Source organism: Serratia sp. Tan611 (assembly GCF_905188235.1).
Taxonomy (GTDB): Bacteria; Pseudomonadota; Gammaproteobacteria; order Enterobacterales; family Enterobacteriaceae; genus Serratia_B; species Serratia_B rhizosphaerae.
In genome coordinates this window covers 1,089,371-1,204,342 of record NZ_LR994655.1, presented here as the reverse complement: position 1 = coordinate 1,204,342, position 114,972 = coordinate 1,089,371, and the positions used below count along the sequence as shown (strand labels likewise).

At 58.1% G+C, this 114,972-nt stretch carries 108 protein-coding genes, 1 other RNA gene, 1 pseudogene and 1 other annotated feature (2 of these 111 only partly in view); of the genes and pseudogenes, 46 read left to right on the top strand and 64 right to left on the bottom strand.

The genetic code is table 11. The annotated features are described in order from the left end of the window. The 3 genes from tesA to TAN611_RS05615 form a co-directional block, all read left to right on the top strand. Window positions 1-341, top strand: partial view of a multifunctional acyl-CoA thioesterase I/protease I/lysophospholipase L1 gene (gene tesA, locus TAN611_RS05625; protein WP_203067755.1) — the 3' portion only. It extends 304 nt beyond the left edge of the window; the window shows 341 of its 645 coding nt (coding positions 305-645); its start codon lies beyond the left edge, outside the window; its stop codon occupies window positions 339-341. Window positions 342-420: 79 nt separating this feature from the next. After that, entirely contained in the window at window positions 421-1,197 is a 777-nt protein-coding gene (locus TAN611_RS05620) for an SDR family oxidoreductase (protein WP_105230077.1), read from the top strand. A 76-nt stretch (window positions 1,198-1,273) separates the two neighbouring features. Beyond that, entirely contained in the window at window positions 1,274-2,128 is an 855-nt protein-coding gene (locus TAN611_RS05615; protein ID WP_105230076.1) for a co-chaperone YbbN, read from the top strand. A gap of 52 nt (window positions 2,129-2,180) precedes the next feature. Here TAN611_RS05615 and cfa read toward each other — a convergent pair whose 3' ends face one another. Next, window positions 2,181-3,332, bottom strand: coding sequence for a cyclopropane fatty acyl phospholipid synthase (gene cfa / locus TAN611_RS05610; protein WP_111737612.1), 1,152 nt, complete (start codon window positions 3,330-3,332; stop codon window positions 2,181-2,183). Window positions 3,333-3,637: 305 nt separating this feature from the next. On the opposite strand from cfa, the gene TAN611_RS05605 reads away from it, so the two are divergent. Next, complete coding sequence (locus TAN611_RS05605; protein ID WP_105230074.1) at window positions 3,638-4,546, top strand: SPFH domain-containing protein; 909 nt, start codon at window positions 3,638-3,640, stop codon at window positions 4,544-4,546. After that, complete coding sequence (locus TAN611_RS05600) at window positions 4,546-5,007, top strand: NfeD family protein (RefSeq protein ID WP_105230073.1); 462 nt, start codon at window positions 4,546-4,548, stop codon at window positions 5,005-5,007. The genes TAN611_RS05605 and TAN611_RS05600 overlap by 1 nt, the downstream gene beginning before the upstream one ends. Window positions 5,008-5,019: 12 nt before the next feature. Here the strand turns inward: TAN611_RS05600 and cueR are convergent, their stop codons facing one another. Beyond that, window positions 5,020-5,424: a Cu(I)-responsive transcriptional regulator gene (cueR, locus tag TAN611_RS05595; protein WP_105230072.1), complete on the bottom strand. Its 405-nt coding sequence runs from the start codon at window positions 5,422-5,424 to the stop codon at window positions 5,020-5,022. Between the two features lie 109 nt (window positions 5,425-5,533). On the opposite strand from cueR, the pseudogene TAN611_RS05590 reads away from it, so the two are divergent. From TAN611_RS05590 to ybaK, 3 genes and pseudogenes are all read left to right on the top strand, one after another. Continuing rightward, a pseudogene (locus TAN611_RS05590) lies at window positions 5,534-5,734 on the top strand (cation transporter); the annotation flags it as partial. Between the two features lie 226 nt (window positions 5,735-5,960). After that, the gene (locus TAN611_RS05585; protein WP_105230070.1) at window positions 5,961-6,767 is read left to right on the top strand and encodes a TraB/GumN family protein; all 807 of its coding nucleotides are present in this window, start codon (window positions 5,961-5,963) and stop codon (window positions 6,765-6,767) included. 233 nt (window positions 6,768-7,000) lie between these two features. Then, window positions 7,001-7,480: a Cys-tRNA(Pro)/Cys-tRNA(Cys) deacylase YbaK gene (gene ybaK / locus TAN611_RS05580; RefSeq protein WP_203067377.1), complete on the top strand. Its 480-nt coding sequence runs from the start codon at window positions 7,001-7,003 to the stop codon at window positions 7,478-7,480. A 60-nt stretch (window positions 7,481-7,540) separates the two neighbouring features. Here the strand turns inward: ybaK and ushA are convergent, their stop codons facing one another. Then, a complete protein-coding gene (gene ushA, locus TAN611_RS05575; RefSeq protein WP_203067376.1) occupies window positions 7,541-9,193 on the bottom strand; it encodes a bifunctional UDP-sugar hydrolase/5'-nucleotidase UshA in 1,653 nt (550 codons plus the stop codon). 181 nt (window positions 9,194-9,374) lie between these two features. On the opposite strand from ushA, the gene TAN611_RS05570 reads away from it, so the two are divergent. Together TAN611_RS05570 and ybaL are read left to right on the top strand one after the other, a co-directional pair. Next, entirely contained in the window at window positions 9,375-10,595 is a 1,221-nt protein-coding gene (locus tag TAN611_RS05570; RefSeq protein ID WP_105230067.1) for an MFS transporter, read from the top strand. Between the two features lie 240 nt (window positions 10,596-10,835). Next, window positions 10,836-12,527, top strand: coding sequence for a YbaL family putative K(+) efflux transporter (ybaL, locus tag TAN611_RS05565; RefSeq protein WP_105230066.1), 1,692 nt, complete (start codon window positions 10,836-10,838; stop codon window positions 12,525-12,527). Between the two features lie 34 nt (window positions 12,528-12,561). Here ybaL and TAN611_RS05560 read toward each other — a convergent pair whose 3' ends face one another. From TAN611_RS05560 to TAN611_RS05505, 12 genes are all read right to left on the bottom strand, one after another. After that, entirely contained in the window at window positions 12,562-13,866 is a 1,305-nt protein-coding gene (locus TAN611_RS05560; RefSeq protein ID WP_105230065.1) for an inosine/guanosine kinase, read from the bottom strand. Between the two features lie 64 nt (window positions 13,867-13,930). Then, window positions 13,931-14,893, bottom strand: a complete 963-nt coding sequence (hemH, locus tag TAN611_RS05555; protein ID WP_105230064.1) for a ferrochelatase — start codon at window positions 14,891-14,893, stop codon at window positions 13,931-13,933. A gap of 118 nt (window positions 14,894-15,011) precedes the next feature. Continuing rightward, on the bottom strand, window positions 15,012-16,160 hold the full coding sequence (locus tag TAN611_RS05550; RefSeq protein ID WP_203067375.1) for a glycerate kinase: 1,149 nt from the start codon (window positions 16,158-16,160) through the stop codon (window positions 15,012-15,014). 10 nt (window positions 16,161-16,170) lie between these two features. Further along, a complete protein-coding gene (locus TAN611_RS05545; protein ID WP_105230062.1) occupies window positions 16,171-17,436 on the bottom strand; it encodes a GntP family permease in 1,266 nt (421 codons plus the stop codon). Between the two features lie 119 nt (window positions 17,437-17,555). Beyond that, window positions 17,556-18,689 (bottom strand): sugar diacid recognition domain-containing protein, encoded by a 1,134-nt coding sequence (locus TAN611_RS05540; protein WP_111737616.1) that lies wholly within the window; start codon window positions 18,687-18,689, stop codon window positions 17,556-17,558. 163 nt (window positions 18,690-18,852) lie between these two features. Beyond that, window positions 18,853-19,497: an adenylate kinase gene (adk, locus tag TAN611_RS05535; RefSeq protein WP_105230060.1), complete on the bottom strand. Its 645-nt coding sequence runs from the start codon at window positions 19,495-19,497 to the stop codon at window positions 18,853-18,855. 311 nt (window positions 19,498-19,808) lie between these two features. Further along, window positions 19,809-21,674, bottom strand: coding sequence for a molecular chaperone HtpG (htpG, locus tag TAN611_RS05530; RefSeq protein WP_203067374.1), 1,866 nt, complete (start codon window positions 21,672-21,674; stop codon window positions 19,809-19,811). A 142-nt stretch (window positions 21,675-21,816) separates the two neighbouring features. Further along, on the bottom strand, window positions 21,817-22,422 hold the full coding sequence (recR, locus tag TAN611_RS05525) for a recombination mediator RecR (protein ID WP_015671237.1): 606 nt from the start codon (window positions 22,420-22,422) through the stop codon (window positions 21,817-21,819). Then, window positions 22,422-22,751, bottom strand: coding sequence for a YbaB/EbfC family nucleoid-associated protein (locus TAN611_RS05520; RefSeq protein ID WP_105230058.1), 330 nt, complete (start codon window positions 22,749-22,751; stop codon window positions 22,422-22,424). Before TAN611_RS05520 ends, recR begins: the two co-directional genes overlap by 1 nt. A 42-nt stretch (window positions 22,752-22,793) precedes the next feature. Then, the gene (dnaX, locus tag TAN611_RS05515) at window positions 22,794-24,743 is read right to left on the bottom strand and encodes a DNA polymerase III subunit gamma/tau (RefSeq protein ID WP_105230057.1); all 1,950 of its coding nucleotides are present in this window, start codon (window positions 24,741-24,743) and stop codon (window positions 22,794-22,796) included. Further along, window positions 23,397-23,461, bottom strand: a sequence feature (DnaX frameshifting element). Its footprint overlaps the gene before it by 65 nt. A gap of 147 nt (window positions 24,744-24,890) precedes the next feature. Continuing rightward, entirely contained in the window at window positions 24,891-25,442 is a 552-nt protein-coding gene (gene apt / locus TAN611_RS05510; protein ID WP_105230056.1) for an adenine phosphoribosyltransferase, read from the bottom strand. A gap of 209 nt (window positions 25,443-25,651) precedes the next feature. Next, entirely contained in the window at window positions 25,652-26,032 is a 381-nt protein-coding gene (locus tag TAN611_RS05505; protein ID WP_111738101.1) for a DUF454 family protein, read from the bottom strand. A 130-nt stretch (window positions 26,033-26,162) separates the two neighbouring features. Here TAN611_RS05505 and priC point away from each other — a divergent pair, with 130 nt between their 5' ends. Further along, window positions 26,163-26,699, top strand: a complete 537-nt coding sequence (gene priC / locus TAN611_RS05500) for a primosomal replication protein PriC (RefSeq protein ID WP_105230054.1) — start codon at window positions 26,163-26,165, stop codon at window positions 26,697-26,699. 151 nt (window positions 26,700-26,850) lie between these two features. Next, entirely contained in the window at window positions 26,851-27,027 is a 177-nt protein-coding gene (gene rsmS, locus TAN611_RS05495) for a pleiotropic regulatory protein RsmS (protein ID WP_105230053.1), read from the top strand. Window positions 27,028-27,041: 14 nt separating this feature from the next. On the opposite strand, the gene TAN611_RS05490 is transcribed toward rsmS, so the two are convergent. Beyond that, entirely contained in the window at window positions 27,042-27,395 is a 354-nt protein-coding gene (locus TAN611_RS05490) for a DsrE/DsrF/TusD sulfur relay family protein (protein ID WP_105230052.1), read from the bottom strand. 36 nt (window positions 27,396-27,431) lie between these two features. After that, window positions 27,432-28,094 carry a multidrug efflux transporter transcriptional repressor AcrR gene (gene acrR / locus TAN611_RS05485; protein ID WP_197951405.1) on the bottom strand — a complete coding sequence of 221 codons (663 nt, stop codon included), beginning with the start codon at window positions 28,092-28,094 and terminating at the stop codon, window positions 27,432-27,434. 142 nt (window positions 28,095-28,236) lie between these two features. On the opposite strand from acrR, the gene sdeX reads away from it, so the two are divergent. The 4 genes from sdeX (at window position 28,237) to ykgO (ending at window position 33,140) form a co-directional block, all read left to right on the top strand. Further along, window positions 28,237-29,421: a multidrug efflux RND transporter periplasmic adaptor subunit SdeX gene (gene sdeX / locus TAN611_RS05480; RefSeq protein WP_105230050.1), complete on the top strand. Its 1,185-nt coding sequence runs from the start codon at window positions 28,237-28,239 to the stop codon at window positions 29,419-29,421. Window positions 29,422-29,438: 17 nt separating this feature from the next. Beyond that, window positions 29,439-32,585 carry a multidrug efflux RND transporter permease subunit SdeY gene (gene sdeY, locus TAN611_RS05475; RefSeq protein WP_105230049.1) on the top strand — a complete coding sequence of 1,049 codons (3,147 nt, stop codon included), beginning with the start codon at window positions 29,439-29,441 and terminating at the stop codon, window positions 32,583-32,585. Window positions 32,586-32,735: 150 nt separating this feature from the next. Further along, window positions 32,736-32,990 carry a type B 50S ribosomal protein L31 gene (locus TAN611_RS05470; RefSeq protein ID WP_015671227.1) on the top strand — a complete coding sequence of 85 codons (255 nt, stop codon included), beginning with the start codon at window positions 32,736-32,738 and terminating at the stop codon, window positions 32,988-32,990. A gap of 9 nt (window positions 32,991-32,999) precedes the next feature. After that, the gene (gene ykgO, locus TAN611_RS05465; RefSeq protein WP_004940304.1) at window positions 33,000-33,140 is read left to right on the top strand and encodes a type B 50S ribosomal protein L36; all 141 of its coding nucleotides are present in this window, start codon (window positions 33,000-33,002) and stop codon (window positions 33,138-33,140) included. 98 nt (window positions 33,141-33,238) lie between these two features. Here the strand turns inward: ykgO and TAN611_RS05460 are convergent, their stop codons facing one another. Genes TAN611_RS05460 through TAN611_RS05445 form a run of 4 tightly spaced genes read right to left on the bottom strand, consistent with a single transcriptional unit; the run spans window position 33,239 to window position 35,840 of the window. Then, on the bottom strand, window positions 33,239-34,114 hold the full coding sequence (locus TAN611_RS05460) for a metal ABC transporter substrate-binding protein (protein ID WP_105230048.1): 876 nt from the start codon (window positions 34,112-34,114) through the stop codon (window positions 33,239-33,241). A 15-nt stretch (window positions 34,115-34,129) separates the two neighbouring features. Then, the gene (locus tag TAN611_RS05455) at window positions 34,130-34,996 is read right to left on the bottom strand and encodes a metal ABC transporter permease (RefSeq protein WP_105230047.1); all 867 of its coding nucleotides are present in this window, start codon (window positions 34,994-34,996) and stop codon (window positions 34,130-34,132) included. Next, window positions 34,993-35,697, bottom strand: coding sequence for a metal ABC transporter ATP-binding protein (locus TAN611_RS05450; protein WP_197951401.1), 705 nt, complete (start codon window positions 35,695-35,697; stop codon window positions 34,993-34,995). The genes TAN611_RS05455 and TAN611_RS05450 overlap by 4 nt, the downstream gene beginning before the upstream one ends. Beyond that, window positions 35,694-35,840 (bottom strand): hypothetical protein, encoded by a 147-nt coding sequence (locus TAN611_RS05445; protein WP_158684784.1) that lies wholly within the window; start codon window positions 35,838-35,840, stop codon window positions 35,694-35,696. The genes TAN611_RS05450 and TAN611_RS05445 overlap by 4 nt, the downstream gene beginning before the upstream one ends. A 257-nt stretch (window positions 35,841-36,097) precedes the next feature. Between TAN611_RS05445 and TAN611_RS05440 the strand changes: the two genes are divergently transcribed. The 3 genes from TAN611_RS05440 (at window position 36,098) to TAN611_RS05430 (ending at window position 37,458) form a co-directional block, all read left to right on the top strand. After that, window positions 36,098-36,451, top strand: coding sequence for a hypothetical protein (locus TAN611_RS05440; RefSeq protein ID WP_203067373.1), 354 nt, complete (start codon window positions 36,098-36,100; stop codon window positions 36,449-36,451). A 375-nt stretch (window positions 36,452-36,826) separates the two neighbouring features. Further along, entirely contained in the window at window positions 36,827-37,195 is a 369-nt protein-coding gene (gene tomB / locus TAN611_RS05435) for an Hha toxicity modulator TomB (protein WP_105230044.1), read from the top strand. 59 nt (window positions 37,196-37,254) lie between these two features. Beyond that, a complete protein-coding gene (locus tag TAN611_RS05430) occupies window positions 37,255-37,458 on the top strand; it encodes an HHA domain-containing protein (protein WP_015671220.1) in 204 nt (67 codons plus the stop codon). Between the two features lie 75 nt (window positions 37,459-37,533). On the opposite strand, the gene TAN611_RS05425 is transcribed toward TAN611_RS05430, so the two are convergent. Beyond that, window positions 37,534-38,466, bottom strand: a complete 933-nt coding sequence (locus TAN611_RS05425) for a LysR family transcriptional regulator (protein ID WP_187043539.1) — start codon at window positions 38,464-38,466, stop codon at window positions 37,534-37,536. A gap of 138 nt (window positions 38,467-38,604) precedes the next feature. Here TAN611_RS05425 and TAN611_RS05420 point away from each other — a divergent pair, with 138 nt between their 5' ends. Together TAN611_RS05420 and TAN611_RS05415 are read left to right on the top strand one after the other, a co-directional pair. Continuing rightward, window positions 38,605-40,392 carry an adenine deaminase gene (locus TAN611_RS05420; RefSeq protein WP_203067372.1) on the top strand — a complete coding sequence of 596 codons (1,788 nt, stop codon included), beginning with the start codon at window positions 38,605-38,607 and terminating at the stop codon, window positions 40,390-40,392. Window positions 40,393-40,461: 69 nt separating this feature from the next. After that, window positions 40,462-41,805 carry an NCS2 family permease gene (locus TAN611_RS05415; protein ID WP_203067371.1) on the top strand — a complete coding sequence of 448 codons (1,344 nt, stop codon included), beginning with the start codon at window positions 40,462-40,464 and terminating at the stop codon, window positions 41,803-41,805. A gap of 34 nt (window positions 41,806-41,839) precedes the next feature. Here the strand turns inward: TAN611_RS05415 and TAN611_RS05410 are convergent, their stop codons facing one another. The 4 genes from TAN611_RS05410 to astA all read right to left on the bottom strand — a co-directional run bounded on the left by TAN611_RS05410 (window position 41,840) and on the right by astA (window position 46,424). Continuing rightward, the gene (locus tag TAN611_RS05410) at window positions 41,840-42,262 is read right to left on the bottom strand and encodes a putative T6SS immunity periplasmic lipoprotein (RefSeq protein WP_187043541.1); all 423 of its coding nucleotides are present in this window, start codon (window positions 42,260-42,262) and stop codon (window positions 41,840-41,842) included. Between the two features lie 236 nt (window positions 42,263-42,498). Further along, a complete protein-coding gene (locus TAN611_RS05405; protein ID WP_111737625.1) occupies window positions 42,499-43,920 on the bottom strand; it encodes an amino acid permease in 1,422 nt (473 codons plus the stop codon). A 124-nt stretch (window positions 43,921-44,044) separates the two neighbouring features. Next, window positions 44,045-45,388 (bottom strand): N-succinylarginine dihydrolase, encoded by a 1,344-nt coding sequence (astB, locus tag TAN611_RS05400; RefSeq protein WP_105233223.1) that lies wholly within the window; start codon window positions 45,386-45,388, stop codon window positions 44,045-44,047. Between the two features lie 34 nt (window positions 45,389-45,422). Next, the gene (astA, locus tag TAN611_RS05395) at window positions 45,423-46,424 is read right to left on the bottom strand and encodes an arginine N-succinyltransferase (RefSeq protein WP_232251669.1); all 1,002 of its coding nucleotides are present in this window, start codon (window positions 46,422-46,424) and stop codon (window positions 45,423-45,425) included. Window positions 46,425-47,046: 622 nt separating this feature from the next. Here astA and TAN611_RS05390 point away from each other — a divergent pair. Beyond that, window positions 47,047-48,321 carry a Glu/Leu/Phe/Val dehydrogenase gene (locus TAN611_RS05390; protein WP_105230037.1) on the top strand — a complete coding sequence of 425 codons (1,275 nt, stop codon included), beginning with the start codon at window positions 47,047-47,049 and terminating at the stop codon, window positions 48,319-48,321. A gap of 91 nt (window positions 48,322-48,412) precedes the next feature. Here the strand turns inward: TAN611_RS05390 and TAN611_RS05385 are convergent, their stop codons facing one another. Together TAN611_RS05385 and ffs are read right to left on the bottom strand one after the other, a co-directional pair. Then, window positions 48,413-49,015 carry a LysE family translocator gene (locus tag TAN611_RS05385; RefSeq protein ID WP_111737626.1) on the bottom strand — a complete coding sequence of 201 codons (603 nt, stop codon included), beginning with the start codon at window positions 49,013-49,015 and terminating at the stop codon, window positions 48,413-48,415. A 152-nt stretch (window positions 49,016-49,167) separates the two neighbouring features. Beyond that, window positions 49,168-49,264, bottom strand: an RNA gene (ffs, locus tag TAN611_RS05380) — signal recognition particle sRNA small type. A gap of 154 nt (window positions 49,265-49,418) precedes the next feature. Here ffs and TAN611_RS05375 point away from each other — a divergent pair. Continuing rightward, a complete protein-coding gene (locus tag TAN611_RS05375) occupies window positions 49,419-49,733 on the top strand; it encodes an MGMT family protein (protein ID WP_105230034.1) in 315 nt (104 codons plus the stop codon). 58 nt (window positions 49,734-49,791) lie between these two features. On the opposite strand, the gene TAN611_RS05370 is transcribed toward TAN611_RS05375, so the two are convergent. Further along, window positions 49,792-50,280, bottom strand: a complete 489-nt coding sequence (locus tag TAN611_RS05370) for a YbaY family lipoprotein (protein ID WP_105230033.1) — start codon at window positions 50,278-50,280, stop codon at window positions 49,792-49,794. Between the two features lie 321 nt (window positions 50,281-50,601). Here TAN611_RS05370 and tesB point away from each other — a divergent pair, with 321 nt between their 5' ends. Beyond that, window positions 50,602-51,465 (top strand): acyl-CoA thioesterase II, encoded by an 864-nt coding sequence (tesB, locus tag TAN611_RS05365; protein WP_105230031.1) that lies wholly within the window; start codon window positions 50,602-50,604, stop codon window positions 51,463-51,465. Between the two features lie 66 nt (window positions 51,466-51,531). On the opposite strand, the gene amtB is transcribed toward tesB, so the two are convergent. The 5 genes from amtB to TAN611_RS05340 form a co-directional block, all read right to left on the bottom strand. Beyond that, window positions 51,532-52,818 (bottom strand): ammonium transporter AmtB, encoded by a 1,287-nt coding sequence (amtB, locus tag TAN611_RS05360; RefSeq protein WP_105230030.1) that lies wholly within the window; start codon window positions 52,816-52,818, stop codon window positions 51,532-51,534. 37 nt (window positions 52,819-52,855) lie between these two features. Further along, the gene (glnK, locus tag TAN611_RS05355; RefSeq protein WP_004949337.1) at window positions 52,856-53,194 is read right to left on the bottom strand and encodes a P-II family nitrogen regulator; all 339 of its coding nucleotides are present in this window, start codon (window positions 53,192-53,194) and stop codon (window positions 52,856-52,858) included. A gap of 278 nt (window positions 53,195-53,472) precedes the next feature. Beyond that, entirely contained in the window at window positions 53,473-55,251 is a 1,779-nt protein-coding gene (locus tag TAN611_RS05350) for a SmdB family multidrug efflux ABC transporter permease/ATP-binding protein (protein ID WP_105230029.1), read from the bottom strand. Then, window positions 55,244-57,019, bottom strand: coding sequence for a SmdA family multidrug ABC transporter permease/ATP-binding protein (locus tag TAN611_RS05345; RefSeq protein ID WP_105230028.1), 1,776 nt, complete (start codon window positions 57,017-57,019; stop codon window positions 55,244-55,246). Before TAN611_RS05345 ends, TAN611_RS05350 begins: the two co-directional genes overlap by 8 nt. 117 nt (window positions 57,020-57,136) lie before the next feature. Beyond that, window positions 57,137-57,598: an Lrp/AsnC family transcriptional regulator gene (locus tag TAN611_RS05340; protein ID WP_105230027.1), complete on the bottom strand. Its 462-nt coding sequence runs from the start codon at window positions 57,596-57,598 to the stop codon at window positions 57,137-57,139. Window positions 57,599-57,720: 122 nt separating this feature from the next. Between TAN611_RS05340 and TAN611_RS05335 the strand changes: the two genes are divergently transcribed. Next, window positions 57,721-58,659 carry a DMT family transporter gene (locus tag TAN611_RS05335; RefSeq protein ID WP_105230026.1) on the top strand — a complete coding sequence of 313 codons (939 nt, stop codon included), beginning with the start codon at window positions 57,721-57,723 and terminating at the stop codon, window positions 58,657-58,659. A 48-nt stretch (window positions 58,660-58,707) separates the two neighbouring features. On the opposite strand, the gene cof is transcribed toward TAN611_RS05335, so the two are convergent. Beyond that, window positions 58,708-59,526, bottom strand: a complete 819-nt coding sequence (gene cof, locus TAN611_RS05330; RefSeq protein ID WP_203067370.1) for an HMP-PP phosphatase — start codon at window positions 59,524-59,526, stop codon at window positions 58,708-58,710. A gap of 104 nt (window positions 59,527-59,630) precedes the next feature. Here cof and TAN611_RS05325 point away from each other — a divergent pair, with 104 nt between their 5' ends. Together TAN611_RS05325 and queC are read left to right on the top strand one after the other, a co-directional pair. Further along, on the top strand, window positions 59,631-61,340 hold the full coding sequence (locus tag TAN611_RS05325) for an SgrR family transcriptional regulator (protein ID WP_111737628.1): 1,710 nt from the start codon (window positions 59,631-59,633) through the stop codon (window positions 61,338-61,340). Between the two features lie 104 nt (window positions 61,341-61,444). Beyond that, on the top strand, window positions 61,445-62,140 hold the full coding sequence (queC, locus tag TAN611_RS05320) for a 7-cyano-7-deazaguanine synthase QueC (protein ID WP_105230023.1): 696 nt from the start codon (window positions 61,445-61,447) through the stop codon (window positions 62,138-62,140). A gap of 41 nt (window positions 62,141-62,181) precedes the next feature. Here the strand turns inward: queC and TAN611_RS05315 are convergent, their stop codons facing one another. From TAN611_RS05315 to bolA, 9 genes are all read right to left on the bottom strand, one after another. Then, window positions 62,182-62,574 carry a thioesterase family protein gene (locus tag TAN611_RS05315; RefSeq protein ID WP_105230022.1) on the bottom strand — a complete coding sequence of 131 codons (393 nt, stop codon included), beginning with the start codon at window positions 62,572-62,574 and terminating at the stop codon, window positions 62,182-62,184. A 157-nt stretch (window positions 62,575-62,731) separates the two neighbouring features. Then, a complete protein-coding gene (locus TAN611_RS05310) occupies window positions 62,732-63,112 on the bottom strand; it encodes a helix-hairpin-helix domain-containing protein (RefSeq protein WP_105230021.1) in 381 nt (126 codons plus the stop codon). 139 nt (window positions 63,113-63,251) lie between these two features. Then, on the bottom strand, window positions 63,252-65,135 hold the full coding sequence (gene ppiD, locus TAN611_RS05305; protein ID WP_105230020.1) for a peptidylprolyl isomerase: 1,884 nt from the start codon (window positions 65,133-65,135) through the stop codon (window positions 63,252-63,254). 178 nt (window positions 65,136-65,313) lie between these two features. Then, window positions 65,314-65,586 carry a nucleoid-associated protein HU-beta gene (gene hupB / locus TAN611_RS05300; RefSeq protein WP_004954599.1) on the bottom strand — a complete coding sequence of 91 codons (273 nt, stop codon included), beginning with the start codon at window positions 65,584-65,586 and terminating at the stop codon, window positions 65,314-65,316. Between the two features lie 219 nt (window positions 65,587-65,805). Continuing rightward, window positions 65,806-68,160 (bottom strand): endopeptidase La, encoded by a 2,355-nt coding sequence (gene lon, locus TAN611_RS05295; RefSeq protein ID WP_105230019.1) that lies wholly within the window; start codon window positions 68,158-68,160, stop codon window positions 65,806-65,808. A gap of 194 nt (window positions 68,161-68,354) precedes the next feature. Then, window positions 68,355-69,626, bottom strand: coding sequence for an ATP-dependent protease ATP-binding subunit ClpX (gene clpX / locus TAN611_RS05290; RefSeq protein ID WP_105230018.1), 1,272 nt, complete (start codon window positions 69,624-69,626; stop codon window positions 68,355-68,357). A 161-nt stretch (window positions 69,627-69,787) separates the two neighbouring features. After that, window positions 69,788-70,411 carry an ATP-dependent Clp endopeptidase proteolytic subunit ClpP gene (gene clpP, locus TAN611_RS05285; RefSeq protein WP_105230017.1) on the bottom strand — a complete coding sequence of 208 codons (624 nt, stop codon included), beginning with the start codon at window positions 70,409-70,411 and terminating at the stop codon, window positions 69,788-69,790. A gap of 390 nt (window positions 70,412-70,801) precedes the next feature. After that, on the bottom strand, window positions 70,802-72,106 hold the full coding sequence (gene tig, locus TAN611_RS05280; protein ID WP_105230016.1) for a trigger factor: 1,305 nt from the start codon (window positions 72,104-72,106) through the stop codon (window positions 70,802-70,804). 359 nt (window positions 72,107-72,465) lie between these two features. Beyond that, on the bottom strand, window positions 72,466-72,792 hold the full coding sequence (bolA, locus tag TAN611_RS05275) for a transcriptional regulator BolA (RefSeq protein ID WP_105230015.1): 327 nt from the start codon (window positions 72,790-72,792) through the stop codon (window positions 72,466-72,468). Window positions 72,793-73,095: 303 nt separating this feature from the next. Between bolA and TAN611_RS05270 the strand changes: the two genes are divergently transcribed. From TAN611_RS05270 to TAN611_RS05235, 8 genes are all read left to right on the top strand, one after another. Then, window positions 73,096-73,674 (top strand): lipoprotein, encoded by a 579-nt coding sequence (locus tag TAN611_RS05270; protein WP_105230014.1) that lies wholly within the window; start codon window positions 73,096-73,098, stop codon window positions 73,672-73,674. A 50-nt stretch (window positions 73,675-73,724) separates the two neighbouring features. Beyond that, window positions 73,725-75,203: a muropeptide MFS transporter AmpG gene (ampG, locus tag TAN611_RS05265; protein ID WP_105230013.1), complete on the top strand. Its 1,479-nt coding sequence runs from the start codon at window positions 73,725-73,727 to the stop codon at window positions 75,201-75,203. 442 nt (window positions 75,204-75,645) lie between these two features. Further along, window positions 75,646-76,599, top strand: coding sequence for a cytochrome o ubiquinol oxidase subunit II (gene cyoA, locus TAN611_RS05260; RefSeq protein ID WP_105230012.1), 954 nt, complete (start codon window positions 75,646-75,648; stop codon window positions 76,597-76,599). 4 nt (window positions 76,600-76,603) lie between these two features. Further along, a complete protein-coding gene (cyoB, locus tag TAN611_RS05255) occupies window positions 76,604-78,595 on the top strand; it encodes a cytochrome o ubiquinol oxidase subunit I (protein WP_105230011.1) in 1,992 nt (663 codons plus the stop codon). Beyond that, window positions 78,585-79,199, top strand: coding sequence for a cytochrome o ubiquinol oxidase subunit III (locus TAN611_RS05250; protein ID WP_004954628.1), 615 nt, complete (start codon window positions 78,585-78,587; stop codon window positions 79,197-79,199). The genes cyoB and TAN611_RS05250 overlap by 11 nt, the downstream gene beginning before the upstream one ends. After that, the gene (locus tag TAN611_RS05245; protein ID WP_105230010.1) at window positions 79,199-79,537 is read left to right on the top strand and encodes a cytochrome o ubiquinol oxidase subunit IV; all 339 of its coding nucleotides are present in this window, start codon (window positions 79,199-79,201) and stop codon (window positions 79,535-79,537) included. The genes TAN611_RS05250 and TAN611_RS05245 overlap by 1 nt, the downstream gene beginning before the upstream one ends. 17 nt (window positions 79,538-79,554) lie before the next feature. Continuing rightward, window positions 79,555-80,445, top strand: a complete 891-nt coding sequence (gene cyoE, locus TAN611_RS05240) for a heme o synthase (RefSeq protein WP_015671183.1) — start codon at window positions 79,555-79,557, stop codon at window positions 80,443-80,445. A 216-nt stretch (window positions 80,446-80,661) separates the two neighbouring features. Beyond that, entirely contained in the window at window positions 80,662-82,026 is a 1,365-nt protein-coding gene (locus TAN611_RS05235) for an MFS transporter (RefSeq protein WP_105230009.1), read from the top strand. A 46-nt stretch (window positions 82,027-82,072) separates the two neighbouring features. On the opposite strand, the gene TAN611_RS05230 is transcribed toward TAN611_RS05235, so the two are convergent. Further along, entirely contained in the window at window positions 82,073-82,564 is a 492-nt protein-coding gene (locus TAN611_RS05230; protein WP_105230008.1) for a YajQ family cyclic di-GMP-binding protein, read from the bottom strand. Window positions 82,565-82,811: 247 nt separating this feature from the next. On the opposite strand from TAN611_RS05230, the gene panE reads away from it, so the two are divergent. After that, entirely contained in the window at window positions 82,812-83,726 is a 915-nt protein-coding gene (panE, locus tag TAN611_RS05225) for a 2-dehydropantoate 2-reductase (protein WP_203067369.1), read from the top strand. Further along, window positions 83,686-84,276, top strand: a complete 591-nt coding sequence (gene yajL, locus TAN611_RS05220; protein ID WP_105230006.1) for a protein deglycase YajL — start codon at window positions 83,686-83,688, stop codon at window positions 84,274-84,276. Before panE ends, yajL begins: the two co-directional genes overlap by 41 nt. A 480-nt stretch (window positions 84,277-84,756) precedes the next feature. Here yajL and thiI read toward each other — a convergent pair whose 3' ends face one another. Beyond that, on the bottom strand, window positions 84,757-86,205 hold the full coding sequence (thiI, locus tag TAN611_RS05215) for a tRNA uracil 4-sulfurtransferase ThiI (protein WP_105230005.1): 1,449 nt from the start codon (window positions 86,203-86,205) through the stop codon (window positions 84,757-84,759). Window positions 86,206-86,365: 160 nt separating this feature from the next. Between thiI and xseB the strand changes: the two genes are divergently transcribed. The 3 genes from xseB (at window position 86,366) to dxs (ending at window position 89,492) form a co-directional block, all read left to right on the top strand. Next, the gene (gene xseB, locus TAN611_RS05210; RefSeq protein ID WP_203067368.1) at window positions 86,366-86,632 is read left to right on the top strand and encodes an exodeoxyribonuclease VII small subunit; all 267 of its coding nucleotides are present in this window, start codon (window positions 86,366-86,368) and stop codon (window positions 86,630-86,632) included. Between the two features lie 6 nt (window positions 86,633-86,638). Next, complete coding sequence (gene ispA / locus TAN611_RS05205) at window positions 86,639-87,541, top strand: (2E,6E)-farnesyl diphosphate synthase (RefSeq protein ID WP_105230003.1); 903 nt, start codon at window positions 86,639-86,641, stop codon at window positions 87,539-87,541. Between the two features lie 85 nt (window positions 87,542-87,626). After that, entirely contained in the window at window positions 87,627-89,492 is a 1,866-nt protein-coding gene (gene dxs / locus TAN611_RS05200) for a 1-deoxy-D-xylulose-5-phosphate synthase (RefSeq protein WP_105230002.1), read from the top strand. Between the two features lie 36 nt (window positions 89,493-89,528). Here dxs and pgpA read toward each other — a convergent pair whose 3' ends face one another. From pgpA to nrdR, 6 genes are all read right to left on the bottom strand, one after another. Then, window positions 89,529-89,996: a phosphatidylglycerophosphatase A gene (gene pgpA, locus TAN611_RS05195; protein ID WP_370576259.1), complete on the bottom strand. Its 468-nt coding sequence runs from the start codon at window positions 89,994-89,996 to the stop codon at window positions 89,529-89,531. A 37-nt stretch (window positions 89,997-90,033) separates the two neighbouring features. Continuing rightward, on the bottom strand, window positions 90,034-91,011 hold the full coding sequence (gene thiL / locus TAN611_RS05190; RefSeq protein WP_105230000.1) for a thiamine-phosphate kinase: 978 nt from the start codon (window positions 91,009-91,011) through the stop codon (window positions 90,034-90,036). Window positions 91,012-91,193: 182 nt separating this feature from the next. After that, window positions 91,194-91,610, bottom strand: a complete 417-nt coding sequence (gene nusB, locus TAN611_RS05185) for a transcription antitermination factor NusB (RefSeq protein ID WP_105229999.1) — start codon at window positions 91,608-91,610, stop codon at window positions 91,194-91,196. Between the two features lie 20 nt (window positions 91,611-91,630). Beyond that, the gene (gene ribE / locus TAN611_RS05180; protein ID WP_015671170.1) at window positions 91,631-92,101 is read right to left on the bottom strand and encodes a 6,7-dimethyl-8-ribityllumazine synthase; all 471 of its coding nucleotides are present in this window, start codon (window positions 92,099-92,101) and stop codon (window positions 91,631-91,633) included. A gap of 99 nt (window positions 92,102-92,200) precedes the next feature. Next, window positions 92,201-93,310 (bottom strand): bifunctional diaminohydroxyphosphoribosylaminopyrimidine deaminase/5-amino-6-(5-phosphoribosylamino)uracil reductase RibD, encoded by a 1,110-nt coding sequence (gene ribD, locus TAN611_RS05175; RefSeq protein ID WP_105229998.1) that lies wholly within the window; start codon window positions 93,308-93,310, stop codon window positions 92,201-92,203. An 11-nt stretch (window positions 93,311-93,321) separates the two neighbouring features. After that, window positions 93,322-93,771 (bottom strand): transcriptional regulator NrdR, encoded by a 450-nt coding sequence (gene nrdR, locus TAN611_RS05170; RefSeq protein WP_021180191.1) that lies wholly within the window; start codon window positions 93,769-93,771, stop codon window positions 93,322-93,324. Window positions 93,772-93,968: 197 nt separating this feature from the next. Between nrdR and TAN611_RS05165 the strand changes: the two genes are divergently transcribed. Further along, window positions 93,969-94,514, top strand: coding sequence for a DUF3251 domain-containing protein (locus tag TAN611_RS05165; protein WP_203067367.1), 546 nt, complete (start codon window positions 93,969-93,971; stop codon window positions 94,512-94,514). 74 nt (window positions 94,515-94,588) lie between these two features. Here TAN611_RS05165 and secF read toward each other — a convergent pair whose 3' ends face one another. The 5 genes from secF to queA all read right to left on the bottom strand — a co-directional run bounded on the left by secF (window position 94,589) and on the right by queA (window position 100,067). After that, window positions 94,589-95,557 (bottom strand): protein translocase subunit SecF, encoded by a 969-nt coding sequence (gene secF / locus TAN611_RS05160; RefSeq protein ID WP_105229996.1) that lies wholly within the window; start codon window positions 95,555-95,557, stop codon window positions 94,589-94,591. A 10-nt stretch (window positions 95,558-95,567) separates the two neighbouring features. After that, on the bottom strand, window positions 95,568-97,415 hold the full coding sequence (secD, locus tag TAN611_RS05155) for a protein translocase subunit SecD (protein ID WP_111737635.1): 1,848 nt from the start codon (window positions 97,413-97,415) through the stop codon (window positions 95,568-95,570). A 24-nt stretch (window positions 97,416-97,439) separates the two neighbouring features. Further along, window positions 97,440-97,772 carry a preprotein translocase subunit YajC gene (gene yajC, locus TAN611_RS05150; protein WP_004949246.1) on the bottom strand — a complete coding sequence of 111 codons (333 nt, stop codon included), beginning with the start codon at window positions 97,770-97,772 and terminating at the stop codon, window positions 97,440-97,442. A 28-nt stretch (window positions 97,773-97,800) separates the two neighbouring features. Continuing rightward, complete coding sequence (gene tgt / locus TAN611_RS05145) at window positions 97,801-98,925, bottom strand: tRNA guanosine(34) transglycosylase Tgt (RefSeq protein ID WP_105229994.1); 1,125 nt, start codon at window positions 98,923-98,925, stop codon at window positions 97,801-97,803. 71 nt (window positions 98,926-98,996) lie between these two features. Further along, complete coding sequence (queA, locus tag TAN611_RS05140; RefSeq protein ID WP_105229993.1) at window positions 98,997-100,067, bottom strand: tRNA preQ1(34) S-adenosylmethionine ribosyltransferase-isomerase QueA; 1,071 nt, start codon at window positions 100,065-100,067, stop codon at window positions 98,997-98,999. A 145-nt stretch (window positions 100,068-100,212) separates the two neighbouring features. Here queA and TAN611_RS05135 point away from each other — a divergent pair, with 145 nt between their 5' ends. The 3 genes from TAN611_RS05135 to ggt all read left to right on the top strand — a co-directional run bounded on the left by TAN611_RS05135 (window position 100,213) and on the right by ggt (window position 103,620). Then, window positions 100,213-100,794 carry an ACP phosphodiesterase gene (locus TAN611_RS05135; protein WP_105229992.1) on the top strand — a complete coding sequence of 194 codons (582 nt, stop codon included), beginning with the start codon at window positions 100,213-100,215 and terminating at the stop codon, window positions 100,792-100,794. Between the two features lie 253 nt (window positions 100,795-101,047). Then, complete coding sequence (locus TAN611_RS05130; protein WP_054305460.1) at window positions 101,048-101,650, top strand: peroxiredoxin C; 603 nt, start codon at window positions 101,048-101,050, stop codon at window positions 101,648-101,650. A 206-nt stretch (window positions 101,651-101,856) separates the two neighbouring features. Further along, window positions 101,857-103,620 (top strand): gamma-glutamyltransferase, encoded by a 1,764-nt coding sequence (gene ggt / locus TAN611_RS05125; protein ID WP_203067366.1) that lies wholly within the window; start codon window positions 101,857-101,859, stop codon window positions 103,618-103,620. 37 nt (window positions 103,621-103,657) lie between these two features. Here ggt and malZ read toward each other — a convergent pair whose 3' ends face one another. Further along, entirely contained in the window at window positions 103,658-105,478 is a 1,821-nt protein-coding gene (gene malZ / locus TAN611_RS05120) for a maltodextrin glucosidase (RefSeq protein WP_203067365.1), read from the bottom strand. A 242-nt stretch (window positions 105,479-105,720) separates the two neighbouring features. On the opposite strand from malZ, the gene TAN611_RS05115 reads away from it, so the two are divergent. Continuing rightward, on the top strand, window positions 105,721-106,992 hold the full coding sequence (locus TAN611_RS05115; protein ID WP_203067364.1) for a mechanosensitive ion channel family protein: 1,272 nt from the start codon (window positions 105,721-105,723) through the stop codon (window positions 106,990-106,992). 130 nt (window positions 106,993-107,122) lie between these two features. Further along, the gene (locus tag TAN611_RS05110; protein WP_203067363.1) at window positions 107,123-107,380 is read left to right on the top strand and encodes a hypothetical protein; all 258 of its coding nucleotides are present in this window, start codon (window positions 107,123-107,125) and stop codon (window positions 107,378-107,380) included. Between the two features lie 702 nt (window positions 107,381-108,082). Here TAN611_RS05110 and proY read toward each other — a convergent pair. From proY to phoB, 6 genes are all read right to left on the bottom strand, one after another. Continuing rightward, window positions 108,083-109,474, bottom strand: coding sequence for a proline-specific permease ProY (proY, locus tag TAN611_RS05105; protein WP_111737639.1), 1,392 nt, complete (start codon window positions 109,472-109,474; stop codon window positions 108,083-108,085). A gap of 72 nt (window positions 109,475-109,546) precedes the next feature. Further along, a complete protein-coding gene (gene brnQ / locus TAN611_RS05100) occupies window positions 109,547-110,863 on the bottom strand; it encodes a branched-chain amino acid transport system II carrier protein (RefSeq protein WP_105229986.1) in 1,317 nt (438 codons plus the stop codon). 444 nt (window positions 110,864-111,307) lie between these two features. After that, a complete protein-coding gene (locus TAN611_RS05095; RefSeq protein ID WP_105229985.1) occupies window positions 111,308-112,414 on the bottom strand; it encodes a cobalamin-independent methionine synthase II family protein in 1,107 nt (368 codons plus the stop codon). Between the two features lie 239 nt (window positions 112,415-112,653). Next, the gene (locus TAN611_RS05090; protein ID WP_203067362.1) at window positions 112,654-113,589 is read right to left on the bottom strand and encodes a PstS family phosphate ABC transporter substrate-binding protein; all 936 of its coding nucleotides are present in this window, start codon (window positions 113,587-113,589) and stop codon (window positions 112,654-112,656) included. Window positions 113,590-113,605: 16 nt separating this feature from the next. Beyond that, window positions 113,606-114,922, bottom strand: a complete 1,317-nt coding sequence (phoR, locus tag TAN611_RS05085) for a phosphate regulon sensor histidine kinase PhoR (protein WP_111737641.1) — start codon at window positions 114,920-114,922, stop codon at window positions 113,606-113,608. Between the two features lie 24 nt (window positions 114,923-114,946). Then, window positions 114,947-114,972 carry the 3' portion of a phosphate response regulator transcription factor PhoB gene (gene phoB, locus TAN611_RS05080; RefSeq protein ID WP_015671148.1) on the bottom strand. 664 nt of this gene lie beyond the right edge of the window, so the window shows 26 of its 690 coding nt (coding positions 665-690); the start codon falls outside the window, past its right edge — the gene reads right to left on this strand; the stop codon is at window positions 114,947-114,949.

The following is a 114,972-nucleotide window of genomic DNA, read 5'->3' as shown; positions in this document are numbered from 1 at the left end:
ACGACGGGCTGCGCGGTTTTCCTCCGCCGGACCTGCAACGCGACCTTGAGCAAATAATCACCCTGACGCAGCAGGCCGGCGCCCGTCCGCTGCTGATGCAGATTCGGATACCGCCGAACTACGGCCGCCGCTATACTGAATCATTCAGCGCGGTCTACCCGCGGCTTGCCAAACAGTTCAGTATCCCCCTGCTGCCATTCTTTATGGAGCAGGTGGCTATTAAGCCGGAGTGGATGCAGGATGACAGCCTGCACCCGAATCTGGATGCCCAGCCGTTTATCGCCAATTGGATGGCGGAACGCCTGACCCCCTTAGTGACACAGAAGCCTGCGCCCCATTGATCCATGCCGTATTGCGGCAACATCGATGCGGCTAGTATGACGGGTATAATCAAATTAGGGATGAAGAGTAGGTAAAGTTATGCAAAAAGCGGTATTAATCACCGGCTGCTCCAGCGGGATCGGCCTGATCGCGGCGCAGGATTTACGCAGCCGCGGTTATCGCGTGCTGGCCGCCTGCCGCAAGGCGCAGGACGTCGACCATATGCAGCAGTTCGGCTTTGAGAGCATCCAGCTGGATCTGGACGACAGCGCCAGCGTCGAGCGCGCGGCGGCGCAGGTGATCGAGATGACCGGCGGCCGCCTGTACGGCCTGTTCAATAACGGCGGCTACGGCGTTTACGGCCCGCTCAGCGGCATCTCCCGCCAACAGCTGGAACAGCAGTTTTCCACCAACCTGTTCGGCACCCACCAGCTGACGCAGCTGCTGCTGCCGGCTATGCTGCCGCACGGCGAGGGGCGCATTATCCAGACCAGTTCAGTGATGGGGCTGGTCGCCAGCGCCGGACGCGGCGCCTACGCCGCCAGTAAATTCGCGCTGGAAGCCTGGTCCGACGCCCTGCGTATGGAGCTACACGGCAGCGGTATTCAGGTCAGCCTGATCGAGCCCGGCCCGCTGACCACCCAGTTTACCCAGAACGTCAATCAGACCCGCAGCGATAAGCCCGTACATAACCCCGGTATCGCCAAACGCCTGACGCTGCCGCCGGAGGCGGTGCTGCCCAAACTGCGCCATGCGCTGGAAAGCCCTAAAGCCAAACTGCGCTATCCGGTCACTTTGCTGGCGCACGCGCTGAGCGTGCTGCGCCGTATTCTGCCCGGCCGGGCGCTGGACTGGCTGCTGCGCGGCAACGGTTAATTGCATTACCGGGGTTGAAGGATGCGTCCCCTGCCCCCACGTAGCCCTATATGCTTCGCAGATCAGAGAGAAAATAATGCTAACGCCGACAGTTATTGAGATTAACGAAACCAACCTGCATCAGACGCTGGAACAGTCAATGTCCGTTCCGGTGCTGTTTTACTTCTGGTCCGAACGCAGCCAACACTGCCTGCAGTTAACGCCGGTGCTGGACAAACTGGCGGCGGAATACGCCGGTCAGTTCGTACTGGCGAAAGTCGACTGCGATGCCCAACAGGCGATCGCCGCGCAATTCGGCCTGCGCTCCATCCCTACCGTCTATCTGTTCAAAGACGGCCAGCCGGTGGACGGCTTCCAGGGACCGCAGCCGGAAGAAGCCATTCGCGAACTGCTGCAGCGCGTTCTGCCGAAAGAAGAAGACCTGAAGCTGGCGCAGGCCGGCGAACTGCTGCAGGAAGGCAAGGCGATCGATGCGCTGCCGCTGCTGAAAGAAGCCTGGCAGACCAGCAATCAACGCAGCGATATCGGCCTGCTGCTGGCGGAAACCCAACTGACGCTGAACCGCGTTGAAGACGCCGAAGCGGTGCTGGCCACCATTCCGCTGCAGGATCGCGATACCCGCTATCAGGGGTTGGTGGCACAGATTGAACTGCTGAAACAGGCCGCCGATACGCCGGAGATCCAACAGCTGCAGCAGCAGGTCGAGCAGGATCCCGCCAACGCCGAGCTGGCGACCCAGTTGGCCTTGCAGTTGCACCAGGTCGGCCGTAATGAAGAGGCGCTGGAACTGCTGATGGGGCATTTGAAACAGGATTTGGCCGCAGCCAACGGCAACGCGCGCAAAACCCTGATGGATATCCTCGCCGCGCTGGGCACCGGTGACACACTGGCCGGCAAATATCGCCGCCAGCTGTATTCCCTGCTGTACTGATTCCCCGCAGCCATCGGGGCCGGCACGCCCCGATGGTTCCCCGTTTATACGCTCAGCGATAAACCCGCACGCCGCCCTCTACCCCTTTCGGGCTGAACAACACCTGCCACAGCTGAATATTGCGCGAACGGAAAGCACCGGCGCAGGCGTTCAGGTAATAGGTGAACATCCGTTCAAAACGTTCCGAATAGTCAGCGGCCAGCTCGGGCCATGCCCGTTTAAAATTCTCCAGCCAGGCCATCAGCGTACGATCGTAGTCCGCGCCGATATTGTGCCAGTCTTCCATTACAAAACGCCCTTCGCTGGCATCGGCAATATGTTTGACCGACGGCAGACAACCGTTGGGGAAAATGTATTTATCAATCCAGGCGTCCACGTTCAGGTCGGTCTGGTTGGAGCCGATGGTGTGCAATAAAAATAAACCGTCCGGGCGCAGATTGCGTGCTGCAACGCTGAAGTACGTGTCGTAATTCTTCGGTCCGACATGTTCGAACATGCCGACGGAAACAATACGGTCGAACTGCTGGTGCAGATCGCGGTAATCCTGCAGCAGAATCTCGACGTCCAGCCCGGCGCAGCGCTGCTGCGCCATTTTTTGCTGCTCGGCGGAAATCGTCACGCCAAACACCTTCACGCCGTAATGTTCCGCCGCATACTGCGCCAGACCGCCCCAGCCGCAGCCGATATCCAGCAACGTCATCCCCGGCTTCAGCTGCAGCTTTTCGCAGATCATGCGCAACTTATCCTGCTGCGCCTGCGCCAGCGTTGTGGCCTCTTTCCAATAGCCGCAGGAGTATTGCATATAGGGATCGAGCATACGGCTGAACAAATCATTGCCGATATCGTAATGCTCTTTGCCCACCTGCCAGGCACGTTTACGCGACTGGCGGTTAAACAGCCGGGCGTAGGCAATACGCGCAATATCCGCGATATTCTTCGGCAACCGCTCGTCAACGCCGGCGCTCAGCAGGCGGCTGAATAACATATCCAGACGCTCACACTCCCACCAGCCGTCCATATAGCTTTCACCGAAGCCCAGCGATCCTTCCTGCAGCACCCGCTTAAACATCTGCGGATTATTCACCTGAATATCAAACGCCTGGCTGCCGTTAATCGTAATACCGGCCTGCGCCAGCATCTCTTCAACCATGGCGTACCAGCGATCTTTTCTACGAGACAGCGTATTAATACCGACCGAATCCATAACCATCCTCAACGCAGAAGACGTTTCAAAAAGCATAGTCGCAAATTGAAATGACAAAATTTTGAAAGGAGATAAGTGCGTGAATGCAGGGTACCCAACGAGGGAAACGGTATGAAATGAATTAAAATTATTAATAACATGCCTAATTGGCATATTTACCTGCACGGATAGCGCGGGGAACCACCGTTCGGACACTCAGTACGGCTGGCGGAGTGAGGAATATCGACATTCAGGCAGAGAAAGCAGGCTTTACCCGGTAAAGTGTCGTAATATTCACTTACATCTGTAAAACAGGAGGTTATGCAATGTTCGCTTTTATTATTATCGTGATTGTCGTGGCGTTGGTCACCGTTTTCGCCGGCGTCAAAATCGTGCCGCAAGGTTACCAGTGGACGGTAGAACGCTTCGGCCGTTATACCAAAACCTTAATGCCGGGCCTGAATCTGGTGGTGCCGTTTGTCGATCGCATCGGCCGTAAAATCAATATGATGGAACAGGTGTTGGATATCCCGTCGCAGGAGGTCATTTCCCGCGATAACGCCAACGTCTCCATCGACGCCGTCTGCTTTATTCAGGTGATCGATCCCGCGCGTGCGGCCTATGAGGTCAGCAATCTGGAACTGGCGATCATCAACCTGACCATGACCAACTTCCGCACCGTGCTGGGCGCCATGGAGCTGGACGAAATGCTGTCGCAGCGCGATAACATCAACAGCCGCCTGCTGCAGATTGTCGACGAAGCCACCAATCCGTGGGGCGTGAAGATCACCCGCATCGAAATCCGCGACGTACGCCCGCCGGCCGAACTGGTGGCCTCCATGAACGCCCAGATGAAGGCGGAGCGCACCAAGCGTGCCGATATTCTGGAGGCTGAAGGGGTGCGTCAGGCGGCAATCCTGCGCGCCGAAGGGGAAAAACAGTCACAGATTCTGAAGGCGGAAGGCGAGCGGCAGTCGGCGTTCCTGCAGGCGGAAGCACGTGAACGTGCGGCCGAAGCGGAAGCGCGGGCCACCCAGCTGGTGTCTGACGCGATCGCCAGCGGCGACATCCAGGCGGTGAACTACTTTGTCGCGCAAAAATACACCGACGCGCTACAAAGCATCGGCGCCGCCGATAACAGCAAGGTTGTAATGATGCCGCTCGACGCCAGCAGCCTGCTCGGCTCTATCGGCGGCATCGCCGAACTGCTGAAAGACGGCAAAGGAAAAGCGTAATGCTGGCGGCGATTGTGGAAAACCCGCAGTGGTTCTGGCTGTCGCTCGGCGGCCTGCTGCTGATTGCCGAGATGCTCGGCACCAGCGGTTATCTGCTGTGGAGCGGCGTGGCGGCGGCAATCGTCGGCACGCTGGTCTGGCTGTTTCCAGGCATCGGCTGGGAATGGCAAGGGGTGCTGTTTGCCATTTTGGTCGTCGTGGTCGCCTACCTGTGGTGGTATTGGCTGCGCGCCCGTGCCTCCGCCAGCGACGGCGCTCAGGCGCTTAACCAACGCAACCGGCAGCTGATCGGCACCCGCGCTACGCTGACCGAACCGCTGCATAACGGCCTGGGTCGCATTAATATCGGCGACGGCAGCTGGCGCGCCCGCGCGGCGCAAGATTTACCGGCGGGCACCGAAGTGGAAGTGGTCGCCGTGGAGGGCACGACGCTGGTGATCCGCGCCGTCAACCGCGGATAACGGCATCACCGCTTAACCCGGCGTATGGCAGCAGCCGGCCAGGTTATTAATGATCGGGCAGTCAGCGCCGTCATCGCCCGGACACTGCTCAGCCAGCGTCAACAGGCGCTGGCGCATCTCCTGCAGCGCCTGGATATGTTTTTCTATCTCCGTCACCTTGTGCAGGGTGCGCGCTTTAACGTCGGCGCTATGCCGCGCCGGATTGTTAAACAGGGCCACCAGCTCACGACACTCGTCCAGATTAAAGCCCACCTGCCGCGCCTGGCGCAGCAAGGTTAACTCTTCAATATGTTTAGGGTTGTAGCTGCGATAGCCGTTGTCGGTGCGGATCGGCGCGGTAACCAGGCCTTTTTCCTCATAGAAGCGGATGGCCTTGCTGGTTAAGCCGGTTTTTTTCGCCACATCGCTGATATTCATCGTTCCCCCCTTGACCTTACCCTTGCGGTAAGGTTTAACCTCATTCTCAGTGAAAAGTGTTAAGGCGGTCAAGCCTTAATCAATAATGCTCAAATGAAGGAGACAAACCATGTCGAACACTACCGTACTTACGCTGCAGGGCCTTACTTGCTCACACTGCGTCGGGCATACGCGTAAAGCTCTGGAAGCCGTTCCCGGCGTTACCGCCGCCGACGTCACCCTTGAGCAGGCCAAAGTCACCGGCGACGCCGCGCCGCAGGCGCTGATCGGCGCCGTAGAGCAGGCCGGCTACCACGCTCAGCTGGCCGGGTAACGCCACCGCTCATCGCGGCCGGCATTTCAGTAATCTCCTGCCGGTACCTCCCTCGGCGGCGCGTTAAGCCGCCGAACACCCTCTCCCCTTCCCCTTTGGGATAATTCCACCGTTTCTCAGGCTTTCCCACACGGCGCACAGCGTTTAGCATGGATCACACATTTCACCCATCAGCTTTCAAGTAATGTTGGAATCTTACAGGGATAAACAGGAGCTATGCCGTATGGGTCAACTGTTACGCCGTTTTGCCGTTTTTCTTGGCTTAATATCGCCAGCGGCCTACGCCTATCCGGGCATAGATATTACACTGCCGGGCGATCGGCAACTGCATCTGGTCGGCAGTATCCATATGGGAACGGCCAATATGGCGCCGCTGCCCGCCCGGTTACTCAGCCGTCTGAAGCAGGCCGACGCTCTGATTGTCGAGGCCGATATCACCGGTTCGGCATCGCCGTTTGGCGAGGCGGAAGAGCAGCCGCCGCTGGCTGAACGCCTGAATGATAAGGAGCAACAGCGTTTACAGACGCTGTGCCAGGAGTTGGGCGCCGATAGTGCACTGTTCGATACGCTGCCCGGCTGGCAGATTGCGCTGACCATGCAGGCGCGTCAGGCGCAGCGGTTGGGGCTGCGTGCGGAATACGGCATCGACCATCAGTTGCTGGAAGCCGCCAAAAGCCAGCAGAAACAGGTGATAGAGCTGGAAGGCGCCGACACGCAGCTCAAAATGCTGCAACAGCTGCCCGAAGGCGGGATGGCGCTGCTGCGCGATACGCTGACGCACTGGCACACCAACGCCCGCCTGCTGCAAACCATGATCGGCTGGTGGCTGGACAGCCAGCCCAGCATCGCTCTGGATACGCTGCCCACCACCTTCAGCACCGGGCTGTATGATGTGCTGATGCATCAGCGTAATCTGCAGTGGCAACACCAGTTGCAGGCGCTGCCGCCCGGTAACTATGTGGTGGCCGTCGGCGCGCTGCACCTGTACGGCGAAGACAACCTGCCGGAGATGCTGCAAAAAGCGCCATAAAAAAATGGCCAATATCGCTATTGGCCAGTCAAAGAGGAATTTCTCATATTTTAGTTATACGCATGCAGCCGCTCGGCGGCTGCGGCAGACAGGGTAACAACCTGTATAACAACTTGGCAACCGACTTTACTTAGCCGGCATACTCATACCGACAGCGTCGTACATTTGCCGGCATGCCGCCGTTCGGCGTACAGTTTACCCACTCTGGCTATTACGGTTTAAGGACACCGATTATGACACCCGCAGTCGTACTGCTTGAAAAAAACAGGATCGCTTTTACGCTCCACCCCTACCATCACGATAGCGATGAAACCAATTTTGGCGATGAAGCGGTAAAAAAACTGGGGCTGAACGCCGACCAGGTGTACAAAACGCTGCTGGTGGCGCTGAACGGCGACGCCAAAAAGCTGGCGGTGGCGGTCACGCCGGTCGCCACGCAGTTGGATCTGAAAAAGGTCGCCAAGGCGCTGGGGGCAAAAAAGGCGGATATGGCCGATCCGCAGCTGGCGCAGCGCGTTACCGGCTATCTGGTAGGCGGCATCAGTCCGCTGGGGCAAAAGAAACGGCTGCCGACGGTAATCGACAGCCCGGCGCAGCAGTTCGCCACCATTTTCATCTCAGGCGGCAAGCGCGGGCTGGATATTGAACTGGCGGCCGACGATTTATGCCGTCTGCTGACCGGCACCTTCGCCGATATCGCCAAGCGGGATTGAGCCCGTCACTGACGTCAGCGAACAACGGGCGGCCTGCTCACGCCGACCGCCCGTGATGCATTACTGATACACAATCTCGCCTTTCGGTTCGAACGCCGCCGCATCCAGCGGCGAGTGCTTCTCGATATACTGTTTCAGCACCTCGGCGTCGATAAAGCCGGTATTCACGTAGCTCGGCAGGCCGTCAATCTTCGGATAGCCATCGCCGCCCAGCGCATTGAAGTTCAGCGTCGCCATCCGGTAAGTTTTATCCGCCTGCAGCGGTTGGCCGTTAATCTTCACCGCGCTGACGCCGCTGCCGTCCGCCACCAGGCTGACGTTGGCGAACTGCGCATAGGCGCCAGAGTCCGGCTTCATATTAGCCACCACCGCCAGATACTTCTCGATTTCACGGCCTGTCATATCGGCATACACCAGCGTATTGCCGAACGGCTGCACCTTGAGCACGCTTTTGTAGGTAATATCGCCGGCTTCGATAGAGTCACGCACCCCGCCGCCGCTCATCACGGCAAAGTCGGCGCTGGCGCGTTCCATCTGCGCCGCCAGCAGTACGCGCGCCAGATTGGTCTGTACAAAGCGGACTTTGCTGCGGTCCCCTTCCAGCTTGCCGTTGACACTGCCGATTTTCACCTCCAGCTGCGCTTTGCCTTTATCCTGGAACGGCGTCAGCAGTTTCATCATCGCCGGATCTTCCGCGATCTGTCGGGTGTAGTAGACGCGCTCGCTGCTGCCGTCGGCCTTCTCCACCTTTTTCTTCAGGTTCACCGGGATCAACTGATAATGCTTCAGCGTCAGCTTGCCGTTGCGGAACTGGAAGTCCGCCCGCCCGACGTATTTGCCCCATTCGTGCGCCTGCACGATCCAGGTGCCATTCTGCCGATCCGGCGAACACGGCGTGCCCGGCACATAGTCCACCTGTTTGTGGTTATCACTTGCCATGCATACCGGATCCTGCGAGTGGCCGCCGACGATCAAATCGAGGTAACCGGCCGGCAGGCTGCGCGCCATTTCCACATCCCCCGGCGCGTTGGAACCGTGATTGCCGTTATCGTAATGCCCCATATGGGTGGCGGCGATAATCACATCCGGCTGTTCCTCTTTGCGCAGTTGTTCTACCACCTGTTTGGCTTCCAGCGCCGGCGGGCGGAATTCGATATCGGTGAAATATTCCGGGTTGCCAATTTTGGCGGTATCGTCGGTCGTCAGGCCGAGAACCGCAATCTTGATGCCCTGCCGGTCAAACAGCGCGTAAGGCTTAAACAGCCGTTGCCCGCTGCTTTTCTGGTAGATATTGGCGGATAACAGCGGGAAGGTCGCCCACTTCTCCTGCTGGCGCAGTACGCTGAGCGGATTATCAAATTCGTGGTTGCCGACGGCCATCGCATCATAGCCGATCAGATTCATACCGCGAAAATCCGGTTCCGCATCCTGCAGATCGGACTCCGGCACGCCGGTGTTGATATCGCCGCCCGACAGCAGCAACAGGCTGCCGCCGCTGGCCGCCACCTCCTGACGAATGCCGTCCACCAGCGTTTTTTGCGCGCCGAGGCCATACTCCCCGTGGTCGTTTTGCCAGAAATGGCCATGATGATCGTTGGTATGCAGGATAGTGATGTCGTAGGTCTTATCCTTCTCCCAGGCGCTGGCCAATCCCGGCAGCAAACTCAGGGAAATCAGCAGCGCCCTGGCACTGGCTGTTAACGAAAAACGCATGGCGACTCTCCAGATAATCTCAATAGGACAAGTAGTGATAAAGATGGAATTGTAACGTGAATTAATCGCTTACGATTTCAAATAATTGGGATATACATCAAATTATGTCGCATATGGCAAAAAATAAACAACCCGCCTAAGATAGGAACCTCTCTCTGTTACTTACCAGGCTAATAATAATATGACCGATCGTAGCGATAGCGCTGCGCCGCTGGCCGGCAACAGCGCGGTAAAAGGCACCGCTTTCTCGATTCTCGGCGCCATCAGCGTTTCCCACCTGCTCAACGATATGATCCAGTCGCTGATACTGGCGATCTACCCGATCCTACAGGCCGACTTTAACCTCAGCTTCGTACAGATCGGTATGATCACTCTGACCTATCAGCTGACCGCTTCCCTACTGCAGCCGCTGATTGGCTACTACACCGATAAATATCCGCAGCCTTACTCACTGCCGATCGGCATGGGCTTTACCCTGTCCGGCCTGCTGCTGCTGTCGGTGGCCAATACCTTCCCGCTGGTGCTATTGGCCGCCGCGCTGGTGGGCACCGGCTCCTCGGTGTTCCATCCGGAATCGTCGCGGGTGGCGCGCATGGCCTCCGGCGGCCGCCACGGCCTGGCGCAGTCGCTGTTTCAGGTCGGCGGCAACTTCGGCAGTTCGCTCGGCCCACTGCTGGCGGCGCTGATTATCGCCCCATACGGTAAAGGCAATATCGCCTGGTTTACGCTGGCGGCGCTGCTGGCCATCGTGGTGCTGCTACAGGTCAGCAAGTGGTATCAGCAGCAGCATCGCGCGGCACAGAATAGGCCGAAAACGGCGTCCGCCATCAAACCGCTGCCCAAACGCACCGTGGCGTTTTCACTGACCATTCTGCTGGTGCTGATTTTTTCCAAATACTTCTATCTCACCAGCATCAGCAGCTATTACACCTTTTATCTGATACATAAGTTCGGCGTTTCGGTGCAGAATGCGCAAATTCATCTGTTTGCCTTCCTGTTCGCCGTCGCCGCCGGCACCATTATCGGCGGGCCTCTCGGCGACAGGTTCGGCCGTAAATATGTTATTTGGGCCTCAATTCTTGGCGCGGCGCCGTTTACCCTGGCTTTACCCTATGTATCCCTGGCCTGGACCGGCGTTTTAACGGTGATTATCGGTCTGATTCTCGCCTCCGCCTTCTCCGCCATTCTGGTTTACGCGCAGGAGCTGATTCCCGGCAAAGTGGGGATGGTTTCCGGCTTATTCTTCGGTTTTGCTTTCGGCATGGGCGGATTAGGTGCGGCAGTGCTCGGCTATGTCGCCGATTTGACCAGTATCGAACTGGTTTACAAAATCTGTGCTTTCCTGCCGTTAATCGGCATTATCACCGCTTTACTGCCGAATATGGACGGTAAGACGCGTTAAAGAAACCACTTTTCCCGGCTGAAAGCGATCGCGCAGCCGGGATTTCCTCGTGCTCCTGGCTGGCTAATGCCACAATTTTCGCCAAAATCCCCTGTTCATTCCCTTCCCGGCAATATTGCATACTTTTTTATAAAAAAGACAAATTCAGTCAAACTATGATTGATTAAATGCAATAAACTAAATGTATCAATACGTAAAAAAACACCACCCGCCGTAACGCCTACACAAGAAGGAGCCTGGATGCATCATTCAACACCGCTCATCACCACCATTGTCGGAGGCCTGGTACTCGCCTTCCTCCTCGGTATGCTGGCGAACCGCCTGCGCATCTCCCCGCTGGTGGGATACCTTGCCGCAGGCGTGCTCGCCGGCCCGTTTACTCCGGGTTTCGTCGCCGATATCTCACTGGCGCCGGAACTGGCGGAAATCGGTGTGATCCTGTTGATGTTCGGTGTCGGCCTCCACTTCTCCCTGAAAGACCTTCTCGCGGTTAAATCCATCGCCATTCCCGGCGCCGTGGCGCAGATTGCCGTCGCCACCCTGTTGGGGATAGGCCTGTCACGCCTGTTAGGCTGGGATTTGCTCTCCGGTCTGGTGTTTGGCCTGTGTCTGTCAACCGCCAGCACCGTGGTGCTGCTGCGTGCGTTGGAAGAGCGCCAGCTGATTGACAGCCAGCGCGGGCAAATCGCCATCGGCTGGCTGATCGTCGAAGATCTGGCGATGGTGCTGACGCTGGTGCTGCTGCCGGCCTTCGGCAACATGATGGACAATAACAACGCCAGCACCGCACAGCTGCTGAGCGAACTGGCGATGACCATCGGTAAGGTGATCGCCTTTATCGCGCTGATGATTATCGTCGGCCGCCGCCTGGTGCCGTGGATCCTGGCGAAAACCGCCAGCACCGGCTCGCGTGAGCTGTTTACCCTGGCCGTGCTGGCGCTGGCGCTGGGCATCGCCTACGGCGCGGTGAAGCTGTTCGATGTGTCATTCGCCCTCGGCGCTTTCTTCGCCGGCATGGTGTTGAACGAGTCAGAGCTCAGCCATCGCGCCGCCCATGACACCCTGCCGCTGCGCGACGCCTTCGCCGTGCTGTTCTTCGTTTCGGTCGGCATGCTGTTCGACCCGCTGATCCTGATTAACGAACCGCTGGCGGTGCTGGCGACGCTGGCAATCATCGTCTTCGGCAAATCCGTCGCCGCTTTCCTGCTGGTCAGAATGTTCGGCCACTCCAAACGCACCGCGCTGACCATCTCCGCCAGCCTGGCGCAGATTGGCGAGTTCGCCTTTATTCTCGCCGGCCTCGGCATTGCGCTGGGCATGATGTCGGAACATGGCCGTAATCTGGTGCTGGCCGGCGCAATCTTGTCGATCATGATCAACCCGCTGCTGTTTACCCTGCTGGAGCGCTACCTGAGTAAAACGGAAACCATTGAGGAGCAGACGCTGGAGGAGGCGGTGGAAGAAGAGAAGCAGATCCCGGTAGATATGTGCAACCACGCGCTGGTGGTCGGCTATGGCCGCGTCGGCAGTCTGCTGGGCAGTAAGCTGCGCGAGGCCGGCATTCCGATGGTGGTGATAGAAAATTCCCGCCCGCGGGTCGAAGCGCTGCGTGAACAGGGGATTAAAACCGTGCTGGGCAATGCGGCCAACGGCGAAATCATGGAACTGGCGCGGCTGGACTGCGCGCGCTGGCTGCTGCTGACCATTCCCAACGGTTATGAAGCCGGCGAGATCGTAGCCTCGGCGCGCGGTAAGCGCCCCAACCTAGAAATAATCGCCCGCGCGCACTATGACGATGAAGTGACCTATATCACCGAGCGCGGCGCCGACCGGGTGGTGATGGGAGAAAGGGAGATCGCCAACAGCATGTTGAATATCCTGCAGCTTGAGAACATCAGTGAGGAAGAAAAGGCCGGCGCCTGCCCGATCTAATCCTGCACGGGCCGGCAGCGCCGGCCCGTCATCTTCAGCGCTCCCAGTAGGCCTCTTCCAGGCTATCTTCCCGCTCCGGCAAACCGCGCGTCAGGCGCGGCGAATGCTGGTTCAGCACCTGATAACTGACGCGGTTGGCGTATTTACACACCTGCGCCAGCGAGGAATAGGTCAGATAGCTGCGCACGTGCTTGCTGGAGTTCGGCACATTGTTGCGGTGATAACCGTTGGCCGCGATATCATGCAGCAACGCCGACAGCGCGCCGTCTCCGGCGCCGTTGGTATTCATGATCTTTTCCGGGCCGCCCATATAAGGCGCAATGTGCGAATAGACGCGGAACGGATTTTCGCAGCTCTCGCGGCGCATAGCGCGGCTGAATTCATAGCGGTTGAATTCGGCAATATGGCCCGGCAGCAGCGGATGCTGCGTTTCGCGTTTGTTGGCCTCTTCGGTATAACCGGCCATATACAGGCCATGCGGCCCGGCGGTGCACAGCACCAGATCCACCCACTCCAGCGCCATATCCGAAGCGGTCAGCGGATCGCTCAAACCGGTCAGCTCCTGCGCCTCGTCTTCGTTCATCGCCAGGATCGATACATTGTCCCGCAGGAAATCACGCCACCACTGCGGATCGTCGGCGATCACATATTTGGTGCCCAACGTCAGCACCACCGGCACGTCATGCTTTTTAGCGTATTCAATCGCCTTCATGGTCGCCGCCGGCATCGGCTCGCCCGGTTTGCAGCGCACCAGATAGGAGGTCAGCACCAGCGCCGATGCATCGGCAATCACCGCCTCGGGAATACTTTCCGGCATCAGCTGGTTCATCTGGCCGGGGCTGATAGCGAAGGTACGCTCACCGCTTTCGCTAATCAGCGTAAAGCAGCGGCCGATCGCACCGTCCACGCCCTGCAGGTAGTTGAGATCGGTACGGCTGGAAGTGTTGCACAAATACCGGTAAGCGTAACTGCCGATCTTGACGTTGCTGCACATCACGCCCAGCAGCACCGAACGGTCGTCCGCCAGCACCGAATAGTTGTGCAGCGTGTTGCCGATGGTGCCGCCGGCAAACTGATGGGTAATCAGATTGTTGTCGTTCAGTTCCTGATACAGCGCTTCCGCCACGTCATCTTCAATCACCAGCGAGTGCCCCAGACTCAGGCCGTAGCGCTGAACAAACGCATCATCCACTTTGGCTTCAATATCCACCAGCGTCTGGTCGATGCCGACGATATAAGAGGTGCTGACTTCATGCTCCGGTTGCGTCTGCTGCAGCAGCGGATCGCGGGCGTTCACCGGAAAATAGTGTTTGGATTTACGTTTACCAGGAAATTTCATGTGATTGGCGGTTTGTGGCAGTTAACAGGCGGGAAATGTTAACACATTCCCGCCGGATTGAAGATCAGAACTGCTGCGTCGCCAGTTGGCGCATCATCTCGATATGAGCCGGTTCGTCATTAAGTGCGGAGATGTACTCAAATTTTTCCCCGCCGGCCTGCAGGAAGATTTCACGGTTCTGCTCTTTAATCTCTTCCAGCGTTTCCAGGCAGTCCGCCGAGAAGCCCGGGCAGATCAGCTGAATGTGCTTCACGCCCTGCGCCGGCAGCGATTTCAGCGTTTCATCGGTATACGGCGTCAGCCAAGGCTCGCGGCCGAAGCGAGACTGATAGGTCAACATAATACGCTCCGCCGGCAGCGGCAGCGTAGCGGCCAGCGCGCGGCGGGTATCCTCACAGCGCAACGGGTAGTCATCCCCGGTCTGCGCATAACGCTTGGGAATACCGTGGAACGAGAGCACCAGCCGATCCGGCTGCCCATGCTCGGCGAACGCGCGCTCAACGCTCTGCTGCAACGCAGAGATATAGGCCGGGTGTTCGGCATAATCGCTGATAAAACTGATGGACGGCAGACGGCGATAGCCGCGCAGCACGCGCGCAACGCCGTCCCAGACCGCGGCGCTGGTTGAGCAGGAGTATTGCGGATACAAAGGCAGCACCACCAGATGCGTCACCCCTTGCGCCAGCAGCTTATCGATGGCGTCGTTCAGGCTCGGCGTACCGTAGCTCATGCCCAGTTCCACCGGCACCGACGGCATGCTGGCGGCCAGCGCCTGCTGCTGCCGGCGGCTGTACACCAGCAGCGGCGAACCTTCATCCATCCAGATCGACTGGTACAGTTTGGCAACGCGCGGCGAACGGATCGGCAGAATCACGCCGTTGAGGATCGGCTTCCAAATCAGCGGCGAGGTATCGACGACACGCGGGTCGCTCAGGAATTCTTTCAGGTAGCGTTTTACCGCCGCGGACGTCGGAGCTTCTGGCGTACCAAGGTTGACCAGCAATACCCCATGTTTTTCTTGCGTCATTTCAGCGCCTCTTATTTCCGTTACGCTCGGCCTGTCGCCAATACGCTGCGGCCTTAAATAAATAAGGCCGTATTGTAACGAAAAAGCCGGGGGCTGAAACCGATATCAGCAACAGGCATTACCGTTCAGCCAGTCGCCATACCGCAGCGACGTTGCGCGCCGTGACTTCGAGGTTGCGCGCCGCGTCCGTCAGCGCCTCCTCCAGCGTCACCACCCGGTCCAGCACCGAGAACGCCGCATCGATGCCGTGCTGGTGCACCACCTGGTAATCACGCGTCAGACTGCCGGCAATGGCGATCACCGGCCGCTGATGACGCTTGGCGACGCGCGCGACGCCGATCGGCGTCTTACCGTGGATCGACTGGCTGTCGAGCCGCCCTTCGCCGGTGATCACCAGGTCAGCATCCTGCAGCGCCGCCTCCAGCCGCAGCGTTTCCACCACGATCTCAACGCCCGGCCGCAGTTCGGCATTGAGCATCCCCAGCAGCGCAGCGCCCATACCGCCCGCCGCGCCGGCGCCGGGCGCGTTAATCACCCCACAGCCGGTCACCCGCTCCAACAGCTCGCCATAGTGGCGCAGTGCCCGATCCAGTTGATCCACCATCTGCGGCGTCGCGCCTTTTTGCGGGCCAAACACCGCCGACGCGCCCTGTTTGCCGCACAGCGGATTATCCACGTCGCAGGCCACGGTGATCGTTACCCGCCGCAGGCGCGAATCCAGCGCGCCAAGTTCGATCTGCGCCAGATCCGCCAGCGCCGCGCCGCCGGCCGACAGCGGCTGCCCCTGCCGGTCCAGCAGTTTAACCCCCAGCGCCTGCATCATGCCCGCGCCGCCGTCGTTGGTGGCGCTGCCGCCGATGCCCAGAATAATGGCGCTGACGCCGCGATCGAGCGCCGCCAGTATCAACTCTCCGGTGCCGAAACTGGTGGTAATGCGCGGATCGCGACGATCGCCGCTCGCCAGATGCAGGCCCGACGCCGCCGCCATCTCGATCACCGCCGTTTTACCGTCACCCAGCAGCCCGTAGAACGCCTCAACCGGCTGGCCCAGCGGCCCGGAGACGGTCACGTTGACAATTTGCCCGTCCGTGGCGGCCACCATGGCGTCGACGGTGCCTTCGCCGCCATCGGCCATCGGCAGTTTCACATAGCGGGCATCCGGGTAAATCTGGCGGAATCCGCGTTCAATCGCCGTCGCCACCTCCAGCGCGCTCAGGCTCTCCTTAAATGAATCCGGCGCTATCACCACTTTATTCAGCGTTTTCATCGTCAACTCCTTATCCTGCCAGATTAAATACGCCGAACATCAGCGCGGAAACCGCCGCAATGGTGAAGCCCACCAGCGTTTCATACGGCAGCAGCTTCAGGCGTTCATGCACCGACATATTGACACTGCCGCCGGTGGCGTGGAAAAAACTGCCGTGCGGCAGGTGATCCAGCACGGTAGCGCCGGCATGAATCATCGCCGCCCCCGCCAGGCCGCTGACCCCCAACTCCAGCAGCGTCGTGCTGAAAACGCCGGAAGCGACGGCGGTGCCGGCGGTGGTCGAGGCGGTCGCCATCGACATCAGCGCCCCTGACAGCGGCGCCAGCAGCCAGGCCGGCAGTCCGGTATGCGTCAGCGTGTTAATCAGCACGTCCTTTAGCTGCGAGTTGGCGATAATCCCGGCCAGCGTGCCCGTCCCCAGCAGCATGATCGCCACCGGCGCCATCCGGCTCAGGCCGGACACCATAAACTGATTGCACTGGCGGATACGCCCCATCAGCAGCGCGCCGACCAATCCCCCTACCGGCAAGGCAATCAGCGGATCGATGGCGATACCGGCGATCGGCCGCAGCGACAGCAACAAAATGGCGATCAGCGGCGCGCTGATGGCAACCCAAAAACCGGGACGGGCGCCTTCGCTTTGAGAAGTCAGTTCCTCCGCGATCACCATGCTGCCGGTGTTGCTCAGCCGTTTGGCAAGCAGATAAGCCACCAGCAGCCCGCACAGGCCGGGCACGATGCCCGCCATCATCACCGAGGTCAGCGGCTGATGAAAATTATCCGCGGCGGCAATGGTATTCGGGTTCGGCGACATCACGTTGCCGGCCTTACCGCCGCCGATCATCGCCAACAGGATCGCCACCCGCGAGATCCCGGCCTTATGCGCTATCGACAGTGCGATCGGCGCCACGGTGATCACCGCCACATCGATAAATACGCCGACCGCCGTCAGGATCAGTGTAGCCACCGCCAGCGCCAGCAGCGCGCGGGTTTCGCCGACTTTACGCACGATGGTCTCGGCAATGGTGTGCGCCGCACCGGATTCGATCAGCACCCCCGCCAGTACGCCGGCGGCCAGGATGCGCATCACCGCGTTGGTGATGCCCTGCGCGCCGCTGATCATCAGCGTGACGGTTTCGACCAGATCGGCGCCGCCGCACAGCCCGCCGGCCAAGGCGCCGGCGATCATGCCGTATGCGGGTGGAACCTTGCGTAGAATCAGGACGATGGCGACGACTAGCGCCACCAGTGCGCCCAATGTGGATACCGTTGTCATTATTGTTATTCCCCGTTATTGGTGTCAGACCAACATATGCCGCGCCGGGGCGGTTAACTTGAGAGGAAGCAACAAAAAATCAGCGGTCAGAACACCGGTTAGTTGTGGGTTTACACAATTTACTCATTGAGCAGCATGCCGATATAGAGCTGCAGCGCTGTCGTCAATACGTTGATTTTTAAACCGGTAATGGCTTCGATACGCTGCAGGCGATAGCGCAGCGTGTTGACGTGGATATGCAGCTGCAACGCGGTCTGCGTCTGATCACAGTTCCGCGAAAAATATTGCCGCAGGGTGTGGCGCAACACCCCTTTGTCATCCTGTTCGCTCAGAATGCGCCAGGGCTTGCTCAGCTCCAGCGCCCGCCAGTCTTCGCACATGTCGCACAGCAGCGACGGCAGCGGGTAGTCGTCATAGAACAGCGATTTATGACGCAGCTTCAGCCGCCGCGCCATCGCCTGGGTGGCGCGGGCCGTCAGCCCGGAACGAAAAACGCCCTCTTCGCCGGCGAAGTAACCGCCAACGATCAGCCGCACGTTGAAACGCTGCTGCAGCCGAGCCTGCAGCGCCTGTGCCTGCTTACGCTCCAGCTTTTGGCTCCAGCTTCCCTGCAGCCAGCTGGCGGGGCGCAGCAGCACCAGCTCGTTGAGACCGGTCATGGCGATCAGCGCTTCACGCTGGCCGCTCTCCAGCTCATTAAGCAGTTCACGCAGCAGATGCGGCTGCCGATCGTGCAGCTCAATAATCCACACGATGCGCGGCTGCAGCAAATCCAACCCCAGATAAGCGGCCATTGCCTCCAGCGCCGCCCGGTCTCCCGTCCCCTGCAGCAGCTGGTTGGCCAGCTCTTCGCGGTAACGCTTCTCCCACTGATGCTGGTCAAGCAGCGCCGCCTGCTCGACCATCAGCTCCGCCGCCATTTTGACCAGCTCCGCATAGTTGCGCACCTGCAGCGGATCGCCGGAAATACCGATCACCCCCACCCGCTGATTGCGGAAACAGAACGGCAGGTTAATCCCCGGCTGCACGCCTTTTAAGTGGGCGGCGGTGGCGACGTCAATCTCCACCACGCGGTTCTCCGTCAGCGCCAGCACCGCTCCTTCATGGCGCTGGAACAGGCGCGAGGCGTCGCCGGAAGCAATAATGACGCCGTTGTTGTCCATCACATTCACCGAGTAGGCGATAATGCCCATCGCGCGCTGGACGATTTGGCGGGCGGTGGATTCTTCCAAGAAATTGGTCGGTCTTAGCATGCGCTTCTTCCTGAAAACTGAAGTGTGGGCTGTTATACGTTATTCGCCGCGGAGAATTAAACATCAGTTCAAGCACAAAGCCAGACGGATCACATTTCATAAGAAAAAAAGGCAAAAAAAAACGCCGGACATCAGCCGGCGTTATATATCGACGAAAGGCGAATCAGTTCAGGATGGTCGCCAGCTCGGCGCTGACTTCGCTCACCTGACGGGTCCCGTCGATCTTGTGATACTGGGTGTTACCCGCATCGGCTTCTTTACGGTAGTAAGACACCAGCGGCGCGGTCAGCTGATGGTATTCCACCAGACGTTTGCGCACGGTTTCTTCCTGGTCATCTTTACGCGTGGTCAGCTCTTCACCGGTCACGTCGTCTTTGCCTTCCACCTGCGGCGGGTTGAATTTCACGTGATACACGCGGCCGGACGGCGCGTGCACGCGGCGGCCAACGATGCGCTCAACGATCAGTTCGTCCGGCACGTCGAACTCCAGCACGTAATCCACCTTGATGCCGGCTTCTTTCATCGCGTCAGCCTGCGGGATTGTGCGTGGGAAACCGTCCAGCAGGAAGCCGTTACGGCAATCTTCCTGGGCGATACGCTCTTTCACCAGAGCGATAACCAGCTCGTCGGTGACCAGCTTGCCGGCATCCATAATTTCTTTCGCCTGCTTGCCCAGTTCAGTGCCAGCCTTCACGGCTGCGCGCAACATATCACCGGTGGAGATTTGCGGAATGCCGTATTTCTCCATGATGAATTGAGCCTGAGTACCTTTACCAGCGCCCGGAGCGCCCAGCAGAATGATACGCATTGCGTAAATCCCCTTGCTATGTATCCCCTTCGCATCCCAGGCCCGCGGCCGGAATCTATCGGGTATAAGTTTTTATATTAAAATTGCGAAAACGCTCAACCATACCATTTTAGCGGTGGCCGGCTCAAGGCACAGCAGGAAATCGATTGCGGCCAATAAACAGCCAACGGCATAAAAATGAAAGGGTTACATTCTCCGCCAAACCACGCACCGATCGTCATATGCCAGGAACGGAGCGCCAGCAGACCGCAGAAATACAGGGCCGCAGCGCATAACGCCGCGGCCCCGGAAGGTTTAGGTATAAATCAGAATTATGCTGACAGCAGTTTGTTCATCCGGCGGATAAACAGGTTCGGATCTTCCAGCGTGCCGCGTTCGGCCAACAGCGCCTGATCCAGCAGCAGATCGATCCACTCGGCAAATTGTTCGTTATCGCCCACGTCGGATGCGCGTTTGACCAAGGCATGCTCCGGATTCAGCTCGAAAATATATTTCACTTCCGGCGCCTGCTGGCCCGCAGCGGCGAACAGTTTCGCCATCTGGGTGCTCATTTCATCCGCATCGGTGGTGACGATTGCCGGCGTATCGGTCAGGCGGTGCGTCAGCCGCACGTCCTTCACCCGCTCGCCCAGCAGCGTTTTCACACGATCGATAAACGGCTCCAGCTGTTTTTCCGCTTCTTTCTGCTCTTCGGTTTCATCCGCCAGTTTTTCCAGCGCTTCATCCGCCTTGCTGACCGACTGGAACACCTTGCCGTCAAATTCGGTCAGGTAGCTCATCATCCATTCGTCGATGCGGTCAGACAGCAGCAGCACCTCGATGCCTTTCTTGCGGAACAGTTCCAGATGCGGGCTGCTGTTGGCAGCGGCATAGCTGTCGGCGGTGATGTAGTAGATCTTATCCTGCCCTTCGCCCATGCGGCTGATGTACTCTTCCAGCGACACGGTTTGCGCCGAGCTGTCGCCGTGGGTAGAGGCAAAGCGCAGCAGCTTGGCGACGGCGTCTTTGTTGTTGGCGTCTTCCGCCGGGCCTTCTTTCAGCACCAGCCCGAACTGCTGCCAGAACTTCTGATAGGCTTCTGCGTCGTCTTTCGCCAGTTTTTCCAGCATCTGCAGCACGCGTTTGGTCAGCGCGCTGCGCAGGTTCTGGGTTACGCGGCTGTCCTGCAGAATTTCACGCGAGACGTTGAGCGGCAGATCGTTGGAGTCGATCAGGCCGCGCACAAAGCGCAGATAGTTCGGCATAAACTGCTCGGCATCGTCCATGATGAACACGCGCTGCACGTACAGCTTCAGCCCGTGCTTATGGTCGCGGTTCCACATATCCCACGGTGCCTGCGCCGGGATATACAGCAGGCTGGTGTACTCCTGCTTGCCTTCCACCCGGTTGTGGCTCCAGCTCAGCGGATCGCTGAAGTCATGGGCGATGTGCTTATAGAACTCTTTGTATTCGTCGTCGGTCACGTCCGACTTGCTGCGGGTCCACAGCGCCTGGGCCTTGTTGACCTTCTCCCAAGTGGCGGTATCGTCTTCTTCGTTCTTGGTTTCAATCTCAACCGGCAGCGCGATATGGTCAGAGTATTTGCCGATCACCGAACGCAGACGCCAGGCGTCGAGATACTCATCTTCACCTTCACGCAGGTGCAGGGTGATTTCGGTACCGCGCTCTTCTTTAGTAACATCGGCAATGGTGTAATCGCCTTCGCCGACCGACTCCCAGAATACGCCCTCATCGGCGGCGGCGCCTGCGGCGCGGGTGCGCACGGTGACTTTATCGGCGACGATAAACGCCGAGTAGAAGCCCACGCCGAACTGGCCGATCAGCTGGCTGTCTTTCGCCTGATCGGAGCCGATGGACTCCAGAAACGCCTTGGTGCCGGATTTGGCGATGGTGCCGAGGTTCTCAATAACCTCGTCGCGGCTCATGCCGATGCCGTTATCAGAGATGGTCAGCGTACGCTGGTCTTTGTCGAAAGACAGACGAACGCGCAGGTCGCCGTCGCCCGCGTAAAGTTCCGGCGCGGAAAGCGCGCGGAAACGCAGTTTATCCGCGGCGTCGGAAGCGTTGGAAATCAGCTCGCGCAGAAAAATTTCTTTGTTGGAATACAGCGAATGAATCATCAAATGCAGCAGCTGTTTGACTTCAGACTGAAATCCGCGGGTTTCTTGGCCTTTCATACTCATCGATTACCTCAAAGACAATTGGTACCAAAACGAACAATGAGTATCAGATGGGGATAAGCGCGTGGTTTTTCAAGCGGCTGGGAGGAAGTTTTTATGCAGAAACGGGATGCGTCGCGCATCCCGTTAACGGCAAACGTCAGAATTTGATAGCGTGACGCCCGGCCAGCGAATGCGACAGCGTGGTGCCGTCGACCATTTCCAGCTCGCCGCCAACCGGCACCCCGTGGGCGATGCGGCTGGCCAGCACGCCGTACTGACCGCACATCTCTGCGATGTAGTTGGCGGTGGCTTCCCCTTCGACCGTCGGGTTGGTCGCCAGGATCACCTCGGCGATCTCCTCCTGCTCAAGCCGCTGCTCCAGCCGGTCGAGGCCGATATCGGCCGGGCCGATGCCGTCCAGCGGCGACAGATGCCCCATCAGCACAAAGTAGCGGCCGGCAAACTGGCCGGTCTGCTCAATGGCGTGGATATCCGCCGGGCTCTCCACCACGCAGATCTGGCCGTTTTGCTGGCGGCGCGGATTGGCGCAGATGGTGCAGACATCTTGCTCGGTAAAGGTGCGGCAATCGGCGCAGTGGCCGATTTCCGACATGGCGCGGGTCAACGCCTGCGCCAAACGCATACCGCCGCTGCGATCCCGTTGCAACAGTTGGAACGCCATACGCTGCGCCGATTTCGGGCCTACGCCCGGCAGGCAGCGCAGCGCCTCCATCAATGACTCCAGCAGCGGACTGGTTTGCATCAGAATGGCATCTTAAAGCCAGGCGGCAGTTGCATGCCGCTGGAGACCGACGCCATTTTCTCTTTCTGCGTTTCTTCGATGCGACGCGCGGCGTCATTGAACGCAGCGGCGATCAAATCTTCCAGCATCTCTTTGTCGTCTTCCATCAGGCTTGGATCGATCTCCACGCGGCGGCAGTTGTGCGCCCCGTTAATCGTCACTTTCACCAGACCAGCGCCGGATTCGCCAGTTACTTCCAATTTGGCGATTTCTTCCTGCATCTGCTGCATTTTTTCCTGCATTTGCTGGGCTTGCTTCATCATGTTGCCCAGACCGCCTTTACCAAACATAGTCGTCTCTCGTAGCAATGGGCCGCGCAGGGTGCGCAGCGATTAAAGGGGGCGAATACTCTCTTCATCCAAATCCGCATCGAAGAACCGACGCAGCGTCTGAATGTTGGTATCCGCAACGATAGACTGACGCGCCTGCGCCAGTTTTTCTTCATAAATGGCTTGCCGCCATTCCAGCGGAGTACGCTCCGCCGGGTTTTCGTCTTCCACCACCGTCAGCTCAACCGGGCCGCCGTGCAGCTCGCTGAGCGCCTCGCTGAGCGCCTTCTGCGCCGAAGGCGAATTCAGATGGCGCTGCGTCGGCCGCAGGTGAAGACAAATTTTTCCGGGTGCCTGCTGCTCTTTAAAGGCGTTTAACGCCAGCTGCTGCACCAGTTTGGGAATGTTAAGCTTATCGATTTCCGCCGCCCAGGCGTCGCGTTCAATCGACTCTGCCACCAGTTTAGCCGACAGTTCGGGCGTTTTTTCATGTTCCAGCGCGGTGCGCAGCGCCTTCGGCGTGGCGACCGGCTCAGGCGCGGCTTCCGGCTCGGTTTGCGCACGCCAGCGGTAAGCTTCCGGCTTCGCCGGTTTCTGCTGCACGATCTTTTCCGCCTGACGCTGCTGGCTGCGCTCAGTCACGGAAGCTAATCGCTCCAGCGCTGAGTTTGCCGGCCGCGCTCTTCCTGGCGCCGCCGGCTCACTCTTTTTTGCGGTGGATGCCCCCTGTTGCCGCTGCAACTGGGTGCGCGCCTTCAATAACTGCGCGGTGGCATCCGGTAATGATGTTGCCGCCGCGCGTTGCGGCGGTGCGCTGCTGCCCAACGGCGGCGGCGCATCTTGCATGTGCTGCACCTGCGGTGCTTGTGGCGCTTGCGGTGCCTGAACGGCCACCGGCGCACTGGCGACCGGCTCCGGAATCAATGCCTTGGGATGAAACGCCAGCGCGCGCAACAGCGTCATTTCGACGCCCATACGGCGATCCGGCGCGTAGGCCAGTTCTTTACGGCCGATCAGCAGCGTTTGGTAATACAGCTGTACGTCAGTCGGCGGCAACGTGCGGGCCAGCTCGCGCAGCCGCTGCTCAATCGCCGCGTAATGGTTATCCAGCACCGACGGCAGCAGTTGCACCATGGCAATCCGGTGCAGCAGCGCCAGCGTCTCCACCAGCAGGTTTTCCCAGTCGACGCCGCGCGAAGCGGCCTGCGCCACCTGCGCCATCACCTTTTCACCGTCGGCGGTCACCAACGCTTCAAGGATCGCCAGCGGCTGTTCGTCGTCCAGCGTGCCGAGCATCTGGCTGACGGTGGCGGCGGTAACCTGCCCCTGCCCCATGGCGATCGCCTGATCGGTCAGGCTCAGGGCGTCACGCATGCTGCCGTCGGCGGCGCGCGCCAGCAATTGCAGCGCACGCGCGTCGCTGGTGATGCTCTCGGCCTGCAGCACCGTCTCCAGCTGATTGCGGATCTGTTCAACGTCCAGGGCTTTCAGATGGAATTGCAGGCAGCGTGACAGAATGGTCACCGGCAATTTCTGCGGATCGGTGGTCGCCAGCAGGAATTTGACGTGCTCCGGTGGCTCTTCCAGCGTTTTCAGCAACGCATTGAAGCTATGACGCGACAGCATATGCACTTCATCGATCAGATAGACCTTGAAGCGGCCGCGCGCCGGCGCGTACTGCACGTTATCCAGCAGATCGCGGGTGTCTTCCACTTTGGTGCGCGAGGCGGCGTCGATTTCAATCAGGTCGACAAAACGCCCCTGCTCAATCTCGCGGCAGTTATCGCATTGGCCGCACGGCGTGGCGGTGATGCCGGTTTCACAGTTCAGGCCTTTGGCCAGCAGGCGGGCGATGGTGGTTTTACCCACGCCGCGCGTGCCTGAGAACAGATAGGCGTGATGAATCCGCCCCAGCGAGAGGCCGTTAGCCAGCGCCGTCAGGACATGTTCTTGTCCGACAACATCTGCAAACGTTTGAGGGCGCCACTTACGGGCGAGAACCTGATAGCTCATTAATACCGGAGAAGTCGAGTAATCTGGAGGGTCATGCTAACACAGCCCCGCGTCAATCCGCGAGGCCGATATACGCATTGCATCTTCAAGCCGCCGTGCATCAGCCAACAACGGCGAGAAACATGCCGGGCGGGTAACCGCCGTCAATCAGTGGCCGGCGAAATTCACCAGGCAGTAGCAGTCGATGCCCAGCTTGTTCAGCCGCGCTTCGCCGCCGAGATCCGGCAGATTGATGATAAACGCCGCATCTTTGACTTCGCCGCCCAGGCGGCGGATCAGCTTGGCGGTGGCCTCGATGGTGCCGCCGGTCGCCAGCAGATCGTCCACCACCAGCACGACGTCGCCGGCTTCGATGGCGTCGGTGTGAATTTCCAGTTGGTCGGTGCCATACTCCAGCTCATAGCTTTCACTCAGCGTGGCACGCGGCAGTTTGCCCGGTTTACGTACCGGCACAAAGCCCACGCCCAACGCCAGCGCCACCGGCGCGCCAAACAGGAAACCACGCGCTTCGGTACCAACCACTTTGGTGATGCCTGCATCGCGATAACGCTCGACCAGCAGTTCGATGCTGGAAGCATAAGCCAGTGGATTCTCCAGCAGGCTGGTGACGTCACGGAACAGTATGCCCGGCTTCGGGTAATCCGGAATGGTTTTGATACTGTCTTTAATAAACTGAAGCTGCTGCGCAGTAGCGGTCATAATTATTGCCTGATAAAACTGCTTAAAACTGGAACGCGGGACGCCTGAAATCCGGAGCGCCTCTAAGGGAAGATGCCCTGGAAAAAGTAAAATAAGGAGGTAACCCGCGCACGAAAACGCTCAAATTTATGCAAACTGACGCACAAATGCAACCGTCCCTTGCTTTCGGTCTGCCCTTGCCCGTCCGTTCTGCCCATAATAATCGGCGTTCAGCGCCGTTTTTCTTGTGGCAGATCAACAACCGGCAGACGCCACATAAAAATCAGCAGCGCGATCAACATCAGCAACAGCAGAAGTCGCAGCCAGCCGATATTCACCAGCCAGATCGATACGGCGAAGGTTAGCGTGCTCAGCAGCATCCCCTTCCATTTGGCGCCGGGCGGCAGCGCCTTATGCTGCTGCCAGTGGCGCAGATAGCCGCCGCACCAGGAGCGATACAGCAGCCAGTGGTGAAACCGCGGTGAGGAGCGCGCAAAACACCAGGCCGCCAGCAGTAAAAATGGCGTCGTCGGCAGCAGCGGCAACACCACGCCGAGCGTCGCCAGTACCACCGCCAGCCAACCGACCACAATCAACAGCCAACGCGCCATCATTTTCCCCCTTCGCCATGCAGCCTCCACTTTACCACCGCTCCGGGCCGGCGAGGTAACATTCCCCTGCCGCCGCCGCTTTCGGGTACTATAGCGGCTAACCCGATAACGCCCGTTAGGACACACCACCGTGAGCACACACCGACTGATACAGGTTCTGGAACAGCAGATCGCCCAACTGGCCGGCGAGGTTTCGCCGCACGGCGACGCGCCGATCCCGCAGGCCCGCTTCGACAGTGCGCTGTTCAGCCACCAAGGCACGCGGCTGCGCGACTATCTGGCGCAGATTCAGCACAACTTTGCGCAACTGCAAACCGCGGTCAGTGAAAGCCGTACGCCGCAGGTGGCGTTTCTGGCGGAAAAGCTGGTGGCACAGATCGCCGCGCTGCAACGCGAACTGGCGACGCAGGCGCTGCGGCGTAAAAACCAGCCCAAAGCGGCAAAAGAGGAAGATCTGTATCACAAGCTGGCGGAACATCAGGACTATGAACGTCGGCTGATCGCCATGATTCAGGACCGGGAAAGTTTACTCGGCGCTCAGACCACGCTGGCGGCGCAGCGCAAGCTGCAGCAGGAAGTGGCGGCGCTGGAGGGACGCCTGATGCGCTGTCGTCAAGCGCTGACGCGCATCGAGCGCGGCATTGAGCGTAAAGAAAACGGTTTTTGAAGATTTGTCACAATATTTGAAGGAAAATGCCCGGCGGCGGCCGTCCTTCACTATACTCAATGCTTGCTCACGGGTAGCTTCCCGTTATTTTCCGACATATTAGGCACGACCATGCCGGATATATTTACTCATTGAATTAAACGTTGGATTTATGTCCCTAGAAAATGCTTCACCGGAATTACAGCTGGCGGTAGACCTGATTTACCTGCTGGAGTGTAACGAGATCGATCCAGCCACCGCGCTGGCGGCGCTGGATATTGTTAAACGGGACTATCAGGAAAAACTGCAGCGCACCGGCGTCACCTCGCCTTATCTGCCGGAAAGCTGAGGCGACGACGCCGCTTAAAACGTCAGCACCTTCTCTGCCGCCAGCGTCCACTGCGCCAATTCCACCAGCGTGCCAATCTCCACGCCGTCGGTCAGCGTCAAGCGGCTGACGCCGCGCGCATCGGCACAGGTCTTGCACAGTTTGATCGGCACCTGCTGCGCCGTCAGAATTTCCAGCATCTGCTGCAAATGATAGCCCTCATGCGGCTGCTGCCCGGCAATGCCGGCCACCACCGCATCGGACATCAGAAAAATCTTCAGCTCCAGCGCGCTCTGCTGTTCTTTCAGCGCGATCGCCAGGCGTAACGCGTTAAACAGGGATTCCTGGCCATAGGCTGCGCCGCTGGCGACCAACACGATAGATGACATCACTTCTCCTTAACCCAGGCTCGGCCCGGCGTATATTCAGGAAGTCAGCACCGCACAATCGGACGGTTTAACGCGCAGCGTCGGACAATACTGCACCATTTCGATAAACGCATCGACCAGCGCCGCCGCCTCCCCCTTCAGATCGAAGGTTTCCGGCATAAACAGCCAGTTTTCCATCAAACCGGTGACGTAAGCGCGTAAAATAACCGCCGCGCGCCGGGTATGCAGATCGGCCGGCAGCTGACCGCAGCGCATGCTGCTGCGCAGCACGCTTTCAATATGATCGTAACTTTCGAGGTATAAAACTTTGTGAATGTCATGCAGCTGCATCATTTCGCCGACAAACTCACATTTATGAAAGAGAATCTCCATCAGAGCGCGGCGGCGTACGTCGTCCACCGTCGCCGTCAGGACATAAATGAGGATTTCACGTAAAATCCTCAGTGGATTATCAGGAAACTTTGCCTGATACTCTATTTCAAGGTCGCCTATTTTCGACTCTGATAATTCCCAAACTTCGTTAAACAGGTCTACCTTATTCTTGAAATGCCAGTAAATCGCACCGCGCGTCACCCCGGCTGCCGTTGCAATATCTGTGAGCGACGTGGCGGAAACGCCGCGCTCGGAAAATTCTCGCACCGCAGCGTCGAGAATCTGTTGTCGGGTTTCTTGCGCCTGCTGTTTGGTTTTTCGTGCCATGGCATTGTTTTTTCGGGGGAGCGTGATTTACATACATTTGCGAATGTATGTACCATAGCACGCACATAAAATTAACGCAGCAATGGGTTTGCGCGCTTGTGATCCATTGATCATTTTGAAATCGGACACTTGAGGTCTTTCTATGAACAAAAACAGAGGGTTAACGCCTCTGGCGGCAGTTCTGATGCTTTCCGGCAGCTTAGCGCTTACAGGATGTGATAATAAAGAAGCCCAACAGCAAGGCGCTCAACAGGCACCCGAAGTGGGCGTGGTTACCTTGAAGGCACAGCCTCTCAATATGACAACCGACCTGCCTGGCCGCACCGCTGCATATCGCATCGCCGAAGTTCGCCCTCAGGTCGGCGGCATCATCCTGAAGCGTAACTTTGTCGAAGGCAGCGATATCAAGGCCGGCGAATCTTTGTATCAAATCGATCCTGCCACCTACCAGGCTAACTACAACAGTGCCAAAGGTGATCTGGCCAAAGCACAGGCCGCGGCGGAAATCGCACGTTTAACCGTCAACCGTTACAAACCATTGCTGGGTACCAACTACATCAGTAAGCAAGATTACGATACCGCTACCTCCACCCTGCAGCAAAACAACGCCGCAGTGCTGGCCGCCAAGGCCGCGGTGGAAACCGCCCGCATCAATCTGGCTTACACCAAGGTGACCTCGCCAATTTCCGGCCGCATCGGCAAGTCCTCTGTGACCGAAGGCGCGCTGGTAACGACCGGGCAGAGCACCGCGCTGGCCACCGTACAGCAGCTGGATCCGATGTATGTCGACGTCACGCAGTCAAGCAACGATTTCCTGCGTCTGAAACAGGAGCTGGCTAACGGCACCCTGAAACAGGAAAACGGCAAGGCAAAAGTCAAGCTGCTGCTGGAAAACGGTCAAGAATACGCACAGGAAGGTTCCCTGGAGTTCTCCGACGTCACCGTCGATGAAACCACCGGTTCCATCACCATCCGCGCGGTATTCCCTAACCCGAACGACCAGCTGCTGCCCGGCATGTTCGTGCGCGCCCGTCTGGATGAAGGCGTACGCAGCAACGCGCTGTTGGTGCCACAGCAGGGCGTGACGCGCAACCCGCGCGGTCAGGCTACCGCTTTGGTGGTCGGTGCCGACAACAAGGTTGAAATGCGTACCCTGCAGGCTGACCAGGCCATCGGCGACAAATGGCTGGTTACCGACGGTCTGAAATCCGGCGACCGCGTGATCGTCACCGGTCTGATGACGACCAAGCCAGGCATGCAGGTAAAAGCACAAGAAGTTGACACTCAGGCGCAAAAACAGCCGCAGGCTGACGCGCAGAAGTCATAAAAAGGAGCCGGTAATACATGGCTAAGTTCTTTATAGATCGCCCCATTTTCGCCTGGGTAATCGCCATCATCGTGATGTTGGCAGGGGTGCTTGCGATAATGAAACTGCCGATTGCGCAGTATCCGACTATCGCACCGCCGGCGGTGACCATCTCCGCCACCTACCCTGGCGCGGATGCCACCACGGTGCAGGACACCGTTACGCAGATTATCGAACAGAATATGAACGGTATCGATAATCTGATGTACATGTCCTCCTCCAGTGACTCCTCCGGCAGCGTGCAAATCACGCTGACGTTTGATTCCGGCACCGATCCTGACATCGCGCAGGTACAGGTTCAGAACAAACTGTCGCTGGCAACCCCGCTGTTGCCGCAGGAAGTACAGCAACAAGGTCTGAAAGTAGAGAAATCCAGCAGTAGCTTCCTGATGGTGGCCGGCTTCGTTTCCGACGATCCGAACATGACTCAGGATGACATTGCCGACTACGTGGCCTCCAACATCAAAGACCCGATCAGCCGTGCTTCCGGCGTGGGTGAAGTGCAGCTGTTCGGCGCCCAGTACGCAATGCGCGTCTGGCTGGACCCGAACAAGCTGAACAACTTCCAGCTGACGACCACCGATGTCACCAGCGCCATCACCGAGCAGAACAACCAGATCGCTGCCGGTCAGCTGGGCGGCATGCCGCCGGTAGAAGGCCAGCAGCTTAACGCCTCCATCATCGCGCAGACCCGTCTGAAGACGCCGGAGGAGTTCGGTAAGATTCTGCTGAAGGTGAACAGCGACGGTTCACAGGTGCGCCTGCAGGACGTGGCGCGCATTGAGCGCGGCGCGGAAAGCTACGCCGTAACCGCACGCTACAACGGCAAACCGGCCGCCGGCCTGGGTATCAAACTGGCGACCGGCGCCAACGCGCTGAACACCGCCGCGGCGGTCAAAGCCGAGCTGGGCAAACTGCAGCCGTTCTTCCCGCAGGGAATGAAAGTGGTCTATCCGTACGACACCACGCCGTTCGTTAAAATTTCCATTAACGAAGTGGTGAAAACGCTGTTTGAAGCGATCGTGCTGGTGTTCCTGGTCATGTACCTGTTCCTGCAAAACTTCCGCGCTACGCTGATTCCAACCATCGCGGTGCCGGTCGTCTTGCTGGGTACGTTCGCCATCCTGGCGGCGTTCGGCTTCTCGATAAACACCCTGACGATGTTCGGCATGGTGTTGGCGATAGGCCTATTGGTGGATGACGCCATCGTGGTGGTGGAAAACGTCGAGCGTGTGATGTCCGAGGAAGGGCTACCGCCGAAAGAAGCCACCAAGAAATCGATGGGGCAGATTCAGGGCGCGCTGGTCGGTATCGCTATGGTGCTGTCTGCGGTATTTATCCCGATGGCCTTCTTCGGCGGTTCTACCGGCGCCATCTACCGTCAGTTCTCGATCACCATCGTTTCCGCGATGGCGCTGTCGGTGCTGGTGGCAATGATCCTGACGCCTGCGCTGTGCGCCACCATGCTCAAACCGATCCCGAAAGGCGATCACGGGGTGAAGACCGGCTTCTTCGGCTGGTTCAACCGCATGTTCGAAAAGAGCACGCACCACTACACCGACAGCGTGGCCAACATTCTGCGCAGCACCGGTCGTTATCTGCTGATTTACCTGCTGATCGTCGTGGGCATGGCGTTCCTGTTCCTGCGTCTGCCTTCTTCATTCCTGCCGGATGAAGACCAGGGCATTCTGCTGACCATGGTGCAGCTGCCTGCCGGCGCGACGGAAGCACGTACGGCGAAAGTGCTGGAAGAGGTTACCGACCACTTCCTGACCAAAGAAAAAGATAACGTGGTGTCAGTGTTTACCGTTGCCGGCTTCGGCTTTAACGGTAACGGCCAGAACAACGGCCTGTCATTCGTCAGCCTGAAAGACTGGAACGAACGTCCGGGCAGCGAGAACAAGGTCGAGGCAATTGCCGGCCGTGCGATGGCCGCCTTCTCCAAAATCAAAGACGGGATGGTGATTCCATTCAACCTGCCGGCGATTATCGAGCTGGGCACCGCGACCGGTTTTGACTTCGAACTGATTGACCAGGGCGGTTTAGGCCACGAAAAACTGACCGAAGCGCGTAACCAACTGCTGGGCATGGCCGCACAGCACCCGGATATGCTGGTCGGTATGCGTCCTAACGGCCTGGAAGATACGCCGCAGTTCAAACTGACCGTCGACCAGGAGAAAGCCAAGGCGCTGGGCGTCAGCCTGACCACCATCAACAATACGCTGACCACCGCACTGGGCGGCTCATACGTCAACGACTTCATCGACCGCGGTCGTGTGAAGAAAGTGTACGTACAGTCTGATGCGCCGTACCGTATGCTGCCGGAAGATATCAATAAATGGTATGTCCGCGGCGAATCCGGTCAGATGGTGCCGTTCTCCGCCTTCTCCAGCGCCAAATGGGAATACGGTTCACCACGTCTGGAACGTTATAACGGTCTGCCGTCTATGGAGATCCTCGGCCAGGCTGCGCCAGGTAAGAGTACCGGTGAAGCCATGAACCTGATGGAAGAGCTGGCGTCGAAACTGCCAAGCGGCGTAGGTTACGACTGGACCGGTATGTCCTATCAGGAACGTCTGTCCGGTAACCAGGCGCCGTCACTGTACGCGATCTCGATTCTGGTGGTGTTCCTGTGTCTGGCAGCGCTGTATGAGAGCTGGTCAATTCCGTTCTCGGTCATGCTGGTTCTGCCACTCGGGGTTATCGGCGCACTGCTGGCCGCCACAATGCGCGGCATGAACAACGACGTTTACTTCCAGGTGGGCCTGCTGACAACCATTGGGCTATCGGCGAAGAACGCGATATTAATCGTCGAATTCGCCAAGGATCTGATGGAAAAAGAAGGTAAGGGCCTGATTGAGGCGACGCTGGATGCGGTACGCATGCGTCTGCGCCCAATCCTGATGACCTCACTGGCGTTTATCCTCGGGGTACTGCCGCTGGTTATCAGCTCCGGCGCTGGCTCCGGCGCTCAGAACGCGGTAGGTACCGGCGTAATGGGCGGGATGATTACCGCCACCGTACTGGCTATCTTCTTTGTTCCGGTCTTCTTCGTGGTGGTACGCCGCCGCTTCACCAAGAAGTCTGAAGATATCGAGCACAGCCATCCGGTTGAACATCGTTAATCGCATTTAAGTTAACACCAAGGCCGCGCAAGCGGCCTTTTTTTTGCCTAGCGTTTCCTTCCCTTTTCCTTCACCTATTTTGCACTTGATCGTAACCGGCAAGCGGCGCATAATATTTGTTATGATATAACATATCAAATGGAGCCTATCATGAAACCCGACATTCATCCGCAATACCGCCCGGTGGTCTTCCACGATCTGAGCGCCAATAGCTACTTCAAAATAGGGTCGACCATCAAAACCGATCGCACCGTGGAGTTCGAAGGCGAAACGCTGCCCTACGTCACCATTGACGTCTCCTCTGCTTCACATCCGTATTACACCGGCAAGCAGAAAGAGTTCTCGAAAGAAGGCAGCACCGCACGTTTCCAACAGCGTTTCGGCCGCTTTATCGGCAGCAAATAAGGGATCAACATGCAGGTTTTAAGTTCATTGCGTTCGGCGAAGAATCGCCACCCGGATTGCAAAGTTGTGCGCCGCCGCGGCCGCATCTATGTGATCTGTAAGTCCAATCCGCGCTTTAAAGCGGTACAGGGACGTAAGAAAAAGCGTTAACCATAGTGCCTCATCTGTCGCCAAAGCCCCACAGCCGTTTGCGGGGCTTTTTTTGTGCCGGCAAGTTCCGGCCCCGTTTGGCACAGGGCGCGGAAAGGTTATTTCATACCGGCAACCATCGCATTGACATTGTGTTTAAACGCTTTCACATAGGAAGAAGCTGGCCCTCGGTCATCGGATAACGCCTCCGGATACAGTTCACCACCGGCCTTGGCGCCAGTTGCTGCCGCAATTTGCTTCACCAGGCGGGGATCGGTCTGATTCTCAATGAAATAGCTGTGTACGCCCTCATGTTTAATTTGTTCGATTAAGCCGGCAACCTTGCTGGCACTGGCCTCCGATTCGGTTGAAAAACCTACCGGTGCAAGGAAGGTCACACCATATTCCTGGCCAAAATAGCCGAAGGCATCATGGCTGGTCAGTACCTTACGCCGCTGAGGCGCAACTGTCGCAAACTCACTCTTGGCCCAGCTGTCCAACTGTTGCAGTTGCTGTACGTAGGCTTTGCCACGCTGACGAAAATAGTCAGCGTCCTGCGGGTCGGCAACCACCAGCGCATTCATCACATTGGTGGCGTACCGGACGCCGTTCTTCATGCTGTTCCAGGCGTGCGGGTCGGTAACCTGCTTCCCCTCTTCCTCCATGTGACGCGTATCGATCCCCTCCGAGGCGATAACCACCGGCCCCTGGTAGCCCGAAGCGCTAACCAGCCGGTCCAGCCATCCCTCCAGCCCCAGCCCGCTAACAAACACCACGTCGGCCTGCTTCAGGGCCTTGCTGTCCCGTGGCGACGGCTGGAACGCGTGCGGATCGCCATTCGGCCCGACCAGTGACACCACGTTAACGTGCTCGCCGCCCACCTGTTTAACGATATCCGCCAGAACGGAAAAACTGGCGACGGCCTCCACGGTTTTCGCCATTGCCGCCGGACTGGCCAATAACGATGCCACCAAAACGATTGATAAAGGTTTCATATTTTCTCCTTGCCATTACGCCAAACGACGCCGCACTACGGGAAATATCCCGCCGTGCGCGCCAAACAATACTGAAATAAAAAAGACAAGACTGGCGCTCAACACAATCGACGGCCCGGCCGGCAGCGACGCATAATAGGAGCCGATCAGCCCGACCAGACAGGCAAACATCGCCAGTCCCATAGAAACCAGCAGCGTTTGTGGCAAGTCACGTGCCCAAAAACGCGCACTGGCGGCAGGCAGCATCATCACCCCCACCGACATCAATGTGCCGAGGATCTGAAAGCCCGCCACCAGATTAAGTACCACCAACGCCAAAAATACGCCGTGGATCAGCGCCTGCCGGCGCGGCGTGCTGACGCGCAGAAAGGTTACGTCAAAGGCCTCAATCACCAGCGCGCGGTACAGCGCCGCCAACATCAGCAGCGACAGCGTGGCGATCGCCCCCACCATGACCATTGCCTGAGCGTCGATTGCCAAAATCGAGCCGAACAGCACGTGTAACAGATCCACGCTGGAGCCACGCAGCGAAACCAGGGTGACGCCCAACGCCAGCGAACCTAGATAAAACCCGGCAAAGCTGGCGTCTTCCTTTAATGGCGTACGTCGGCTGACCACGCCGGACAGCATCGCCACCGCCAGCCCGGCGACAAACCCGCCGGCGCCCATCGCCACCAGCGACATACCGGAGATCAGATAGCCGATGGCCGCCCCCGGTAACACCGCATGCGACAACGCATCACCCACCAGGCTCATACGCCGCAGCAGCAGTAATACCCCCAACGGCGCGCTGCTCAGTGACAGCGCCAGGCAGGCGACCAACGCACGGCGCATAAAACCAAACGAAGTAAAGGGATCCGCCAGCAGGTGAAGCAGCATCATGGCGCGACCGCCTGCCGATATGTCACCGTATTGCCCACACGGCCTTGCGTCAGCACTTCGTCTGCAGTTCCCCAGCGGCAGTGCTGCGCGCTCAGCAGCAACGCCTGTGGAAAATGGTCGGCCACCATTGCCATATCATGCAGTACGGCGATCAGCGTTTTTCCCTGCCGGTGTAATTGTTCAATCACCCGCAGCAGCAGCCCGGTCGTCGCAGTATCAATGCCGGTAAAAGGCTCATCGAGCAGAATCAACGGCGTTTGCTGTACCAGCAGGCGGGCGAACAGCGCCCGCTGCAACTGCCCGCCTGATAACGCATTAAGCGGCCTGTGCGCCAGCGACGTCATACCTACCGTTTCCAGCGCCTCCGTAATACATTGCCGCTGCGCCCGCTTGACCGCGCCAAAGATGCCGCTTCGCCGCCAGCACCCCATCGCCACCAGGTCGCCTACCGTAATGGGAAACTGGCGATCAAGTTCAAGCTGCTGCGGCAAATAGGCGATCGCCGGCGGTGGATGGGGGCTGAACTTCAGTGAGCCGCCCTGCAGCGGCAGAAGTCCGGCAATGGTTTTCAGCAGCGTAGATTTACCAGCGCCGTTCACGCCGATTACCGCCGTCAGTGAGCCGGAGGCAAAATGTCCGCTTAACGGAGGAAACAGCGGAAGGTCGCCATAGCCGACGGTCGCCTGATGCAACGCGATCATGGCAGCGCCACCGCCCAGGCGATGGCCAGCCACAAAACAGCCAGCAACAATACAACCGCCAGGCAACGACGAGCGGCCGAGACGGTGAAAACGCTGACGTTCACCGCCGGTTTCAGATTACGTTCAGGAGAATGTTGGGACATACTGGTCACCTTATGCAAATGTTATAATATAACATCACACAAACAAAAATAACTCAAGCCGCCGCCGTTTTGCATCAGGAAAAGCTATCGCCAGCCAAACACGGCGGAAGCGTATCCATCACAGGCCATTAGAACGGACGTTCAGCCAGGTTTAGCCCCTGCGTACACGGAAAAAAATGAAGAGAACACAAAGAGTGCCAACGCCGTATTGGAAATGGCGTAAAATGGAAAAATAATAGAGTAAACGGTAAGAATTTATGCATATCACCTTGGCATGTACCCTGGAAAAGGCACCAGCCTCAGCAGATCAATTAAAAAACGTCATTAATGAGAAACGTACAGAACTGGCTCCCTTACTCACCAGCGAGCTGCGCTATTATTCTGAAAATGCGCGCTATGTCGATGGTTCATTAGAAATACTTGATATTCAAAATTTGTCCGGCCTAGATTATTCAATGAGTTATCGTTACCAGTGGCACATTTTTAATGCCTGTCTGGATATCAATACACAAGAAACCGTCAACGGCAGCGTTCGATTCACCCAGGTTCCACAAGGATTAATTTTTGATATAATCGATAACACGCCTCCGTCACCTGCCGATGAATTGTAAGTTTACGTAATAATGACAGGCCGAACGCGGCGAAATGTTTTATATTTAAAATATCTGGAATAATTGATGCAACAGCGAGAAAATCATCTCGTCGCCGGATTAACTTGATGTTTCATGCCAGGCAACGGCGTTGCGGTTTCAAACGTAAAGGGGTTATACGGAAAGCTTATATGCCCTAAATAATTCGAGTTACAGGAAGGCGGCAAGGGAACAAATCCCGATGGACCTGCTCAGGTAAGTGATTCGGGTAACCGAGTGCGTCAACATAGCTGCAACTTGAAGCATGCCGGGTATAAACTGTATCCGTTAATGACATCAATCCATCTACTCACCAAGTGCGGTCACCCAGAAATTAAGATTTGCGGAGGAGATGATATGGATGAGTACTCGCCGAAACGGCATGATATTGCTCAACTCAAATTCTTGTGTGAAAATTTGTACGATGAAGGCATCGCGACGTTGGGCGACAGTCACCACGGCTGGGTCAACGATCCGACATCGGCCGTCAACCTGCAACTGAATGAACTGATCGAACATATTGCTTCGTTTGTGATGAGTTATAAAATAAAATACATGGATGAAAGTGATTTTTCAGAATTGGTCGAAGAGTATCTCGACGATACCTACACGTTATTTAGTAACTACGGTATTAACGATTCCGATCTGCGCCGTTGGCAAAAAACCAAACTGCGATTATTCAGAATGTTCTCAGGAGAGGTTTGCTGTACGAAAATGAAAACTTAGGGGATAATTACCCCCAAATATTTAACTGTTTAAATAAGATTAATGACTATAAGGCTATCATGACAAAAACCGACTATCTGATGCGTTTACGTAAATGCACCACTATAGATACTCTTGAGAGAGTGATTGAAAAAAACAAGTACGCGCTATCCGATGATGAGCTAGAACTGTTTTACTCCGCAGCCGATCACCGTCTGGCGGAACTCACCATGAATAAGCTGTACGACAAAATCCCAACGTCTGTTTGGAAATATGTAAGATAATCAGTCGTTCAACTGCGTTGAGCCGATGCCGCTATCGGCCTCAATGATAAATCCCCTTTGGCTATTTTCTTATTTTTAACCGTCTCGGTTTTGACATTGAAAGTTCTGCAGGATTAATTGGAAGCACTCTTCAATTAATGGTGAGCGTATTCCCTGCCTGGCGCGCATCAGTGCGACGCTGCGGCTCAGCAACGGCTGTTGTAAATGGACCAGCGCTAATTCATCATCATGCAAATGCGTTGTATACAACTGCGGCAAAATGGCCACCGCTAATTGCGAACGCACCAGCCCATATAAGGTCTCCAGAAAATCGACCTGATAACGGGGGGTGAAATTAAGCCGATGGGTTTCCGCCAGCGCCGTCACCAACCGGCTGACGTTCCCTTTGGAAAAGAGCGCAATATCCCGGCCGATTAACTGTCGCCAGGGCACATGATGAGATTCCGCCAGGGGATCGTCGCGGTGCGCCACCACGATAAACGGGTCTTCCAGCAACGGGTGAATTTCCAGCGTCGCCGGTACCGAACGGTCAAGAGCGCCAATGCCGAAGTCAATCTGCCCGTTGTCCAACTGCGTCAATAAAGAATCATTGGTCTGATCGTGATATTCCACGCGCAAACGGGGAAAATACTGCATCAATAATTGCGGCACCGCAGGAAACAAAAGGCTGCCCACCGACGGCACCAGGCCGATACGCAGCGTACCGTCGCCCCCGTCCAGCATAATTTTCTGCATATCATCAAACGACGCCTGCGCCACATTCAGCAATCGTTCGGCATGCGGCAAAATCGCGGCTCCCAGCTCGGTTAATGTCACCGCTGACGCGGTGCGATTGACCAGCCGTCCGCCCAGCACCGATTCTATCTGTCGTAACGCACTGCTCAGCGCCGGCTGACTGATCGCCAAGCGGTGCGCGGTATCGGTAAAATGCCGCAGCCTGGCCAGTGTGACAAAATACTGAATCTGTTTCAGGGAAAGCGCGGGAAGCCGGCGCCAGGGTTCAAACATCGCAACTGTCCGCCACATTACGGGGTAAACGTTTGCTACAGCATAAACGTTTCTTATCGCGCGATAAAATAAATCATCTGTGCAAACTCCGCGCTCCCCCCTAGAGTAACAACCCTGTCATTTTTCAGGGTAATTATCATGGCCTCCTCCTCCGTCAGCCTCCACGAACGTCAACGCGCCATTGCCGCCGCGCTGGGGAAAACGCCGTTCGATCTGTTGCTGACCAACGCCCGCATCGTCGATATGGCTACCGGCGAAATTCGCCCGGCCGATATCGGCATCGTCGGCGTGCTGATTGCCAGCGTACACCCCTGCGGCGCCTTCTCCGCCGCACACGATACGCATGATTTAAACGGCGCCTATCTCAGCCCGGGGCTGATCGATACCCATGTGCACGTTGAAAGCTCCCATTTACCGCCAGCGCGCTACGCGGAAATCGTTGTCGCACAAGGCACCACCACCATCTTCTGGGACCCGCATGAGCTGGCCAACGTACTCGGCGTCGCCGGCGTACGTTACGCCATTGACGCCAGCCGCGATCTGCCGCTGCGGGTCATTTGCGCAGCGCCGTCCAGCGTGCCGTCAACGCCCGGGTTGGAGATGTCCGGGGCGGATTTTGCCGGCCAGGAAATGGAAACCATGCTGGGCTGGCCAGAGGTGGCCGGCGTCGCCGAAGTGATGGATATGCACGGCGTGCTCAACGGCAGCGAACGGATGATGGAGATCTTAAGCGCCGGCCTCAACAGCGGCAAACTGATTGAAGGCCATGCCCGCGGCCTGAGCGGTGCTGAGCTGCAGGCGTACCTCGCTGCCGGCGTCACCTCCGACCATGAGCTGACCTCGGCTGATGACGCACTGGAAAAACTGCGTGCCGGCCTGACGCTGGAAATTCGCGGCTCTCACCCTTATCTGCTGCCGGATATCGTCGCGGCGCTGAAAACCCTACCGCACCTGTCGTCCCAGATCACCGTCTGCACCGATGACGTTCCGCCGGATACGCTGCTGGAAAAAGGCGGCATTATCGCCCTGCTGAATATGCTGATCGAGCACGGCCTGCCGGCGACTGACGCCCTGAGGATGGCAACGCTTAACGCCGCCATCCGCCTGCAACGCAACGATCTGGGGCTGATCGCCGCCGGGCGACGCGCCGATCTGGTGGTGTTTGACACACTGGAACAGCTTTGCGCCCGCCGGGTATACGTTTCCGGGCGCTGCAGCGCCCAGCACGGCAAAATGCTGACGCCGGTGGCCGACAATCCGCAGCTCAGCGTACCGCGCGATACCCTGCGCCTGGCGCCGCCGGCGGCACAGGCGTTTGTCCTGAAGGTGCCAAACATCAGGCACGGGCAGGCCACGCTGCGCCATATCAAAGGCGCGCGCTTTACCCAGTGGGGTGAAACCACGGTGGAGGTGCGTGACGGCCAGGTACAGCTGCCGGCCGGCTTCAGCCTGATCTGGGTGCAGCACCGTCACGGTCGCCATCAGGCGATACCGCAGCTGGCGCTGCTGGAAGGCTGGGGAGAGCTGCGCGGCGCCATCGCCACCAGCTACTCTCACGACTCGCATAACCTGGTGGTGCTGGGGCGCGATCCGCAGGATATGGCGGTTGCGGCCAACGCGCTGATCGCCAGCGGCGGCGGCATGGCGCTCAGCCAGAACGGCGAAATACTGGCGCAGGTCGCCATGCCTATCGCCGGTATGCTGTCGGATCTGCCACCGGCCGAACTCGCGCAGCAGTTCAAAAACCTGCGCGACCTTAGCGCCAAAATCGCCGACTGGGAACCGCCCTACCGGGTCTTCAAAGCCATCGAGGGCACCTGTCTGGCCTGTAACGCCGGGCCGCACCTGACCGATCTTGGTCTGACCGACGGCACCACGCGCCAGATTGTCGATCCGCTGGTCGCCTGCTGGGAAACGCCGGCCTGAAAATAAACATAATAATGATGATGCCTACCCGGCCGTCACGGTTCGGGTTACAAAACAGGAGAGCCTTAAATGGCCGATAATTCAGTGAATGCTCCAGCACCGGGGAGCTGGTTACAACGACGTTTTCAACTGCACGCCCGGCGCAGTACGGTTAAAAGCGAGTGCCTGGCGGGCGTCACCGGTTTTCTGGCGGCCGCCTACCTGCTGGTGGTGATCCCCGGCCTGCTGGCGGTTGGCGGCATGGATAAAGGCGCGGCAACCACCGGTACGATTTTGGTCTTTGTCGCCGGTACGCTGCTGATGGCGTTTTACGGCAACCTGCCGTTTATCGTCGGGCCGGGCATCGGCGGTTCGGTGCTGGTCGGCGTGACGCTGGCCGGCAGTGAGGGCATCAGCTGGCAGATCGGGCTGGGGATCGCCTGCTGGTCAGGTATCCTGTTTTTTGCGCTGACCCTGTTCGGGCTGCGGGAAGTGGTGACCCGTTCCGTACCGCAGTCGATAAAGCTAGGTCTGACCGCGTCAATCGGCCTGTTCGTCGCCGTGCTGGGCTTTCGTAATGCCGGGCTGGTGCTGGCCAACGCCAAATCCAACGCCCTGATGCTGGGGGATTTCACCGCGCCGGGCGCGCTGGTGGCGCTGGCCGGGCTGTTTTTAGCCATCGCCCTGCAGGCAAGAAAAATTCCCGGCGCTATCCTGTGGGCGATACTGTTCGCCACGCTGATCGGCATTCCGTTCGGCGTCACCCAATTGCCCGCCCGTTTTATCGCCGCGCCGCACGCGCTGACGCCGGTTTGGGCGCAGGTGGATATGCTGGGGGCGCTGAATATCGCCTTCCTGCCGTTCCTGTTCGTCTTTTTCGCCTCCGAGTTCTTCTCTACCATGGGCACCACGCTGGCGGTCGGCGGCGAAGCTGGTCTGCTGGACGAACACGGCAATATGCCGCAGATCAACCGCCCCTTTATGGTGGACTCCATCGCCGCCGCGCTGGGTCCCTGGGTCGGTATTCCGGCGGCAACGGCGCTGATCGAATCTTCCGCCGCCGCTGAAGCCGGCGGTAAGACCGGGCTGACCTCGCTCGCCGCCGCCGTCATGTTCCTGCTGATGCTGCTCTTTACCCCGGTAGCGTTGATGATCCCCAAAGAGGCGACCGCCCCGGCGCTGATTTTGATCGGGTTGAATATGTTCAGCGGGCTGCGCAAGGTCGATTTAGCCAACTTTACCGACGGCCTGCCGGTGCTGATGATGGTGATGATCACGCTGATCGCCAACAGCTTCGGCACCGGAATCGCCGGCGGGCTGCTGTTTTATATCATTATCAAGGCGATCGCCGGGAAATGGCGCGAGGTGCCGGCAGGCCTGTACTTGCTGGCAATCCCGCTGGTCTACTACTTCGCTACGCTGGTCAGGCATTAATCTCAGCGGCATCGGCGCAGGCCGATGCCGTGGTTTAATACTGCGGCGCCGCCTGCAGCACACCACGGTTATCCCGCCATACGGAAAGTTGCACGGCAAAATCGCGCCGGTGAGGAGCGATGTAATTTTTCGCCTTACTGGCCGAATAGAGTTCGACGGCAACGTTGTATGCCCGGCCCGGCGTAAACTGATAGCCCTGCGTGGGCACGCAATCATCCGCCGACACGGCCAGCCGCCCGCTGTCGTTTTCCCCGAACCGCTTATCCATTTTGTGGCTGACGTTGCCTATTTCCTCAATATAAATAGCACCGATCGTTTCATCACCTTCCGGTTGCACCCTGATGCATACCTGATTCGCTACGACGCTAACTGCGGCCCGCTCCATTGGCGGCCGCGGATCGCCCAGTTGACAGCCAGACATCGTCACGGCCAACAAACACAAGAAAGATTTCTTCATCGCAGGTTACCTTTGGGTAAAAAGCGTGGCGCTATAAGATGATTTTCTTCAGCCGCTGTCAATCCGCGTAAAACTAACATTTTCACGTTAATTCATTGCATTACATGTTTTTTAAACCAACGTATTTGGGAGAGGATGACTGATAGCGGACAAGGGCGGCAACGAAACACAGGGCGGAGACTGCGGCATATTTACAGCGGTAAGAGGGCCATGAGGCCCTCTAATTCCAAGCGGGGTTATAGACTGCGCTCTAAGGCAACATAGCGCGCTTCTTTCTTCTGTTTCATACGCCAGAACAGCCACAGCATAATAAACCACGCCGGCGTGGCGATAAGCGCCTTCCGGGTATCCGGATCAAACAGCATGATGAAGATGGTAAAGGCGAAGAACAGCAGCGTCACCCAGCTCATCAACACGCCCGCCGGCATTTTAAACATCGACCGCTCATGCAGTTCGGGGGACTTTTTGCGGTATGCCAGATAGGCGATCAGGATCATCATCCAGCTGTACACCACCATAATCGCGGCCAGCGTCGAGACGATGGTAAACAGCGTCATCACGTTGGGCACCAGGAACAGCAACAGCGTGCCGCTTAACATACAAAAACAGGAGAACAGCAGGCTGCGCACCGGGATGCGCGTGGTGCGCGACAGGATGCGAAACTGCCCGTGGGCATGCTTTTCCACCGACAGGCCGTACAGCATACGCGTACTGGAATAGACGCCGCTGTTCGCCGACGACATTGCCGACGTCAACGCGACAAAATTAATCATCGCCGCCGCCGCGGGCAAACCGGCCTTGTCAAACAGCGTCACAAAAGGGCTGCTATCCGGCGAGATCCCCGGCCATGAGGTCACGCCGATAATCACAATCATCGACAGCAGATAAAAAATAATAATCCGCAGCGGCAGCGAGTTAATGGCGCGCGGCAGGATCTTCTGCGGATCTTTGGTTTCCGCGGTCATCGTCCCCAGCAGTTCAATACCGGTGCAGGAGAAGATCGCAATCTGAAAGCCTGCCAGAAAACCGGTGATGCCATGCGGCATAAACACCTGCGGATCGGTGATATGCGTCAGCGAGGCCTGCACGCCGTCCGGCGATGTCCAGCCGGAGGCAATCATCCAGCCGCCGGTCAGGATCAGCGCGATAATGGTGATAACCTTGATCAAGGCGAACCAGAACTCCGCCTCGCCAAACATTTTCACCGACAGCAGGTTAAACAGGCACAGCAGGCCAAGAGTGAATAACGCCGGGATCCAGGCCGACATTTCCGGAAACCAGTACTGCATATAGCTGCCGCACACTACCACGTCGGCAATGCAGGTCACCACCCAGCTCAGCCAGTAGGTCCAGCCTAAAAAGAAGCTGGCCTGCGGGCCGAGGTAATCACCGACAAAATCGGCAAACGAGCGGTAGTCCAGCTTTGACAGCAGCACCTCCCCCATCGCCCGCATCACCATATAGGTAAAAAAACCGACCAGTACATAGATAAGCAGGATCGACGTGCCGGAGATGGCGATATTTCTGCCCGCCCCCATAAACAGGCCGGTGCCAATCGCGCCGCCAAGCGCGATCATCTGGATATGACGCTCACCGAGGCCGCGCGTCAGTTTCTGCGGGGCAGACGTCGTCCGCCCTTCAGGTTTATGCTGTGTCATGGCTATTCCTTCATCAATCTGGCAAAGCGAGATGCGGCGCGGCAGGGCGCAGCTGCAAACAGGTTGGTGATAGCGCAGTCAGCCAGGCGTAACGTCGCCGACCGCGTGATTCATTTCCGGCACCCTAGCGCTGGAAATCATAGATTGAGCCAAGGCGTAAAATTTGCGTGAGCTCGTCAAGCGCCTGCCGCACCTCATACAACAGGTGGGGATCGGCCAGGTCGCGGGCGTGCAGCCGGTCGCGATAATGTTTTTCGACCCACTGCGTCAGGCGGTGATAGCGTTCATCATTCATCAGACTGGCGGCGTTGACGGCGGACAGTTCGGCATCGTTCAACGCCACCCGCAGGCGCAGGCACGCCGGCCCGCCGCCGTTGCGCATGCTCTCACGCAGATCGAATACCGCAACTTCATCAATGGGCGAGCGTCCGTCGCGCGTCAGATCGCTGAGGTATTCCCAGACGTTGGCGCGCTGGCGACACTCTTCCGGCACCACGATCAGCATTTTCCCGTCCGGCTTGCTGAGCAACTGGCTGTTGAACAGGTATGAGGCCACCGCATCCTCCAGGCTGACCCGCTCCTGCGGCACCTCGACGTTGATAAACGGCAGTTCCAGCGCGTCGGCTTTTTCGCGCAGCGCCGCCAGCACCTCTTGCTGATTCAGAAACGCATGCTGATGATGGAACAACACGTTACGGTTACTGACCGCAATCACATCGTTATGGAATACCCCGCTGTCGATGGCCGCCGGGTTCTGCTGCGCATAAAGCGTGTATTCCGGCTTCAGTTGATGCAGTCGCGCCACCGCCTGACAGGCCTCCAGCGTTTGACGGGCCGGATACCTGACCGGTGCCGGCCCGCCGCCAAAGGCGCGCCGGCCGTAAACGAACAGCTGCAGCCCCTGCTGGTTATAGTTCTGACACAGCCGGTTATGGTTGGCCGCACCTTCATCGCCGAAGTCGCTCTGCTGCGGCAGGGCCGCGTGATGGCAGAAGTAACGCTCATCGGCGAAGGTGGCGCGCAGAATCGCCGAGGTGACCGGCGCTTCCTGCGCACGGTGCAGTTTGTTATTCAGGTTGGCGACGGTGAAGTGCAGTTTGCCGTCCGCACTGTCGGCCGACGGGGAAACCGTGGCGGCATTGGCGGTCCACATCGATGAGGCCGAACTGTAGGCCGACAGCAGCTGCGGCGCGTCAGCGGCGGCGCGCTGCACAATCTGCGCATCCGTCCCCTGAAAGCCCAGCGCGCGCAACGCGGCAACATTGGGCCGCGGCTGCGGCGGCAGAATGCCCTGAATATATCCCCGGTCTGCCAGCGCTTTCATTTTATGCAGCCCCTGCAGCGCCGCCTGACGGGGGTTGGACAGCCCGTCGCGGTTGTTCTGCGAGGCTTCATTACCGACGGAAAGCCCGGCATAGTGATGCGTAGGCCCGACCAGGCCGTCAAAGTTGGCTTCAGCGCCCGACATCCACTGCGTTTTTACGGTCATAAGCGTCTCTTTCCTAAGGGTTAAGTGTGAGCACGTGGAGCGGGTCCCGTTCGCCGCTTTGCAGCGCATCCAGCAACGGCTGGCCAAGCGTCTGCGCTTCTTCCGCCGCGATCAACAGCGCGCGGAAATGGGCAAACTGGTTATTAGCGACAATCACCGGCGATGTCGGATCGAGCGTCAGCTGATGCGCCGACGTACGTTGCACGCGGCGAATCGCCTTGAGCTTATCGGTTTCAGCCTCCAGCACCGGGCCGGCATCAAAAATATCGACCGACCCCTGCCAACTGAATCCCTCTTTTTCCAGGATCGCCCTGGCCGGCGCCGTTTGCGTGTGCACCTGCCCGATGGCTTGCCTGGCGCTGTCCGGCAGCAGAGAGACGTAAATCGGGTAGGACGGCATCAGTTCGGCAATGAAAGTTTTCATACCGCTGCCGCTGAGGCGGTCTGCTTCGGCAAAAGGAATAGCAAAAAAATGGTGGCCCAGCGCATCCCAGAAAGGCGAATGGCCGTTGTCATCAAGCAGCCCGCGCAGTTCGGCAAAAATATGGGAGGAAAACCAGCTCCTGAAGGCTGAAATAAACAGGAAGCGCGCCTTGGACAGCAGCAGCCCATTACGATTTTTTTGATATTCCGGATCGAGGAACAGGGTGCAGAGTTCGCTGTGGCCGGTATGGTCATAGCTCAGATTGAGGAGTTCAAGGTCCTTATACACGCCCAGCTCTTTCGAGGCCCGCACCGTACGCTGCAGGCGGAAGTTATAGAACGGCTCATCCAGCCCTACCGCAACTTCAATCGCGCTGACGCCCGCCACGCACGCGCTCTCGGTGTCTTCCAGCACGAACAGAAACCCTTGCTGAGCGCGCGGTAACTTGCCGGCGAAGGTATCGATACTGCGGCGAATGCGTGCTTCCAGCCGCGCCCTGTCATTGGGCAACGACGTCAGCCCGACGCCCGCGCGTGATGCCAGCCGCATGATGCCATTCAGATCGTCTTCCCGAACGGGTCGAAAAATAATCACTACTGCGCTCCCTAACCAAGCTGACGGAACGTGGCAACACGTCCGGCAGGAATAAAAAAAGCGGGTAAAAAGCACCAACCGCGTCTTCGTTCCCCCCTATTGCATCGCGCTCCTTTCCATGATGAATGCCCACAGTCAACCCGCCGGCGGCCCGGGTAAACGGGACGCTGCATACGTTTTTTAATGCACGCCTACCCGTTGCGCTGAGAGAAAAATTCATCGCGACTGAGAGGGAACAGGAAAAACCAGACGGTTAGCAGGTCATTACCAATACCTTTTTGGTTGCGTACCTTAATGCTGTGTCTGCTAACGAAATAAAGTCAATACGAAATAACATCAATTTATTCACTTTTTGATAACCTTCAATATTCTGAAAAATAGACATAATTTCACACTTTATTCACTAAATAGCGCACAAATTGAATAAATATGCGGTACTTATGGGCAATAGAAATGACTTTTTATTCACTTAATCATGCTGCCCGGCGGCTTAAATCCAGTTATTTCCTCTGCCGGGAGATAGCATATTTTTAAAATAGTGTTAACGTTAAGCGCGTACCGTTCATTGCACTAACTTTCCACGTCTACACAACATAATTTTTGGTAAAACAGGCCTATTATGGAAAAGTTATCTTACGCTTCCGAAAGCTCCACCTCTCCTTGGGTAACCTATCTGCGCCAAATCGACCGCGTCGCGCCCCATCTGGGTGACCTGGCCCATTGGATCGAAACGCTGCGCCACCCTAAGCGCGCGCTGATCGTCGATATTCCGCTGCAAATGGATGACGGCACCATCCGCCATTTCGAGGGCTATCGCGTACAGCACAACCTGTCGCGCGGCCCGGGCAAAGGCGGCGTGCGTTATCACCCCGATGTGGATCTCAATGAAGTGATGGCGCTTTCAGCCTGGATGACCATCAAGTGCGCAGCCTTGAACCTGCCGTACGGCGGCGCCAAAGGTGGTATCCGCGTCGATCCTTTCTCCCTGTCTGAAGGGGAACTGGAGCGGCTGACCCGCCGTTATACCAGCGAGATCGGCCTGATTATCGGCCCGCAGAAAGATATTCCCGCACCGGATGTCGGCACCAACGGCAAAGTGATGGCCTGGATGATGGATACCTACTCCATGAACCACGGCACCACAATCACCGGCGTGGTGACAGGTAAACCGATCCACCTGGGCGGCTCTCTCGGCCGTGAAAAAGCCACCGGCCGCGGCGTATTTATTACCGGCTGCGAAGTCGCCAAACGTTCCGGCATTGAGATTGAAGGCGCCAAAATCGCGCTGCAGGGCTTCGGCAACGTGGGCAGCGAAGCGGCTCGCCTGTTTGAGAAAGCGGGCGCACGCATTGTGGCCGTACAGGACCACTCGGCAACGCTGTACAACGAAGCCGGCATCGATTTAACCGAGCTGACCGTCTGGCAAGCCGAAAGCAAACAGATTGCCGGCTTCCCTGGCGCGCAGGAAATTGCCAAAGAGGAGTTCTGGACGCTGCAGATGGATATTCTGATCCCGGCGGCGCTGGAAGGACAAATCACCCGCGAACGCGCGGAGAACCTCAGCTGCAAACTGGTTCTGGAAGGCGCCAACGGCCCAACCTACCCGGAAGCGGATGACGTACTGGCCGAGCGCGGGATCCTGGTGGTGCCTGACGTAATCTGTAACGCCGGCGGGGTAACGGTCAGTTACTTCGAATGGGTGCAGGATATGGCCAGCTTCTTCTGGAGCGAAGAGGAAATCAACCAGCGCATGGACAAAATCATGACCGACGCTATCGCCCACGTGTGCGATAAAGCCGAAGAAAAGAACTGTTCACTGCGTACCAGCGCCTATATCGTCGCCTGCGAACGAATCCTGCTGGCCCGTAAGGACCGCGGTATTTATCCGGGCTGATCGGCAGCGTGCCGTAAGACTGCCAGCAAGGGCGCGGACCGCGCCCTTTTTTGATCTCCCCATTAGGCAGAAAAACATACGAGCCTGGTTGTTAATAGATAAGGGAGAACAAAGAGAAAAACACCAGCAGCATGCCTCCACCGATATTGATGTACTTTTTCAGCGTCAGGGGATCGGCTTTTCTGGCGGAGAACACCAGCGCATAGCTGACCGCAATCAGCCAAACGCTCATCACCGCAATATGCACCGAAGCCAGCAGCAAATAGTTGCCAAGCTCCCCGTGCCGCCCGGCAAACTGCGACACCACCGTCAGATAGAACATAATGGCTTTTGGGTTCAGCACGTTGAGCAACCACGCGCTCTTCAACGTGACGCTCCCCCGACCGTTATTCAGCGCCAGCCGCCGTGCGGAAACGCCGCTGCGGATCAATTGAATCCCCAGCCAGAGCAGGTACAGGTTGCCGGCTATTTTCAGCACGCCGAACGCCGCCGGCGACGCCGCCAACACGGCGGTAACGCCAAGGCCAATCAGGAGTGCATGGGTGTAGATGCCCAGCGCCGTACCGAGCAGCGTTCTGAGCAATCCCTGGCGGCCGTCCGCCAGCGCGCCGTTCATCGCCAGCGTGAAACTCGCGCCGGGAGAAAGCGCGACGGGCAACAGTGCGGGGATAAAACCAGGCAGGTTAATGTCCATAGACGAAGGATAATAGGTAACCGCTTTCGGCTTGGCAAGCGTATGGGGAACGTTGCGGGATGTGCGTTCGCGCGCCGGGAAGAACGGGAAAACCCGCGGCACCAGGCTAAAAAATAGGGGGGAAAGCAATCGGATGGCAGAAATGGTGGAGGCCCTGCCAGCTACATCCCGGCACACACGTCACCTGCTGCGGCTGCTTCCTTCCGGACCTGACCGAGTTCACAAGTTAGTGTTGCGGGAGAACCAACAGGGCCTCCATTGACGGCTTCCATACTGCGAAGCGGTGGGCATTATCGGTGATGGCATCTGAAATAGCAAGCCGACCGGGACCAACCGCTGTTTTCTTACCCAGCCGGCCTGTGGCACACTGCCAGTCCGACAGCAATACGGCGTATTTATCTCTATGGAATCCACAGACCCGACTTTCCGCCAGCGCGTCTTTCACGTCGTCGCCGCCATTCCCTGCGGCAAGGTGATTGCCTATGGCGACGTGGCCCAGTTGGCCGGCTCACCGCGGGCGGCGCGCCAGGTTGGCGGTATACTGAAGAAACTGCCGGCGGGCAGCACCCTGCCCTGGCACCGGGTGATCAACCGGCACGGCAAGATCTCGTTGCGTGGCGAGGATTTTCAGCGGCAGCGGCAGGCGCTGCTGGCGGAAGGAATTATGTTCGATGCCGAAGGCGCGGTGGACTTTGCCCGTTTCGGCTGGCGGCCATAATAACGCTGCCTTTAGCCAGTAAGCCAAAGGCAGCGGAAAACACCATCGGGTAACACCGTTACGGCATCGCGGTTGATGCCGCCTGTACCGGTACGTTCTGCACCGGCACCAGTTGCAGGTCGGCGTGGGTGCCGTTGCGGTTGACGACTTCCTGAATCGTGTCGGTGATAAAGCTCAGTTGCCCGTCAACGGTTACAGCCGCACTCAGTATGACGCGGGCATTCGGCTGGATATCCGCCGGGTTGTAGGGAACGGCAAAGGTAAACGGCGCCTGCTGGCCTTCAGTACGGATCACCCGCTGAGCGATCACCTTGGACGGTGCGTCCGCCAGCGAGGCATCGGACAGCGTGACCGTCAGCACCGCATGCGGCGGCAAGGCAATACGCTGGGCGATATTGACCGTCCCCGTCACCGCAGGGCCGGTCACCTGCATTTGTTGTGCGGTCGCCGGGCTTCCTGCTGCCGATGTCGGGGCATCTGCGCCATTCTGGGCACAGCCGGCCAGCGTCACGGCGGCGGCCCCAGCAAGGATTTGCCAGAATTTCATCGAGCGGTCTCCTTCTTTATTATCAACAAATTGGCGGCTTACGCCGTCTTACCCCTTAAACCTAGCACAAAACTCTGAGACATTCCCATCCGCCTGCCGATTAATCAGCCAGCGGGCGTCCGCATGTTTCCATACCGCTACCGTTTGACCATCGCTGCAACGCGCCGCCAGAAAGCCATCCGTCAGCGGCTACCGGTAATCACTTTGCGCCCCGTTGTGTGAGGTTCATACTATGGCAACAGTAGTCGGATTTAGCCGGTTGACGGCTTACCGTGATCTTCCGCACACTACACAAAACAATTATTAGAAGGATTACCTTTTATGAGCCAGGCATTGCAAAACCTTCTTGAGCTGCTCAAGTTGGAAAAAATCGAAGAGGGCCTGTTCCGCGGGCAAAGCGAGGATCTGGGCTTACGCCAGGTATTCGGCGGTCAGGTGGTCGGTCAGGCGCTGTACGCCGCCAAAGATACGGTACCGGCCGAGCGCAGCGTGCACTCGTTCCACAGCTACTTCCTGCGCCCGGGCGACAGCAGCAAAGCTATCGTCTACGACGTCGAAACGCTGCGCGATGGCAACAGTTTCAGCGCCCGCCGGGTCAGCGCCGTTCAGAACGGCAAACCCATTTTCTATATGACGGCCTCGTTCCAAAGCCCGGAAAGCGGCTTCGAACACCAGAACACCATGCCTGACGTGCCGCAGCCGGAAGGCCTGATGTCCGAATCAGAAATCGCGCAGCAGCTGGCGCATATGCTGCCGGAAAAGGTGCGCGATAAGTTTACCAGCCAGAAACCGCTGGAAGTGCGCCCGGTAAAATTCCATAACCCGCTGCAGGGCAAGGTGGACGAGCCGTACCGCTACGTCTGGCTGCGCGCGAACGGCGCCATGCCGGATGATGCGCGTATTCACCAGTATCTGCTGGGCTATGCCTCCGATCTGAACTTCCTGCCGACGGCGCTGCAGCCGCACGGCGTCGGCTTCCTGGAGCCGGGGATGCAGGTAGCGACCATCGACCACTCCATGTGGTTCCACCGGCCGTTCCGCATGGATGACTGGCTGCTCTACGCGGTGGAAAGCACCTCGGCATCCAGCGCTCGCGGTTTTGTTCGCGGGCAGTTCTATACCCGCGACGGCGTGCTGGTCGCCAGCACGGTGCAGGAAGGGGTGATGCGCCGCCATACGGCATAACGCCGGCCAAGAAAAAAGGCGATGTTGCCATCGCCTTTGTTGCTTCATCATTATTTTATTATCGATTTACTGGTTGTAGGCGCTTTCGCCGTGGCTGTTGATATCCAGCCCTTCGCGCTCCTGCTCTTCCGGCACACGCAGCCCCACCAGCACACCGGCGATCTTGAAGGCGATAAACGCGGCAACGCTGGACCAGATCAGCGTAATGATCACGCTGAGCAGTTGGATCCACACCTGATGCCCCATGGTGACGCCTTCCGCATAGCCGGTGCCTCCCAGTGAAGAGGCGGTGAATACCCCGGTCAGCAGACAGCCGACGATGCCACACACGCCGTGTACGCCAAAGACGTCACAGGTATCATCCACATTCAGCCATTTCTTCAGCGTCACGACGCCCCACAGGCCGGCGACCCCACCGACCAGGCCGATAATCAGCGCGCCGCCAACGCCGACAGTACCCGCCGCCGGCGTAACGGCAACCAGCCCGGCAATACAGCCGGAACAGGCGCCCAGCAGCGACGGTTTGCCGCGCACCAGCCATTCGGCAAACACCCAGGAAAGGATGGCGCCGGCGGTGGCGACCACCGTGTTCAGGAAGGCTAATGCCGCAACGCCATTGGCCTCGCCGGCGGAACCGGCGTTAAAGCCGAACCAGCCGATATACAGAATCGAAGTGCCGGTAAAGACCATCGGCAGGTTGTGCGGTTTGAACGCCTCCTTGCCGAAGCCCGCGCGTTTGCCCAACAGGTAAGCGCCAATCAGGCCGGCGCTGGCGGCGTTGATATGCACCACCGTGCCGCCGGCAAAATCCAGCGCGCCATCGGCCGCCAGGAAACCGCCGCCCCACACCATATGGGCAATCGGCAGGTAGGAGATGGTGAACCAGATCGCCGCGAAGATAATCACCGCGGAAAAGCGGATACGCTCGGCAAACCCGCCCACCACCAGCGCCACGGTAATGCAGGCAAAGGAGCACTGGAATGCCACGTGCACCAGTTGGCTATAAGAGCCGGTAATGCTGTCAATGCCGATGCCTTTCAACATTGCGGTGTCGAAACCGCCGTAAAACGCATTGCCCTCGCTGAAGGCCAGGCTGTAGCCATACAGCACCCACAGCACGCACACCAGCGCAAAGGTCACCATCACCTGAGTGAGCATCGACAGCACATTCTTGCCGCGCAGCAAGCCGCCATAGAATAATGCGATACCTGGTAGAGTCATAAACAGCACCAGTGCGGTGCAAATCATCATAAAGGCGTTATCGGCCTTATCGATGGCCGCCGGAGCAGCCTGAGCCAGAGAAGGCGCCAGGGCTGCCGCACTCAGGCCCAACATGGATAAACGTTTTTTCATTATTGTCTGATCCCCATTTCAGTCGCTGAGTCGGTATTTACAGCGCGGCTTCATCGGTTTCGCCGGTACGTATGCGAATCACGCGCTGCAGTTCGGCCACAAAAATTTTGCCGTCGCCAATTTTGCCGGTGTAGGCGGCTTTGCTAATCACATCAACCACTTCGTCTAATTGATCGTCGGCAATGGCAATATCGATTTTGACTTTGGGTAAAAAGTTGACGCTGTATTCGGCGCCGCGGTACAGCTCGGCGTGCCCCTTCTGACGGCCAAACCCTTTTACTTCAGTGACGGTCAGCCCCTGAATGCCGACTGAGGATAGGGCTTCACGCACGTCCTCCAACTTGAATGGTTTGATCACCACGGTAACCAGCTTCATATTGCCCCTCCACAATTAAACCCAAACTCACCCCTGGTATAAGTCTGAATAAAGCAAAGGCTGTGCCATAAATTGTTTTAGGAGAAAACTCAGCGGATTATCCGTCTGCCGACGGCGGGAGCCTGCAGAAGCGGGCGGAGGAGAGATTGTTGGTTGTTTTTTGCGCACCACGGTAGTGCGCGCTGTATCATTGCGGTGCAAAGCGGGAAATTTACCGGCTAACGTGCCTGATAATGGTGCGTTATCCCGACCGCAGCCGGGATAACGCCGTGATGGGTTTAGACCGGCTGGCTGTCTTCGCGGGTCGCCGCCGCCAGCTCTTCACCCGCCAGCTGCAGCTGATACATCTGGTAATAGCGGCCCCGCTGCGCCAGCAGCTGCTGATGGTTGCCCTGCTCCACCGCGTGGCCGCGATGCAGCACTAAAATGGCGTCGGCATCAACGATGGTCGATAAACGGTGGGCAATCACCACCAGCGTGGTGTGCTCGCGAATCGCCCGTAATGCCCGCTGAATCGCCTGTTCAGTGCCGGAATCAATATTGGCGGTCGCTTCATCCAGGATCAGAATCTGCGGCGCCTGCACCAGTACGCGCGCCATCGCCAGCAACTGCTTCTGGCCGACCGACAGATTATTGCCCTGTTCACCCAGCCGGGTGTGAATGCCCTGCGGCAAGCCGCGCACCAGCTCCGCCAGCTGCACCGTCTCCAGCGCCTGCCACACAGCCTCTTCGCTGATATTCCGCCCCAGCGTCACGTTCGCCAGCACCGACTCGGCGATCACCACCGGATCCTGCTGTACCATGGCGATCCCCTGTCGCAGCGTACGGTGCGACAGGTTTGACAACGGCCGGCCATCCAGACGAATTTCGCCTTCGCTCACCGGGTAGTAGCCCATCAGCAGGTTAGCCAGGGTGCTCTTGCCGCTGCCGGTATGGCCGACCAGCGCCACAAAACCGCGCGACGGCACGTTGAGCTGAATATGTTGCAGTACCTTCTTGTCAGAACGGTAAGCAAAACTCAGGTTGTCGATATCGATACGGCCGCTCTGCAGCGGGCGCTCATCGGCGCCATACTGCTGCTGACTGCGATCCATCAGTTCGAAAATACGCTCGCCGGCCACCACCGCCTGCTGCAGAATCGACTGTTGCGAGGTCAGCTCAATCAGCGGCTCATTCAGCCGTCCCAGATAGTTGATAAAGGCGTACAACACCCCGACGCCGATAGAGCCCTCGGCGCTAAAGCCAAACAGCATCAGCAGGCCGCACAGCACCAGGGCAGAAAACAGGCTCAGCAGCGGCCGCAGCAAAAAGCCATCCAGCCGCAGCGTCTGCATACGGGCGGTATAGTGCGACCAGCTGGCGTTGCTCATCCGCTCGCCGAAACGCACCTGCTGGCGGAACTGCTGGATCACCCCCATGCCGTTGATCACTTCGTTAAAGCCGTCGTTGATATCCGCCAGATAGCTGCGCACCCGCCGTACGATCGGCGTGCTGTAATACTGATAAATCGCCATTACCAGCAATACCGCCGGGAAGATGCAGATCGCCACCAGCGCCATGCGCCAGTCGAGGCTGAACATCGCCACCAGCATGGCGCCGATCAGCGCCGCGCTTTTCAGCACGGTGGACACCACCATCACATACAGATCTTTGATCACCTCGGTGTCATTGGTGACGCGGGAGATCAGCTGGCCGACCGGCTGGGTATCGAACGCGCTGAGCGGCTGGCGCAGCGCGGCATCCATCACATCGGTGCGCAGACGCTGCACCACGCCGACCGCCGCCCGGTTAAACAGTATCGCCTGAAAATAGTGCAGCGCCGCCGCCAGCATCTCCAGCAGGATGTAAGCGCCCGCCAACCCGCAGATAATCATCAGCGGCAGCTGCCCTTTGGCGACATAGTTGTCAATAAAATAGCTGATGAGGATCGGGCCGGCCACTTCCGCCGCCGCCGCCACCCACAGCATCAGCACCGCCAGTCCCAGCGGTTTACGATACGGTGAGCCATAAGCCAGCAGCCGCTTCAGCGTCGGCCACAGCTTCTGAACTTTATTCATTGGTTAACATCTCCACGCCGATTTCCGGCGCCTCATCCAGCGCGGCCTCCAACTGCTGATAGCGATACATATCGCGGTACCAGCCCGGCTGCGACGCCAAAACGGCGTGCAGGCCGCGCTGCGCCACGCTGCCGTGCTGCAGGACCAGGATTTCGCTGGCTTCGGTCAATGCCGAGAGCCGGTGCGCGCTGATGATCACCGTCCGGTTCTGCCCCCAGCTGCGCAGGTTATGCAGAATCTGGTGCTCGGTACGACCATCCACCGCAGACAGCGCATCGTCGAGGATCAAAATCTCCGCATCCAGCAGCAGCGCGCGCGCAATGGAGATACGCTGTTTCTGCCCGCCGGACAGCATCACACCGCGCTCGCCCACTTCGGTTTCATACCCCTGTGGCAGGCGCAGAATATCGTCATGCACGCTGGCCAACCGCGCCGCCTGCTCAATCTCTTCCTGCGTCGCATCCGGCTTGCCGAGCGCAATGTTGTTCGCCACGCTGTCGGAAAACAGGAACGGCGTCTGGCTCACCACCGACAGGCGGGCGCGCCAGGCGTCCAGCTTCAGCGTCGTCAGCGGCATGCCGTGGTAGCAGATCTGCCCGTCATCAATATCGAACTGGCGCTGGATCAGGGAAAGCAACGTAGTCTTCCCGGCGCCGGTCGGGCCGCACAGGCCAAGCATCTGCCCCGGTTTAAGCCGCAGAGCGACGTCATGCAGCGCCGCGTGCTGATTCTCCGGGTAATGGAAACGGCGGATATCCACCGCCAGCTCACCGCGCCCGGCCGGCAAATCACCTTCGCCGTCCACCACCGCCGGCGCCTCATCCAGCAGGCTGCGCAGGCGGCTGTAGGCGGCGCTGCCGCGTTCGACAATATTAAACATCCACGCCAGCGCCAGCATCGGCCAAATCATCAGCCCCAAATACATCACAAAGCTGGTCAGTTGCCCCAAGGTCAGCGTCCCGTTCACCACCATCCAGCTGCCGCCGCCGATAGCCAGCAGGTTGGCGGCGCCGATGGCCAGATAGATGGTCGGATCAAAACGCGCGTCGATGCGCGCCACATGCATATTTTTCGCGCCGGTACGCGCCGCCACCTCGGCAAACTGGTTGGACTGGTGATCCTCCAGTCCGAAGGCTTTGATCATACGGATGCTGGTCATGCTTTCCTGCGCCTGGTCGTTCAGGCTGGAAAACGCCGCCTGCGCCGACTTAAAGCGCTGGTGCAGCTGGTCGCCGTAATACTTGATCACAATCGCCATAATCGGCATCGGGATCAGCGACAGCAGCGTCAGTTGCCAGCTGATTTGGGTACTCATCACGATCAGCACCACCAACCCCATCACCAGCGAATCCACCAGCGTCAGCACGCCTTCGCCGGCCGCGAACACCACCCGATCGACATCGTTGGTGGCTCGCGCCATCAGATCGCCGGTGCGGTGCCGAAGATAAAACGCCGGGTTTTGCCGGCTCAGTTGGCGGTAGAAGTTCTCCCGCAGCTCAACCGCCAGCTGATAAGAGGCGCCGAACAGCAGGACGCGCCAGACATAGCGCAGCAGGTACACCAGGATGGCGGTGGCGATCATCAGTCCCAGCCATGCCAACAGCACGCCGGTAGACATATGCTCTTTGGTTACGCCGTCCACAATCACGCCGACCAGCTTCGGCGGCAGCAGTTGCAGAATGGCGATAATGATCAGCAGCGCCACCGCACCCAGATAGCGGCGCCATTCGCGGCGGAAATACCAGCCGATTTGAGCAAATAATCTCACGCAGTGTTATTCCAGATATTTTGGTGTTGTTAACTCTTGTTGTGCTCGTGCGCCACGCATTACGTAACGGTTAGCCGCGTAGGATACCACCGTTTCTTGGCCGATTTGGTGAACTTTTCACTCCGGTAGCGGCAATGCGGTAGTATATTTGATTTTCTCCATGGCAAAACTCGAAGTAACGTCAATCAATCCCGGTATGCCATTCACCAGACGCTTATAAAAGCGATCAAAGCTTTTCATATCCGCCACCTGCACCTGCATCAGGTAATCAAACTCCCCGGCCATGCGATAAAACGCCAGCACTTCCGGCATCTGGGCGGTAAGGTCGACAAACTGCTGATACCACTCGCGGCTGTGCTGTTGGGTTTTCAGCATCACAAACGCCGTCAGCCCCAACCCCAGTTTCTCATTATCCAGCAGCGCGACCCGCCCGCGAATATAGCCCTCATCCTCCAGCCGCTTGACCCGTTTCCAGCACGGCGTCGAGGTCAGATTTACCGCTTCGGCCAACGCCTGCAGCGATAAGGTGCAGTCCTGCTGCAACATACTCAGCAATTTACGATCCGTTCTATCTAACATTTAGCCACCCTGGAGAAATATTTTCCCTCATTTGGCCGACAGGCAGGAAAAATAGCAATCTTTTTCTCTGGCTATCCACGTAATGTATCTGATGCCACGATACTTGCCGACAGGACGCTGAGATGGATAACACGCTGAGAAATACCGGAATCATTATTATCCTGTTTACCCTGGTCGCCCTGACCTGGGGCACCACCTGGATGGCGATGAAGATCGCCGTTGCCACCGTTCCGCCTATTTACGCGACCGGGCTGCGTTTCCTTGCAGCGTCGCCGCTGTTGCTGCTGCTGGCTTACTTTACTCGTACGCCGCTGCTGTTTCCCAAAGGCAGCCGCGGATTCCAGCTATTGGTCTGCCTGGCTTACTTCGCTATTCCCTTTACGCTCATGATTTACGGCGAGCGCTACGTCAGTTCTGCGCTGGCCTCCATCATCTTTGCCAATATGCCCGTCGTTGTGTTGATGGCTTCGGTACTGCTGCTGGGAGAGCGCGTGAGCATCGCGCAGCTGATCGGTCTGATCGTCGGCGTGGCCAGTCTGTCCGGTATTCTGTGGCAAGAATCCACCGCCAGCGGCGAAACCCGCTGGCCCGGCGTGGTCGCCCTGCTGGCGGCGGTGCTGATCCACGCGGTGATGTACGTGCTGAGTAAAAAGCGCGGCGAGAAAATCTCGGTGCTGACCTTTAACGCGTTGCCCTGCCTGGGCGCCGGCATTCTGCTGTTTATTGTCGGCTATGTCACCGAAAAACCGGACAGCGCCGCGTTTACCAGCGCCTCACTGCTATCCGTGGCCTATCTCGGCGTGGTGGCCGGCGTCTTCGGCATCATGGCCTACTTTGCCCTACAGCAAAAAGCCACGGCGTTTCAGGCCTCTTTGGTGTTCCTGGTGTTTCCGCTGATTGCCATCGCCGTCGAGAAAGCGGTCGATCACACCACCATCAGCACCACCTCTCTCTGGCTGCTGGCGCCGCTGCTGGCCGGCATCCTGCTGACGCTCTACAGCGCCAAAAGTGCAAAACCGGTCAGCAGCCTGCGCAAACTGGAAGCGTCATCGCAACAATAAAAAAAGCCGGGTAGCGAACTACCCGGCCGGCTGCAAGGGGAACGTCCGCTATACGGGGGTATAAGGAACGTGTGGTGAACGCAGCCAATGTGCCAAATAGTGGGCCACCGCCTGGGTTTCGCAGTGGCCGATAACCGGTAACTGGGGCAATAGCGCCTTAAGCTGCGGCAGCGCATTGCCCATCACTACGCCATGTCCGACCGACGCCAGCATCTCCTTGTCATTCATCGCATCGCCGAACGCCATACACTCATCCAGCGTTACGTTCAGGTGCCCGCTCAGCAGCGCCAGCGCGCTGCCCTTGTTGCAGCCAGCCGGCAGCACCTCCAGACAGTCATAAGCGGAAAAACACAAATCGACCTGCTCGCCAAAATAGACCCGCAGTCGCCCCAGCAGCGACTGCAGCTCTTCGTGCTCGCCGACAAAACAGATTTTGCTGTTGCCAAACGCCGGCAGCCGCCGCGGGTCAGTCAGTTGATAACCGAAACCGCTCAGATGGTGCGCCTGCAGCATCGCCGGGGTTGCCGATTCGGTCAGCCAGCCTTCATCGCGAAAAACATGCATCCCGGCGGATGTCTGCCAGTGGCTATGGATAACCGCTTCGGCAATGTCCGGCGGCAGGTCGGTAGCCTGTAAACATTGACCGTGCCGATCGTAGATGCGGGTGCCGTTGCCGGTGATCAGAAAGCCCTGCAGACCGAGCTGCGCCATGATGGGTTGCACATCAAGATAGTGGCGGCCGGTGGCAAAGGTCACGGTTATCTGCCGCGCCACCAGCTGTTTCAGCATCGCCAGCGTTTCCGGGCCGACTCGGTGCTCCGGCGTCAGCAGCGTACCATCCATATCGAAAGCAGCCAGGCGATACATAAGAACCTCGATCATATGCAGAGAATGACAATGCCTGCAGTATGTGATGGTATTTACGGAAGTAATAGTGAACAATTTATCAAAACCGTTCCGGATTTATCGCCATGCGTCTGATTCATCGCCTCAGTCAGTATCAACGCCTGTACCAACAGCTGGGCAGTGAGCCGGCGGCCGTCACCATGGCGCAGCTGGCGGCGCTGTTTTACTGCAGCGAGCGCCACGCCCGCACCCTGGTGCAGCAATTTCAGGAGCAGGGCTGGCTCAGCTGGCACTCACAGGCCGGCCGTGGCAAGCGGGCACGGCTGCACTGCCTGAAAACGCCTGACGAACTGCGCGCCGCCTTGTTACAGCAACTGCTGCAGCAGGGCGATCACCAAAACGCGCTGGAGCTGGCCCGTTTAGATCCGCAGCGTCTGCAACAGTTGCTTGCGCCGCATTTGGGCGGCCAGTGGCAGGCGGGCAGCCCCACTCTGCGCATCCCCTACTATCGTCAGCTGGAATCCCTGGATCCGCTGGCGCTCAGCGGCCGCGCCGAACAGCATCTGGCCTCAACGCTGCATGCCGGCCTGACCCGCTTTATCACCGGCAATCCGCAGCCCCAGCCGGATCTGGCTCACCATTGGCAGGTTGAAGGCGACGGCCTGCGCTGGCGTTTTTTCCTGCGCAGCCAACTACGCTGGCATAACGGCGAACCCATCACCGGCCAACAACTGCTGCAAACGTTGGAAAAGCAGCGCCGGCACCCGCGCGGCCAGGCCAGCCTGGCGAATGTCGCCGCCGTCAGCCTGCCGCACGCGTTGTGTCTGCAGTTCGATCTGCATAGCGCCGATTACTGGCTGCCCTACCGCCTGGCGGAGCTGACCTGTCTGATGACCCACCCGGACGATACCGCCATCGGCGCCGGCCCGTTCAAACTGGTATTGAATGAAACGCCGCTGGTACGTCTGGAACAGCACCCGTTCTACCACCTGCAACATCCCTATCTGGACAGCATTGAATACTGGATCACCCCAGAACTGCAGGCCGATGGCAATGGCAACACCACCAGCTGTCAACATCCGGTGCGCATCACCATCGGACAGCAGGAAGATCTGGCGCTGGCGCGCCCGGTGCAGCGCAGTATGAGCCTGGGCTGGTGCTATCTGGCGCTGAACCTGCGCCGCGGCGTACTGAGCGAAGCGCAGGGGCAAAAGCTGCTGATGCTGATCCAGCGCTCAGGGCTGCTGGCCGATCTGCCATTGCCGAACGGCGTTATCATTCCCAGCCAAGAGATGCTGCCCGGCTGGGGGATCCCGACCCATCAGGCCAGCGCCGATATCCCACTGCCAGCCAAGCTGACGCTGCTGTACCACCCGCCGGTTGAACTGGTCACGGTCACCGAAGCGCTGCAGGCGTTGCTGGCGGAACAGGGCTGCGAACTGGAGGTGCGTTATTTCTCCGGCAAGCGCTGGCAGAGCAGCGAACAAATTGCCCAGGCCGATCTGCTGCTGGCGGATAACCTGATCGGCGAAGCGCCGGAATCGACGCTGGAAAGTTGGCTGCGGCAGGATGTGTTGTGGCAGGGGATTTTACCGACCCATCTCTGGCGGCATCAGCAGCAAACGCTGCTGCGGATCCAGCAATATCCGGACGAGCAGAAGCGCATCAGCGAACTCAAAAGCTACTACCAGCAGTTGATGACGTCCGCCATCATCACCCCGCTGTTTCACTACCAATACCAGATCAGCGCGCCGCCGCGCATGCAGGGCGTAACGCTAACCGCGCATGGCTGGTTCGATTTCGGCCAGGCGTGGCTGCCGCCGCCGTTGATCTAGCCCCGCCCCTACGCTGTTTTCCACACATCTGTTACCATTACGTTTCATCTTTTTGACTCCCCGAGTGCGTATCGGGCGGGCTATGGCAATGGAAGGTTTATTCTATGAAACGCGCAGTCGTTGTTTTTAGTGGCGGGCAAGACTCCACGACCTGCTTAATTCAAGCCTTACAGCAGTATGATGAAGTTCACTGCGTCACGTTCGATTACGGCCAGCGTCACCGCGCGGAAATCGATATCGCCCGTGAGCTGTCGCAGTCACTGGGCGCCAAGGCGCATAAAGTGCTGGATGTCGGCCTGCTGAACGAACTGGCCATCAGCAGCCTGACGCGCGACGATATCCCGGTGCCGACGTTTAGCGCCGAGCAGGACGGGCTGCCCAGCACCTTTGTGCCGGGGCGTAATATCCTGTTCCTGACGCTGGCGGCGATCTACGCCTATCAGGTCGAGGCCGAAGCGGTAATCACCGGCGTGTGTGAAACCGATTTTTCCGGCTACCCGGACTGCCGCGACGAGTTTGTCAAAGCGCTGAATCAGGCGGTAGTGCTTGGCATCGCCCGCGATATCCGTTTTGAAACGCCGCTGATGTGGCTGAACAAGGCTGAAACCTGGGCGCTGGCCGACTATTATCAGCAGCTGGACCTGGTGCGTCAGCACACGCTGACCTGCTATAACGGCATCAAGGGCGACGGCTGCGGCGAATGCGCCGCCTGTCACCTGCGCGGTAACGGCCTGCAGCAGTATCAGGATAACCGTACGGCGGTGATGGCCGAACTGAAGCGTAAAACCGGCCTGGTCTGAGCAATAGCGACGGGCGGCGCCTCTGCCGCCCTCTTTCGCGTTTACAGCGTCTGCAGTTTTTCCCGTAGCTCACCTTCTATCGGCAATGCACGCTGAGTGGTCAAATCCACGCAGACAAACGTCACCAGCGCGTCCGCCACCTGGGCGCCATCGGCATCCCGGGTAATTGTCTGGCTCAATACGCCGCTCTTGCCGTTCAACTGCTCCAGCCGGCCCTCTACGCACAGCTTATCGCCCAATACCGCCGGCGTACGGTAATTAATATTGATATTCACCACGATGAACGCGATATTGTTGGCCACCATCCAGCGGAACTCTTCACGGTGATCCAGCCAGTTCCAGCGCGCCTCCTCCAGAAACTCCAGATATCGGGCATTATTAACGTGCTGATAAACATCAATGTGAAAACCGCGAACGTTGATATAGGTTTGCATAGTGAGAATGTGCTCCAGCCTGGTAATCGCCAAACGGGACGGGCGCCTTATCGACCCCTGCCGCTATTATTATAGGCCGCACCAACTGGTACGACCTGTAAAATGTAGCAGAGGAAAACGGCCGCCGAGCTTTTTTGCCCTGCGGCCGCGATCGGGATCACATTCTCAAGCGCTCCCGGTTTCTCTCCAACAGCGCCAGACCGATGCCCGGCACCTCCTGCAGCTGTTCAATATCGGTAAACGGCCCATTTTGCTCACGATAGCGGACGATCGCCTCGGCCTTCTTCAGGCCAACGCCGTTCAGCGTATCGGCAAGCTGCTCCGCGCTGGCCTGATTGATACTGACCGTCGCCTCCTGCCCGGCAGCCGTATTGCCCGCAGCCTGCGGCTGGGTGCGCGCCGCCGCCGAGGTCTGAACCACCCCCGGCTTTTCCGCTGCGGCCGCCGTTAGTGATGGGATAACGCACAGCACGGCACTCAGCAGCGCGCCGGCGAGGGTTTGATGGCGTGCAAGCGCCAGATTTAAGGTTAATGACATAGCTGTATCCTCCTTGTGTTGTACAGCCCGCCCACCTTGCGGCAAACCCCAAACGGCGGCAAACGGTAAACCGCAGATATGGAAAAGGCCGCGAAAGCGGCCTTTGTCAGTTACATCAGTTTGCAAAGAAATGCGGGGCTTATTGCGGCTGTTGCTCCGCTGCGCCCATTTTGATCTTGGCGTCCTTACGCAGATTCGCCAGCAGGGAATCGAAGGTTACGCCAACCGAACCTTCCTGCATTTTATCGCCGAAGGCCTTCATTTCTTCCGCCGACAGCGAACCAGGCTTGACCGTATCCAGCGCGATCAGCACCACGTTGTCCTGGCGGTCCTGCGACATGCCGTACACCGGCTTGCCCTGCTGCGGATGCGGCAGCGCAAAGACGCTCTCTTCCAGCTGCGCACCCTGCCCGGAACGGGTCATCTTCTGCTCCGCGCCAAAGCTCAAGCCGGCCGCTTTCAACGCCTCGTCACCTTTGCCCTGTTTCAGCTCGGTCAGCAGTTTCTCGCCCTGCAGTTTGGCCGCCTGCTGCGCCTTGTTGCGCTTCACCAGCTCGGCAACGCGCTCTTTCACCTTGTCAAACGGCTCAACGCCTTCCGCTTTATGGCCGGTGACGCGCACCACGAAGGCGCGGTCGCCCTCAACGGTGATCACATCCGAGTTGCTGCCCGGCGTGCCGTTCTCACCAATCAGCGAACCGTCGAAGACCGCCTGCACGACAGGTTTGAAGTTCAGCTCTGCCGGGATGTTATCGCGGGTAAACCAGCCGGTTTGCGCCGCTTTAACGCCCGCCGCTTCTTCTGCCGAGGCCAGCGATTCGTTATCGTTGGTCGCCGCTTCACTTACTTTCTGCTGCAGCGCAAAGTAGGCATCCAGCGCTTTTTCCTGCTTCACCTTGGCGGCAATTGCATCACGCACTTCGCTCAGCGGCTTCAGCTTTTCCGCTTCGATATCGTTCAGACGCACAATCAGGTAGCCCACGGATGACTTCACCACGCCGGAAATCTGGCCTTTTTCGGTCAGATTGGCCTGCTTCAGTTCGTCTGCGGTGGTATCCGGCTCCAGCCAGCCCAGCTCGCCGCCGTTGCGCTTGGAGATGATATCGGTGGACTTCTCTTCCGCCAGCTTGGCGAAGTCTGCGCCTTTGTTCAGCTCATCCAGCACCGCTTTGGCTTCCGCCTCGGTCTTCAGCTGGATAACGCTGTAATTCTTGCGTTCCGGCTGGCCGAAGCTGCTTTTATGCTGCTCGTAATAGCCGCTGATATCCGCATCGCTGACCGTGACCTTGCTTTGCATCGCCGCCGCGTCCATCGGGATATAGCTCACCTGCACCTGTTCAGGGGCGATAAAGCTGTTTTTGTTCTGGTCGTAATAGGCTTTAAGCTCATCATCGCTCACGCTCTGCTTGGCCTGCAGCGCTTTGAGATCGATGGTCGCCAGGCGGATGTCACGCTCTTGCAGCATCAGCGCCGCCATTGCGTCAGACTCGGCCGGCAGCACAAAGCCGGAATGGCCGAACGCCTGAATAAGCTGCTGGTTCACCAGCTGCTGACGCATAGACTGCGCATAGTTGTCCGCGCTGTAGCCCATACGGGTAATCAAATCGAGATACTTGGCGTTATCAAACTGACCGTTGGTCTGGAAGTAAGGCGCTTTGCGGATAGCGTCCTTGACCTGGTCGTCGCTGATGCTGAGACCCAGCTTTTTCGCATACTGGTCCAGCAGCGTTTCATCGATCAGCTGAGACAGCGTCTGACGACGCAGCTGCTGCATGTAGCCTTCGTTGCCGGCCAGCGCCGAGAACTGATCGCCCAGCTGCTGCTGCATGCGGCTACGTTCGCTCTGGAAAGCCTGTTCCAACCTGGCGCGTTCGATCACCTCGCCGTTGACTTTCGCTGCATAATCGCCGGAACCGCCGATCAGGTAGTTACCTACCCCGGTCAAAACAAATGACAGAATGATCAGGGCCAGGATAATTTTGAGCACGACGTGGTTAGCAGCCGCGCGTAAACTGTCCATCATAGTGTGACAACACTCCGCTGTGATGTGGATTGACAACCCTTGTGGCAGGCTTCCCTGCGACAAAAATAAAAAAAGCGCATCGGTGCGATGCGCCTTGTATCTTACCTTACCAGCTTCGTTGCGTCAGGTGATTGTTTTAACACAACCCCCGATGACGGCAACCGGCCAGACGCTGCAATCAGTTTACCGCGTCTTTCAGCGCTTTACCTGCGCGGAAGGCCGGCACTTTGGCAGCAGCAATTTTGATCTCTTTACCTGTCTGCGGGTTGCGGCCGGTGCGGGCTGAACGCTCACGCACGGTAAAAGAACCGAAACCAACCAGAGCAACGTCGTCCCCTTCCTTCAAGGAGTCGGTAACGGATGCGATAATCGCATCTAAAGCACGTCCAGCTGCCGCTTTGGAAATATCAGCACCTGCGGCAATTTTGTCGATCAGTTGTGACTTATTCACTCTATCATCCCCTCTAGAATTCTCTCGTCGCACCGAAAAATCCCTACGGTATGCGACAGCGCAGCTGTTATATCAATCCCGTCGAAACTTGGCAAGCCGCCAGCGGTAGCGCGGCTAACGCCAATCGACAGTGATCTAACTTAGCGGGACAAAAAAACGCTGGCAAGTCCGAATTGACCTGCCAGCATAAGTTTTATCAATGTATTTTGCGATACGTCACTATTTCGCCGCTACCGGCTGGGCGCCGAAGGCCGGATTCTGCAGGGCAATCTCCAATACTTCATCGATTTTCTGCACCGGATGGATTTCCAGATCGGCGATGACGTTATCCGGGATCTCTTCCAAATCACGTTTGTTTTCGTAAGGGATCAATACCGTTTTAATGCCGCCGCGATGCGCCGCCAGCAGTTTTTCTTTCAGACCGCCAATCGGCAACACCTGGCCGCGCAGCGTGATCTCGCCGGTCATCGCCACATCAGCGCGCACCGGGTTGCCGGTCAGGCAGGAGACCAGCGCGGTGCACATGGCGGTACCTGCGCTTGGGCCATCCTTCGGCGTCGCACCTTCCGGCACGTGCACGTGGATATCGCGTTTTTCATAGAAATCGGCGTTGATGCCCAGCTTCTCGGCGCGGGCGCGCACCACGGTCAGCGCAGCCTGAATCGATTCCTGCATCACCTCACCCAGAGAACCGGTGTAGGTCAGTTTGCCTTTGCCCGGCACGCAGGCGGTTTCAATGGTCAGCAGATCGCCGCCCACCTCCGTCCACGCCAGACCGGTTACCTGGCCCACGCGGTTTTCGGTATCCGCACGGCCGTAATCCACACGCTGTACGCCGAGGTAGTCTTTCAGGTTGTCACCGTTGATTTCGATATGCTTGAGCTTCTTGTCCATCAACAGGGTTTTGACCGCCTTACGGCACAGCTTGGAGATTTCACGCTCCAGGCTACGCACCCCGGCTTCACGGGTGTAGTAACGGATGATGCCGATAATGGCGCTGTCGTCCACCGTCAGCTCGTTCTTTTTCAGTGCGTTGCGCTCGATCTGCTTCGGCAGCAGGTGTTGCTTGGCGATGTTGAGCTTTTCGTCTTCGGTATAACCGGACAGACGGATCACTTCCATACGGTCCAGCAGCGGCGCCGGAATATTCATCGAGTTAGAGGTGGCGACGAACATCACGTCGGACAGATCGTAATCCACTTCCAGATAGTGATCGTTAAACGCTACGTTCTGTTCCGGGTCCAACACTTCCAGCAGCGCCGAAGCCGGATCGCCGCGCATGTCGGACGACATCTTGTCGATCTCATCCAGCAGGAACAGCGGGTTCTTCACCCCGACCTTGGCCATTTTCTGGATCAGCTTGCCCGGCATGGAGCCGATATAGGTGCGGCGATGCCCGCGGATTTCCGCTTCATCGCGCACGCCGCCCAGCGCCATACGCACATACTGACGGCCGGTCGCCTTGGCAATCGACTGCCCCAGAGAGGTTTTACCCACCCCCGGCGGCCCAACCAGACACAGGATCGGCCCTTTGATTTTGCTGACGCGACTTTGCACCGCAAGATACTCAAGGATGCGGTCTTTCACCCGCTCCAGGCCGTAGTGATCGGTATCGAGCACTTCCTGCGCCTTGACCAGGTCTTTTTTCACCTTGCTGCGTGAGCTCCACGGCACCTGCAGCATCCAGTCGATGTAGCCGCGTACCACGGTGGCTTCGGCCGACATCGGCGACATCATTTTCAGCTTCTGCAGTTCCGCTTCGGTTTTCTCGCGAGCCTCTTTCGGCATTTTCGACGCGTCGATCTTGCGCTTCAGCGCTTCATATTCGTCCGGCGCGTCGTCCATTTCGCCCAGCTCTTTCTGAATGGCCTTCATCTGCTCATTCAGGTAGTACTCGCGCTGGCTCTTTTCCATCTGTTTCTTGACGCGATTACGGATGCGTTTTTCCACCTGCAGCAGGTCGATTTCCGACTCCATCATCGCCATCAGATATTCAAGGCGTTCGGAAACGTCAGACATTTCCAGCACCGATTGTTTATCGGCAAGTTTCAACGGCATATGCGCAGCAATGGTGTCCGCTAGGCGCGCCGCGTCGTCGATGCTGTTCAGCGATGTCAGCACCTCCGGCGGGATTTTTTTATTCAGTTTGATATAGCCTTCAAACTGATTGATCGCGGTGCGTACCAGCACTTCCTGCTCGCGCTCATCGATGGCCGGCGAGTCGAGGTATTCCGCCTGTGCGGCAAAGTGTTCGCCGCTGTCGGACAGCGTGGTGATGCGCGCGCGCTGCAGGCCCTCCACCAGCACTTTTACCGTACCGTCCGGCAGTTTCAGCATCTGCAGAATGGACGCTACGGTGCCGACGGAAAACAGGTCGTTAATGTCAGGTTCATCCGTTGAGGCCTCTTTCTGTGCCACCAGCATGATCTTTTTATCGTGATCCATTGCGGCTTCGAGGCACCGAATCGATTTTTCCCGGCCAACAAATAACGGGATCACCATGTGCGGATAAACCACCACGTCGCGCAACGGCAGGACAGGGATTTCAATGCGTTCGGAACGCTCAGGGTTCATAGAGCTCTCTCTTAGTTTAATTTCCGCCAGGATTGAGGGGGAATCTCATGAGACGCAGGCAATCAACGTTTCATAAAACCATTTATTGAGTATATGGGGATAAATCTCTGACATTCAACGGCAAGAATGCAGGAAAAAAAAATGGGGGATAAAATCCCCCATTTTACGATTAACCTGATGGTTTGGCTGGCGAATTATTCGCCGGATGCCTGCGCTTCCGGCTTGCCGTAAATCAGCAGCGGTTTGGACTGGCCGTCAATCACCGACTCGTCAATCACCACCTTGTCGACGCTTTCCAACGACGGCAGATCGTACATGGTATCCAGCAGCGCGCCTTCTACGATAGAACGCAGGCCGCGGGCGCCGGTTTTACGCGCCATGGCCTTCTTGGCGATGGTATTCAGCGCTTCATCGCGGAACTCCAGCTCGACGCCTTCCAGATTGAACAACGCCTGATACTGCTTGGTCAGGGCGTTTTTCGGCTCTTTCAGGATCTGAATCAGCGCTTCTTCGCTCAGCTCGCTCAGCGTTGCCACCACCGGCAGACGGCCGATGAACTCAGGGATCAGACCGAACTTGATCAGGTCTTCCGGCTCCGCCTGCAGCAGCAGTTCGCCTTCGGTTGCCTTTTCAGACTCGCCCTTCACCGTCGCGCCGAAGCCAATACCGGAGCTGGTGTTGACGCGCTGGCCAATCACCTTGTCCAGGCCGGCGAATGCGCCGCCGCAGATAAACAGGATCTTGGAGGTATCAACCTGCAGGAACTCCTGCTGCGGATGCTTGCGGCCGCCCTGAGGCGGCACCGCGGCGACGGTGCCTTCGATCAGCTTCAGCAACGCCTGCTGCACGCCCTCGCCCGACACGTCGCGGGTAATCGACGGGTTGTCAGACTTGCGGGAAATTTTATCGATTTCATCGATATAGACGATGCCGCGCTGCGCTTTTTGCACGTCGTAGTCACATTTCTGCAACAGCTTCTGGATAATATTCTCCACGTCCTCGCCCACGTAACCGGCTTCGGTCAGCGTGGTGGCGTCGGCCATGGTGAACGGCACATCCAGGAAGCGCGCCAGCGTTTCCGCCAGCAGCGTTTTGCCGCTGCCGGTCGGGCCAATCAGCAGGATGTTGCTCTTGCCCAGCTCGATACCGTTGCTGGTATCGCCGTTGCGCAGACGCTTGTAGTGGTTATACACCGCAACCGCCAGCACTTTCTTCGCCTGTTCCTGGCCGATAACATAATCATCCAGGTGGTTGCGGATCTCGTGCGGCGTCGGCAGCGCACTGCGCTCACGATGCGGGGCAACTTCTTTAATCTCTTCGCGAATAATGTCGTTACACAGGTCAACACATTCATCGCAGATATACACTGACGGACCGGCAATCAGCTTACGCACTTCATGCTGGCTTTTGCCGCAGAAAGAGCAGTACAGCAGCTTTCCTGAACCGTCTTTGCGCTTATCTGTCATCAGTAAACCTCTTCTTTTGTCTTTGTCCCGCAGGAAAATCATGGCGGCAGTGCGCCCAAACAAATACCGGGGAACGCCGATAATGCTGTTCAGAGCGGAATCATCCGCTCTGATTACTATAGTCTATCGGCTCGCACTTAACGCTCGCCTACCGCGTAGCCTTAGCTGCGGTGCGTCAGAATGCCGTCGACCAGACCGTATTCTACCGATTCTTCCGCGGTCATAAAGCGATCGCGCTCGGTATCACGCTCGATCTGCTCCAGTGATTGGCCGGTATGCTTGGCCATCAGTTCATTCATCCGCGACTTCACGTTCAGAATTTCACGCGCGTGGATTTCAATATCCGTCGCCTGCCCCTGGAAACCACCCAGCGGCTGGTGAATCATCACCCGGGAGTTCGGCAGGCAGAAACGCTTGCCTTTGGTGCCCGCAGTCAGCAGGAACGATCCCATCGAGCAGGCCTGTCCCATACAGATCGTGCTGACATCCGGCTTGATAAACTGCATGGTGTCATAGATTGACATGCCGGCAGTGATCACGCCGCCCGGTGAGTTGATGTACAGGAAAATGTCTTTTTCCGGGCTTTCCGCTTCCAGGAACAACATCTGCGCCACGATCAGGTTGGCCATATGGTCTTCAACCTGGCCGGTCAGGAAAATAATGCGCTCTTTCAGCAGGCGGGAATAGATGTCGTAAGAACGCTCCCCGCGTGAAGTCTGCTCCACCACCATCGGCACCAGTGCCATGTTAGGTGCAAATTGATCTCGTTCGCCACTGTATGACATTACCGTCTCCTAATAGAAATTGCCTTGGCGCCATTGTTTGCTGATTCTACTTGAGAACAGCCACGCTGACCATGCTCAACCATCCAACCGCGCCACATGACCTGACGGTCGTTATCATCCCACGCTCGGCAAACAACCCTCTGAGTATTTCAGTTGGGGGGCAACGGCGGGAATTTCAAGCCCGGTGCGCCATTTTCCCTGCCGATCTCTGCGGCAACGCCACATCACCATCATGCCTGCAAATACCGCAGGCAACAGGATAAATATAGTGCATATTATTGCGCTTAACCTGAGATTAATCAGCAACGTGGCAAAAAGAAAAGCCCGTAACCAAAGTTACGGGCTTTTTCAGATAACAGCCGGGTATGTCGCCATCGCCCGGCTCAGACATTACGCCTGTTGAGTCTGGTTCATCAGCTCGCTGAAAGTGGTCGCTTTTTCAGTCACTTTCGCGTTAGACAGCAGGGTTTCCACCGCTTGCTCTTCCAGAGCCACGTTACGCATGTTGTTCATCAGCTCTTTGTTTTTGCTGTAGAACTCGATAACTTCGCTTGGATCTTCGTAAGCGGAAGCCATCTCATCGATCAGCGCTTTCACGCGGTCTTCGTCAGCTTTCAGCTCGTTGGTGCTGATCACTTCGCCCAGCAGCAGGCCGACGACAACGCGACGCTTAGCCTGTTCTTCGAACAGTTCACGCGGCAGTTCCAGCGCTTGCTGCTCGTTGCCGCCGAAACGCTGTGCAGCCTGACGGCGCAGCACGTCGATTTCGCCGTCGATCAGTGCAGCAGGCACGTCGATGTCGTTAGCGTTGACCAGGCCGTCGATAACCTGAGTCTTGACGCGGTTACGCACGGCGCCTTTCAGCTCGCGCTCCATGTTTTTACGCACTTCCGCGCGCAGACCGTCAACAGAACCATCCGCCACGCCGAAACGCTGGATGAATTCTTCGGTCAGCTCAGGCAGCTCGCGCTCTTCCACTTTCTTCAGCACGATGGCGAACTTGGCGGCTTTACCCTTCAGGTTCTCAGCGTGGTAGTCTTCCGGGAAGTTAACGTCGATGGTGAACTCTTCACCGGCCTTGTGACCCACCAGACCTTCTTCAAAGCCCGGGATCATGCGGCCCTGGCCCATCGCCAGAACGAAGTCTGCCGCTTTGCCGCCTTCAAACTCTTCACCGTCGATAGAACCGGAGAAATCAACGGTCACGCGGTCTTCAGCTTCAACGGCGCGATCGGTGTCTTTCCAGGTCGCCTGCTGCTTGCGCAGGGTGTCGAGCATGGTGTCAACATCAGCGTCGTTGACTTCAACCACTGGTTTTTCAACTTCGATGTTTTCCAGGCCTTTCAGCTCAACTTCCGGATACACTTCGAATTCAACGGTGTAGCTGAAATCTTCGCCTTCCTTGTACTCGCCCGGCACGTAGTTTGGCGCGCCAGCCGGGTTAATTTTTTCTTTGATGATCGCGTCAACGAAGTTGCGCTGCATCAGATCGCCCAGCACGTCTTGACGAACAGAGGCGCCATAACGCTGCTCAACGATGTTCATCGGCACTTTGCCCTTGCGGAAACCGTCGATACGCACGCTTTTCGCTGCGTTGATCAGCTCTTTTTTCACCGCCTGCGCGATAACATCAGCAGGTACGGTGATAGAAAGACGGCGCCCAAGGCCTTGAGTGGTTTCTACTGAAACTTGCATCTTGTTACCTCAAAAAAATCACAGTGCTCGGTCGACTCCGTTCCAAGAACCAGGACGGCTGCATTACAGAACCGAGTTCCCTGATGCCGAGAGCGTCCCGAAACCATTCCGGAAAAATAAGACGCGACATTATAGCGGCGCATGCGAGGCGAGTCGAGGAAAGCCGGGCGGCTGTAACGCGTTAAAATTCACACTTTTGCTGATTTTTGGCAAAAAAACGCGCCTGCCGACCGCTTTGACCGCGCTGCAGGCAATAAACCGCGTCGTCGTCAAAAACAGAAACGGCCCGCAGGCCGTTTCAAAATTCGTCTGTAGTAATACCCTAAATCGCGGCTAAAGTTCCACTGCCGCGTCAGCTTTTATACGTCCGGCCAGGGTTCCGGCGTCGCGCCGCGACAAGGCGGCGAAGCGAGTACGGTATCCTGCAGCCCTTCCCACTCTTTCAGGGTATAGGTGTGTAGCGCCAGTGCGTGCACGCCGTTAGCCAGCTCATCCGCCAACACGCCGTAGATCGAACGGTGGCGCGTCAGAAAGCGTTCGCCGACGAAGCGGTCACTGACCAATACCACCTTAAAGTGGCTTTCTGAACCCGCCGGAACGTTGTGACGATAACTTTCATCAACCACTTCCAGATACGCGGGCTCAAACGCCGCCCTTAACTTTGCTTCTATTTGCTCGCGAATCATAGGATCTCCTTACAACACCGGCAGAGGACATGCCATCTATTTCAATATTAGCCGCTTTTCCCCCGGGAGAATACGCAGCGTGTAAATTTCTCAGTTCTATGGCGAAAAAACCACCGCAACATCCTGGCTCTTGGGGTTTATCTTATTGAGAGCAACAAAAAAGCATGTTTTTATCACTCACAGTAAAAAAATTGCCATCCAGCAACGTTGGAACACTTCCCCCGGCCGACGGCGATGCTATCATGTCGGCCAGATGATTGTTGGCAATACCATTCCGACTCAGACGAAAACGAGAGCGCTAACATGTTAAAAAAACTTTGTCTTCCTTTATTAGGCGCGCTGCTGCTGGCCGGCTGCGCCAGCAGCGGCAATACCCTTAACGTCACGCCGAAGATCGTGCTGCCAACTCAGGATCCGACGCTGCAGGGCGTGACCATCAGCATCAACGGCGCCGATCAGCGTAAGGATCAGGCGCTGGCCAAAGTTAACCGCGACAGCCGTCTGGTCACCCTGACGCCATCGCGCGATCTGCGTTTCCTGCTGCAAGAAGTGCTGGAGAAGCAAATGGGCGCGCGCGGCTATATGATCGGCCCGAATGCACCGGTTGACCTGCAGATCGTGATGAACAATCTGTATGCCGACGTCACCGAAGGCAACCTGCGCTACAGCATCACCACCAAGGCCGATATCTCGATTATCGCCGTGGCGAAAAACGGCAACAAGCAGGTGAAGAACTATCGTTCGACCTATAACGTTCAGGGCGCCTTTAACGCAACCAACGATAAAATCACCAACGCGGTCAATACCGTGCTCGGCGACGTGATCGCTGATATGGCACAGGACACCAGCGTCAACGACTTTATCAAGCAGAACGCGCGTTAATCTGACGCCTTGTGTCGCCCGGCATGCCGGGCGACACAGACAGGGAACTCATGTCTAAACAGTACTTTGCGATTTTCACCCAGCGTAACTCGCTGATCCTGCTGCTGCTGGGGTTCGCCTCCGGCCTGCCGCTGGCACTGACCTCCGGCACGCTGCAAGCCTGGATGACCGTCGAGAATATCGATCTGAAAACCATCGGTATCTTTTCACTGGTCGGTCAGGCTTACGTTTTCAAATTCCTCTGGTCACCGTTTATGGACCGCTACACGCCACCGTTCCTCGGCCGGCGTCGCGGCTGGCTGCTGATCAGTCAGCTGCTGCTGGTGGCGGCGATCGTGGCGATGGGCTTTATGAACCCGGCGCAACATCTGTGGTGGCTGGCCGCGCTGGCGGTGCTGGTGGCGTTCTGCTCCGCCTCGCAGGATATCGTGTTCGACGCCTACAAAACCGATCTGCTGACGGCGGAAGAACGCGGCGCCGGCGCGGCGATTTCCGTGCTGGGCTATCGTCTGGCGATGCTGGTGTCCGGCGGACTGGCCCTGTGGCTGGCGGATCGCTACTTCGGCTGGCAGGCCACCTACTGGCTGATGGCCGGGCTGATGCTGCTCGGTATTGCCGCAACGCTGCTGGCGCCGGAACCCGACGACAGCGTTCCCGCGCCGCGCACCATGGAGCAGGCGGTCATCGCCCCGCTGCGCGACTTCTTCGCCCGTAACAACGCCTGGCTGATCCTGCTGCTGATCGTGATGTACAAAATGGGCGACGCCTTTGCCGGCAGCCTGAGCACCACCTTCCTGATTCGCGGCGTCGGCTTTGACGCCGGCGAGGTCGGGCTGGTCAACAAAACGCTCGGGCTGTTCGCCACCATCGTCGGCGCGCTGTTTGGCGGTGTGCTGATGCAGCGTCTCACCCTGTTCCGCGCGCTGATGCTGTTCGGCATGCTGCAGGCGGTGTCGAACCTCGGCTACTGGATCCTGGCGGTGACCGACAAAAACATCATCAGCATGGGCAGCGCCATCTTCCTGGAGAACCTGTGCGGCGGCATGGGCACCGCCGCCTTTGTCGCGCTGCTGATGACGCTGTGCAACAAATCCTTCTCGGCGACTCAGTTCGCCCTGCTGTCGGCGCTCTCCGCCGTGGGCCGAGTCTACGTCGGGCCGATCGCCGGTTGGTTCGTCGAAGCGCACGGCTGGCCGTTGTTTTATCTGTTCTCTATTGCCGCGGCGATTCCCGGCCTGCTCCTGCTGGCCGTCTGCCGCCGGACGCTGGAGTACACGCAGAACACCGACGACTTTATGCCGCGCACCGAATTCCAGCGGGCCTACCGCTGGGCGCTGCGTCTGCTGGGCGTAGGCTGCAGCCTGCTGGCGCTGTGGCTGCTGCTGCTTATCAGCAACGCGCTGGACTGGAGCACATTGCCGCAACTGGCCGACGCTGCGCTGCAGGCCGGAGCGGCGCTGAGCCTGGCCGGCATCGTGGCGGGCAGCCTGCTGGACTACCTGGCGCTGCGCCGCACGCGCCTGGCGTAAGCCCCCGCAGGCCGGGGCGCTGGCGCCGGTCTGCGGAATGCATTGGTTAAATAATTTTATTTCTGTGTGAAAATATAATTGCCATCTGAATTATTTTTTTCACCTTAGGAAAAAGATTATAAATAAAATTAAATTCACCTGTAACAAACAAATATTTTACATTAAATATACTTTTGCGCCCCATTTAAAAAAATCCCCTCTGAGCACTAAATCATCATACCTTTGTTTTTCCATAAGATAGCATTACCCCGGCACGATTCAGCATGCCAACGCATTGTTGCCATTGGGAAATTGTCACGCAGCGTTACATCTGTGACAACGTTAACAGAAAGTGTCAACGAGGCGCTGACACAAGCCTAAGCATGTTTACAGTACTGCAACCTTCCCGTAAAATGCCCGCACACATGAAACGACAATGAGCCTTTGTAATTGAGGTCGTTAGATGAGACTTAAGAAATACAATAAAAGTATTGGGATGTTGTCATTATTCGCATCCACTGTAATGCTCAGTGGGTGCGATATGGTATTGATGAATCCCAAAGGAGCAATAGGTGTTGAACAACGGACACTGATAATCACCGCTATCGCATTAATGCTGATCGTGGTGATTCCAGTTATCATCATGGCGTTCGGTTTTGCCTGGAAGTATCGCGCTTCCAACAAGGATGCCAAGTACAGTCCTAACTGGTCACACTCCAACAAGATTGAAGCGGTCGTCTGGACCATTCCAATCATCATCATCGCCATCCTTGGCACCATTACCTGGAAAACGACGCACGAACTGGATCCATTCAAGCCGATTGTCACCGACAAGAAGCCAATGACCATTGAAGTGGTGTCGCTGGACTGGAAATGGCTGTTTATCTACCCAGAGCAGGGTATTGCGACGGTGAATGAATTGGCCTTCCCGAAAGATGTTCCAGTCGAATTCAAGATCACCTCTAACTCGGTAATGAACTCGTTCTTTATTCCTCAGTTAGGTGGACAGATTTATGCGATGGCCGGCATGCAGACCAAACTGCATCTGATCGGCAACGAAGCGGGGCAATACGCAGGTATTTCCAGCAGCTTCAGCGGTCGCGGGTTCTCCGGTATGAAGTTCAACGCTATTGTCACCCCAACCGAAGGCGACTTCGATCAGTGGGTTAACAAGGTGAAAGCTTCTTCCAAGAACCTCAATACCACCGACGACTTTAACAAACTGGCAGAGCCGAGTGAAAACAACCCGGTTGAGTACTTCTCCAGTGTCAAACCTAATTTGTTCAAAGAAACAATTGGCAAATTCATGGGCGACATGCACATGCACAAAGGCGCTGAAGCAAACGCGCACGAAGGCATGGACATGAGCCAGGGTATGGACATGGGTGAACATGCTCACGCCGGAGCCGAGGAATAATCTGATGTTGGGAAAATTAACGCTTGATGCGGTTCCTTACCACGAACCGATCATCATGGTCACCGTTGCTGCAATTGTTGTTGGCGGCCTGGCACTGCTGGCGCTGATAACATATTTGGGCAAGTGGAAATGGTTGTGGAGCGAATGGCTGACCTCCGTCGACCATAAAAAAATTGGTATTATGTACATCATCGTGGCGATGGTCATGCTGCTGCGCGGCTTTGCCGACGCCATCATGATGCGTAGCCAGCAGGCGCTTGCGTCTGCCGGCGAGGCCGGCTTCCTGCCGCCGCACCACTATGACCAAATCTTTACCGCCCACGGCGTAATCATGATCTTCTTCATGGCGATGCCTTTCGTGGTTGGTCTGATGAACGTGGTTGTACCGCTGCAAATCGGTGCGCGCGACGTTGCCTTCCCGTTCCTGAACTCCCTGAGCTTCTGGTTCTTCGTGGTGGGCGTCGTACTGATCAACATCTCTCTGGGGGTTGGTGAGTTCGCGCAGACCGGTTGGCTGGCGTATCCGCCGCTGTCCGGCAAGGAGTACAGTCCTGGCGTCGGGGTCGATTACTGGATCTGGAGTCTGCAGATTTCCGGTCTGGGTACCCTGTTGACCGGTGTTAACTTCTTCGCGACCATTCTGAAGATGCGCGCCCCTGGCATGCCTCTGATGAAAATGCCGGTATTCACCTGGGCGGCACTGTGTACTAACGTCCTGATTATCGTTTCTTTCCCAATTCTGACCGTCACCATCGCGCTGCTGACCCTGGATCGCTATCTGGGCACCCATTTCTTCACCAATGATATGGGCGGCAACATGATGATGTACATCAACCTGATTTGGGCCTGGGGTCACCCAGAAGTGTACATCCTGGTTCTGCCGGTGTTCGGTGTGTTCTCCGAAGTTACCGCGACCTTCTCGAAGAAACGTCTGTTCGGCTATACCTCTCTGGTATGGGCAACCATCGCGATTACCGTTCTGTCGTTCATCGTATGGCTGCACCACTTCTTTACCATGGGGTCCGGCGCGAACGTCAACGCCTTCTTCGGTATCGCCACTATGATTATTTCCATCCCGACCGGGGTGAAAATCTTCAACTGGCTGTTCACCATGTACCAGGGTCGTATCCAGTTCAACTCTGCCATGCTGTGGACCATCGGCTTCATCATCACCTTCTCCATCGGTGGTATGACCGGCGTTCTGCTGGCGGTACCGGGCGCGAACTTCGTGCTGCACAACAGCCTGTTCCTGATTGCGCACTTCCACAACGTCATCATCGGCGGCGTGGTGTTCGGTTGCTTCGCCGGCCTGACTTACTGGTTCCCGAAATCCTTCGGCTTCACGCTGAACGAAACCTGGGGCAAACGCGCGTTCTGGTTCTGGATCATCGGTTTCTTCGTGGCCTTCATGCCGCTGTACGCGCTGGGCTTTATGGGTATGACTCGTCGTATCAGCCAGAACATCAACCCTGAGTTCCATCCGCTGCTGATGGTTGCTGCGGGCGGTGCTGCGCTGATTGCCTGCGGTATCCTGTGTCAGCTGATTCAGATCTTCGTCAGTATTCGTGACCGCGATCAGAACCGCGACCTGACCGGTGACCCGTGGGGCGGCCGTACTCTGGAGTGGGCAACTTCTTCTCCTCCGCCGTTCTATAACTTCGCCACCATGCCGGAAATTCACGACCGTGATGCATTCTGGGACATGAAAGAAAAAGGTGAAGCGTATAAGAAACCGGCTAAGTACGAACCGATTCATATGCCTAAGAACACCGGCGCCGGCGTTATCATCGGCTTCTTCAGCCTGATCTTCGGTTTCGCCATGATCTGGGAAATCTGGTGGATGGCTCTGGCCGGCTTCATCGGCATGATCGTAGTCTGGATCGCCAAGAGCTTCGACCAAGATGTTGACTACTATGTGCAGGTTGACGAAATCGAGCGCATTGAGAACCAACACTATGAACAAATCAGCAAAGCAGGCGTGAAACATGTCAACTGATACTCTGACTAACCACAACGCAGCCCATGCAGAGCATGGGCACCACGACGCAGGAGAGACCAAAGTCTTCGGATTTTGGATCTACCTGATGAGCGACTGTATTTTGTTTGCGAGCTTGTTCGCGACTTATGCAGTACTGGTGAACGGGACCGCTGGCGGTCCCTCTGGCAAAGACATCTTCGATCTGAAGTTTGTTCTGGTTGAGACGTTCCTGCTGCTGTTCAGCTCCATCACCTACGGGATGGCGATGATCGGCATGAACAAAGGCAAAGTCGGCAGCGTCAACACCTGGCTGTTCCTGACCTTCCTGTTCGGCCTCGGCTTCGTGGCGATGGAAATCTATGAATTCCATCACCTGATCGCCGAAGGCTTCGGCCCGGATCACAGTGCGTTCCTGTCCAGCTTCTTCGCGCTGGTCGGTACTCACGGTCTGCACGTGTCTGCCGGTCTGGTCTGGATCATCATCATGATGATTCAGGTGAGCAAGCATGGCCTGACGTCAACCAACAAAACCCGTCTGATGTGCCTGAGCCTGTTCTGGCACTTCCTGGATGTGGTATGGATTTGCGTATTTACCGTTGTTTATCTGCTGGGGGTTATGTAATGAGCCATTCATCCCATGAGACCTCTCACGGCGGCGCAAGCCACGGCAGCGTCAAGTCATACCTGATCGGCTTCATCCTGTCGGTCATCCTGACGGTAATTCCATTTATGATGGTGATGAATGGCACTGCCTCTCATTCCACCATCCTGGCGGTTGTGGTCGGCATGGCGGTTATTCAGGTGATTGTTCACCTGATTTACTTCCTGCACATGAACACTTCATCGGAAGAGCGCTGGAACCTGGTGGCATTACTGTTCACCGCTATGATCATCGGTATCGTTGTTGTGGGTTCACTGTGGATTATGTACAACCTCAACCTCAATATGATGGTCGATTAAGAGCCGAGCCGTAAGTAATGATGAAGCAATACCTGCAAGTAACTAAACCAGGAATTATTTTCGGTAATTTAATTTCTGTCGTTGGGGGATTCCTGTTGGCTTCCAAAGGAAGCATCGACTATCCCCTGTTTCTCGCCACCCTCGTGGGTGTCTCGTTGGTTGTCGCCTCGGGCTGTGTGTTTAACAACTACATTGACCGTGACATCGACAAGAAAATGGAGAGAACGAAGAACCGGGTGCTGGTAAAAGGCCTGATCGCGCCGAATGTCACCCTGGTTTATGCTACCGCGCTGGGTATTGCTGGCTTCGCCTTGCTGTATACCGCAGCCAACCCGCTGGCCATGTGGCTGGCGGTGATGGGCTTCGTGGTTTATGTCGGCGTTTATAGCCTGTATATGAAGCGCCATTCTGTCTATGGCACGCTGATTGGCAGCCTGTCAGGCGCTGCGCCGCCGGTTATCGGCTACTGCGCGGTGACCAACGAGTTCGATATGGGCGCGTTGATCCTGCTGGCTATCTTCAGCCTGTGGCAGATGCCGCACTCCTATGCGATTGCCATCTTCCGCTTCAAAGATTATCAGGCAGCCAATATTCCTGTGCTGCCGGTAGTCAAAGGCATTTCCGTCGCCAAGAACCACATTACGGTCTACATTCTGGCGTTTATGATCGCCACCCTGATGCTGACCCTGAGCGGCTACGCCGGGTACAAGTACCTGGTCGTCGCGGCAGCGGTCAGCGTGTGGTGGCTGGGCATGGCGTTACGCGGTTATAAAACCGAGAATGACAGCATCTGGGCGCGCAAACTGTTTGTGTTCTCGATTGTTGCCATCACTTCACTCAGCGTGATGATGTCGATCGATTTTAGCGCCTCGGCGTCGCCGGAAACGTTGTTAACTTACGTCTGGTAACTCGCTCTTCGTCAATGGGCCGCTAACGCGGCCCATTTTATTTTTACGTTCTCAGCCCTACCGGCATCCGGGAAATACTGTAATATCTGCTAAATAACATTACGTTTACCCTCCCCTGCCCTTCACACTAAAATAAACGCGCTCCCAAAAGTTATCCCATCAGGCTCTGACGGCCAGAACCTGATGGGATAGTTTTTACTGAGGTTCGAAGTTTGCATGAACGATAATACGATGACCCCGGTGGAACGCCGGGCGACCTGGGGTCTGGGCACGGTATTCTCACTGCGCATGCTCGGCATGTTTATGGTGCTGCCGGTGCTGACCACCTACGGTATGGCGCTGAACGGCGCCAGCGAAACGCTGATCGGCATCGCCATCGGCATTTACGGCCTGGCGCAGGCGATTTTTCAAATTCCCTTCGGGCTTATCTCCGACCGCATCGGCCGTAAGCCGCTGATCGTCGGCGGGCTGCTGGTGTTCGCCCTCGGCAGCGTTATCGCTGCGGCCAGCGACTCGATCTGGGGCATTATCCTCGGCCGCGCGCTGCAAGGCTCCGGCGCTATCGCCGCTGCGGTGATGGCGCTGCTGTCCGATCTGACCCGCGAGCAGAACCGCACTAAAGCCATGGCGTTTATCGGCATCAGCTTCGGTATTACCTTCGCCATCGCCATGGTATTGGGGCCGGTGATTACCCATGCGCTGGGACTGCATGCGCTGTTCTGGATGATCGCCGCGCTGGCGCTGTGCGGTATCGTCATTACCTTACTGGTGGTGCCTTCGGCCGACCGCCACGTGCTGAACCGCGAGTCCAGCATGGTGCGCGGCAGCTTCAGCAAAGTGCTGAGCAACCCGCGCCTGCTGAAGCTCAATATCGGCATCATGTGCCTGCACATTCTGCTGATGTCGAGCTTCGTCGCCCTGCCGCTGGCAATGGAGAAGGCCGGGCTGGCGGCCAGTAAACACTGGGTGGTGTACCTGGTGACCATGCTGGTGTCGTTCGTGTCGGTAGTGCCGTTTATTATCTATGCCGAGAAGAAGCGCCGCATGAAGCAGGTATTTATGGGCTGCGTGGCGGTGCTGTTCGCCGCCGAACTGGTACTGTTGATTTCCGGCCAGCATCTGTGGGGCATTATCGCCGGCGTACAGCTGTTCTTTATGGCGTTTAACGTGATGGAGGCGATTCTGCCTTCGCTGATCAGTAAAGAGTCGCCGGCCGGCTACAAGGGCACGGCGATGGGCGTATACTCCACCAGCCAGTTTATCGGCGTTGCCATCGGCGGCAGCCTCGGCGGCTGGCTCTACGGCCTGCATGGCGCCGGGCTGGTGTTTATCGCCGGCGCGGTGATTGCCGCCGTCTGGTTTATCATCAGCAGCACCATGCAGGAACCGCCGTACGTCAGCAGCCTGCGTATCACACTCTCGGAACTGGCGGTAAAAGACACGTCGCTGGCCAGCCGGCTGCAGGCTCAACCCGGCGTGGCGGAAGCCATCGTCGTGCCGGAAGAGCGCAGCGCCTATGTGAAGGTCGACACCAAACAGACCAACCGCGGACAGTTGGAAACGCTGGTCAATACGCTATAAATAAAAACGCCGGGCAAGCCCGGCGTTTTTATTCACATCAGTACGATCAGTCGCGGAAGTTTTTAAACTGGAACGGCTGCCCCAGATTACCGCCGCGCACCAGCGCCATCACGCTTTGCAAATCGTCACGGGATTTCCCGGTCACGCGCACTTCGTCACCCTGAATCTGCGCCTGCACCTTCAGCTTGCTGTCTTTAATCAGCTTGACGATCTTCTTCGCCAGCTGCGTTTCAATCCCCTGCTTCAGCTTGGCGTCAACGCTGTAGGTTTTGCCGCTGTGCTCAAACTCTTCCGGGATCTCCAGCGCCGCGCCCTCAATACCACGCTTGGCCAATTTTTCACGCAAAATATCAAGCAGTTGCTGAACCTGAAAATCAGATTCGCTGGCAACTTTGATCGTTTCATTTTTTTCGTTCAGCTCAAAGCTGGCCGGCACGTTGCGGAAATCCCAGCGGGTGCCCAGATCGCGCGAGGCGTTCTCCACGGCGTTGCGCACTTCCTGCATATCTATTTCGGAAACAATGTCGAAAGATGGCATACTTCTTCCTCCTGAATGAGAGCCCGAACTGTCAGGCAATTTCGATGGCGTGCATGATACCCGCTTTGCCGATTAAGGCAAAATTCCGATGTCACGGCAACGCAAACGTCCACACGCAGGAAAGTCTACAATTTATGGTGTCAGATCAGCGGTTCGCAAAGAGCGCTCAGGCGCTTTGCGCTGGCCTGTTCCCCCAGCAATACGATACCGGATAACGGCAATCCCCCGGTCCCCCCAAGGAGGATGGATGAAAATAACTGTTCTTGGTTGCGGCGCCCTCGGGCAGCTGTGGCTCTCCCGGCTGTATCAGCAGGGCCATGATGTACAAGGATGGTTACGCGTACCTCAGCCGTTTTGCGCCGTCGATGTTATTAAAACCGATGGCTCCCGCTTCAGTCAGAGCCTGCTCAGCAACGACGCCGAGCATCTGCGCAGCAGCGAACTGCTGCTGGTGACGCTCAAGGCCTGGCAAGTCTCCGATGCGGTAGCGGCCCTGCTGCCGAAGCTCAACCCCGCCTGCGCCATTTTGCTGCTGCACAACGGCATGGGCACACAGGATGAACTACCGGCCAACGAGCAGCCAATACTGCAAGGCACCACCACCCACGCCGCGCGCCACGACGGCCATACCATTATTCACGTTGCCGACGGCACCACCCATATCGGCCCGACGTCTCCGGCTGCAGAGGCGCTCAGCCACCTGGCGGAGGTTCTGCATCAGGCGCTGCCGGACGTCGCCTGGCACAATACGATTACCGCCGCGCTGTGGCGTAAACTGGCGGTTAACTGCGTGATCAATCCGCTGACCGCCCTGCATGACTGCCGCAACGGCGAGCTACGCCATTATCCTGAGCAAATCATGCTGATCTGCAGCGAAGTAGCCGGCGTGATGGCGATGGAGGGGCACCACACCACCTGTGAGGGGCTGCGGCAGTATGTGATGCAGGTGATAGAAAGCACGGCGGATAATGTCTCCTCCATGCTGCAGGATATTCACGCCCAGCGGCACACCGAGATCGACTATATTACCGGTTATCTGCTGCGGCGCGCCCGCAGCCATGGCATGATGCTGCCGGAAAACGCCCGGCTGTTTGATTTGGTTAAGCGAAAGGAAAATGAGTATGAACGTATCGGTGTTGGTCTGCCTGGCGCCTGGAAGTGAAGAAACCGAAGCGGTAACCGCCATCGATTTACTGGTGCGCGCCGGGATTAAGGTCACCACCGCCAGCGTGGCCGGCGACGGCAGTCTGACCATCGTCTGTTCCCGCGGCGTTAAGCTGCTGGCAGATGCGGCGCTGGTTGAGATCGTCGACGAACCGTTTGACGCTATCGTGTTGCCCGGCGGCCTGCAGGGCGCCGAATGCTTCCGCGACAGCCCGCTGCTGGTGGAAAAAGTGCGTCAAATGCATCTGCAGGGGAAAATCGTCGCCGCCATCTGCGCCGCGCCGGCGCTGGTGCTGCAACACCACGATCTGTTCCCGGTCGGTAACATGACCGGCTTCCCCGGTTTGAAACAGCATATCCCGCAGGATAAGTGGATGGAGCGCCGGGTGGTATATGACGCGCGCGTCAATCTGCTGACCAGCCAGGGGCCGGGTACCGCCATGGAATTCAGCCTGAAGCTGATTGATCTGCTGTTGGGGAAAGCCAAAGCGGCGGAGGTCGCAGCGCAGCTGGTATTGATCCCAGGCATGTACGACTTCAGTGACTGAACACTTACTTACGCAATCACTAACGACTCTGAGACTTGGCTGTCATCAGTCAGTGGCCGTGATTCACGCCGGCAGCCAACAACGCTGAGGCACGAAAGATGAAGGGGGATCCCCGATAGATTTCGCGTCTCAGCCAGGCGGCAACGGCGCAAATCCCCGGGAGCTGACATCAGTCAGTGACCGGGGTGCGCGCCGGCAGCCAACAACGCTGCGGCGTGAAAGATGAAGGTGGATCCCCGATAGATTTCGCGTCTCAGCCAGGCGGCAACGGCGCAAATCTCTGGGAGCTGACATCAGTCAGTGACCGGGGTGCGTGCCGGCAGCCAACAACGCTGCGGCGTGAAAGATGAAGGTGGATCCCCGATAGATTTCACGTCTCAGCCAGGCGGCAACGGCGCAAATCCCCGGGAGCTGACATCAGTCAGTGACCGGGGTGCGCGCCGGCAGCCAACAACGCTGAGGCGCGAAAGATGAAGGGGATTAAGGGCGATACACTTTAATATTGGTATACCCCTGCTCCAGCAGATACAGCGCCTGCAGGCGGCTCATCACGCCGCGTTCACAATATAGCAGGTAGGTTTTGCTCTGATCCAGATCGCCGAACTGGGTGCCCAGCTTGTAGAACGGCAGCGGTTTCACCTCAACCTGCTCCAGCTGCAGCGGCTTTTCGTCCTGTTCGTCCACCGAGCGGATATCCAGAATCACCTGATCGGCATTGAATGCCGCCACGGTTTCTACTTCCGTGACCTGTTCCTGGGTTTCGCTGGCGATGGTGCGGATATCCACGTTGCGCGCTTCGCGCACGACCCGCTCGAGGATCTCGAAATCGAAGTTGCCTTCTTCTTCTTCGATCTTCGCCTTCACCGCTTTTACCGTCGGGCTCTTGGAGATCACCCCGCAATATTCCGGCATGGTTTTGGCAAAATCTTCGGTGCCGATCTGGCGCGCCACGTTGATGATGTGCTCTTTATCGTGGGAAATCAGCGGACGCAGGATCAGCGTATCCGACGCGTTATCGATCAGACGCAGGTTGGTCAGCGTCTGGCTGGATACCTGTCCCAGCGCTTCGCCGGTAACCAGCGCCTGCACGCCATAGCGCTCCGCCACTTTGGACGCGGCGCGTACCATCATTCGCTTGAGCACCACGCCCATCTGGCCGTCGTCGACTTTTTCCAGAATTTCGCCCACCACCGGCTCAAAATCGATCGCCACGAAACGCACCTTGTGCGAGCTGCCGAAGCGGTTCCACAGATAATGCGCCACCTGCTTGACACCGATCTCATGCGCGGCGCCGCCCAGGTTGAAGAAGCAATAGTGCACCCGGCAGCCGCGACGCATCAGCATATAGCTGGAAACGCCGGAGTCAAAACCGCCGGAGATCAGCGACATCACGTCTTCCTGAGTGCCGATCGGGTAGCCGCCGATACCTTCGCGGCGCGCTTTCACCATCATCAGTTTGTCATCTTCAATCTCAAGATTGACGGTCACCTGCGGATGGTTCAGTTTGACCCGTGCGCTCTCTATATGCTGGTTCAGGCCGCCGCCGACGTAACGCTCCACGTCCTGAGAACTGAAGTCCTGCTTGCCGCGGCGCTTCACGCGCACGCAGAAGGTCTTGCCTTCCAGCCGTTCGCGATAGGTTTCCAGCGTCTGCTCGAAGATATGGTGAATATCGGTGTAGGCGCGGTCTTCCACTTCAAGAATATGGTGGATACCGGGGATGCGCGTCAGCGCGTCGGCGATCGCCGGACGCTGGTTTTCATCTTTGGCGCGGACTTCAATAAAGTCCCAGTGCCGGACCACCGCCAGGTTTTCATCATACTGCTTCAGGACATTACGAATGTTGGTGGTAAGAATCTTTATGAAGCGCAAGCGCACAGATTGACTCTTGATGGTGATTTCCGGGAACAATTTAATGATAAACTTCATGGCGGTCTTTATGGTCAGATAAAATTAACGGGGCGCAGTATATCACTTTCTGATGAAGCTCTGCGCACAAAACCACACGAGCACGCCATGATTTGCTAATCAAGATCCGCTAGGATAGGCTCTGGCCCCTCGGTTCACCTGATGACGTAACAAGAAAATTATGCCGAAAAAACCCGCACAATCAGACAGTACAGAGCAAAATGTCAGTTTTGAACACTCCCTGACCGAACTGGAAAGCATTGTGACGCGCCTGGAAGCGGGCGAATTGCCGCTGGAAGAGGCGCTCAACGAATTTGAGCGCGGCGTACAGCTGGCGCGTCAGGGTCAGCAAAAACTGCAGCAGGCGGAACAGCGCGTGCAAATTCTGCTGAACGACAGCGACGACGACGATACCGCATTAACGCCTTTCACCCCGAACGCCGAGTAATGATTGATGTCTGACTTCAACAGCCAGCTACAAAGCTATCGTCAGCGCGCCGATCGCGCCCTGCTGGACTTTATCGCCCCGCTGCCGTTTAACGACGGCCGGTTGGTGGCAGCCATGCGCTATGGCGCCCTGCTGGGCGGTAAGCGTCTGCGCCCGTTCCTGGTGTATGCCACCGGCGAGATGTTCGGCGTGCCGTCGGACAACCTCGATGCGCCGGCGGCGGCGGTAGAATGTATCCACGCCTATTCTTTGATCCATGACGATCTGCCGGCGATGGACGACGACGACCTGCGCCGTGGCCAGCCTACCTGCCACCTCAAATTTGATGAAGCCAGTGCGATTCTGGCCGGCGATGCGCTGCAGACGCTGGCCTTCTCCATTCTGGCCGACGCCGAGATGCCGGATGTCGCAATGCGCGACCGCCTGGCGATGGTGTCGGAACTGGCCGGCGCCAGCGGCGTGGCCGGCATGTGTGGCGGTCAGGCCTTGGATCTTGCAGCAGAAGACCGTCAGATTAATCTGGAAGAACTGGAGCAAATTCACCGCCACAAAACCGGTGCGCTGATCCGCTCAGCCGTGCGTCTGGGCGCGCTGGCGGCGGGCGAGCCGGGGCGTGCGGCGCTGGCCGAACTGGATCGCTACGCGGCGGCCATCGGCCTGGCGTTTCAGGTTCAGGATGACATTCTCGACGTCATCGGCGACACTGCAAAAATAGGAAAACGCCAAGGCGCCGATCAGCAACACGGAAAAAGCACCTATCCCGCGCTGCTGGGCCTGGACAATGCCAGGGCCAAAGCCCGGGATCTGTATCAGGAAGCCTTGAGCGCTCTGGATACGCTGGCGGCGCAATCATACAACACCGCATCATTGCGCGCGTTGGCCAGCTTTATTATTGAACGCGACAATTAACGTGTGACGTTATCGCCATTTAACGCCGCCGCGGCCCCGACGCTGCGGCCGTTGCGCGATGGCATACCTCTGATATGAGTATCGAATGAGTCTTGATATAGCCAAATACCCGACGCTGGCGCTGGCGGAAAACCCCGAGGAACTCCGCTCGCTGCCAAAAGAAAGCCTGCCGAAGCTGTGTGATGAGCTGCGGCAATATCTGCTGGACAGCGTCAGCCGCTCAAGCGGCCACTTTGCTTCCGGGCTGGGTACCGTCGAACTGACGGTGGCATTGCACTACGTTTACCACACGCCGTTCGACCATCTGGTGTGGGACGTCGGCCATCAGGCCTACCCACATAAAATTCTGACCGGACGCCGCGACCGCATTTCGACCATTCGGCAAAAAAATGGCCTGCACCCTTTCCCGTGGCGCGATGAGAGTGAATACGACGTCTTGTCCGTCGGCCACTCCTCCACCTCGATCAGCGCTGGCCTCGGCATGGCGGTGGCGGCGGAGCGCGAAGGCAAAGGCCGCCGCACCGTCTGCGTGATCGGCGATGGCGCCATCACCGCCGGTATGGCGTTCGAAGCCATGAACCACGCCGGCGATATCGATCCGGACATGCTGGTGATCCTGAACGACAACGAAATGTCGATTTCCGAGAACGTCGGCGCGCTGAATAACCATCTGGCGCAGCTATTGTCCGGCAAGCTCTACTCCACGCTGCGCGAGGGCGGCAAGAAGGTGTTGTCCGGCCTGCCGCCGATCAAAGAGCTGGTCAAACGCACCGAAGAGCATCTCAAAGGGATGGTGGTGCCGGGCACGCTGTTCGAGGAGCTGGGCTTCAACTATATCGGCCCGGTCGACGGCCACGACGTGCAGGCGCTGGCCACGACGTTGAAGAACATGCGCGATCTGAAAGGGCCGCAGCTGCTGCATATCATGACCAAAAAGGGGCGCGGCTATGCCCCGGCAGAAAAAGACCCGATCAGCTTCCACGCGGTGCCAAAATTCGATCCGGCCAGCGGCACGCTGCCGAAAAGCGCCGGCGGCCTGCCGACCTATTCCAAGATCTTCGGCGAGTGGCTGTGTGAAACCGCCGCCAAAGACGACAAGCTGATGGCAATTACCCCGGCAATGCGCGAAGGCTCCGGCATGGTGCAGTTCTCACGCGACTATCCGCAGCAGTATTTTGACGTCGCCATCGCCGAACAGCACGCGGTCACCTTTGCCGCCGGCCTGGCGATCGGCGGCTACAAGCCGGTGGTGGCCATCTACTCCACCTTCCTGCAGCGCGCTTACGATCAGGTGATCCACGATGTGGCGATCCAGAAGCTGCCGGTGCTGTTCGCCATCGACCGTGGCGGCATCGTCGGCGCCGACGGCCAGACCCACCAAGGGGCGTTCGATCTCTCTTTCCTGCGCTGCATCCCCAATATGGTGATCATGACGCCAAGCGATGAGAATGAGTGCCGCCAGATGCTGTACACCGGCTACCACTATCAGGACGGCCCGAGCGCGGTGCGCTATCCGCGCGGCAGCGGTACCGGCGCCGCTCAGGAACCGCTGACGTCACTGCCGATCGGCAAAGGCATCGTACGCCGTGAAGGGGAAAAGGTTGCCATTCTCAACTTCGGCACCCTGATGCCGGAAGCGCAGCTGGCCGCCGAGGCTTTAAACGCCACGCTGGTGGATATGCGCTTCGTGAAGCCGCTGGATGAGGAGCTGGTGCTGGAGATGGCCGCCAGCCATGAGCTGCTGGTCACGCTGGAAGAAAACGCCATTATGGGCGGCGCCGGCAGCGGCGTAAACGAGCTGCTGATGGCGAAACGCCGTCTGGTGCCGGTATTGAATCTCGGCCTGCCGGACAGCTTTGTCCCGCAGGGCAGCCAAGAGGAGATCCGCAGCGACCTCGGCCTGGACGCCGCCGGTATCCAACGTCAGATAGAAGACTGGCTGGCTGAATAATCAATAAAGGGCGCCGCAAGGCGCCCTTGTTTTATCTCAGAACAGAGCGACGGGCCAGTGATGCCCCAGCAGGTAGATCATCCCTGCGGCGATCACGCCGGCGACGATATCGTCGATCATAATGCCCATACCGCCGTGCACATTGCGGTCAAACCAACGGATCGGCCAGGGCTTCCACATATCCAGAATGCGAAATAGCACGAAACCAACGGCAACCCAGCGCCAGTCATTCACCGGCAGCGCCATCAGCGTGATCCACATACCGACAAACTCATCCCAGACGATACTGCCGTGGTCGTGCACACGCATGTCTTTCGCCGTCTGGTGGCACAGATAGACACCGATACAGATGCTGAACATCACGATCAGCGAATAAAGCTGCCACGGCAGCTGTATCAGCAGCAGCCAGAACGGAATAGCCGCCAGCGATCCCATCGTACCCGGCACCACCGGCGACAGTCCGCTGCCGAAACCGGTCGCCAGCAGATGCCAGGGGTTGCTCATGCGCAACCGGCGTTTTGCTTCATCCACGCGGATTTCCCTATTTGCTGCTGAAATGGTCGAAGCCCCGCCAAGGCAGCTCCACCGCTTCATGATCACGGAAGAATTTGACGCCTTCCGCTTCCGGGCCAATCTGACCAATACAGGTGTAGTCGGCGCCCAGATGGCTCAACGCCACGTCCAGCGCACCGCGGTTGATCTCCGGCACCGTGAAGCACAGTTCGTAATCTTCACCGCCGGTTAACGCCCAGCGCAGCGCTTGTTCGCTGTCGGTATGCTCGGTCAGCGCCTGCGACAGCGGCAATTCGTCCAGATCGATGCGCGCGCCGCACTGGCTGGCGGTTAACAGATGCTGTAAATCAGAGATTAAACCATCGGAAATATCGATCGCCGCGCTGGCCAGATCGCGCAACGCCTGTCCCTGCAACACCCGCGGCTGCGGACGCAGATGACGGGCCAGCAGATAATCGCGCGCCGTCATATCATCCACCGCCAACCGCTGTTGCAGCAACGCCAGCCCGGCGGCGCTGTCGCCCAGCGTACCGGTCACATAGATCCAGTCGCCGATACGCGCGCCGTCGCGGCGTAAAGCCCGCCCCGCCGGCACCAGGCCGTTGATGGTCAGGGTCATGCTGAGCGGCCCGCGCGTGGTATCACCGCCGATCAGCTGCATGCCGTAGTAATTCAGCTGTTCGAACAGGGCATCGCTAAAGGCTTTCAGCCACGCTTCATCCACCTCCGGCAGCGTCAGGGCCAGCGACAACCAGGCCGGATCCGCGCCCATGGCGGCCAGATCGCTCAGGTTTACCGCCAGGGCTTTGTAACCGAGATCGCCCGGATCGATATCCGGCAGGAAGTGCACCCCGGCAACCAGGGTATCGGTGCTGATGGCTAAAAGCTGTTTTTCTGCCACTGTCAGGAGTGCGCAGTCATCTCCAATGCCCAACTGTACGTCCCGGCGCAAACTCTTGAACCGGTCAAAATAGCGGGCAATAAGGTCAAATTCGCCGCATGCCATGGTAAATATTCCAATAAAGAATCGCTGTGCTGACAAGCCGGCTCGCAGCAATATGTTCAGCGGCCAGGGCCTGCAGCCCGTGGTTAGCAAATGATTTTTATGGGCGTGAGATATGCCCTAACGTGCAATGACAGTGTTGAACAAACGCCGGAATAAAATGGGCCGCAGAGCGGCCACATCATTTATTTTTTCTTGCGGATGTGAGGCGCCGCTTTATCCAGCACGCCGTTCACAAATTTGTGACTATCTTCGGCGCCGAACACTTTCGCCAGTTCGATCGCTTCGTTAATTGCCACTTTGTAAGGGACATCTTCACGCATTTTCAGCTCAAACAGCGCCACGCGCAGAATGGCTTTTTCCACCTGGCCCAGCTCTTCCAGCTGGCGAGACAGGTAAGGCGTCATCAGCGCGTCCAACGTACCCGCATTCATCGCCACGCCGGACAGCAGCTCGCGAAAATAGGCGACGTCAACGTCTTTGACGTCCTGCTCCGTCAGGAACTGTAATTCAACATCGGCAATGTCGTTTTTAGACAACTGCCAAGAGTAAAGCGCTTGAACAGCGCACTCACGAGCGCGGCGACGAGCAGCAGGTTTCACGGAATTCCCCTTAACTAAATTCAGGCTTTAACAGCTTTAATAACATTAATCATTTCAAGTGCGGTCAGGGCGGCTTCTGCGCCTTTGTTGCCCGCTTTGGTGCCGGCACGCTCGATCGCCTGTTCAATGCTTTCGGTGGTCAACACGCCGAAAGTCACCGGGATCTCGCTGCTCAGCGCCACGCTGCCCACGCCGGAGCTGGCTTCGCCCGCCACATATTCAAAGTGCGCGGTGCCCCCGCGGATCACGGTGCCCAGTGCAATAATGGCATCGTATTTGCCGGTGTTGGCCAGCACTTTTGCGGTCAGCGGCAGCTCGTAAGCGCCCGGCACCCAGACAACGGTGATATTGTCGTCTGCAACCTGGCCAATACGTTTCAGCGCGTCGATGGCGCCTTCCAGCAGGCTGTCGTTGATGAAATTGTTAAAACGTGCAATTGCGATCGCCACACGAGCATTAGGAGTAGCAACAACACCTTCGATAACTTTCATGGACTTTCCTTAAAAATGGGTTCAATACCCCGCAGGGGGGCGGATTCTATCATATTCTTTGGCCGCCTGCGCGGCGCTTTTTGCAAAGCCGCCAGGCAATCACTGTTTCGCCGTCAGGCGCAACCGCAAATCAGGACCGACCTGCCGCACGTCGCTGAACACGAACTCCGGTGCCTCCGCCAGCCGTTCCAGGCCAGGCAGGTGACACAGCCCGCGGGCATTATCGCCGAGCAGCTTCGGCGCAACGTACACAATCAGCTCATCCACCAGCCCGGCCTGCAGCAACGCGCCGGACAGCTGCGCGCCGGCCTCGACCCAGACGGAGTTCACCTGGCGCTTGGCCAGCTGCATCATCATCACCACCAGATCGATACCGCCACCGTGCGCCGGCAGCGTCAGCTGCTCCACGCCTTCCGGCCACGCCTGCTGGTCAGGCTGCAGCCGCGCCAGCCAGGTCGCGCCCGGCTGCTGCACCACCCGGTGCTGCGGCGTGACGCGGTTCTGACTGTCAAGAATAATGCGCAGCGGCTGGCGCAGATTGTCACGCGGGTAGCGGCGCTGCGTATCGGCGTCCAGCTCATCCCAGCGAACGGTCAGCGAAGGGTCGTCCGCCAGGACGGTGGCGCTGGTGCTGAGGATCGCCGCGCTTTCCGCCCGCAGACGCTGCACGTCACGGCGCGCCTGCGGCGAGGTAATCCACTGGCTTTCGCCCGACGCCATCGCGGTGCGCCCGTCAAGCGACGCCCCCAGCTTCAGCTGCACATAGGGAAAACCGGTGCGCATCCGTTTGAGGAAACCGCGGTTCACCGCTTCGGCCTCCGCCAGCATCAGGCCATGGCTGACGTCGATGCCCGCCTGCTGCAGGCGGTACAGACCGCGCCCCGCCACCTGCGGGTTCGGATCCTGCATCGCCGCCACCACGCGGCTGACGCCGGCATTGATCAGCGCATCGGCGCACGGCGGCGTACGGCCGTGGTGGCTGCAGGGCTCCAGCGTGACATAGGCGGTCGCGCCGCGCGCCAGTTCCCCGGCCATACGCAATGCATGCACTTCCGCATGCGGTTCACCCGCACGTAAATGGTAGCCTTCACCGACGATCTTGCCATCGCGCACGATCACACAACCGACGTTGGGGTTCGGCGCCGTGGTAAAACGGCCCAGACGCGCCAGTTCAAACGCACGCGCCATATACAGTTGATCGTTAGGCATCAGCAATCCTGTCAGTCTTGCAGTTTGGCGATCTCTTCGCCGAACTCGCGGATATCTTCGAAGCTGCGGTACACCGAGGCAAAGCGGATATACGCCACCTTATCGAGCTTTTTCAGCGCGTCCATCACCAGATTGCCGACCATTTTGGTCGGCACTTCGCGTTCGCCGGTGGCACGCAGTTGGGATTTGATGTGGTTGATGGCGTTTTCAACGTCATCGGAACTGACCGGGCGTTTTTCCAACGCCTTCAGCATGCCGCGACGCAGCTTGTCTTCATTGAATGGCTCGCGGACTTCATCACTTTTAATCACCCGCGGCATGACCAGTTCGGCCACTTCAAAGGTGGTAAAACGTTCGTTGCAAACCAGGCACTGGCGGCGACGGCGCACCTGCGATCCATCGCCGACCAGACGGGAATCTATCACTTTGGTATCAACAGCAGCGCAAAAAGGGCAATGCATAACAGGTCCTGATAAGCGTTCTCATAATGACGCACAGTTTACCCCGAACTTTCACCATAACAAAGGGTACCGGGCATTTGTTGCCACGCACTGACGAAACGTGCTTCACGCCCCGGCGATACTCTGCGTCAAACATGACTTTCCGGCACATTCCGACTAAGCTGATAACAGGAGTCATTGAATAGGGAATCGCCGCCATGACAATCAGTTATCCTAAAGTCTGCCTGCTTACCGCCCTGATTTTGCTTGCCGGCTGCGCGCAAAACCGCGACGTGCCGAACCTGCGCAACCAGGTCGGCGAGCTGAGCCAAAAAGTCACCACGCTGACCGAACAGGCTACGGCGCTGGAACGCCAGAAACAGCTGAACCAAGGTTCGACCAGCGGCGTCTATCTGCTGCCTGCCGCCAACACGCCGGCACGACTGCAGAGCAATATCGGCGAACTCAGCGTCGCGCTGGATCGGGTAAAAAGCGAAGCCAACGGCTCGCAGGCGGTGCTGCATATCCGCACGCTGTCCGGCAAAACGCTGCCCGCCTTCAAGGCGATGGTGGAGTGGGGACGGCTGGATGACAACGGCCAGTTGCAAAATGCCGGCGCGCTGTCCCAGCCGATTCAAAACAGCGACTCGCTGCTGGCGAGAACCACGCAAAGTTTCGAGCTGCGCTTCAGCGACATCACGCCGGAACAGCTGGGCTATATCCGCCTGCACAGCGTTGAGCCGCTCACCGCCGAAAGCCGATAACTCAGCCGCCGGCAACCGTGCATAAAAAAAGAGCGCCAACCGGCGCTCTTTTATTCCGCTGAACGTACAGCAGATTAAGGCAGGATAGAAGGCTGATCGGCGCCCTCTTTCTCCACTTTCTGCTGCAGCATGTGTTCGCGTTTCATTCCCAGTTTCAACGCCAGCGCAGAGGCGACGTAGATAGAGGAAATGGTACCGATGGAGACGCCGATCAGCATCGCCAGCGAGAAGCCATGCAGCATCGCGCCGCCGAAGATATACAGCATCAGCACCACCACCAGCGTGGTGCCGGAGGTCATCAGCGTACGGCTCAGCGTCTGGGTCAGCGACACGTTGACAATTTCGTAAGGCGTACCGCGGCGAATCTTGCGGAAGTTCTCACGAATACGGTCTGACACCACGATGCTGTCGTTCAGCGAGTAACCGATAACCGACATCAGGGAAGCGATGATGGTCAGGTCAATCTCGATATGGAACAGCGACAGCACGCCGAGGGTAATCACCACGTCGTGCGCCAGCGCGATAACCGCACCGGCCGCCAGGCGCCATTCAAAGCGGAAACCGACGTAGATCAGAATCGAGATCAGCGCCACCAGCAGCGCCATGCCGCCGGTCTGCGCCAGTTCGCTGCCCACACTCGGGCCGACGAACTCGATACGCTTCACGGTCGCATTCTTATCCACCGACTCATTGATAACGCCGATCACTTTGTTGCCCAGCTCCTGGCCCGCATTGCCGGTAACCGGCGGCATGCGCACCATTACATCGCGGCTGCTGCCGAAGTTCTGGATAACCGGGTCCTGGAACCCGGCCTTTTCCAGCGTATCGCGCATCAGGTCAAGGTTTGCCGGCTGCTCCAGGTTGATTTCAATCACCGTACCGCCGGTGAAATCCAGTCCCCAGTTAAAGCCGCGCACCGACATGATGGCGATAGAGGCGATCAGCACCACAATCGAGATGCCGAAAGCCAGATAGTCCCAGCGCATAAAGTCATAGACTTTACGGCCGTAGTTGAGTTGCTCAACAGTATAATCCTGTGCCACAACGCACTCCTCAGATAGACAGCTTGTTAATGCGTTTGCCGCCGTAAAGCAGGTTGACGATGGCACGGGTACCGACAATCGCGGTAAACATGGACGTCGCCACGCCGATCGCGGTGGTAATCGCAAAGCCTTTAATCGAACCGGTGCCCACTGCGTACAGAATAATCGCGGTGATCAGCGTCGTGATGTTGGCGTCGATAATACTGGAGAACGCGCCTTTATAGCCCTCATGGATCGCCTGCTGAACGGAACGCCCGTTCTTCAGCTCTTCCTTGATACGTTCGTTAATCAGTACGTTGGCGTCAACCGCCACCGCCAGCGTCAGAACGATACCGGCAATCCCCGGCATGGTCAGCGTTGCACCCGGTAACAGCGACATCACGCCGACGATCAGCACCAGGTTGACCACCAGCGCGCTGGTCGCAATCACGCCGAATTTACGGTACCACACCACCATAAACACGATGGACGCCACCAGGCCCCACAGGCAAGCTTCCAGGCCCTGTTCGATGTTCTGCATCCCCAGGGTCGGGCCGATGGTACGCTCTTCCACGATCTGGATCGGCGCAATCAGCGCACCGGCACGCAGCAGCAGCGACAGCTGACGTGCTTCGTTCGGGTTGCCGATACCGGTAATGCGGAAGCTGTTGCCCAGACGCGACTGAATGTTCGCCACGTTGATCACTTCTTCCTGCTTCACCAGCACCGCACGGCCGTTGGCGTCTTTCTTGCCGCTGTCCTTATATTCCACAAACAGGGTCGCCATCGGCTTGCCGATGTTGTCCTTGGTGAAGTTGGACATCGAGTTGCCGCCGGCGCTGTCCAGCGAGATGTTAACCTGCGGCTGGTTGTACTCGTCCATGGTCGAGGTGGAGTCGGTGATATGGTCACCGGTCAGAATCACGCGCTTGTACAGCACGATCGGCTGGCCTTCACGGGTGTTCTTCACTTCCGAATCGCCCGGCACGCGGCCGTTGGCCGCTGCGGTGGCGTCAACGTTGGTGTTAACCAGACGGAACTCCAGCGTCGCGGTAGCGCCCAGAATCTCTTTGGCGCGCGCGGTGTCCTGGATGCCCGGCAGTTCAACCACGATGCGGTCAGAACCCTGACGCTGCACCAGCGGCTCGGCGACGCCCAGTTGGTTGACGCGGTTACGCAGGATGGTGATGTTCTGCTGCACGGCATATTCGCGCGCTTCGCTCAGACGCGCATCGGTCAGGGTGACCTTCATGACGTTGCTGCCGTTAGAGGAGAACACGTAGTCGCGCTGACGCGGCGTCATATAGCTGATAGCCCGATCGCGCGCGTCGTTATCGCGGAAGCGAACCTCAACGCCGTTGTTGTCCAGCTTGCGGATAGACGCGTAAGGGATGCCCTTTTCACGCAGGTCGCTGCGCAGGGTGTCGATGGTCTGTTCCTGCAGCTTGCTGAGCGCGGTATCCATGTCAACTTCCATCAGGAAGTGCACGCCGCCACGCAAATCAAGGCCCAGTTTCATCGGCTCGGCGCCCAGCATGGACAGCCAGCGCGGCGTCGCCGGCGCAAGGTTCAGCGCCACGACGTACTTATCGCCCAGCGCCGACATCAGGGCTTCACGCGCCCGCAGCTGAACGTCAGGATCTTTAAAGCGAGCCAGGATGGCGCCTTCTTCCAGCGCGATCGACTTGCTCTCGATATGGTCTTTTTCTAATACGGTACGGACCTGGTCCAGCGTAGTTTCACTGGCGGCGACACCGCGCGCGCCAGTGATTTGTACGGCCGGATCCTCACCATAAATGTTGGGAAGCGCATAAAGCAGACCGACGGCGATCACCACGATCAGCATCAGATACTTCCACAAAGGATAACGGTTTAGCACGGCAATTCCCTTCGGGAAAAAAAATTACAGGGCCTTCATGGTACCTTTCGGCAGAACGGCCGCCACGAAGTCACGCTTGATCATCACTTCCGTGGTGTCGTTCAGCGCAATAGCGATAATGCCGGTATCGGCCACTTTGGTAACGCGACCGATCAGACCGCCGGTGGTCAGCACTTCATCACCCTTGCCGATGGAGTCCATCAGTTTTTTATGCTCTTTGGCGCGCTTTTGCTGCGGGCGCAGGATCATGAAGTAGAAGATCAGGCCGAATACCACCAGCATAATGATCAGAGAGTACGGGCTTCCCTGAGCCGGAGCTCCTGCGGATGCGACGGCGTCAGAAATGAAAAAGCTCATTGAAATTCCCTCATTAAGTTATCAATTATTAAACATTTAAAGGCGGAACCGGTTTACCGATCCGACCGTAGAAGTCCGCAACAAACGCCTCTAATTTACCCTCTTCGATGGCCTGGCGTAAACCCGCCATCAGACGCTGGTAAAAGCGAAGGTTATGAATGGTATTCAAACGGGCACCGAGTATTTCGTTGCAACGGTCGAGATGATGCAAGTAGGCGCGGCTGTAATTGCGACAGGTGTAACAATCACACTCGCTGTCCAGCGGAGAAGTATCATCCTTGTGCTTGGCATTGCGGATTTTTACCACACCGTCGGTCACGAACAGATGGCCGTTACGCGCATTACGCGTCGGCATCACGCAGTCAAACATATCAATGCCGCGACGCACGCCTTCCACCAGGTCTTCCGGCTTGCCGACGCCCATCAGATAGCGAGGCTTATCTTCCGGAATTTGCGGGCAAACATGTTCGAGAATACGGTGCATGTCCTCTTTTGGCTCACCTACCGCCAAACCGCCCACAGCGTAACCATCAAAGCCGATCTCCACCAGCCCTTTTACTGAAACATCACGTAAATCTTCGTAAACGCCGCCTTGAATAATGCCGAACAGCGCATTTTTATTGTTCAGCTCGTCAAAACGCTGACGGCTGCGCTGCGCCCAGCGCAACGACATCTCCATCGAACGCTTGGCGTAATCCCAGTCAGCCGGGTACGGCGTGCACTCGTCAAAAATCATCACGATGTCAGAACCCAGGTCATACTGGATTTCCATCGATTTTTCCGGGCTGAGGAACACTTTGTCGCCGTTGATCGGGTTACGGAAGTAAACGCCCTCTTCCTTGATTTTGCGCATCGCCCCCAGGCTGAACACCTGGAAACCGCCGGAGTCGGTGAGGATCGGGCCGGGCCACTGCATAAAGTCATGCAGGTCGCCGTGCAGCTTCATGATCTCCTGCCCCGGACGCAGCCACAGGTGGAAAGTGTTGCCCAGCAAAATCTGCGCGCCGGTCTCTTTCACTTCTTCCGGCGTCATGCCCTTTACGGTGCCGTAGGTGCCGACCGGCATAAAGGCCGGCGTTTCCACCACGCCGCGCTCAAAGACCAGGCGGCCGCGACGCGCGCGGCCATCGGTAGTATCTAATTCGTACTTCACTTATCCTCCAGCATCAGAGAAACAGTCTGATGTCATTAATACAGGACCACGCACCGGCGCGGCCCGGAAACTTACTCGCCGACGGATTCGTTTTCCGCCTGCGGGTTACGGCTGATAAACATCGCATCGCCGTAACTGAAGAAACGGTATTGCTCGGCCACCGCCTGCTGATAGGCATGCATAGTGTTCTGGTAGCCGGCAAAGGCGGAAACCAGCATGATCAGCGTCGATTCCGGCAGGTGGAAATTGGTCACCAGCGCATCGATCACCTGATAGTGATACCCCGGATAGATAAAGATGCTGGTATCGTCGAAGAACGGCGCAATCAGCGCGTCCTTGCTGGCAGCGGCGGCACTCTCCAGCGAGCGCACCGAGGTGGTGCCGACGGCAATCACCCGTTTGCCGCGCGCTTTACAGGCCAGTACCGCATCCACGACCTCTTGCGGCACTTCGGCATACTCGGCATGCATAATGTGATCTTCAATGCTGTCCACCCGCACCGGCTGGAAGGTGCCGGCGCCAACATGCAGGGTGACGAACGCCATCTCCACGCCCTTGGCGCGCAACGCCGCCAGCAGCGGCTCGTCAAAGTGCAGGCCGGCGGTCGGCGCCGCCACCGCGCCCGGCTTTTCGCTGTAGACGGTCTGATACAGCTCGCGGTCGGCGTCTTCGTCCGGCCGGTCGATATACGGCGGCAGCGGCATATGGCCAACATCATTCAAAATGGCGAACACGTCACGCTCATCGTCGAAACGCAGCTCAAACAGGGCGTCATGACGCGCCACCATGGTCGCAGCGATGCTTTCGTCATCGCCCAGCAGCAACTCAGCGCCCGGTTTCGGCGCCTTCGAGGCGCGCACGTGCGCCAGCACCCGGCTGTCGTCCAGTACGCGCTCCACCAGCACCTCAATCTTGCCGCCGCTGGCCTTACGGCCGAAGATGCGCGCCGGGATCACCCGGGTATTGTTAAACACCAGCAGGTCGCCGGCCTCCAATTTATCCAGCAGGTCGGTGAACACGCCGTGCGTCAGTTCACCGCTTGGCCCGTCCAACTGCAGCAGGCGACAGCCGCTGCGCTGCGCCTGCGGGTAACGGGCGATCAAAGACTCGGGAAGTTCAAAGGAAAAATCGGCGACGCGCATGGTATTCACTTCAGCTAAAAAAATAGGCGCTATAGTCTAAAGCCATGGGGGAAAGGCAGCAAGGAATAAGGCGAATTTCCCGCGCGCCACCGTTATGGCACAGAACGGTGCCTCAAGATAACCCACTTTAAGGTATAGTGACCGGATGAATTTCCTTGCTCATCTCCATTTGGCCCAGTTGGCGGACAGCTCGCTGCTGGGTAACCTGCTGGCCGACTTTGTGCGCGGCAACCCGGCGGCGGACTATGCGCCAGAGGTGGCGGAAGGCATTATGCTGCACCGCCGTATTGACGTCCTGACGGACTCGCTGCCGCAGGTTAAACAGAGCCGCGATTACTTTGGCGCCGACTATCGCCGCGTGGCGCCCATCACGCTCGATGTGGTGTGGGACCACTTTCTGGCGCGCCACTGGCGGCAGATCGAGCCGGCGCGTCCGCTCAGTGATTTTACCCGCCAGGCGCGCGATCAAATCGTTCCTCATCTGGCGCAAACGCCCGAGCGTTTTCAGACCCTGAACCATTACCTCTGGTCAGAACGCTGGCTGGAGCGCTACGCCGAACTGCCGTTTATCGCTCAGGTGCTGCGCGGCATGGCCAGTCGGCGACCGCGGCTGGCGGCGCTGGGCGGCTCTTTCGCCGACGTAGAACGCCACTATCATCAGCTTGAAACACAGTTCTGGCAGTTTTATCCTCAACTGATGCGTCAGGCACAGGCCAAACGCCTGTAGCAGGGCCGGCAAGCGCGCGTGACAACGCCGCCTGACAACAATTTTGCCGTTAACGCTTGCCCTTTTGCCGGAAAAGGTTATTTTTAAAGCTCGCTGTATTAATTACTGATATCGATAGATAAAAACTATCTCAATGATTGGCGTTTTTAACCTTTATTCGCCAACGCAAGGCCCCTATACTGGCCCAAGTTTTTGCCCGCGGTTTACCTCCTCGGGCAGACATTAACCCTTAACTACTATTACAGGAGTAATCATGGTCCTGGTAACTCGTCAAGCCCCTGACTTCACCGCAGCTGCCGTACTTGGTAACGGCGAAATCGTTGAAAACTTCAACCTGAAAAAACACCTGAACGGCAAACCAGCCGTACTGTTCTTCTGGCCAATGGACTTCACCTTCGTGTGCCCTTCAGAGCTGATCGCTTTCGATCACCGCTATGAAGAGTTCCAGAAGCGTGGCGTAGAAGTGGTTGGCGTTTCCTTCGACTCCGAGTTCGTTCACAACGCATGGCGTAAAACCCCTGTTGAAAACGGCGGCATCGGTGAAGTGAAATACGCAATGGTTGCTGACGTTAAGCGTGAAATCCAGAAAGCTTACGGCATCGAGCACCCGGAAGCGGGCGTTGCGCTGCGTGGTTCTTTCCTGATCGACAAAGACGGCATCGTGCGTTCTCAGATCGTTAACGATCTGCCAATCGGCCGTAACATCGACGAAATGATCCGCACCGTTGATGCGCTGCAGTTCCATGAAGAGCACGGCGAAGTGTGCCCGGCTCAGTGGGAAAAAGGTAAAGAAGGTATGGGCGCGTCTCCAGACGGCGTTGCTAAATACCTGTCTGAAAACGCTGCCAAGCTGTAATTTCAGCCCTAGCGTTATCTACCGGTCAGCCTTGCTGGCCGGTTTTTTTATGCCCTTTTGTTGTGCAACCCCGCCACGTTTTCCTTGTTTTGGTTCACATTCTCCCGTCAATTTTCAGCACGTGCCGCGCCATGGCGCTACGCTGTAACCGCTGGCCTGTTCTTTGCAGAGCCTGATAATAAAAAACTGACAGGGTAGGAATATCAATGTTTTTGCATAAATGGAGTAAACCCCTGACCATGGCGGCGCTGCTGGTCAGCGGCAGCCTGCACGCCGCCTCCACGCCGGCGGTAGAAGCACGGCAGGGTATGGTGGTCACCTCGCAACGTCTAGCCTCACAGGTGGGCGTCGACATTCTGAAAATGGGCGGTAATGCGGTGGATGCCGCCGTGGCCGTCGGCTACGCGCAGGCGGTGGTTAACCCCTGCTGCGGCAATATCGGCGGCGGTGGTTTTATGACCGTCCATCTGGCCGACGGCACCGATACCTTTATCAACTTCCGTGAAACCGCGCCGGCGGCGGCCAGCGCCAATATGTACCTGGACGCCGACGGCAAAGTGAAAAAAGGCGCCAGCCTGTACGGCTACCTGGCCGCCGGCGTACCGGGCACCGTGCTGGGCATGGAAACCGCGCGCAAAAAATACGGCAAGCTGAGCCGCGAACAGGTGATGGCGCCGGCCATCAAGCTGGCGCGGGAAGGCTTTGTGCTGACGCGCGCCGATACCGATATCCTTGATACCACCGTCGCTCGCTTTAAGCAGGACCCCGAAGCGGCCAAAATCTTCCTGCGTAAAGACGGCAGCGCGCTGCAGCCGGGCGATCGTCTGGTGCAGGCCGATCTGGCCAATACGCTGGAAGCCATCGCCAAACAGGGGCCGGACGCCTTCTACCACGGTAAAATTCCGCAGGCGGTGGAAGCGGCAGCCCGCAAGGGCGGCGGTATTCTGACCGCGGCCGACTTCGCCAACTACAAAGTCACCGAAACGGCGCCGATTACCTGCAGCTACCGCGGCTATAAGTTCGTCTCATCGCCGCCGCCAAGCTCCGGCGGCGTTACGCTGTGCGAAACGCTGAATATCCTGGAAGGCTACGATCTGAAAAGCATGGGCTTTAACTCGGCGGCGGCCATCCACACCATGACCGAAGCCATGCGCCACGCCTATATGGATCGCAACACCTATCTCGGCGACCCGGCCTTTATCAACAACCCGATCGACCGGCTGGTCAGCAAAAGCTATGCCGAGCAAATCCGCAAGCAAATCGTCCCCGGCAAGGCAACGCCGTCGGAAAACGTGCAGCCCGGCATGGAGCCGCATGAAAAGCCGGAAACCACTCACTACTCCATCGTCGATCATGACGGCAATGCGGTATCAACCACCTATACGGTCAACGGCCGCTTCGGCGCGGTGGTGATCGCCCCCGGCACCGGTTTCTTCCTCAATGACGAAATGGATGACTTTACCGTGAAGGTCGGCGAGAAAAACCTCTATGGGCTGGTGCAGGGCACCGCCAACGCCATCGCCCCCGGTAAGCGCCCACTATCGTCGATGAGCCCGACGCTGGTGACCAAAGACAATAAAATCTTTATGGTGCTCGGCTCACCGGGCGGTTCGCGCATTATCACCATCACGCTGCAGACCGCGCTTAACGTGATCGACCACGGTATGGCGCCGCAGGAGGCGGTGGATGCGCCGCGCATTCACCACCAGTGGCTGCCTGACGAGGTCTACTACGAACAGCGCGGCGTCTCCGCGGATACGCTGAATCTGCTGCAGAAGATGGGTTACAAAATGGTGGAGCAGACGCCATGGGGGGCGGCCGAACTGATTCTGGTCGGTTTGCCGGACGCGGCGGGCGTGACGCCGGCCAACTCCGGCAATGATTCGGCGGTCTCCGGCAAGGTGCGCGAAGGCTATCTGTACGGCGCTAACGACGTACGCCGCCCGGCCGGCGCGGCGATCGGCTACTGATGCCATCCCGGGGGCCGCTCGGCCCCCGTTCTTTTCGCTAAAGCCGCCAGACGCTCGCCGATTCCGCGGCCAGACGCAGCGACAGGCCGCCATCGCACGCCGACAGTTCGCCCTCGCCTTCCAGCCTCCGCCAGTCGCCCGGCGTCAGCAGCGGGCTATATGCCAGCCGCACCGCCTGATTACCGCCGCCGCGCTGCAGCGCCACCAGCACGCGCTCCTGCTGGTAAGTACGTACAAACACCAGCGTCTCCCCCTGCGCGAACAGCACCTGACAGCCGCCGCGCCGCAGCGCCAGACTTTGCTTGCGCAGTGCCGCCATCCGCTGAAACAGCGCCAGCAGCGGCCGTTCCCAGAGGCTCTCATCCCAGGGAAACGGCTTACGGCACAGCGGGTCATTCTCACCGTCCAACCCCACTTCATCGCCGTAATACAGGCAGGGCACGCCGATCCAGCTCATCAGCCACACCGCCGCCATGCACATCCGCGCCATATTACCGCCCAGCAGGGTCAAAAAGCGCGGCGTGTCATGGCTGTCGAGCTGATTGAACATGATCAGCTGACGGTTATGCGGCAGACCGGCGCGGTAGCTGTCCATCCATGTTGCAACGGCGGCGGCGTCCAAATCGACAGGATGACGCGCCACATCAACCCCCGCCAGAAACGCCCGCAGCGGCAGGGCAAAGCCCATATAGTTCATCGCCGCATCTTCTACGCCGGCATGCAGCCAGCGGCGCGCATCGCCAAAATGCTCACCCAGCAGATAGGCGGCAGGATTCTCCTCTCTGGCCGCCTGATAGATGCCCGCCAAATGGCGCAGGTTACCGCCGGCGCCGCCGTTCTCCCCAAGCATATGCACCACGTCCAGCCGCCAGCCGTCAATGCTGTACGGCGGCTTCAGCCAGTGACGCACCACGCTGTCGGCATCACCATAGATCGCCGCCGCTACCTGCGGCTCGGCGTAATTCAGCTTCGGCAGGCTGGCGTTGCCTTTCCAGGTTAATGCGGTGCCGTCGGGATAAAAGTTAAACCAGTTACGGTAGCGGGAATCCGGGTGGTGGCAGGCGCCCTCTTCACCCTGCCGGTGGCGATCGAACCACGGATGCGAATCGCCGGTATGGTTAAATACGCCGTCCAGCAGCAGTTTCATCCCTATTTTGTGAGTGCTTACTCGCAAGCGTCGCAGCGCCGCGTTGCCGCCCAGGTACGGATCCACCTGATAGTAATCCTCGGTATCGTATTTATGCACGCTGGGGGCGGTGAAAATCGGATTGAGGTAGAGCGCGGTGACGCCCAACTGCTGCAGATAGGGCAGCTTCATAATAATGCCGTCCAGATCGCCGCCGTAAAAGGTCGACGCCGCCAGCCGTTCGTCCAACGGCTGCTGCCAGCTGCGCCGCTCCACCGGCGTACCGGCGGCATGATGCACGTAACTGCCGCTCTGTATCCCATGTGCGCCGCCGCTGCTGGCGAAGCGATCGGGGAATATCTGGTAAAACAGTCGATCCGCCACCCAGCCCGGGCCGTCGTCCGGCTCGTCGAGCGCAAACTGCGTCAGTTGATCCGGCGGCGTCAGCGACCAGCCTAACGGGCCGAACCAGCGCTGGCGGTCGGCCCACAGCAGCTTAAAGCAGTAGCGCCGCGTCGCCTCTCCTTCATTCAGCGTCAGGCTGGCGCGATAGCACAGCCGACCGTCAACGGCCTGCGCCGCCATCGGCAGCAGCCACTCTTCATTATCCGGTTCCGCACGCAGCAATACCTGCAGAGGCGGCATTGAAGCCTGCAACCACAGCGTGATATCCAACTGCTGCCCATTCTTTTCCACAAACGGCGGCACCGGCAGATGCCAGGCTTCCAGCATAACGTTCCTCCCGCTGTTGCCAGCGCAAATAACCGTGAATTGCGCCCACCATGCCACGCCGCACGCTCCCGTCACTCATCTGTCAGCGATAAAAACGGGGGAGGAGTCGGGAGGCTGAGAGGAGGAAATCGTGCTAACTTAATGTAAAAATTGGTAAACCGGTACACATTACGCGGCACGGGCTATAGGCTTACGCCCCTATCCGCTTAGTGGCTATTGTTAACACGTTTTATGGAGGAGCTATGCAACAACGGATTGCTCAATGGTTAGATCAGTTTGGCATCGAATTTACCGACATCATGTCGCTGGTGCTGGTGCTGGTACTGGTGCTGATCGCCCTGATTTCGGTGGTTATCCACTTTATCCTGCACCGCGTAGTGCTGGCGGCCATTCAGCGCCGCGGCCAGCAGTCGCAGCGCGTCTGGCAACAGGCGCTGACCCAGTACAAACTGTTCCAGCGCGCGGCGCTGCTGCTGCAGGGCGTGATCATCAACCTGCAGGCGCTGTTATGGCTGCACAGCGGCACTCAGACCCAGGCGGTAATCGTCACCGCCGCGCAGGTGTGGATCATGGCCTACGCCCTGCTGACGCTGTTCTCGCTGCTGGATACCCTGCTGGCGGTGCTGCGCGAAAGCCCGGCGGCCAATCAGCTGCCGCTGCGCGGCATTTTCCAGAGCGTGAAGCTGATCGCCGCCGTGTTAATCGGCATTATGATCGTCTCGCTGTTGATGGGTAAATCGCCGCTATTGCTGCTCAGCGGTTTGGGCGCCATGACCGCGGTGCTGATGTTGGTGTTTAAGGATCCGATCCTGGGCCTGGTGGCCGGCATCCAGCTGTCCGCCAACGATATGCTGAAAATCGGCGACTGGCTGGAGATGCCGAAATACGGCGCCGACGGCGCGGTCACCGATATCGGCCTGACCACGGTCAAAGTGCGCAACTGGGATAACACCGTCACCACCATCCCGACCTACGCGCTGATCTCCGATTCGTTTAAAAACTGGCGCTCCATGTCAGAATCCGGCGGTCGTCGCATCAAACGCAGCATCAATATCGACACCACCAGCGTGCACTTCCTCTCCGAGCAGGAAGAGCAGCGCCTGAACCGCAACCCGCTACTGCAGCACTACCTGAACAACAAAACGGAAGAGCTGCAACAATATAATCAGCAGGCGCAGGTGGATCTCAGCTCGCCGCTCAACGGCCGCCGCCTGACCAATCTGGGCACGCTGCGCGCCTATCTGGAAGCCTATCTGCGCGCCCACCCGCACATCCACCAGCATATGACGCTGATGGTGCGTCAGCTGGCACCGACGCCGGAGGGGCTGCCGCTGGAGATCTACGCCTTTACCAACACCACGGTCTGGGCGCAGTACGAGAGTATCCAGTCGGATATTTTCGACCATATCTATGCGGTGATTGAAGAGTTCGACCTGCGTATTCATCAGACGCCGACCGGTAACGATATGCGCGGCCTGTTGAAAGATATCCGCCCGACGGCCGACGTTTCCTGACCGAAACTGACGTAATTATTTCTGCTGGTAATTATCCTGCTCTGATTGCCAGCAGATATCTCCCCCCTCTTTTCTTTCCGCGCTAAAACGGCGTTAATGCAGCGAATACTCAACCACCGGGGGAGAACGCATGCACTTAACACAGCTCAAACATCGCTTTTTCACGCTGCTCAGCACGCTGCTGTTTATCGGCTGCCTGCACAGCGCCGCACGCGTTGAAGGGAACCTGAAGGTCACGCTACAGCCGGCGCTGAGCGCCTTAAGCCGCGATATGCGGGATATCCGTGACGCGCTGACGCGCTACGCCAGTGAAGGCGAGGAATCCCCCACGCCCCTCACGCGCGGCGAAACCCGCGCTGCCGAACGTGGAGATACTGAAGATAAATAGCAAGATTCAATGAAGCTCTAGTGACATCGTTATTGCACGGCAATCTGTAGGCTCAGTGTGATTGGAATTGCCGTAAACGTACGGTATTTCTCTGTAACTACGATAAACGGCAATTGCAGGGGCCGTGGGCGCGGCCCCTGCACCCGCGCCCGCGCTTAGGCACGTTCTGCCCGCTTCGCGGGTACCCTCACGGCGTCACCGTCGCCGGGCGGGTCGGCTCTACAGGCATCCCTGCCTGTGCCGCCTCAACCGGACATCCCTGTCCGGTTGCCCCTGGCTCAGGTTCCTTGTTCGGCAGCCCGTGATGCGCGCTAAAGGTCAACACCCGAATCTGCCATTACCGGGATAGTTAACCTCAGATTTTGACATTCATAATTTACAGACGAAGACATTGCTGGAATGTGCACGGTGGGTGACCGCCATAGAAGGCGCCGAACGAAGGAACGGCGCATAGGCAAAACCGCCATGGACGGCGGTTTTAGGCGAGGCAAGCAGGGACGCTTGTCGCAGCCGGCCGTGATGCGCCGAGAATGAGTGAGGGCAGTTGGCGCAGCCAACCGCCTGGCCTGGCGAGGGCGCGGGTGGTCAGGGGCCGCGCCTTCGGCCCCTGACTCGGTCGAGTCACCGGGGTCACATAAACCTACGAAGGCTTAACGACCGAAAACCACCGTTAAATTGACAAAATCCCCCGTAACGGAAACCTTACGCCGTCTGCGCACGCTTCTTCTGGCGGTTCACCTTCACCCAGTACCCCACTAGCAGCACCACCACCCACACCAGACCGGCGTACAACGACACGCGGGTAGTCGGGAAATAGCCAATCAGGCCAATAATAAAGGCCAGGAAGATAATGGCGATCGTCGAAGTAAACACCCCGCCGCGCAGCGGGAACGCCAGATCTTTCACCTGCTGTTTGTTCAGCCTGCGGCGGAACGCAATCTGCGAGAACAGGATCATAATCCACACCCACACGGTCGCGAAGGTCGCCAGCGAAGCGATCACCAGGAACACGCTTTCCGGCATGATGTAGTTGAGGTACACCGCTATCAGCAGCGCCGCCATCATCACCACGACAGTCACCCACGGGATACCGCGTTTGGAAACTTTGCTGAATACTTTCGGCGCGTGGCCCTGTTCCGCCATACCGTGCAGCATACGGCCGACGCCGAACACATCGCTGTTAATCGCCGACAGCGACGCGGTAATCACCACAAAGTTGAGGATACCGGCCGCAATGGTGATGCCCATATGCTGGAAGGTCAGAACAAACGGACTGCCGCTGGTACCGACCTGGTTCCACGGATAAATCGACATAATCACGAACAGCGTGCCGACGTAAAACACCAGAATGCGCCACGGCACCGAGTTGATCGCCTTCGGAATCGATTTTTTCGGGTCGCTGGCCTCACCGGCGGTAATACCGATGATTTCAATGCCGCCGTAGGCGAACATCACCAGCTGCAGCGACAGTATCATGCCCATCACGCCGTGGCTGAAGAAGCCGCCGTTACTCCACAGGTTATGAATGCCGGTCGGCTGCCCACCGTTGCCGATGCCCCAGATGATAATGCCGATACCGGCGGCAATCATGATAATGATGGTGGCCACTTTAAAGAACGAGAACCAGAACTCCAGCTCGCCGAAGACCTTCACGCTCATCAGGTTGATCGCGCCGATAATCAGCACCACGCTCAGCACCCAAATCCAGTGCGGTACCTCCGGGAACCACACCCCCATATAGATGCCGAACGCGGTCACGTCGGCAATAGCGACGATCAAAATCTCAAAACAGTAGGTCCAGCCGGTGATATAGCCGGCCATCGGGCCAAGGTAATCCTGCGCATAGCGCGAGAAAGAGCTGGCCTGCGGGTTATTGACCGACATTTCCCCCAGCGCGCGCATAATGATAAAGGCGATCACGCCGCCGATCAGATACGCCAGCAGTACGCTGGGCCCCGCCATTTTAATGGCGTCGGCGGAGCCGTAGAACAGCCCGGTGCCAATCGCCGACCCGAGCGCCATAAAGCGGATGTGGCGCGTGCTGAGGCCACGTTTCAACTTATTGGCGGCGGGTGTTACTGATTCCTGTTGCATTTAAAGACCTGTCTTCTTATACACAAAAAAGCCACGGACAAGTCCGTGGCCTCAAAATCAGACCGGGAAGAATTAATGCGCGGTCGCTTCAGAGCGCGAGCATACCCGATCGTAGATGGCGGCCAGTACCAGCATCAGTACGGAAGGCGGCAGCCATGCCAATCCCTGACCTGCCAGAGGCAGGTGCGTGCTCCATGCCGGCAGCAGATTCTCGAAGCCGGCGGCCTTCACCGCGTCAAGGATACCAAACAACAGGCTGACGAGCATCACCGGCGAAATCACCTTCGGCGCACTATTCCACATCCGCAGGGTGAAGCTCAATACCACCAGCACGATACACGGCGGATAAATGGCGGTCAGCACCGGAATCGAGAGGTGAATCAGGTGGCTCAGGCCCAGGTTGGAGACGAACATCGAGAACAGCCCCAGAATAAACACCAGCGTTTTATAAGAGAACGGCAGGTACTGGGCAAAGAACTCGGCGCAGGCGCAGGTCAGGCCGACCGCGGTCACCATACAGGCGATAAAGATCAGCGCCGCCAGGAAGAAGCTGCCCAGGCTACCAAAGGTGTTCTGCACGTAGGCATGCAGGATCACCGCGCCGTTGGTGGCGTCCGGCACCAACACGCCGCTGCCGGAACCCAGTTTAAACAGGCTCAGGTAGACCAGCGTCAGGCCGACACCGGCGATCAGCCCCGCAAAAATGGTGTAACGGGTCAGCAGGCCGTTGTCCTTCACCCCGCGTGAACGCGCGGCGTTGACGATCACGATGCCGAATACCATCGCCCCCAGCGTATCCATGGTCAGATAACCATTCACAAAGCCGGAAGAGAAAGGCACATGCTGATAGGCATCCACCGCCGGAATCGGCGAACCGGCCGGCCAGAGCAGCGCGGCGATGCCCAGCACGCCCAACGCGACAATTTTCAGCGGCGCCAGAATATGGCCGACGGTGTCGAGCAGGCGGCCCGGATAGAGGGAAATACCGATCACCAGCGCGAAGTACACCAGGCTGTAAATCAGCAGCGGCGTCGCGCCGTCGCCGGTCAGCGGGGCAATCCCCACTTCAAACGACACGGTCGCGGTGCGCGGCGTCGCAAACAGCGGGCCGACGGCCAGGTAGCAGACGGTCGCCAGCAACAGGCCGGCGGTGCGGCCGATCGGCGTACTCAGGGCGTCAACGCCGCCGCCGACGCGCGCCAGCGCGATCACCGTCATCACCGGCAGGCCGACGGCGGTAATCAAAAAGCCCAGCGCCGCGATCCAGACGTGTTCGCCGGACTGCAGCCCCACCATCGGCGGGAAAATAATATTCCCGGCGCCGACAAATAAGGCAAAGGTCATAAAACCTAATGCCAGAATATCTTTTGACGTTAAACGATGACTCATAGGATGTCGTGTTGCCTGTTCAAATGAAAAAAAACGTTCTTTTCATGGCGGTTCGCCATTTCGCTGTCGGCCTGCCATTTCATCACAAGAGCAATAAGAGCAAGAAAACGCATACCGCTCGGGCGTTTTGTCCTTATGCGAAATTGACCACTCTTGAAGATGGGCAGAATGTTAGAAGTTATAAAATGGAGGATTAGTCCAACAACGGAGGGTAAGTAAAACGTTTATAGCGCCAAAAGGCAAGGCTCACGGGGAAATGCAGAGCGATCGACCAGATAAATATTCATCACCAGTCGATCGCACCAGTCTTCAGGAAATATGCCCTACATGATTTGTATCATTTTTAACCAAGGCGCTCACAAAACGTGAAGCATTGCGGGTTAAACCGCGCGAAAACGCCAATATCGGCGGCATTTCCGCGCATAACAAACGGGCTGCCGGCGGTTACCAGACCTGTCCGGCAATGCTGACCACGCTGCTCAGCTTGTCCCACTGCTGCTGCTCGCTCAGGCTGTTGCCCTCTTCGGTCGAAGCGAAGCCGCACTGGGTGCTCAGACACAGTTGCTCAGGGGCGACGAACTGCGCCGCTTCCTGCAGGCGCTGCTTAACCTGCTCCGGGTTTTCCAGCTCGCCGTCTTTGGTGGTGATCAGCCCCAGCACGACTTTTTGCTTGCCGGGCTTGATAAAGCGCAGCGGTTCGAAGCCGCCGGAGCGTTCGTTATCGTACTCCAGGAAGAAGGCGTCGATATTGACCTGGCCGAACAGGATCTCCGCCACCGGCTCATAGCCCCCTTCCGAGATCCAGGTGGAGCGGAAGTTGCCGCGACAGACATGCAAACCGATGGTCAGATCGTCCGGCTTGCCGGCGATCGCCGCATTCAGCACGTCGGCATAGATACGCGCCAGCTGGTCGGGATCTTCGCCGCGCTCGCGGATCTGGCGGCGCTGATCGTCAGAACAGAGGTAAGCCCACACCGTATCATCCAGCTGCAGGTAGCGGCAGCCGGCGTCATAAAACGCGCGGATCGCATCGCGATAGGTTTGCGCCAGATCGGCAAAATAGGCATCCAGCTGCGGATAAACCGTGCTGTCGATCGCCTGACGCCCGCCGCGGAAGTGCAGCACGCTCGGGCTGGGGATGGTCATCTTCGGCTGCGCGTCGCCGGCAATCTGCTGCAGGAAACGAAAATCCGCTAGCATCGGATGCTGCGGGTTAAAGCCCAGCTTGCCCGTCACCTTGACGCTGCGCGCCTTGGTCTGCACGCCGTTGAACTGGATGCCCTGTTCGGCGTCGTAGCCCTGTACGCCGTCCAGGCCTTCGAGGAAATCAAAGTGCCACCAGGCGCGACGGAATTCCCCGTCGGTCACCACCGCCAGTCCCAGCTGGCGCTGTTTTTCCACCGCCTGGCGGATCTGCTCATCTTCCACCGCCCGCAGCTGCGCCGCGTCAATCTCACCGCGCTGAAACTGCTGACGCGCGCTTTTCAGCGCCGCAGGACGTAATAAACTGCCGACGACGTCAGCATGAACGGCATGATTGCAATTGCACATCTTTTTCCACTCCCGGTGAACGGCAGGCGTCGCGTTGGCCTGCCGGAATGATTTACATATTGAATGATTACGCTGGGTTACAATTGGACATCCAGACGTCTAAATAGCTAAAATCATCCTGTCATGCCGCCTGCCCGGCGGCAATGGAGAAATTTTCATGGGTGTTGAAAGAAATTCATGATGGTGGGCGGCAGCTGGCTGAGAGCTGCCGTCATACGCGCCCAGGCGCTAAGCCGGTGCTACTTCAGCCCGAGCGCCTGGCGGGTTTTCCGCAGGGTTGCCGGCGACAGCGGCAGATAACCGTCCTGATTGACCAGCGCCTGCCCTTCCTCGGACAGCACCCGGTCAAGAAACGCCGCCGTCAGCGGCTCAAGCGGCCGGTGCGGCGCTTTGTTGATGTAGATATACAGGTAGCGCGCCAGCGGATAACTGCCGTTGCGCACGTTGGCAGCGCTGGGCGCCACGTAGCGATCGCCCCGCTCCGCCAGCGGCAGCAGCCGGACGCCGCTGGCGCGGAAACCGATGCTGGCATAGCCGATGCTATTCAGCGATCCGGACACCGCCTGCACTACCGACGCCGAGCCGGGCAGCTCATTGACCCGCGCCATAAAGTCGCCGCCGCACAGCGCGCGCAGTTTGAAATAGCCATAGGTGCCGGAGGCGGAATTGCGGCCAAAACGCTGAATACTGCGCTGCGCCCAGTCGCCCGGCAGCGCCAGCTGGCCCCAGTTCCGCAGTGCGGCGGCTTCGCCGCAGCGGCGGGTGGCGGAAAAGATCTGATCCAACTGGCCAAGGTTCAGCCCCGGCAGCGGGTTGTCCTGATGCACCAGCACCACCAGCGCATCGACCGCCACCGGCACCGCCAGCGGCGCGTAGCCGTAGCGCTGTTCGAACGCCGACAGCTCCGCCGCCTTCATCGGACGGCTCATCGGCCCCAGCTGCGCGGCGCCGGCGGCCAGCGCCGTCGGCGCGGTCGATGAACCGGCGGCCTGCATCTGCAGGTTGATATTCGGATAGTGCTGGCTGAAGTCCTGCGCCCACAGCGACATCAGGTTCGCCAGCGTGTCGGAACCGACGCTGGAAAGATTGCCCGACAGCATGCCGCTCGGCTGCGCCCGCAGGCCGGGGCTGCACAATAACAGCAGGCAGAGCCATATCCCTCGGGTCAGTCGCATACCGGTGCCTCACGCATTAATTTTTCAGCGCATTCTCTGACAAAGCGTCGGGAACAATCAACCGGTTAGGCAAAGTAAAGATAAAGCGGGTGCCGTTGCCCGGCTCGCTGAGCACCTCCAGCCGCGCATCGTGATGGCTGAGGGCGTGCTTGACGATCGCCAGCCCCAGCCCGCTGCCGCCGGTCTGCCGCGAACGCGCCTTGTCCACACGGTAAAAGCGCTCGGTCAGACGCGGCAAGTGCTCGGCGGCGATGCCCGGCCCGTTGTCGCTGACCTGGAACTGCGCCCCCTGCGGCGTCTGCTGCCAGCTCACCTCAATGTGCGTGCCTGCCGGCGTGTGGTTCACCGCGTTATACACCAGATTGGACACCGCGCTGCGCAGTTGGTCGTCATTGCCGTACACCTTCAGCGCTTCATTCACGCGGAAACTGATTTCATGGCGGCCGCCGCTGAGCGACTGCGCCTCACGCTGCAGCACCCGCAGCATCAGGGGCACGTCCACCGTCTCATTCATCTCGATAATCGGCGCCGCCTCGATGCGCGACAGCGTCAGCAACTGCTTCACCAGCCCGTCCATGCGCCGGGTTTGTTCCTGCATGGTGGCCAGCGCCTTGCCGCGCAGCGAACCGTCCGGCTCGTCGTCGCCCATCATTTCCAGATAGCCCTGCAGCACGGTCAGCGGCGTGCGCAGCTCGTGGCTGACGTTGGCGAAGAAGTTGCGCCGCGCGCCCTCCAACTGCCGCATCTGCGTCACGTCGCGCGCCACCATCAGCAGCTGCCCTTCCGAATACGGCATCACGCGGAATTCAACGTAATGCTCGTTATTCAGCTGCAGCGTCAGGGGCTTATCAAAGGATTGCTGTTGCAGATAGTGGCTGAACTCCGGGTAGCGCAGCAGGTTGAGAATATGCTGGCCGTTATCCTCCGGCCAACGGAAGCCGAGCAGATGCTGCGCCAGCCCGTTGCACCAGAAAATATTCCCCTCTTCGGTGGTCATCACCACCGCATCCGGCAGCGATTCGGCGCCGCTGCGGAAGCGTTTGATCAGCAGCGCCAGCTCGCGCCGACGGCGGCGGTTACGCTGCTGCATCTGATACAGGCCGTAAAACAGCGGCTCCCAGCTCCAGCGCCCCGGCGGCGGCGTCATGCTGCGGTCAATCCACAGCCAGTGGGAAAGTTTCAGCTGGTTATAGAAGTTCCAGCCCAGCGCCGCCAGCACGGAGACCAGCAGTAACCAGGGGAGATAGCCGAAAATCAGCCCCAACAGCAGGGCCGGCAAGCAAAAAAGGGCCAGCTCAAGAGCCAGCCTTTTCCAGGAAAGGCGTTCTAGCACGGCATGCTCTCCGACGCTGCGCGATTAATAGCGCGTTGAAAAGCGGTAAC

Bases quoted from the DNA above. Each gene is read 5' to 3' on its own strand.
- TAN611_RS05620 (WP_105230077.1), top strand. From the start codon at position 421: ATGCAAAAAGCGGTATTAATCACCGGCTGCTCCAGCGGGATCGGCCTG.
- TAN611_RS05615 (WP_105230076.1), top strand. From the start codon at position 1,274: ATGCTAACGCCGACAGTTATTGAGATTAACGAAACCAACCTGCATCAG.
- cfa (WP_111737612.1), bottom strand. From the start codon at position 3,332: ATGGATTCGGTCGGTATTAATACGCTGTCTCGTAGAAAAGATCGCTGG.
- TAN611_RS05605 (WP_105230074.1), top strand. From the start codon at position 3,638: ATGTTCGCTTTTATTATTATCGTGATTGTCGTGGCGTTGGTCACCGTT.
- TAN611_RS05600 (WP_105230073.1), top strand. From the start codon at position 4,546: ATGCTGGCGGCGATTGTGGAAAACCCGCAGTGGTTCTGGCTGTCGCTC.
- cueR (WP_105230072.1), bottom strand. From the start codon at position 5,424: ATGAATATCAGCGATGTGGCGAAAAAAACCGGCTTAACCAGCAAGGCC.
- TAN611_RS05585 (WP_105230070.1), top strand. From the start codon at position 5,961: ATGGGTCAACTGTTACGCCGTTTTGCCGTTTTTCTTGGCTTAATATCG.
- ybaK (WP_203067377.1), top strand. From the start codon at position 7,001: ATGACACCCGCAGTCGTACTGCTTGAAAAAAACAGGATCGCTTTTACG.
- ushA (WP_203067376.1), bottom strand. From the start codon at position 9,193: ATGCGTTTTTCGTTAACAGCCAGTGCCAGGGCGCTGCTGATTTCCCTG.
- TAN611_RS05570 (WP_105230067.1), top strand. From the start codon at position 9,375: ATGACCGATCGTAGCGATAGCGCTGCGCCGCTGGCCGGCAACAGCGCG.
- ybaL (WP_105230066.1), top strand. From the start codon at position 10,836: ATGCATCATTCAACACCGCTCATCACCACCATTGTCGGAGGCCTGGTA.
- TAN611_RS05560 (WP_105230065.1), bottom strand. From the start codon at position 13,866: ATGAAATTTCCTGGTAAACGTAAATCCAAACACTATTTTCCGGTGAAC.
- hemH (WP_105230064.1), bottom strand. From the start codon at position 14,893: ATGACGCAAGAAAAACATGGGGTATTGCTGGTCAACCTTGGTACGCCA.
- TAN611_RS05550 (WP_203067375.1), bottom strand. From the start codon at position 16,160: ATGAAAACGCTGAATAAAGTGGTGATAGCGCCGGATTCATTTAAGGAG.
- TAN611_RS05545 (WP_105230062.1), bottom strand. From the start codon at position 17,436: ATGACAACGGTATCCACATTGGGCGCACTGGTGGCGCTAGTCGTCGCC.
- TAN611_RS05540 (WP_111737616.1), bottom strand. From the start codon at position 18,689: ATGCTAAGACCGACCAATTTCTTGGAAGAATCCACCGCCCGCCAAATC.
- adk (WP_105230060.1), bottom strand. From the start codon at position 19,497: ATGCGTATCATTCTGCTGGGCGCTCCGGGCGCTGGTAAAGGTACTCAG.
- htpG (WP_203067374.1), bottom strand. From the start codon at position 21,674: ATGAAAGGCCAAGAAACCCGCGGATTTCAGTCTGAAGTCAAACAGCTG.
- recR (WP_015671237.1), bottom strand. From the start codon at position 22,422: ATGCAAACCAGTCCGCTGCTGGAGTCATTGATGGAGGCGCTGCGCTGC.
- TAN611_RS05520 (WP_105230058.1), bottom strand. From the start codon at position 22,751: ATGTTTGGTAAAGGCGGTCTGGGCAACATGATGAAGCAAGCCCAGCAA.
- dnaX (WP_105230057.1), bottom strand. From the start codon at position 24,743: ATGAGCTATCAGGTTCTCGCCCGTAAGTGGCGCCCTCAAACGTTTGCA.
- apt (WP_105230056.1), bottom strand. From the start codon at position 25,442: ATGACCGCTACTGCGCAGCAGCTTCAGTTTATTAAAGACAGTATCAAA.
- TAN611_RS05505 (WP_111738101.1), bottom strand. From the start codon at position 26,032: ATGGCGCGTTGGCTGTTGATTGTGGTCGGTTGGCTGGCGGTGGTACTG.
- rsmS (WP_105230053.1), top strand. From the start codon at position 26,851: ATGTCCCTAGAAAATGCTTCACCGGAATTACAGCTGGCGGTAGACCTG.
- TAN611_RS05490 (WP_105230052.1), bottom strand. From the start codon at position 27,395: ATGTCATCTATCGTGTTGGTCGCCAGCGGCGCAGCCTATGGCCAGGAA.
- acrR (WP_197951405.1), bottom strand. From the start codon at position 28,094: ATGGCACGAAAAACCAAACAGCAGGCGCAAGAAACCCGACAACAGATT.
- sdeX (WP_105230050.1), top strand. From the start codon at position 28,237: ATGAACAAAAACAGAGGGTTAACGCCTCTGGCGGCAGTTCTGATGCTT.
- sdeY (WP_105230049.1), top strand. From the start codon at position 29,439: ATGGCTAAGTTCTTTATAGATCGCCCCATTTTCGCCTGGGTAATCGCC.
- TAN611_RS05470 (WP_015671227.1), top strand. From the start codon at position 32,736: ATGAAACCCGACATTCATCCGCAATACCGCCCGGTGGTCTTCCACGAT.
- ykgO (WP_004940304.1), top strand. From the start codon at position 33,000: ATGCAGGTTTTAAGTTCATTGCGTTCGGCGAAGAATCGCCACCCGGAT.
- TAN611_RS05460 (WP_105230048.1), bottom strand. From the start codon at position 34,114: ATGAAACCTTTATCAATCGTTTTGGTGGCATCGTTATTGGCCAGTCCG.
- TAN611_RS05455 (WP_105230047.1), bottom strand. From the start codon at position 34,996: ATGATGCTGCTTCACCTGCTGGCGGATCCCTTTACTTCGTTTGGTTTT.
- TAN611_RS05450 (WP_197951401.1), bottom strand. From the start codon at position 35,697: ATGATCGCGTTGCATCAGGCGACCGTCGGCTATGGCGACCTTCCGCTG.
- TAN611_RS05445 (WP_158684784.1), bottom strand. From the start codon at position 35,840: ATGTCCCAACATTCTCCTGAACGTAATCTGAAACCGGCGGTGAACGTC.
- TAN611_RS05440 (WP_203067373.1), top strand. From the start codon at position 36,098: ATGCATATCACCTTGGCATGTACCCTGGAAAAGGCACCAGCCTCAGCA.
- tomB (WP_105230044.1), top strand. From the start codon at position 36,827: ATGGATGAGTACTCGCCGAAACGGCATGATATTGCTCAACTCAAATTC.
- TAN611_RS05430 (WP_015671220.1), top strand. From the start codon at position 37,255: ATGACAAAAACCGACTATCTGATGCGTTTACGTAAATGCACCACTATA.
- TAN611_RS05425 (WP_187043539.1), bottom strand. From the start codon at position 38,466: ATGTTTGAACCCTGGCGCCGGCTTCCCGCGCTTTCCCTGAAACAGATT.
- TAN611_RS05420 (WP_203067372.1), top strand. From the start codon at position 38,605: ATGGCCTCCTCCTCCGTCAGCCTCCACGAACGTCAACGCGCCATTGCC.
- TAN611_RS05415 (WP_203067371.1), top strand. From the start codon at position 40,462: ATGGCCGATAATTCAGTGAATGCTCCAGCACCGGGGAGCTGGTTACAA.
- TAN611_RS05410 (WP_187043541.1), bottom strand. From the start codon at position 42,262: ATGAAGAAATCTTTCTTGTGTTTGTTGGCCGTGACGATGTCTGGCTGT.
- TAN611_RS05405 (WP_111737625.1), bottom strand. From the start codon at position 43,920: ATGACACAGCATAAACCTGAAGGGCGGACGACGTCTGCCCCGCAGAAA.
- astB (WP_105233223.1), bottom strand. From the start codon at position 45,388: ATGTCGGGCGCTGAAGCCAACTTTGACGGCCTGGTCGGGCCTACGCAT.
- TAN611_RS05390 (WP_105230037.1), top strand. From the start codon at position 47,047: ATGGAAAAGTTATCTTACGCTTCCGAAAGCTCCACCTCTCCTTGGGTA.
- TAN611_RS05385 (WP_111737626.1), bottom strand. From the start codon at position 49,015: ATGGACATTAACCTGCCTGGTTTTATCCCCGCACTGTTGCCCGTCGCG.
- TAN611_RS05375 (WP_105230034.1), top strand. From the start codon at position 49,419: ATGGAATCCACAGACCCGACTTTCCGCCAGCGCGTCTTTCACGTCGTC.
- TAN611_RS05370 (WP_105230033.1), bottom strand. From the start codon at position 50,280: ATGAAATTCTGGCAAATCCTTGCTGGGGCCGCCGCCGTGACGCTGGCC.
- tesB (WP_105230031.1), top strand. From the start codon at position 50,602: ATGAGCCAGGCATTGCAAAACCTTCTTGAGCTGCTCAAGTTGGAAAAA.
- amtB (WP_105230030.1), bottom strand. From the start codon at position 52,818: ATGAAAAAACGTTTATCCATGTTGGGCCTGAGTGCGGCAGCCCTGGCG.
- glnK (WP_004949337.1), bottom strand. From the start codon at position 53,194: ATGAAGCTGGTTACCGTGGTGATCAAACCATTCAAGTTGGAGGACGTG.
- TAN611_RS05350 (WP_105230029.1), bottom strand. From the start codon at position 55,251: ATGAATAAAGTTCAGAAGCTGTGGCCGACGCTGAAGCGGCTGCTGGCT.
- TAN611_RS05340 (WP_105230027.1), bottom strand. From the start codon at position 57,598: ATGTTAGATAGAACGGATCGTAAATTGCTGAGTATGTTGCAGCAGGAC.
- TAN611_RS05335 (WP_105230026.1), top strand. From the start codon at position 57,721: ATGGATAACACGCTGAGAAATACCGGAATCATTATTATCCTGTTTACC.
- cof (WP_203067370.1), bottom strand. From the start codon at position 59,526: ATGTATCGCCTGGCTGCTTTCGATATGGATGGTACGCTGCTGACGCCG.
- TAN611_RS05325 (WP_111737628.1), top strand. From the start codon at position 59,631: ATGCGTCTGATTCATCGCCTCAGTCAGTATCAACGCCTGTACCAACAG.
- queC (WP_105230023.1), top strand. From the start codon at position 61,445: ATGAAACGCGCAGTCGTTGTTTTTAGTGGCGGGCAAGACTCCACGACC.
- TAN611_RS05315 (WP_105230022.1), bottom strand. From the start codon at position 62,574: ATGCAAACCTATATCAACGTTCGCGGTTTTCACATTGATGTTTATCAG.
- TAN611_RS05310 (WP_105230021.1), bottom strand. From the start codon at position 63,112: ATGTCATTAACCTTAAATCTGGCGCTTGCACGCCATCAAACCCTCGCC.
- ppiD (WP_105230020.1), bottom strand. From the start codon at position 65,135: ATGATGGACAGTTTACGCGCGGCTGCTAACCACGTCGTGCTCAAAATT.
- lon (WP_105230019.1), bottom strand. From the start codon at position 68,160: ATGAACCCTGAGCGTTCCGAACGCATTGAAATCCCTGTCCTGCCGTTG.
- clpX (WP_105230018.1), bottom strand. From the start codon at position 69,626: ATGACAGATAAGCGCAAAGACGGTTCAGGAAAGCTGCTGTACTGCTCT.
- clpP (WP_105230017.1), bottom strand. From the start codon at position 70,411: ATGTCATACAGTGGCGAACGAGATCAATTTGCACCTAACATGGCACTG.
- tig (WP_105230016.1), bottom strand. From the start codon at position 72,106: ATGCAAGTTTCAGTAGAAACCACTCAAGGCCTTGGGCGCCGTCTTTCT.
- bolA (WP_105230015.1), bottom strand. From the start codon at position 72,792: ATGATTCGCGAGCAAATAGAAGCAAAGTTAAGGGCGGCGTTTGAGCCC.
- TAN611_RS05270 (WP_105230014.1), top strand. From the start codon at position 73,096: ATGTTAAAAAAACTTTGTCTTCCTTTATTAGGCGCGCTGCTGCTGGCC.
- ampG (WP_105230013.1), top strand. From the start codon at position 73,725: ATGTCTAAACAGTACTTTGCGATTTTCACCCAGCGTAACTCGCTGATC.
- cyoA (WP_105230012.1), top strand. From the start codon at position 75,646: ATGAGACTTAAGAAATACAATAAAAGTATTGGGATGTTGTCATTATTC.
- cyoB (WP_105230011.1), top strand. From the start codon at position 76,604: ATGTTGGGAAAATTAACGCTTGATGCGGTTCCTTACCACGAACCGATC.
- TAN611_RS05250 (WP_004954628.1), top strand. From the start codon at position 78,585: ATGTCAACTGATACTCTGACTAACCACAACGCAGCCCATGCAGAGCAT.
- TAN611_RS05245 (WP_105230010.1), top strand. From the start codon at position 79,199: ATGAGCCATTCATCCCATGAGACCTCTCACGGCGGCGCAAGCCACGGC.
- cyoE (WP_015671183.1), top strand. From the start codon at position 79,555: ATGATGAAGCAATACCTGCAAGTAACTAAACCAGGAATTATTTTCGGT.
- TAN611_RS05235 (WP_105230009.1), top strand. From the start codon at position 80,662: ATGAACGATAATACGATGACCCCGGTGGAACGCCGGGCGACCTGGGGT.
- TAN611_RS05230 (WP_105230008.1), bottom strand. From the start codon at position 82,564: ATGCCATCTTTCGACATTGTTTCCGAAATAGATATGCAGGAAGTGCGC.
- panE (WP_203067369.1), top strand. From the start codon at position 82,812: ATGAAAATAACTGTTCTTGGTTGCGGCGCCCTCGGGCAGCTGTGGCTC.
- yajL (WP_105230006.1), top strand. From the start codon at position 83,686: ATGAACGTATCGGTGTTGGTCTGCCTGGCGCCTGGAAGTGAAGAAACC.
- thiI (WP_105230005.1), bottom strand. From the start codon at position 86,205: ATGAAGTTTATCATTAAATTGTTCCCGGAAATCACCATCAAGAGTCAA.
- xseB (WP_203067368.1), top strand. From the start codon at position 86,366: ATGCCGAAAAAACCCGCACAATCAGACAGTACAGAGCAAAATGTCAGT.
- ispA (WP_105230003.1), top strand. From the start codon at position 86,639: ATGTCTGACTTCAACAGCCAGCTACAAAGCTATCGTCAGCGCGCCGAT.
- dxs (WP_105230002.1), top strand. From the start codon at position 87,627: ATGAGTCTTGATATAGCCAAATACCCGACGCTGGCGCTGGCGGAAAAC.
- pgpA (WP_370576259.1), bottom strand. From the start codon at position 89,996: ATGAGCAACCCCTGGCATCTGCTGGCGACCGGTTTCGGCAGCGGACTG.
- thiL (WP_105230000.1), bottom strand. From the start codon at position 91,011: ATGGCATGCGGCGAATTTGACCTTATTGCCCGCTATTTTGACCGGTTC.
- ribE (WP_015671170.1), bottom strand. From the start codon at position 92,101: ATGAAAGTTATCGAAGGTGTTGTTGCTACTCCTAATGCTCGTGTGGCG.
- ribD (WP_105229998.1), bottom strand. From the start codon at position 93,310: ATGCCTAACGATCAACTGTATATGGCGCGTGCGTTTGAACTGGCGCGT.
- nrdR (WP_021180191.1), bottom strand. From the start codon at position 93,771: ATGCATTGCCCTTTTTGCGCTGCTGTTGATACCAAAGTGATAGATTCC.
- TAN611_RS05165 (WP_203067367.1), top strand. From the start codon at position 93,969: ATGACAATCAGTTATCCTAAAGTCTGCCTGCTTACCGCCCTGATTTTG.
- yajC (WP_004949246.1), bottom strand. From the start codon at position 97,772: ATGAGCTTTTTCATTTCTGACGCCGTCGCATCCGCAGGAGCTCCGGCT.
- queA (WP_105229993.1), bottom strand. From the start codon at position 100,067: ATGCGCGTCGCCGATTTTTCCTTTGAACTTCCCGAGTCTTTGATCGCC.
- TAN611_RS05135 (WP_105229992.1), top strand. From the start codon at position 100,213: ATGAATTTCCTTGCTCATCTCCATTTGGCCCAGTTGGCGGACAGCTCG.
- TAN611_RS05130 (WP_054305460.1), top strand. From the start codon at position 101,048: ATGGTCCTGGTAACTCGTCAAGCCCCTGACTTCACCGCAGCTGCCGTA.
- ggt (WP_203067366.1), top strand. From the start codon at position 101,857: ATGTTTTTGCATAAATGGAGTAAACCCCTGACCATGGCGGCGCTGCTG.
- malZ (WP_203067365.1), bottom strand. From the start codon at position 105,478: ATGCTGGAAGCCTGGCATCTGCCGGTGCCGCCGTTTGTGGAAAAGAAT.
- TAN611_RS05115 (WP_203067364.1), top strand. From the start codon at position 105,721: ATGCAACAACGGATTGCTCAATGGTTAGATCAGTTTGGCATCGAATTT.
- TAN611_RS05110 (WP_203067363.1), top strand. From the start codon at position 107,123: ATGCACTTAACACAGCTCAAACATCGCTTTTTCACGCTGCTCAGCACG.
- proY (WP_111737639.1), bottom strand. From the start codon at position 109,474: ATGCAACAGGAATCAGTAACACCCGCCGCCAATAAGTTGAAACGTGGC.
- brnQ (WP_105229986.1), bottom strand. From the start codon at position 110,863: ATGAGTCATCGTTTAACGTCAAAAGATATTCTGGCATTAGGTTTTATG.
- TAN611_RS05095 (WP_105229985.1), bottom strand. From the start codon at position 112,414: ATGTGCAATTGCAATCATGCCGTTCATGCTGACGTCGTCGGCAGTTTA.
- TAN611_RS05090 (WP_203067362.1), bottom strand. From the start codon at position 113,589: ATGCGACTGACCCGAGGGATATGGCTCTGCCTGCTGTTATTGTGCAGC.